The organism is Litoreibacter ponti (assembly GCF_003054285.1).
GTDB lineage: Bacteria > Pseudomonadota > Alphaproteobacteria > Rhodobacterales > Rhodobacteraceae > Litoreibacter > Litoreibacter ponti.
Genome location: NZ_QBKS01000001.1, coordinates 219,901 through 331,400, shown reverse-complemented (window position 1 = coordinate 331,400; position 111,500 = coordinate 219,901). Strand labels below are relative to the sequence as shown.

Annotated in this window: 118 protein-coding genes and 1 tRNA gene (2 of these 119 only partly in view); 64 read left to right on the top strand and 55 right to left on the bottom strand. The window is 64.1% G+C overall.

From position 1 onward, the window contains the following. From C8N43_RS01755 to C8N43_RS01730, 6 genes are all read left to right on the top strand, one after another. On the top strand, positions 1-654 hold the 3' portion of the coding sequence (locus tag C8N43_RS01755; RefSeq protein ID WP_107843974.1) for an MBL fold metallo-hydrolase. The gene continues 258 nt to the left of window position 1, outside the view; the window shows 654 of its 912 coding nt (coding positions 259-912); the start codon falls outside the window, past its left edge; the stop codon is at positions 652-654. Between the two features lie 70 nt (positions 655-724). Further along, positions 725-799, top strand: a tRNA-Asn gene (locus C8N43_RS01750). Positions 800-1,005: 206 nt separating this feature from the next. Further along, the gene (locus C8N43_RS01745) at positions 1,006-1,998 is read left to right on the top strand and encodes a TRAP transporter substrate-binding protein (RefSeq protein ID WP_107843973.1); all 993 of its coding nucleotides are present in this window, start codon (positions 1,006-1,008) and stop codon (positions 1,996-1,998) included. A gap of 58 nt (positions 1,999-2,056) precedes the next feature. Continuing rightward, on the top strand, positions 2,057-2,554 hold the full coding sequence (locus C8N43_RS01740; protein ID WP_107843972.1) for a TRAP transporter small permease: 498 nt from the start codon (positions 2,057-2,059) through the stop codon (positions 2,552-2,554). Continuing rightward, positions 2,551-3,825, top strand: coding sequence for a TRAP transporter large permease (locus C8N43_RS01735; protein ID WP_107843971.1), 1,275 nt, complete (start codon positions 2,551-2,553; stop codon positions 3,823-3,825). The genes C8N43_RS01740 and C8N43_RS01735 overlap by 4 nt, the downstream gene beginning before the upstream one ends. Positions 3,826-3,829: 4 nt before the next feature. Continuing rightward, on the top strand, positions 3,830-4,729 hold the full coding sequence (locus tag C8N43_RS01730) for an isocitrate lyase/PEP mutase family protein (RefSeq protein WP_107843970.1): 900 nt from the start codon (positions 3,830-3,832) through the stop codon (positions 4,727-4,729). On the opposite strand, the gene C8N43_RS01725 is transcribed toward C8N43_RS01730, so the two are convergent. Next, the gene (locus C8N43_RS01725) at positions 4,681-5,445 is read right to left on the bottom strand and encodes a hypothetical protein (RefSeq protein ID WP_107843969.1); all 765 of its coding nucleotides are present in this window, start codon (positions 5,443-5,445) and stop codon (positions 4,681-4,683) included. The genes C8N43_RS01730 and C8N43_RS01725 overlap by 49 nt on opposite strands. A 91-nt stretch (positions 5,446-5,536) precedes the next feature. Continuing rightward, on the bottom strand, positions 5,537-6,103 hold the full coding sequence (locus C8N43_RS01720; protein ID WP_107843968.1) for a TetR/AcrR family transcriptional regulator: 567 nt from the start codon (positions 6,101-6,103) through the stop codon (positions 5,537-5,539). A gap of 212 nt (positions 6,104-6,315) precedes the next feature. On the opposite strand from C8N43_RS01720, the gene C8N43_RS01715 reads away from it, so the two are divergent. The 3 genes from C8N43_RS01715 (at position 6,316) to C8N43_RS01705 (ending at position 10,022) form a co-directional block, all read left to right on the top strand. Beyond that, positions 6,316-6,888, top strand: coding sequence for a biliverdin-producing heme oxygenase (locus tag C8N43_RS01715; RefSeq protein WP_107843967.1), 573 nt, complete (start codon positions 6,316-6,318; stop codon positions 6,886-6,888). 11 nt (positions 6,889-6,899) lie between these two features. Then, positions 6,900-9,464, top strand: coding sequence for an HWE histidine kinase domain-containing protein (locus tag C8N43_RS01710; RefSeq protein WP_107843966.1), 2,565 nt, complete (start codon positions 6,900-6,902; stop codon positions 9,462-9,464). 210 nt (positions 9,465-9,674) lie between these two features. Further along, positions 9,675-10,022 (top strand): hypothetical protein, encoded by a 348-nt coding sequence (locus C8N43_RS01705; protein ID WP_146174142.1) that lies wholly within the window; start codon positions 9,675-9,677, stop codon positions 10,020-10,022. A gap of 107 nt (positions 10,023-10,129) precedes the next feature. Here C8N43_RS01705 and C8N43_RS01700 read toward each other — a convergent pair whose 3' ends face one another. Further along, positions 10,130-11,191, bottom strand: a complete 1,062-nt coding sequence (locus tag C8N43_RS01700) for a zinc-binding dehydrogenase (RefSeq protein WP_107843964.1) — start codon at positions 11,189-11,191, stop codon at positions 10,130-10,132. A 68-nt stretch (positions 11,192-11,259) separates the two neighbouring features. Between C8N43_RS01700 and C8N43_RS01695 the strand changes: the two genes are divergently transcribed. Both C8N43_RS01695 and C8N43_RS01690 read left to right on the top strand, forming a co-directional pair. After that, the gene (locus C8N43_RS01695) at positions 11,260-11,889 is read left to right on the top strand and encodes a MarC family protein (protein WP_425437074.1); all 630 of its coding nucleotides are present in this window, start codon (positions 11,260-11,262) and stop codon (positions 11,887-11,889) included. Positions 11,890-11,910: 21 nt separating this feature from the next. Then, entirely contained in the window at positions 11,911-12,492 is a 582-nt protein-coding gene (locus C8N43_RS01690; protein WP_107843962.1) for a retropepsin-like aspartic protease family protein, read from the top strand. Here the strand turns inward: C8N43_RS01690 and C8N43_RS01685 are convergent. Continuing rightward, the gene (locus C8N43_RS01685; RefSeq protein WP_107846195.1) at positions 12,432-13,106 is read right to left on the bottom strand and encodes a DUF2306 domain-containing protein; all 675 of its coding nucleotides are present in this window, start codon (positions 13,104-13,106) and stop codon (positions 12,432-12,434) included. The genes C8N43_RS01690 and C8N43_RS01685 overlap by 61 nt on opposite strands. A gap of 478 nt (positions 13,107-13,584) precedes the next feature. Here C8N43_RS01685 and C8N43_RS01680 point away from each other — a divergent pair, with 478 nt between their 5' ends. Next, positions 13,585-14,259 (top strand): VPLPA-CTERM sorting domain-containing protein, encoded by a 675-nt coding sequence (locus C8N43_RS01680; protein WP_107843961.1) that lies wholly within the window; start codon positions 13,585-13,587, stop codon positions 14,257-14,259. A gap of 229 nt (positions 14,260-14,488) precedes the next feature. Here the strand turns inward: C8N43_RS01680 and C8N43_RS01675 are convergent, their stop codons facing one another. Genes C8N43_RS01675 through C8N43_RS01665 form a run of 3 tightly spaced genes read right to left on the bottom strand, consistent with a single transcriptional unit; the run spans position 14,489 to position 17,092 of the window. Next, a complete protein-coding gene (locus C8N43_RS01675; protein ID WP_107843960.1) occupies positions 14,489-15,118 on the bottom strand; it encodes a cysteine hydrolase family protein in 630 nt (209 codons plus the stop codon). Positions 15,119-15,145: 27 nt separating this feature from the next. Next, positions 15,146-15,616: a DNA polymerase III subunit chi gene (locus C8N43_RS01670; protein WP_107843959.1), complete on the bottom strand. Its 471-nt coding sequence runs from the start codon at positions 15,614-15,616 to the stop codon at positions 15,146-15,148. Between the two features lie 3 nt (positions 15,617-15,619). Further along, positions 15,620-17,092, bottom strand: coding sequence for a leucyl aminopeptidase (locus C8N43_RS01665; RefSeq protein ID WP_107846194.1), 1,473 nt, complete (start codon positions 17,090-17,092; stop codon positions 15,620-15,622). Positions 17,093-17,224: 132 nt separating this feature from the next. On the opposite strand from C8N43_RS01665, the gene lptF reads away from it, so the two are divergent. The 6 genes from lptF to rsmA are packed head-to-tail and all read left to right on the top strand — an operon-like array spanning position 17,225 to position 24,798. After that, entirely contained in the window at positions 17,225-18,352 is a 1,128-nt protein-coding gene (lptF, locus tag C8N43_RS01660) for an LPS export ABC transporter permease LptF (RefSeq protein WP_107843958.1), read from the top strand. Beyond that, a complete protein-coding gene (gene lptG / locus C8N43_RS01655; RefSeq protein WP_107843957.1) occupies positions 18,349-19,446 on the top strand; it encodes an LPS export ABC transporter permease LptG in 1,098 nt (365 codons plus the stop codon). The genes lptF and lptG overlap by 4 nt, the downstream gene beginning before the upstream one ends. Further along, positions 19,446-21,596 carry an LPS-assembly protein LptD gene (locus C8N43_RS01650; RefSeq protein WP_158269888.1) on the top strand — a complete coding sequence of 717 codons (2,151 nt, stop codon included), beginning with the start codon at positions 19,446-19,448 and terminating at the stop codon, positions 21,594-21,596. The genes lptG and C8N43_RS01650 overlap by 1 nt, the downstream gene beginning before the upstream one ends. A 58-nt stretch (positions 21,597-21,654) precedes the next feature. Then, positions 21,655-22,989 (top strand): peptidylprolyl isomerase, encoded by a 1,335-nt coding sequence (locus C8N43_RS01645; RefSeq protein ID WP_245912879.1) that lies wholly within the window; start codon positions 21,655-21,657, stop codon positions 22,987-22,989. Between the two features lie 2 nt (positions 22,990-22,991). Then, a complete protein-coding gene (gene pdxA, locus C8N43_RS01640; RefSeq protein WP_107843955.1) occupies positions 22,992-23,954 on the top strand; it encodes a 4-hydroxythreonine-4-phosphate dehydrogenase PdxA in 963 nt (320 codons plus the stop codon). A 1-nt stretch (position 23,955) separates the two neighbouring features. Next, entirely contained in the window at positions 23,956-24,798 is an 843-nt protein-coding gene (gene rsmA / locus C8N43_RS01635; protein ID WP_107843954.1) for a 16S rRNA (adenine(1518)-N(6)/adenine(1519)-N(6))-dimethyltransferase RsmA, read from the top strand. Between the two features lie 121 nt (positions 24,799-24,919). Here rsmA and C8N43_RS01630 read toward each other — a convergent pair whose 3' ends face one another. The 3 genes from C8N43_RS01630 to prfA all read right to left on the bottom strand — a co-directional run bounded on the left by C8N43_RS01630 (position 24,920) and on the right by prfA (position 27,584). Next, the gene (locus tag C8N43_RS01630; RefSeq protein WP_107843953.1) at positions 24,920-25,549 is read right to left on the bottom strand and encodes a DUF4167 domain-containing protein; all 630 of its coding nucleotides are present in this window, start codon (positions 25,547-25,549) and stop codon (positions 24,920-24,922) included. Positions 25,550-25,752: 203 nt separating this feature from the next. Next, a complete protein-coding gene (gene prmC / locus C8N43_RS01625; protein ID WP_107843952.1) occupies positions 25,753-26,535 on the bottom strand; it encodes a peptide chain release factor N(5)-glutamine methyltransferase in 783 nt (260 codons plus the stop codon). Continuing rightward, positions 26,532-27,584, bottom strand: a complete 1,053-nt coding sequence (prfA, locus tag C8N43_RS01620; RefSeq protein ID WP_107843951.1) for a peptide chain release factor 1 — start codon at positions 27,582-27,584, stop codon at positions 26,532-26,534. The genes prmC and prfA overlap by 4 nt, the downstream gene beginning before the upstream one ends. Positions 27,585-27,638: 54 nt before the next feature. Between prfA and C8N43_RS01615 the strand changes: the two genes are divergently transcribed. After that, positions 27,639-27,872 (top strand): hypothetical protein, encoded by a 234-nt coding sequence (locus tag C8N43_RS01615; protein WP_107843950.1) that lies wholly within the window; start codon positions 27,639-27,641, stop codon positions 27,870-27,872. Between the two features lie 301 nt (positions 27,873-28,173). Here the strand turns inward: C8N43_RS01615 and C8N43_RS01610 are convergent, their stop codons facing one another. From C8N43_RS01610 to hemA, 4 genes are all read right to left on the bottom strand, one after another. After that, a complete protein-coding gene (locus C8N43_RS01610) occupies positions 28,174-28,647 on the bottom strand; it encodes a DUF1499 domain-containing protein (RefSeq protein WP_107843949.1) in 474 nt (157 codons plus the stop codon). Further along, positions 28,648-29,778 (bottom strand): flavodoxin-dependent (E)-4-hydroxy-3-methylbut-2-enyl-diphosphate synthase, encoded by a 1,131-nt coding sequence (gene ispG / locus C8N43_RS01605; RefSeq protein ID WP_107843948.1) that lies wholly within the window; start codon positions 29,776-29,778, stop codon positions 28,648-28,650. Between the two features lie 80 nt (positions 29,779-29,858). Next, positions 29,859-31,073: a helix-turn-helix domain-containing protein gene (locus tag C8N43_RS01600; RefSeq protein WP_107846192.1), complete on the bottom strand. Its 1,215-nt coding sequence runs from the start codon at positions 31,071-31,073 to the stop codon at positions 29,859-29,861. 117 nt (positions 31,074-31,190) lie between these two features. Further along, positions 31,191-32,414, bottom strand: coding sequence for a 5-aminolevulinate synthase (hemA, locus tag C8N43_RS01595; RefSeq protein WP_107843947.1), 1,224 nt, complete (start codon positions 32,412-32,414; stop codon positions 31,191-31,193). Between the two features lie 321 nt (positions 32,415-32,735). Between hemA and C8N43_RS01590 the strand changes: the two genes are divergently transcribed. Beyond that, entirely contained in the window at positions 32,736-33,194 is a 459-nt protein-coding gene (locus tag C8N43_RS01590; RefSeq protein ID WP_245912878.1) for a GNAT family N-acetyltransferase, read from the top strand. Positions 33,195-33,234: 40 nt separating this feature from the next. On the opposite strand, the gene C8N43_RS01585 is transcribed toward C8N43_RS01590, so the two are convergent. Together C8N43_RS01585 and C8N43_RS01580 are read right to left on the bottom strand one after the other, a co-directional pair. Further along, positions 33,235-34,176 carry a pyridoxal-phosphate dependent enzyme gene (locus C8N43_RS01585; RefSeq protein WP_245912877.1) on the bottom strand — a complete coding sequence of 314 codons (942 nt, stop codon included), beginning with the start codon at positions 34,174-34,176 and terminating at the stop codon, positions 33,235-33,237. A gap of 8 nt (positions 34,177-34,184) precedes the next feature. Further along, entirely contained in the window at positions 34,185-34,766 is a 582-nt protein-coding gene (locus C8N43_RS01580) for a 5-aminolevulic acid synthase (RefSeq protein ID WP_107843945.1), read from the bottom strand. 181 nt (positions 34,767-34,947) lie between these two features. Here C8N43_RS01580 and C8N43_RS01575 point away from each other — a divergent pair, with 181 nt between their 5' ends. Further along, complete coding sequence (locus C8N43_RS01575) at positions 34,948-36,321, top strand: M20/M25/M40 family metallo-hydrolase (RefSeq protein ID WP_107846190.1); 1,374 nt, start codon at positions 34,948-34,950, stop codon at positions 36,319-36,321. A gap of 196 nt (positions 36,322-36,517) precedes the next feature. On the opposite strand, the gene C8N43_RS01570 is transcribed toward C8N43_RS01575, so the two are convergent. Next, positions 36,518-37,303, bottom strand: a complete 786-nt coding sequence (locus C8N43_RS01570; RefSeq protein ID WP_107843944.1) for a MauE/DoxX family redox-associated membrane protein — start codon at positions 37,301-37,303, stop codon at positions 36,518-36,520. 117 nt (positions 37,304-37,420) lie between these two features. Here C8N43_RS01570 and C8N43_RS01565 point away from each other — a divergent pair, with 117 nt between their 5' ends. After that, complete coding sequence (locus tag C8N43_RS01565; RefSeq protein WP_245912875.1) at positions 37,421-37,708, top strand: metal-sensitive transcriptional regulator; 288 nt, start codon at positions 37,421-37,423, stop codon at positions 37,706-37,708. 4 nt (positions 37,709-37,712) lie between these two features. Here the strand turns inward: C8N43_RS01565 and C8N43_RS01560 are convergent, their stop codons facing one another. The 6 genes from C8N43_RS01560 to C8N43_RS19410 all read right to left on the bottom strand — a co-directional run bounded on the left by C8N43_RS01560 (position 37,713) and on the right by C8N43_RS19410 (position 40,931). Then, complete coding sequence (locus C8N43_RS01560) at positions 37,713-38,591, bottom strand: copper resistance D family protein (RefSeq protein ID WP_107843942.1); 879 nt, start codon at positions 38,589-38,591, stop codon at positions 37,713-37,715. Further along, positions 38,588-38,932, bottom strand: a complete 345-nt coding sequence (locus C8N43_RS01555) for a copper resistance CopC family protein (protein ID WP_107843941.1) — start codon at positions 38,930-38,932, stop codon at positions 38,588-38,590. Before C8N43_RS01555 ends, C8N43_RS01560 begins: the two co-directional genes overlap by 4 nt. 12 nt (positions 38,933-38,944) lie before the next feature. Then, the gene (locus C8N43_RS01550) at positions 38,945-39,409 is read right to left on the bottom strand and encodes a c-type cytochrome (protein WP_107843940.1); all 465 of its coding nucleotides are present in this window, start codon (positions 39,407-39,409) and stop codon (positions 38,945-38,947) included. Beyond that, positions 39,409-39,795 carry a DUF411 domain-containing protein gene (locus tag C8N43_RS01545; protein WP_245912874.1) on the bottom strand — a complete coding sequence of 129 codons (387 nt, stop codon included), beginning with the start codon at positions 39,793-39,795 and terminating at the stop codon, positions 39,409-39,411. The genes C8N43_RS01550 and C8N43_RS01545 overlap by 1 nt, the downstream gene beginning before the upstream one ends. Positions 39,796-39,934: 139 nt before the next feature. Beyond that, entirely contained in the window at positions 39,935-40,270 is a 336-nt protein-coding gene (locus tag C8N43_RS01540; RefSeq protein ID WP_107843939.1) for a hypothetical protein, read from the bottom strand. A 64-nt stretch (positions 40,271-40,334) separates the two neighbouring features. Then, positions 40,335-40,931, bottom strand: a complete 597-nt coding sequence (locus C8N43_RS19410) for a Spy/CpxP family protein refolding chaperone (RefSeq protein WP_146174141.1) — start codon at positions 40,929-40,931, stop codon at positions 40,335-40,337. 11 nt (positions 40,932-40,942) lie between these two features. On the opposite strand from C8N43_RS19410, the gene C8N43_RS01530 reads away from it, so the two are divergent. Then, positions 40,943-41,551, top strand: coding sequence for a Crp/Fnr family transcriptional regulator (locus C8N43_RS01530; RefSeq protein WP_158269887.1), 609 nt, complete (start codon positions 40,943-40,945; stop codon positions 41,549-41,551). A gap of 218 nt (positions 41,552-41,769) precedes the next feature. Then, complete coding sequence (locus tag C8N43_RS01525) at positions 41,770-42,222, top strand: response regulator (protein WP_107843936.1); 453 nt, start codon at positions 41,770-41,772, stop codon at positions 42,220-42,222. Here C8N43_RS01525 and C8N43_RS01520 read toward each other — a convergent pair. Then, positions 42,219-42,680, bottom strand: coding sequence for an Lrp/AsnC family transcriptional regulator (locus C8N43_RS01520; protein WP_107843935.1), 462 nt, complete (start codon positions 42,678-42,680; stop codon positions 42,219-42,221). The two genes, C8N43_RS01525 and C8N43_RS01520, sit on opposite strands and share 4 nt — an antisense overlap. Before the next feature lie 139 nt (positions 42,681-42,819). Between C8N43_RS01520 and cysG the strand changes: the two genes are divergently transcribed. The 6 genes from cysG to C8N43_RS01490 all read left to right on the top strand — a co-directional run bounded on the left by cysG (position 42,820) and on the right by C8N43_RS01490 (position 48,195). Then, complete coding sequence (cysG, locus tag C8N43_RS01515) at positions 42,820-44,199, top strand: siroheme synthase CysG (protein ID WP_107843934.1); 1,380 nt, start codon at positions 42,820-42,822, stop codon at positions 44,197-44,199. Continuing rightward, entirely contained in the window at positions 44,196-44,495 is a 300-nt protein-coding gene (locus tag C8N43_RS01510; protein WP_107843933.1) for a DUF2849 domain-containing protein, read from the top strand. Before cysG ends, C8N43_RS01510 begins: the two co-directional genes overlap by 4 nt. Then, entirely contained in the window at positions 44,496-46,160 is a 1,665-nt protein-coding gene (locus C8N43_RS01505; protein WP_107843932.1) for a nitrite/sulfite reductase, read from the top strand. It abuts the gene before it with no gap. Beyond that, positions 46,150-46,869 (top strand): phosphoadenylyl-sulfate reductase, encoded by a 720-nt coding sequence (locus tag C8N43_RS01500; protein ID WP_107843931.1) that lies wholly within the window; start codon positions 46,150-46,152, stop codon positions 46,867-46,869. The genes C8N43_RS01505 and C8N43_RS01500 overlap by 11 nt, the downstream gene beginning before the upstream one ends. After that, on the top strand, positions 46,866-47,279 hold the full coding sequence (locus C8N43_RS01495; RefSeq protein ID WP_107843930.1) for a DUF934 domain-containing protein: 414 nt from the start codon (positions 46,866-46,868) through the stop codon (positions 47,277-47,279). The genes C8N43_RS01500 and C8N43_RS01495 overlap by 4 nt, the downstream gene beginning before the upstream one ends. A 70-nt stretch (positions 47,280-47,349) precedes the next feature. After that, positions 47,350-48,195, top strand: coding sequence for a ferredoxin--NADP reductase (locus C8N43_RS01490; protein WP_107843929.1), 846 nt, complete (start codon positions 47,350-47,352; stop codon positions 48,193-48,195). Between the two features lie 158 nt (positions 48,196-48,353). Here C8N43_RS01490 and C8N43_RS01485 read toward each other — a convergent pair whose 3' ends face one another. Continuing rightward, positions 48,354-49,346, bottom strand: coding sequence for a hypothetical protein (locus tag C8N43_RS01485; RefSeq protein WP_107843928.1), 993 nt, complete (start codon positions 49,344-49,346; stop codon positions 48,354-48,356). Positions 49,347-49,609: 263 nt separating this feature from the next. Here C8N43_RS01485 and infC point away from each other — a divergent pair, with 263 nt between their 5' ends. Then, entirely contained in the window at positions 49,610-50,125 is a 516-nt protein-coding gene (gene infC / locus C8N43_RS01480) for a translation initiation factor IF-3 (RefSeq protein WP_245912873.1), read from the top strand. Between the two features lie 93 nt (positions 50,126-50,218). Here the strand turns inward: infC and C8N43_RS01475 are convergent, their stop codons facing one another. The 6 genes from C8N43_RS01475 to C8N43_RS01450 all read right to left on the bottom strand — a co-directional run bounded on the left by C8N43_RS01475 (position 50,219) and on the right by C8N43_RS01450 (position 55,587). Further along, on the bottom strand, positions 50,219-51,208 hold the full coding sequence (locus C8N43_RS01475) for a molybdopterin-binding protein (protein WP_107843926.1): 990 nt from the start codon (positions 51,206-51,208) through the stop codon (positions 50,219-50,221). Continuing rightward, positions 51,208-52,173 carry an XdhC family protein gene (locus C8N43_RS01470; protein ID WP_107843925.1) on the bottom strand — a complete coding sequence of 322 codons (966 nt, stop codon included), beginning with the start codon at positions 52,171-52,173 and terminating at the stop codon, positions 51,208-51,210. Before C8N43_RS01470 ends, C8N43_RS01475 begins: the two co-directional genes overlap by 1 nt. Further along, a complete protein-coding gene (locus C8N43_RS01465) occupies positions 52,163-52,627 on the bottom strand; it encodes a DUF1203 domain-containing protein (RefSeq protein ID WP_107843924.1) in 465 nt (154 codons plus the stop codon). Before C8N43_RS01465 ends, C8N43_RS01470 begins: the two co-directional genes overlap by 11 nt. Positions 52,628-52,704: 77 nt before the next feature. Continuing rightward, positions 52,705-53,955, bottom strand: coding sequence for a vWA domain-containing protein (locus C8N43_RS01460; RefSeq protein WP_107843923.1), 1,251 nt, complete (start codon positions 53,953-53,955; stop codon positions 52,705-52,707). Then, positions 53,956-54,615: a hypothetical protein gene (locus C8N43_RS01455; RefSeq protein WP_107843922.1), complete on the bottom strand. Its 660-nt coding sequence runs from the start codon at positions 54,613-54,615 to the stop codon at positions 53,956-53,958. Positions 54,616-54,681: 66 nt separating this feature from the next. Further along, positions 54,682-55,587, bottom strand: coding sequence for an AAA family ATPase (locus C8N43_RS01450; RefSeq protein ID WP_107843921.1), 906 nt, complete (start codon positions 55,585-55,587; stop codon positions 54,682-54,684). A gap of 112 nt (positions 55,588-55,699) precedes the next feature. Between C8N43_RS01450 and C8N43_RS01445 the strand changes: the two genes are divergently transcribed. Beyond that, entirely contained in the window at positions 55,700-56,920 is a 1,221-nt protein-coding gene (locus C8N43_RS01445) for an acyl-CoA dehydrogenase (RefSeq protein ID WP_107843920.1), read from the top strand. Between the two features lie 60 nt (positions 56,921-56,980). Here the strand turns inward: C8N43_RS01445 and C8N43_RS01440 are convergent, their stop codons facing one another. The 4 genes from C8N43_RS01440 to C8N43_RS01425 form a co-directional block, all read right to left on the bottom strand. Next, entirely contained in the window at positions 56,981-57,280 is a 300-nt protein-coding gene (locus C8N43_RS01440) for a hypothetical protein (protein WP_107843919.1), read from the bottom strand. 115 nt (positions 57,281-57,395) lie between these two features. Next, on the bottom strand, positions 57,396-59,066 hold the full coding sequence (locus C8N43_RS01435) for an ABC transporter permease (RefSeq protein WP_107843918.1): 1,671 nt from the start codon (positions 59,064-59,066) through the stop codon (positions 57,396-57,398). 64 nt (positions 59,067-59,130) lie between these two features. Continuing rightward, a complete protein-coding gene (locus C8N43_RS19935) occupies positions 59,131-60,222 on the bottom strand; it encodes a glycosyltransferase family 2 protein (protein ID WP_425437073.1) in 1,092 nt (363 codons plus the stop codon). A 1,174-nt stretch (positions 60,223-61,396) separates the two neighbouring features. Continuing rightward, the gene (locus C8N43_RS01425; RefSeq protein WP_107843917.1) at positions 61,397-62,422 is read right to left on the bottom strand and encodes a glycosyltransferase family 2 protein; all 1,026 of its coding nucleotides are present in this window, start codon (positions 62,420-62,422) and stop codon (positions 61,397-61,399) included. A 141-nt stretch (positions 62,423-62,563) separates the two neighbouring features. Between C8N43_RS01425 and C8N43_RS19775 the strand changes: the two genes are divergently transcribed. Genes C8N43_RS19775 through C8N43_RS01400 form a run of 4 tightly spaced genes read left to right on the top strand, consistent with a single transcriptional unit; the run spans position 62,564 to position 67,829 of the window. After that, the gene (locus tag C8N43_RS19775; protein ID WP_245912870.1) at positions 62,564-64,111 is read left to right on the top strand and encodes a hypothetical protein; all 1,548 of its coding nucleotides are present in this window, start codon (positions 62,564-62,566) and stop codon (positions 64,109-64,111) included. Then, positions 64,108-64,956 (top strand): glycosyltransferase family 2 protein, encoded by an 849-nt coding sequence (locus tag C8N43_RS01410; RefSeq protein ID WP_158269886.1) that lies wholly within the window; start codon positions 64,108-64,110, stop codon positions 64,954-64,956. Before C8N43_RS19775 ends, C8N43_RS01410 begins: the two co-directional genes overlap by 4 nt. Further along, positions 64,953-65,915, top strand: a complete 963-nt coding sequence (locus C8N43_RS01405) for a phosphoadenosine phosphosulfate reductase (RefSeq protein WP_107843915.1) — start codon at positions 64,953-64,955, stop codon at positions 65,913-65,915. Before C8N43_RS01410 ends, C8N43_RS01405 begins: the two co-directional genes overlap by 4 nt. A 21-nt stretch (positions 65,916-65,936) precedes the next feature. Further along, positions 65,937-67,829: an alpha/beta hydrolase family protein gene (locus C8N43_RS01400; protein ID WP_107843914.1), complete on the top strand. Its 1,893-nt coding sequence runs from the start codon at positions 65,937-65,939 to the stop codon at positions 67,827-67,829. A gap of 36 nt (positions 67,830-67,865) precedes the next feature. On the opposite strand, the gene ureG is transcribed toward C8N43_RS01400, so the two are convergent. The 9 genes from ureG to C8N43_RS01355 form a co-directional block, all read right to left on the bottom strand. Beyond that, positions 67,866-68,471, bottom strand: a complete 606-nt coding sequence (ureG, locus tag C8N43_RS01395) for an urease accessory protein UreG (RefSeq protein ID WP_107843913.1) — start codon at positions 68,469-68,471, stop codon at positions 67,866-67,868. Further along, positions 68,468-69,070, bottom strand: coding sequence for an urease accessory protein UreF (locus C8N43_RS01390; protein WP_107843912.1), 603 nt, complete (start codon positions 69,068-69,070; stop codon positions 68,468-68,470). The genes ureG and C8N43_RS01390 overlap by 4 nt, the downstream gene beginning before the upstream one ends. After that, positions 69,063-69,524, bottom strand: a complete 462-nt coding sequence (locus tag C8N43_RS01385) for an urease accessory protein UreE (RefSeq protein WP_107843911.1) — start codon at positions 69,522-69,524, stop codon at positions 69,063-69,065. Before C8N43_RS01385 ends, C8N43_RS01390 begins: the two co-directional genes overlap by 8 nt. Positions 69,525-69,534: 10 nt before the next feature. Beyond that, positions 69,535-69,753 (bottom strand): DUF1127 domain-containing protein, encoded by a 219-nt coding sequence (locus C8N43_RS01380; RefSeq protein WP_107843910.1) that lies wholly within the window; start codon positions 69,751-69,753, stop codon positions 69,535-69,537. A gap of 120 nt (positions 69,754-69,873) precedes the next feature. Then, positions 69,874-70,170, bottom strand: a complete 297-nt coding sequence (locus C8N43_RS01375; protein ID WP_107843909.1) for a hypothetical protein — start codon at positions 70,168-70,170, stop codon at positions 69,874-69,876. Between the two features lie 28 nt (positions 70,171-70,198). Further along, complete coding sequence (gene ureC, locus C8N43_RS01370; RefSeq protein ID WP_107843908.1) at positions 70,199-71,905, bottom strand: urease subunit alpha; 1,707 nt, start codon at positions 71,903-71,905, stop codon at positions 70,199-70,201. Position 71,906: 1 nt separating this feature from the next. Then, positions 71,907-72,212 carry an urease subunit beta gene (locus tag C8N43_RS01365; protein ID WP_107843907.1) on the bottom strand — a complete coding sequence of 102 codons (306 nt, stop codon included), beginning with the start codon at positions 72,210-72,212 and terminating at the stop codon, positions 71,907-71,909. 10 nt (positions 72,213-72,222) lie between these two features. Next, positions 72,223-72,525: an urease subunit gamma gene (locus C8N43_RS01360; protein WP_107843906.1), complete on the bottom strand. Its 303-nt coding sequence runs from the start codon at positions 72,523-72,525 to the stop codon at positions 72,223-72,225. Between the two features lie 10 nt (positions 72,526-72,535). Further along, positions 72,536-73,360: an urease accessory protein UreD gene (locus tag C8N43_RS01355; protein ID WP_245913006.1), complete on the bottom strand. Its 825-nt coding sequence runs from the start codon at positions 73,358-73,360 to the stop codon at positions 72,536-72,538. A gap of 143 nt (positions 73,361-73,503) precedes the next feature. On the opposite strand from C8N43_RS01355, the gene pyrC reads away from it, so the two are divergent. From pyrC to C8N43_RS01340, 3 genes are all read left to right on the top strand, one after another. Further along, positions 73,504-74,538, top strand: a complete 1,035-nt coding sequence (gene pyrC / locus C8N43_RS01350; RefSeq protein ID WP_107843904.1) for a dihydroorotase — start codon at positions 73,504-73,506, stop codon at positions 74,536-74,538. A 40-nt stretch (positions 74,539-74,578) separates the two neighbouring features. Continuing rightward, positions 74,579-75,253, top strand: coding sequence for an orotate phosphoribosyltransferase (locus tag C8N43_RS01345; RefSeq protein WP_107843903.1), 675 nt, complete (start codon positions 74,579-74,581; stop codon positions 75,251-75,253). A gap of 259 nt (positions 75,254-75,512) precedes the next feature. Further along, the gene (locus tag C8N43_RS01340) at positions 75,513-77,024 is read left to right on the top strand and encodes a replicative DNA helicase (RefSeq protein ID WP_107843902.1); all 1,512 of its coding nucleotides are present in this window, start codon (positions 75,513-75,515) and stop codon (positions 77,022-77,024) included. 12 nt (positions 77,025-77,036) lie between these two features. Here C8N43_RS01340 and C8N43_RS01335 read toward each other — a convergent pair whose 3' ends face one another. The 4 genes from C8N43_RS01335 to C8N43_RS01320 form a co-directional block, all read right to left on the bottom strand. Beyond that, positions 77,037-78,284, bottom strand: coding sequence for a sensor domain-containing phosphodiesterase (locus C8N43_RS01335; protein ID WP_245912869.1), 1,248 nt, complete (start codon positions 78,282-78,284; stop codon positions 77,037-77,039). Between the two features lie 108 nt (positions 78,285-78,392). After that, positions 78,393-79,853 carry a ribosome biogenesis GTPase Der gene (gene der / locus C8N43_RS01330; RefSeq protein WP_107843901.1) on the bottom strand — a complete coding sequence of 487 codons (1,461 nt, stop codon included), beginning with the start codon at positions 79,851-79,853 and terminating at the stop codon, positions 78,393-78,395. A 51-nt stretch (positions 79,854-79,904) separates the two neighbouring features. Next, entirely contained in the window at positions 79,905-81,251 is a 1,347-nt protein-coding gene (locus tag C8N43_RS01325; RefSeq protein WP_107846185.1) for a PQQ-like beta-propeller repeat protein, read from the bottom strand. A 136-nt stretch (positions 81,252-81,387) separates the two neighbouring features. Next, positions 81,388-82,053, bottom strand: coding sequence for a hypothetical protein (locus C8N43_RS01320; protein ID WP_107843900.1), 666 nt, complete (start codon positions 82,051-82,053; stop codon positions 81,388-81,390). A gap of 281 nt (positions 82,054-82,334) precedes the next feature. Between C8N43_RS01320 and C8N43_RS01315 the strand changes: the two genes are divergently transcribed. The 12 genes from C8N43_RS01315 (at position 82,335) to C8N43_RS01260 (ending at position 95,377) form a co-directional block, all read left to right on the top strand. Continuing rightward, positions 82,335-83,582 (top strand): efflux RND transporter periplasmic adaptor subunit, encoded by a 1,248-nt coding sequence (locus tag C8N43_RS01315; RefSeq protein ID WP_107843899.1) that lies wholly within the window; start codon positions 82,335-82,337, stop codon positions 83,580-83,582. Further along, positions 83,579-87,406 (top strand): efflux RND transporter permease subunit, encoded by a 3,828-nt coding sequence (locus tag C8N43_RS01310; RefSeq protein WP_107843898.1) that lies wholly within the window; start codon positions 83,579-83,581, stop codon positions 87,404-87,406. The genes C8N43_RS01315 and C8N43_RS01310 overlap by 4 nt, the downstream gene beginning before the upstream one ends. A gap of 144 nt (positions 87,407-87,550) precedes the next feature. Continuing rightward, the gene (alr, locus tag C8N43_RS01305; protein WP_107843897.1) at positions 87,551-88,570 is read left to right on the top strand and encodes an alanine racemase; all 1,020 of its coding nucleotides are present in this window, start codon (positions 87,551-87,553) and stop codon (positions 88,568-88,570) included. Positions 88,571-88,578: 8 nt separating this feature from the next. Then, positions 88,579-89,352, top strand: coding sequence for an MlaE family ABC transporter permease (locus tag C8N43_RS01300; RefSeq protein WP_425437072.1), 774 nt, complete (start codon positions 88,579-88,581; stop codon positions 89,350-89,352). Continuing rightward, positions 89,349-90,095 (top strand): ABC transporter ATP-binding protein, encoded by a 747-nt coding sequence (locus C8N43_RS01295; protein ID WP_107843896.1) that lies wholly within the window; start codon positions 89,349-89,351, stop codon positions 90,093-90,095. Before C8N43_RS01300 ends, C8N43_RS01295 begins: the two co-directional genes overlap by 4 nt. A 166-nt stretch (positions 90,096-90,261) precedes the next feature. Further along, the gene (locus C8N43_RS01290) at positions 90,262-91,044 is read left to right on the top strand and encodes a DNA repair protein (protein ID WP_107843895.1); all 783 of its coding nucleotides are present in this window, start codon (positions 90,262-90,264) and stop codon (positions 91,042-91,044) included. Between the two features lie 120 nt (positions 91,045-91,164). Beyond that, a complete protein-coding gene (locus C8N43_RS01285) occupies positions 91,165-91,590 on the top strand; it encodes a paraquat-inducible protein A (protein ID WP_107846183.1) in 426 nt (141 codons plus the stop codon). Next, positions 91,590-91,922: a hypothetical protein gene (locus C8N43_RS01280; protein WP_107843894.1), complete on the top strand. Its 333-nt coding sequence runs from the start codon at positions 91,590-91,592 to the stop codon at positions 91,920-91,922. The genes C8N43_RS01285 and C8N43_RS01280 overlap by 1 nt, the downstream gene beginning before the upstream one ends. Then, positions 91,919-92,233: a hypothetical protein gene (locus C8N43_RS01275; protein WP_107843893.1), complete on the top strand. Its 315-nt coding sequence runs from the start codon at positions 91,919-91,921 to the stop codon at positions 92,231-92,233. Before C8N43_RS01280 ends, C8N43_RS01275 begins: the two co-directional genes overlap by 4 nt. Before the next feature lie 16 nt (positions 92,234-92,249). Then, a complete protein-coding gene (gene radA, locus C8N43_RS01270) occupies positions 92,250-93,623 on the top strand; it encodes a DNA repair protein RadA (RefSeq protein WP_107843892.1) in 1,374 nt (457 codons plus the stop codon). Between the two features lie 10 nt (positions 93,624-93,633). After that, positions 93,634-94,203: a CvpA family protein gene (locus tag C8N43_RS01265; RefSeq protein WP_107843891.1), complete on the top strand. Its 570-nt coding sequence runs from the start codon at positions 93,634-93,636 to the stop codon at positions 94,201-94,203. Between the two features lie 127 nt (positions 94,204-94,330). Beyond that, positions 94,331-95,377 (top strand): fatty acid desaturase, encoded by a 1,047-nt coding sequence (locus tag C8N43_RS01260; RefSeq protein WP_107843890.1) that lies wholly within the window; start codon positions 94,331-94,333, stop codon positions 95,375-95,377. A 188-nt stretch (positions 95,378-95,565) separates the two neighbouring features. On the opposite strand, the gene C8N43_RS01255 is transcribed toward C8N43_RS01260, so the two are convergent. Both C8N43_RS01255 and C8N43_RS01250 read right to left on the bottom strand, forming a co-directional pair. Then, complete coding sequence (locus C8N43_RS01255; protein WP_158269885.1) at positions 95,566-96,267, bottom strand: SGNH/GDSL hydrolase family protein; 702 nt, start codon at positions 96,265-96,267, stop codon at positions 95,566-95,568. Next, the gene (locus tag C8N43_RS01250; protein WP_107843888.1) at positions 96,260-96,796 is read right to left on the bottom strand and encodes a pseudouridine synthase; all 537 of its coding nucleotides are present in this window, start codon (positions 96,794-96,796) and stop codon (positions 96,260-96,262) included. The genes C8N43_RS01255 and C8N43_RS01250 overlap by 8 nt, the downstream gene beginning before the upstream one ends. Positions 96,797-96,931: 135 nt before the next feature. Between C8N43_RS01250 and purF the strand changes: the two genes are divergently transcribed. Continuing rightward, on the top strand, positions 96,932-98,425 hold the full coding sequence (gene purF / locus C8N43_RS01245; protein ID WP_107843887.1) for an amidophosphoribosyltransferase: 1,494 nt from the start codon (positions 96,932-96,934) through the stop codon (positions 98,423-98,425). Here the strand turns inward: purF and C8N43_RS01240 are convergent. Next, positions 98,405-99,226, bottom strand: coding sequence for a hypothetical protein (locus C8N43_RS01240; protein WP_107843886.1), 822 nt, complete (start codon positions 99,224-99,226; stop codon positions 98,405-98,407). The two genes, purF and C8N43_RS01240, sit on opposite strands and share 21 nt — an antisense overlap. Before the next feature lie 222 nt (positions 99,227-99,448). On the opposite strand from C8N43_RS01240, the gene C8N43_RS01235 reads away from it, so the two are divergent. After that, on the top strand, positions 99,449-99,727 hold the full coding sequence (locus C8N43_RS01235; RefSeq protein ID WP_107843885.1) for a hypothetical protein: 279 nt from the start codon (positions 99,449-99,451) through the stop codon (positions 99,725-99,727). A gap of 440 nt (positions 99,728-100,167) precedes the next feature. On the opposite strand, the gene C8N43_RS01230 is transcribed toward C8N43_RS01235, so the two are convergent. Further along, positions 100,168-100,710, bottom strand: coding sequence for a biotin transporter BioY (locus C8N43_RS01230; RefSeq protein ID WP_107843884.1), 543 nt, complete (start codon positions 100,708-100,710; stop codon positions 100,168-100,170). 113 nt (positions 100,711-100,823) lie between these two features. Here C8N43_RS01230 and C8N43_RS01225 point away from each other — a divergent pair, with 113 nt between their 5' ends. From C8N43_RS01225 to C8N43_RS01205, 5 genes are read left to right on the top strand one after another with little or no spacing between them, the layout of a single operon-like run. Then, positions 100,824-101,486 (top strand): SDR family NAD(P)-dependent oxidoreductase, encoded by a 663-nt coding sequence (locus tag C8N43_RS01225; RefSeq protein WP_107843883.1) that lies wholly within the window; start codon positions 100,824-100,826, stop codon positions 101,484-101,486. A 3-nt stretch (positions 101,487-101,489) separates the two neighbouring features. Then, positions 101,490-102,158, top strand: a complete 669-nt coding sequence (locus tag C8N43_RS01220) for a GNAT family N-acetyltransferase (protein ID WP_107843882.1) — start codon at positions 101,490-101,492, stop codon at positions 102,156-102,158. A 46-nt stretch (positions 102,159-102,204) separates the two neighbouring features. Next, positions 102,205-103,020 (top strand): trypsin-like serine peptidase, encoded by an 816-nt coding sequence (locus tag C8N43_RS01215; protein ID WP_107843881.1) that lies wholly within the window; start codon positions 102,205-102,207, stop codon positions 103,018-103,020. 57 nt (positions 103,021-103,077) lie between these two features. After that, a complete protein-coding gene (locus tag C8N43_RS01210; RefSeq protein WP_107843880.1) occupies positions 103,078-103,518 on the top strand; it encodes a hypothetical protein in 441 nt (146 codons plus the stop codon). A gap of 15 nt (positions 103,519-103,533) precedes the next feature. Then, positions 103,534-103,824, top strand: a complete 291-nt coding sequence (locus tag C8N43_RS01205; protein ID WP_107843879.1) for a PAAR domain-containing protein — start codon at positions 103,534-103,536, stop codon at positions 103,822-103,824. 196 nt (positions 103,825-104,020) lie between these two features. Here C8N43_RS01205 and C8N43_RS01200 read toward each other — a convergent pair whose 3' ends face one another. The 3 genes from C8N43_RS01200 to C8N43_RS01190 all read right to left on the bottom strand — a co-directional run bounded on the left by C8N43_RS01200 (position 104,021) and on the right by C8N43_RS01190 (position 108,600). Then, positions 104,021-105,853 (bottom strand): ABCB family ABC transporter ATP-binding protein/permease, encoded by a 1,833-nt coding sequence (locus C8N43_RS01200; protein WP_107843878.1) that lies wholly within the window; start codon positions 105,851-105,853, stop codon positions 104,021-104,023. Positions 105,854-105,921: 68 nt separating this feature from the next. Continuing rightward, a complete protein-coding gene (locus tag C8N43_RS01195; RefSeq protein WP_107843877.1) occupies positions 105,922-107,115 on the bottom strand; it encodes an oxidoreductase in 1,194 nt (397 codons plus the stop codon). Between the two features lie 90 nt (positions 107,116-107,205). Continuing rightward, entirely contained in the window at positions 107,206-108,600 is a 1,395-nt protein-coding gene (locus C8N43_RS01190) for a LysM peptidoglycan-binding domain-containing protein (protein ID WP_158269884.1), read from the bottom strand. Between the two features lie 104 nt (positions 108,601-108,704). On the opposite strand from C8N43_RS01190, the gene C8N43_RS01185 reads away from it, so the two are divergent. The 6 genes from C8N43_RS01185 to C8N43_RS01160 all read left to right on the top strand — a co-directional run. Continuing rightward, positions 108,705-109,259 carry an LOG family protein gene (locus C8N43_RS01185; protein WP_107843876.1) on the top strand — a complete coding sequence of 185 codons (555 nt, stop codon included), beginning with the start codon at positions 108,705-108,707 and terminating at the stop codon, positions 109,257-109,259. A 12-nt stretch (positions 109,260-109,271) separates the two neighbouring features. Next, a complete protein-coding gene (locus tag C8N43_RS01180) occupies positions 109,272-109,688 on the top strand; it encodes a VOC family protein (protein ID WP_107843875.1) in 417 nt (138 codons plus the stop codon). Positions 109,689-109,825: 137 nt separating this feature from the next. Further along, complete coding sequence (locus C8N43_RS01175) at positions 109,826-110,278, top strand: hypothetical protein (RefSeq protein ID WP_107843874.1); 453 nt, start codon at positions 109,826-109,828, stop codon at positions 110,276-110,278. Positions 110,279-110,289: 11 nt separating this feature from the next. Then, positions 110,290-110,862 carry a hypothetical protein gene (locus C8N43_RS01170; RefSeq protein WP_107843873.1) on the top strand — a complete coding sequence of 191 codons (573 nt, stop codon included), beginning with the start codon at positions 110,290-110,292 and terminating at the stop codon, positions 110,860-110,862. Further along, the gene (locus C8N43_RS01165; RefSeq protein WP_107843872.1) at positions 110,859-111,419 is read left to right on the top strand and encodes an SCO family protein; all 561 of its coding nucleotides are present in this window, start codon (positions 110,859-110,861) and stop codon (positions 111,417-111,419) included. Before C8N43_RS01170 ends, C8N43_RS01165 begins: the two co-directional genes overlap by 4 nt. Beyond that, on the top strand, positions 111,419-111,500 hold the beginning of the coding sequence (locus C8N43_RS01160) for a rhodanese-like domain-containing protein (RefSeq protein ID WP_107843871.1). The gene runs 383 nt beyond the window's last position; the window shows 82 of its 465 coding nt (coding positions 1-82); its start codon is at positions 111,419-111,421; its stop codon lies beyond the right edge, outside the window. Before C8N43_RS01165 ends, C8N43_RS01160 begins: the two co-directional genes overlap by 1 nt.

Sequence of the window (111,500 nt, the reverse complement as noted above, 5' to 3'; positions counted from 1 at the left end):
CCCCTCGCCATGGTGCTGGCCCAGATCACCGATGCGCCGGTGCACGGCTTTGGCGGCAGCAGCGCGGGCCGCGCGCCGGTGATGGACGGATTTCGAAACATGGGTGGGGGCGAGGGGGTCGACGAGACCTTCATGCCCGACCGGTCGCTTGCCGATGGCGGGCAGCTGCGCGGCACCGACTGGACGCTTGAGGCGCTGCACACGCCCGGCCATATGGGCAACCACCTTTGCCTCCACTGGGCGGAGGGGCGTGCGCTGTTCTCGGGTGATCTGGTGATGGGCTGGGCCACGTCGATGGTCTCCCCGCCCGACGGGCACCTGACGGATTTCATGGCCTCGCTGCACCGGCTGGCCGCGCGCGAGGGCGACGCGGTCTACTACCCCGGCCATGGCGCGCCAATTGACGAGCCTGCGGCCCGAGTGCAGGAGCTGCTCGCCCACCGGCAGATGCGCGAGGCGCAGATCCTCGACGCGCTGGCGGGCGGCGCCCTGACGCCCGAGGGGCTGACGCGCAAAATCTACATCGATGTGGACCCTGCCCTGCTGCCCGCCGCCGAGCGAAATGTCGTCGCACATCTCATCGATCTGAGCCTGCGAAAGCGCGTCCGCCCGGTGGGAAAACTGAGCCTCGTGGCCTCCTTCGAGCTGGTCTGACAGGCGGTCGATTTTTTCGCAGAAAATCCCTTTACGACCCAAATCGCGCTTGCTATACGGCGCGAACCGTTCCGGCGTAGCTCAGCGGTAGAGCAGTTGACTGTTAATCAATTGGTCGTAGGTTCGATCCCTACCGCCGGAGCCAATTTCCCAAATCCGATCAGTTTGTTAGGCCTCTAACGGGCGTCTTGTTTTTCTTGGTCTGCGGGGGTCCATCCGAAGTTTGCCGAGAACTGCGCAAGATTGAGCCACGCGCACGGCATCGATCACCGCCTGATGCCCCCGATCAAGCCTGTTGCCAAAACCCGATCGCTCGGCAATCCTGTGAGCCGACATTTCTGGGAGGATACAATGTTTCACAAGGCCATACTCGCGGCTGCGAGCCTGTCATTGCTTGGCACCACAGCCATCGCGCAGGAAAAGATGCGCATTTCTCTGCAGCTTCCGCTGACCAGCCATTTGGGCGAGAACCTGACCCTCTTCGAAAAAGAGGTGGAGGAGCGCACCGGCGGCGCCATCGATGTCGAGATTTACGACAGCGCGACGCTCTACAAGGACAAGGAAGTGCCCGCCGCCGTGGGCTCCGGCGCGATTGAGGCCGGTGTCGCCTCGCTGACGCGCTACGTGGGCGACGCGCCGGTCGTCGATGTGTTCTATATGCCGTTCCTGTTCAACACCGAAGAAAAGGTGCGCGCCGCCGTGGCGGAGGGATCACCGGTGCGCGAAATCCTCGAGGCCGAGATCGCCAAGACCGGTGGCGAGGTTCTGTACTGGCAGGCCTATGGCGGTGCTATCCTGCTGAGCCAGGACGGCCCGATCCGCACGCCCGAGGACATGAAGGGCAAGAAGGCGCGGGTCTTCGGCAAGACACTGGGCGATTTCGTCACCGCCGCCGGGGGCGCGCCGACGCTGATCTCCGGCTCCGAGCAGTACCTTGCCTACCAGCGCGGCACGGTCGATGTGGGCATGACGGGCGTGTCGGGTGTGAAATCCCGCAAGCTGTGGGAAGTCATGGACACGATCACCAAGACCAATCACGCCAACATCGAATTCGTGGTCGTGGTCAACAGTGACTGGTGGAGCGGGCTCGACCCCGAGGTGCAGGGGCATATCCGTGACGCGGCCAATTTCGCCCAGGATGACGTTCGCGACCGGATGAGCCAGATCGAAGCCGACGCCTATGCCGCCGCGGTCGAGAACGGCATGACCGTCGTCGAATTGAGCGACGCCGAGCTTGCCGCATGGAAAGAGGTGGCCCAACCCGTGATCGACGGATACCTCGAAGCGGCGGGGGAAGCCGGTCAAAAGGTTCTTGACGCCATTGGTACAGATTCAGGGTCCTGACACCTATGCCCCTGGAATTTGAAGCAGGCGACCCGAGGGCCGCCTGTTCTATCGTGACATGAAGGTCGTCACGTCCCTGTCGCACCTCGCCTGCACCATCGGTGCCGTGCTGTTGGCGGCAACCGGCGTCTTGCTGACCTATGAGGTGATCGCCCGCTATTTCTTCATCCGCCCGACCATTTGGGCCGCGGAGTTGAGCCAGCTTTGCCTGATCTGGGGGTGCCTGTTGGCGATGGCGCACCTGCTGACGCTCAGGCGACACATCACGGTCAACGCGGTCACCGCCCTATTGCCGCGCATGGCCCAGCGGGTCTGCGCCGCCATTGCGCTGATCGTGGTCGTGGTCTTCTCGGCCATCGTGACCTACTGGGGCTACGACATCTTCCACGACAGCTTTGTGCGCGGCAGAACGACCGGCTCGCTTCTGAACCTGCCGGTCTGGATCGCGGAGGCCTCTGTGCCGGTCGGATTCGGCCTGCTTGCGGCGCAAGGTCTGGTGGAGCTGATCGGCCTGCGCGGCTCTGACACCACCAGCCTCGGGGCAACCCACGAATGACGATCATCCTGATCCTCGTCTGCCTGTTCGTGCTGCTGCTTCTGGGCGTGCCGGTGGCCTTCGCCCTGGGCGGCATGGGGCTGGGGATGCTGATGCTGGGCGGGTTCTCCCCGCTGATGGCGCCGCAATCCATCCTATCCACACTCGACGGGTTCATCCTGCTTGCCGTGCCGCTCTTCTTGCTGATGTCGAACCTGCTGCTCAAGGGCGGTGTGGGGCGCGACCTGTTTGCCGCGGTGCAGGCCTGGGTCGGCCATTGGCCCGGCGGCCTTGCCGTGGCGACCATCATCAGCTGCGGTCTTTTCGCGGCGATCTCCGGCTCGTCAGTGGCGACCGCCGCGACCATCGGAACGGTCGCAATCCCGGAGATGATCAACCGCGGCTACGACAAGCGGTTCGTGTACGGGCTACTGGCCGCTGGCGGCACGCTTGGCATTCTGATCCCGCCATCGATCCCGATGATCGTCTACGGCTTCGTCACCGAGCAATCGGTGATCGCGCTCTTTTTGGCGGGCATCGGCCCGGGGATCGTTCTGGTGACCCTTTTCATCCTGTTCGCGATGCTGCATGCGCGCCTCTCGGGCAATTTCGAGAACGTCCCAAAGGCCAGCATGACCGAGCGGATCGACGCCTCCAAACGTGCCTTCCCATCGGTGGCCCTCGCCGCTCTGGTGATCGTCGGGCTCTATTCTGGCGCCTTCACCCCGACCGAGGCGGCGGCGGTCGGCTCCGCGGCCGCGCTGTTCATCGTCGCGTTCTGGCTGCGCACCCTGACATGGGCCACACTGTGGGAGGCGGTTCGGGAATCCGCCATCACCACGGCCGCAATCCTGCTGATCGTGGCGGGGGCCAAGGTCTTCGGCAAGGCCATCGCGCTCTACCGTATCCCGCAGGACATATCCGCCTTCCTTGCGTCGGCAATCGATGGGCCGATCATGTTCATCATCGTGGTCTCGGTCGTGCTTTTGCTGATGGGGCTGGTGTTCGAGGCGCTCTCGATGATCCTGATCATGACCCCTGTGCTGCTGCCCGCGGCGATGGGCCTGGGGTTCGATCCGATCTGGTTCGGCATCTACATGGTGATCATGGTGGAATGTGCGCTGATCACGCCGCCGGTGGGCCTGAACCTTTACGTCATCCAATCCGTGGCGCGCACAAGCCTGGCCAATGTCGCCCGCGGCGTCTGGCCGTTCCTGATGCTGATGCTGTTCACGGTCGTGCTGCTGTACGCCCTGCCCGATCTCGCCCTCTACATTCCTTTCAAGTGGTAGACCCATGACCTCAGCCGCCGCGCTCCGCCATCTTCTCTCCAAGGACGTCTGCCATGTCATGCCCTGCTGCTTTGATGCGCTGTCGGCCAAGCTGATCGCGCAGGAAGGCTACGATCTGACCTTCATGTCCGGGTTCGCGGCCTCGGCCAGCCGGATCGGCGCGCCGGATCTGGGCTTGATGAGCTACGCCGAAGTGCTTGATCAGGTACGCAACATAACCGACGCCACGGCGATTCCGCTGATCGGAGACGGCGACACCGGCTACGGCAATGCGATGAACGTGCGCCGCACTGTCGCCGGTTTCGCCAAGGCCGGCGCCGCGTCGGTGATGATAGAGGACCAATTGGCCCCCAAGCGCTGCGGGCACACGCCCGGCAAGGCGGTCGTGTCGCGCGATGAGGCCTTCGATCGCATTCGGGCCGCAGTGGACGAGCGGGAAGTGCTGCGCGCCGCGGGCGGAGACATTTTGATCCTCGCCCGCACCGATGCGCGGCACGAACACGGGCTGGGCGAGGCGATTGAGCGCGCGGCGCAGTTCGCCGAGCTTGGCGCGGATATCCTTTTTGTGGAGGCCCCGCGATCCGAGGCGGAGATGCGCGAGGTCTGCCGATCCCTGCCCGGCCCCAAGATGGCAAACATCGTCGAGGGCGGGGACACCCCCGATCTGCCGAACGCGGCCTTGCACGACATCGGCTACAGCATTGCGGCCTACCCGCTTTCGCTCATGGCCGCAGCGATGCAGGCGATGGTCACGACGCTGCGCACCATGCGCGACGATCAGCGCCCCGATCTGATGGATTTCACCGAGCTGCGCAGTCGGATCGGGTTTGACGACTATTACGAGACATCCGAGCGTTACGGGTCGTCGCGCCGCGCGCATTCCGACCCGGAGGCGGACGCGTAGTCTCCGGTCACTTGAGCTCTCGCGCGGGCGCGATGGGCGGCGACGGCCGCGAAGATGTTGAGCAGCAGGAAGATCGGGACGACAAGGCTGGGGGCCAGCACCATCGGCCAGTCCAGCATCGCTTGCGAGGTTGGGTATTCGTGAAAGACCCGCCAAGGTCCGGGCAACCCCGATTGCATCGCGATCCCGCCGGGAAGGACAATGATCAAAACGCCCACGATGTGCCACATCATCAGCGCGTCATGCGAGAGCGTACCGCGCCGCACCTTCGCGAAAAGCCAGACCGCAGACAGGCCGAACGCAAAATCCGTGATCCCGATTGCCAATTCGACCTCCAGCGGGAAGTCCCCCTGAATTGTCTTGATCAAGGTGCCAATCGCCAAAACGCGCAATGCCTGTATGGCGACGAACCAATGGTGGGGCACGGCGTCTGCCATCTGCAAAAGCCCTGCCCTGACCGGTGGGAGAAGAAGTGTCAGCGCGACCACCAGAAAGGGCACGGTCGACAGCCACAAACCGGGCATCAGGCGCAGAAAGGCTTCGGTGTCGTAGATACCGCTGGTCGCCATGGTTGCGGTCGTCAGGCCCCAAGCGGCGAGCGCCAAAGTCACGACGAAGGCCGCCAAGTACGCGGTTCTCGCCCGGGCCTTTGCGGCTGCGACGAACAGGAACAGAACCTGAGCGGCGAACAGGAGGGGTATGGTCGAAAACGTCATCTCCCCGCCCTCATCCCGGTGGCACCATCTGCATCTTTCGTCATTCCAAATCCTTTCAAGAACGTCCATTCTCTTACGGGTCAAAATTTTTTTAGTCGAGTGCGCCCATGGCCTCTTCGAGGAACGGATCGATTACGTTGGAGCCGACGCCCGCATGGGCCAAGGTAAACAGCCCCTGCAAGACACCCAGAAGATACGGGGCCAGCCGATCGGCGCGGGAGGTCCCGAAACCTGCGTTTCGCAGCGCCACATGAAGCCTCGTTTGCAGCTCTTGCAGATGACGTTCGACCACGTGCCGCACCTCGTCATGGGTCATCACGTCGTCGGCGGATGTGCGCGCCATGAAACAGCCCTGCCGCCCCGCATCGGTCACCGCCATTTGCCCAAGCCGGACGAAGAACGCGCGGATATCTTCCGGGGTGAGGTCTTCGGCCTCCAGCGCGGCAAAAAGCTCTGGCACGACGGACACACGGTAGCTTTTCAGGGCGGCGAGAAACAGGCGGTGCTTGTCCCCGAACGCCGTGTAGAGCCCCTTTCGGCTCACACCTGTCCCGGCCACCAGATCGTCATAGCTGGCGTCTCCATAGCCCTTCGCCCAGAACACCCGCATCGCGGCATCGATGGCGCGGTCAGGGTCAAATTCGCGCGAACGGGGCATATCTTGAGGCTTTCGAGAACATGGGTTCTCTTAAAGCATCGCGTCCAGTCACCGTCAATCCGGATTTGAAACTTATGCCATTCCAGCCCTTTACGGCTGCCGATCATCGGTACAAAAGGCCCCCGACATATTTGGCAGGCTTGGCCGGTAGGCAAACCACACTAGCTTGCTTAGCATAAAGCTGGACGGAACGACCGCTTGGGGGACAGCTCTTGACGCATACGAATTTTCGACAGGTCCTGAAGGCCGAGACTTGGGCTGACCATGAACGTGTCGATGGGCTGATCTCCACGCTTGATCTTTCGACCTTTGAGGACTTCGTGCGGTTTTTGACGATCCACCAAGGCTGCTTTGACAGCATCCGGGGCCTTATGCCCAAGGGCAGCGCTGCGTGGCGCGCCCTCGACGACATGGTGCGCGGGATAGAGACCGACCTGAATACATTGGGCGCATCTGCGCCTGTCCCTGCTCTCCCGAATCTTCGGACCCCCGACGCATTGGCGGTCGACTACGTGATCGAGGGCTCTCGCCTCGGAAGCAAGGTGCTTCGGCGCAGGTGGATGGCGGCAAGCGACCCGCGGGTCCGCAAGGCGGACGCCTATTTCTCGCTTCCGCCCGTGCCCGGCCGCTGGCGCGACGTCTGCGATCAGCTTTCTGCCATTTCCGTACCAAGTGAACGCGCGGGAAGAATTGTACACGACACCCGGATGTTGTTTTCTCTGTTCTACACCGCCGCCAGCGAAACGGCCGCACACCAACATCGGAGCGTGGAGCTTGCTTCATGAGACAGCACAACATGACTAAAGACACCGCGCAAGCCGTCGATCTGACCAATTGTGACCGCGAACCCATTCATCTGCTGGGCAATGTGCAGTCCTACGGGTGTCTGATTTCGACCTCTTCTGATCTGATGATCAATCACCTCTCGGCCAATTGCGCGACCTATCTGGGCCTTCAGCCCGACGAGGTGGTTGGACAGCGACTGGTCGACCTGCTGCCGGAGCGCACGATCCACGATCTTCGCACCAAGCTGCAGATGACCAGCAGCGGCGGGGCCGCGATCAGCCGACTGTTCGGCTATGACGTTCTGGGCGATGGCACCCTGTTCGACATCTCGATCCATGCATCCGGCCAGTCCTTCATCTTCGAATTCGAGAAGAAGGCCGAGGGCGAGGACCGCGATGATCTTTCGATGGTCCAGCCGCTGATTGCCCGGGTGAACAAACAGGACACGGTGCTGGCCGCCGCGCGCGAAGCCGCGATGGCGATGGAGGTGCTGTCCGGGTTCGACCGCGTGATGGTCTATCGTTTCACATCGGATGGGTCCGGCGAAGTCATCGCAGAGCGACATGCCGCGGGGATGGAGCCATTTCTGGGCCTGCGCTACCCCGCCAGTGACATCCCGCAGCAGGCCCGCGCGCTCTACAAGCGCAGCACGCTTCGCCTGATCTCCGACGTGAACGACGACGTCTCGCCCATCATTCCCGAGAAGAACCCCAACGGCGAGCCGCTGGATCTGTCCTTGTCGGTCACCCGGGCGGTGTCCCCGATCCATCTTGAATACCTGCGCAACATGGATGTCGCGGCATCTATGTCCGTGTCGATCCTGAAAGACGGCGAGCTTTGGGGGCTCTTTGCCTGCCATCATCGAACGGCCCGCTATGTGGACTACGAGCGCCGCACGGCAATCGAGCTGTTTGCGCAACTGTTCTCCTACGAGCTGGAGCGCAAGATCGAAGCCACGATCCGCGATGAAGAGCGCGAATCCCGCGCCCTGCACGACCGCCTGATGGTGCGCCTGTCCGCAGGCAGTGACCTGATCGAAAGCTTCGACATCATCGCCGACGAGCTGTCCCAGATCGTGGCCAATGACGGCGTCGCGGTCTTCTCCGAAGGGCGCTACATCGCGCGCGGTGCGGCACCCACAGAAGATGAATTCACCCGTCTCGCGCGGTTCCTGAACACAGCCCCGACCGGGAAAGTCTTTGCCACCGACAATTTGATCAAGGCCTACCCTGCCGCGGAAGACATGGCGGACCGGGTCGCAGGGCTGATTGCCATACCGATCTCGCGAACGCCGCGCGACTACATCGTGTTCTTCCGCCGCGAGATCGCGCGCTCCGTCAAATGGGCCGGCAACCCCGAAAAGCCCGTCGAGGTCGGCCCGAATGGCGTTCGCCTGACCCCCCGCAAAAGCTTCGAGGCCTGGACGGAAATCGTGCGCCACACCTCCGAGCCATGGACCGAAAGCGAACGCCGCGCGGCGGAGGCGTTGCGGATTTCCCTGATCGAGATCGTGCTGAAACTCACCGACGAAGCCAACGCCGAACGCCGCGCCGCCACCGAGAAGCAGGAATTGCTGATCGCCGAGCTCAATCACCGGGTCAGGAACATCCTGAACCTGATCCAGGGGCTCGTGTCGCAAAGCAAAACCGGGACCACCACCATCGAGTCCTATACCACCGTGCTTGACGGCAGGATCCAGTCGCTCGCACGGGCGCATGATCAGCTGACCCGGCAGGAATGGTCCCCCACCGCCTTGCGAAACCTGATCGAGGTCGAGGTGAAAGCCTTCCTCGATGGGCGGGACGACCGTCTGAAGATCACCGGCGACGCGCCGATGCTGGAGCCGGAAGCGTTTTCGACCATGGCCCTTGTGATCCATGAGCTGGTGACGAACTCCGCCAAATACGGGGCGCTGACCGACCGGTCGGGCCATGTCAGTATCGACCTGACCATTGCGGGTGACGGCGCGCTCCTGATCAAGTGGCGCGAACAAGGCGGCCCGCCGGTGCAGGCCCCCACCCGCCGCGGCTTCGGCTCGACCATCATTGAGCGCACCGTCCCGTTCGAGCTGAACGGCACCGTCGAGACGCGCTTCAAGCTGGCGGGCTTCGAGGCCGATCTGATGATCCCGTCGAAATATGTGACCGAAGGCGCGCCGGAACCGCTCGACACGGCAGATGCGGACGCGCAGGCGGACACGAAGGCTCAGGCGGCCTTGTCCGGCACGGTCCTTGTTCTTGAGGACAATATGGTGATCGCCTTAGATGCGTCCGACATCATCACCGCGCATGGGGCCACCGACGTCAAACTCGCCAGCTCCGTTGATGCGGCACTCAAGATCTTGGGAAGCGAAGACCTCACCATGGCCGTGCTGGACATCAATCTGGGCAGCCAGACCTCTTTGCCGGTGGCGCAAAAGCTCGATGCGATGAAGATCCCGTTCGTGCTCGCCACGGGGTATGGCGACGTCCAGAGCATCGTGAGCGAATACCCCGAGGCGCCGGTTGTTCAGAAGCCGTTTACGGCCGAAAGCCTGGCCAAGGAGATCGACAACGCGTTGTCGCGGAAGCAATGAAGGCTTGATGGCGGGACACGGGACAGGTTTCGCCTTTCGCGGGCACCGTAGCCACGGACTGAAAAGCTCTTGGGATTTCATAAGTCGGTACTGACGGTGCCGGACAGCTATCCTGAGCACGCCGCGGCAAGTCTGGCCCCCGCCATGCGCACCCCATTTGCACGAAAGGGTATTTCGGGCCATGATTTCGTCATGAGTGGGGGAATTTTGATGATTAGAACAGTCTTGATCGCATCTCTTTTGGCCGCAGCGCCTGCCTTTGCCGCGGATTCCGACAATCCAATCAAGGGCATGAGCGAAGTCTCCATGAAAGTGGGGCAGTCCAAAGTGATTTGGGGCTGGCGGGGTGAATGTGGAAAGCGCCCGAAGGGCGTTGATCCGAACCGAACCCGCGCGACCAAGCTTGGGGTCTTGAGAAACGGCAAATGGGGCGTCTTCAAGAGCCGCAGCTGTGGCGGCTGGACCCCGGCCTCTGAGGTCATCTTCACCGCCAAGAAAAAGGGCCGTGAAGTCATCCGAACGCAGTTTGACCAGAAGATCACGATTACCGTGCGCTGATCGCTGAGGCGCAGCTGCGCTAGGAATGGAAACAAGAGGCGCAAGGCACGCCGTTCACGCGCGACTATCGCGCCGATGGGATTATCTTCCACGACGCCGCGGGAGTATCAGCCGCTCGTAGCCCCCGCAGCGTCCTTGACCGCGATTGCAATCTTGCCGACATGGGCTTTCGAGGCAAAGGCCGCCTGGGCCGCGGGCAGCTCCTTGAGCGGGAAGCTCAGGGCGACGCCGGGGCTGAGCTTGCCCGCCTCGACGTAGGAAATCAGGTCAGGCATGATCCTGTCGGGCTGCTGTGTCGATCCAAAGAACGTCAGGTCCCGCAGGTAGAGCTTACGCACGTCAAGCTCCACAATCGGACCCGCGATGGCCCCGGACACCACGTAGCGGCCTCCGTCGGCGAGCCCGTCGAGCAGCGGCACAAATGCAGGCCCCGCCACGAGATCAACGATCACATCGAAGCCGCCCCGCGCCGGGGCCTCGTCCCGCCCGATGATATGGTCCGCGCCAAGCGCGCGCACGGCGTCCGCCTTGGCCTGCGACGTGACCGCGGTGACCTCTGCCCCGCGCATCTTGGCCAGCTGCACCGCGGCCGAGCCGACCCCGCCCGACGCGCCGGTGATCAGAACCCGCTCCGCCCTGACCGACGCGCGCTGCAACATGCCTTCGGCGGTGGAATAGGCGCAGGGCAGCACGCCAAGCTCCAGATCGGACCAGTCGCTCTCAATGCGCAGCGCATCGAAACTGCGCGCGCAGCAATACTCGGCAAAGCCGCCATCACATTCCGACCCCATGGTCCAGACCGCGCCATCGCGGTTTTGCATCGTGCGCACCAGCACACGCTCGCCCACGCGGGCGGGTGGCACATCTGCGCCGACCTCAACGATGCGCCCGCAGATATCTGCGCCCTGTATCCGCGGCAAGGACAAGGCCGACCCGGACCACGCGGCATCCTCAGTGGAGGTCTGGGTCACGCCGTCGGTCGCCCCGCGCACGCTCTCGGAATACCAGCCGATGCGGGTGTTGATGTCGGTGTTGTTCACCGATGATGCGGCCACCTCGATCAGCACCTCGTCGGGCTCTGGGCTGGGGATCGCGAGGTCCTCGCGCCATTGAAGCATCTCCGGGCCGCCATGGCCCACCAGTTGCCATCCACACATCGTCTGCGTCATTGCAGTCCCTCCATCTGTCGCCGGATCAAGCCCCCTTTCCAAGCCTGCTGCAAGCCGATAGAGGCGAGATCATGGAACTCGCCACCGCCATCACTGCCTTCGTCACGCTCTTCGTGGTGATCGACCCGATCGGGCTTGCGCCGCTCTTCGTGGCGCTGACCCGCGGCATGGAATTCCGCCAGCGCCTGAAGATCGCGACCCGCTCCTGTGCGGTGGCCTTTGGCATCCTGACCGTGTTCGGCTTGGCCGGAGAGGTGATATTGGAGTTCATCGGCATCTCCATGGCGGCCTTCCGCATCTCGGGCGGCGTGCTGCTGTTTGTGACCGCGCTCGACATGCTGTTCGAGCGGCGCACCCAACGGCGCGAGGATCAGGCGGACGGGCCCCCGGACGAGGACCCGTCGGTCTTCCCGCTCGCCATGCCGCTGATCGCGGGGCCCGGTGCCATGGCCACCATGATCCTGCTGACTGGTACGCCCGGGGCCGACACCGCCTATATCGCCGCGATCCACGCGGTGATGCTGGCGGTCGTGGCGGTTGTCTTTGCGCTGTTCCTGATGGCGGGGCTGATGGAGCGGATCATCGGCGACACCGGCATCAAGGTCATCACCCGGCTGTTGGGCATGTTGCTGGCCGCGCTGTCGGTGCAATTCGTGCTCGATGGGCTGCGCGAATTCGGGGTGGTGGCAGGGGCGTGATCGAGGCCCTATATCTAGATCATGACAGATGATGATTATGGACGGCTGATCTACCTCGTGCTTCTGGGCGCGGTGGTTGGCGGGTATTTTCTGGTCTCCCAGCGGGACCGGATCGGCGAGGCGCTGCGCGGTGCGATGCTCTGGGGCATCATTTTCGTGGGCGTTATCATCGGCTACGGGCTGTGGAACGACCTGTCGCAGACGGTGATGCCCCGCCAGACGGTGCTGACGGAGCAAGGCCGGATCGAGCTGCCGCGCCAGTCCGACGGACATTACTACATGACGCTCAATGTGGGCGAGACGCCGGTGAACTTCATCGTCGACACCGGCGCGTCGAATGTCGTGCTGAGCAAGCAGGACGCGGCGCGGGTCGGTATCTCCGAGGACGAGCTGTTCTTCACCGGCCGCGCATCGACCGCGAACGGCATGGTGCGCACGGCCCGGGTGACGCTCGATGATGTGACGCTCGGCGGCATCGATGAAGGCTCTGTCCGGGCCTACGTCAACGACGGCGAGCTGGAGACGTCCCTGCTGGGTATGGACTACCTCGAGCGGTTCGAGCGGATCGAGATCAACCGCGGCACGCTCATACTGGAGCGGTAGATCAACGCCTCTGCCACGGCGATATTGACGAGCCATGCCAGGACCATCATCGCATCCCGCGCCAGGCCCGTCGCGTCCGCCCCGAATACTACCATCCATGTGATGCCGAAAACCGTCTGCGTCGACGCGCCTTGGGCGATGGCATAGGCGCGCAGCATCGCGGCGCTGTGGCTTGGCACGTTGCGTGTGCGGATCGCGACAACGGCCCAGACGATCAGCGCCATCATCGCCAAGCTGAAGATCAGGCGCGCGGTGTAGAGCAGAGGGCCTTGCAGCTCCGGCGGGAAGACGAAGACAAGGGTCATCCAAAGCCCTGTGGCCGCACTGATCAGACCTGAAAACACGATCCATCGCCCGGCCGCGCGATGCAGGCCCGGGTGGTTGGCCCGAAGGGTCGGCAGGAATTGCAACGCGCCAAACAGGCAAAAGACAAAACTCCCCAGGATATGAAGCAGGATCGGCAAGGGTTGCAGGCTTGCGCGCAGGTTTTCGGGGATGACGCTCAAGCCGCCCGCAAGCTCCGCCACGCGCAGCAGCCCGCCAAAGGTGGGGATAAAGGAATAGATGAGGATGAAGGTCAAAAGCGCCCATTCGCGCCGTGTCAGGGATGCCATGATGAGCCATTTCTTGCAGGTGTTTCGCATGCTGGAATAGGCGCGATCGGGACCTTCAGAAATTGGTGAAATCTGCAGAATGGTTCTGCATTTTTGGACCAGCCCGGCCATGGCCCGCCAAACCGCCGCGCGCGGCGCTTTCCGTAGGCCATGGTGAGTTATCAATTCCGGAAGACGTCTTCACCCCTCAGGAAGGTCAGTCGCAAATGACGATGAGGGTCGTGTTTGAGCCCTCTCTACCGCTTCTCCGCGTTGGATCCAAAAGCCGCTTTTGTGTTCGATTTGGAAACAATGAGGGCGTTTATTCCGGTTTTGTTCCATCTCACTGGTAAAATACGTGGATAATCTGACCCACGCTCCCCTTGGATGATGACAGATGAGGAACCTGTGTTTATCCTATCTCCCCATCGTAACGGCGTATCACAACGTGATCGGTAATGGCCTTTGGAGCCCATTATTTTGAGAGGGGGATATAACGATGACACTTAAGACGATTGTCGCAATAGTCACTGGGTTAAGTGCGGCTGGCTTTGCCGGTGCCGCAACGGCGGCCACGACATTTACGAGTGAAGCGAATTACTTGACCGCGATCGGCGGATCTGCGGACGTAAGCGAGAACTTCAACAGCTTTCTCGCTGATCAATCCTTCCGCAATTCATCCTTTGACGTCGGTCCGTTTTCTCTCAGTTCTTCGGGTTCCAATCAGAACAGAGATACTCAGAATCAGATCGACACCGATCCGTTCTCGTTCGGAACCTTCGCGGACGTGAATGGGTCACCCTTTGCCCATTTCTTCCTGAGTGCCGGTGTTACAACCGCGACAATCAGCTTTGACACTGCGATCACCGGGTTCGGAGCGACGTTCAAAGAACTGGCGACAAGTACCGAAATTCTGCTGACCACGAATCTTGGTACCCGCACTATCAATCAGAACATTGGAATTGATGTCGGCTTTTTCGGCTTCACGCTCGATGCGGGTGAAACGGCGACTGCATTGACATTTTCCTCGACCAATCGTGGCGACGGATTTGGCATGGACAACGTGCTCCTGAGCAACAGTACACCATCACCCGTGCCGCTGCCTGCCGGGTTGCCGCTCCTTTTGGGTGGGATGGGCTTGCTTGCATTCATGCGTCGGCGCAAATCAAGCTGAACCTTCTCTCCATGAGGGGCGTCGGACGAGTACCACGCCCCTCATGCTCGCCTAGCGGACCATGGCGCAGATGCAGCGCCCGTCTTGATACCCCGCAGTCCAGACATTGAACTAAAGTCTTTTCGCGAAAGCGCTCTGGCGGTTGGGTGGAAAAGACTGAGCTGCGTGTTGGGAATCTAGCAGTATGGGGTCCCGGAAAGCGTAAGTCGCTGTGCGCCTGCAAGGCGGATCAGCCGCCCTGGGAACGCTTCATCGCCTCAATCACGCTGTCGCGCGATCTGACCGCGCCGGTTTGCAGATACTCCATCGCCCGCAGCGATGCCTCGTGGGCCTCGACAGACGAGCCGCCGACACAGTCTTCAACCACGCGGCAGAAATAATCCGACTGGTGGCCGTCCACGAAAGTGTAATGCACGCAGACATCCGTCAGCCCGCCGCACAGGATCAACGTGTCGACCTGCAAGCCGCGCAGCAGGATCTCCAGATCGGTGCCGAAGAAGGCCGAGTAGCGGCGCTTGGGGACGGCGTAATCGCCCGGGCGGAAGCCCATTTCCTCTTTCGCGATCGCGGTTCGGGGATCCCCGTCGAGGCAGTGAATATCCTCGTCCCCGTCCAGCTCGCGGCCGAAATCGACCAGATCGGGGCGGTGGACCTCCTGGATGAAGATCACCGGGATCGCGGCGTCATGGGCCGCGTCAACCAACGCGCGGGCGGCCAGCATCCGGTCCTTGTAGCCGGGCATATTGGCGATGGAGCGCTCTTCGCTGTCGTCGATGAACGTGCTCTTCTGGATGTCGATCACGATCAGGGCGGGCTTGCCCTCGATCAGGTCGCGCGTCTGTTTTTGTGTGTTGGCCATGAGTGCCCCCTTGTCGCGCCCTGCCCCTCAGCCCTCGGGCTTCGGGTGCTGCGCCTTCATTTCCCAGCGGCCGCTTTCCTGCGACCAGTACTGCGCCTCACATCCGGCGGCGGTCAGCGCCTTCCATTGGGCGCGGGCCGTTGTCACGGCGTCGCCGTCATTGCCGTCGAACAGGATCATCGCGCGGTCTGACGCCGCGATCTCGGGCGCGCTCAGCTCTGCCCCGTCGAGCGAGACGAGGCAGGACGCGCCATTTGGCACCTCGCCACCCTCGGTCAGCAGGATCGGCTGGTCTGCATCATGGGGCCCGCCCGCGCGGCCATGGGGCAGGAAGCCATCATTGGCCGTCCAGAGCACCTCGTCGAGACGGTCGAGCCGATCCGGCGCGGCCCCGCGGACCACCACGCGCCACCCTGCCCCGCGGGCCTTGCCCAAGAGCATGGGCAAGGTGACCTCAACGGGCTGCGTGGTCATGTGGTAGAAGAAGACCGCGCCCACGCCCTATTCGCCCTCGAAATTGTCCGCGATCAGGCGGTTGAGCGCGCGAACGCCCCAGCCGGTGGCGCCTTTCGGGGCGAACTCCGTCTCGGATTTGACCGAGGCCACGCCGGCGATGTCGAGATGGCACCACGGCGTCTCTGGCTTGACGAAGCGCTGCAGGAACTGCGCGGCGGTGATTGAGCCTGCGGGGCGGCCGCCCACGTTCTTCATATCCGCGATGCGCGATTTCAGCTGGTCGTCATAGGCCTTGCCCATAGGCATGCGCCATGCGCCTTCTTCCTCGGCCCCGGCGGCTTTCAAGAACGCATTCGCCAGCGCGTCATTGTTGGAGAAAACGCCCGCATTCTCATGGCCCAGCCCGATGATGATCGCGCCGGTGAGCGTGGCGAGGTTGATCATGCCGATGGGCTCGAACCGCTCTTGCGCGTACCAGAGAACGTCGGCCAGCACGAGGCGACCTTCGGCGTCGGTGTTGATCACCTCGATCGTGTCACCCTTCATGGATGTGACCACGTCACCCGGGCGCACGGCATTTCCGGACGGCATGTTTTCCACCAGCCCGACCAGCCCGACCACATTGGCCTTGGCCTTGCGCGCCGCCAGCGCCTTCATCACGCCCGATACGACGCCCGCGCCGCCCATATCCATGGTCATGTCTTCCATGCCGCCCGCGGGTTTCAGCGAAATGCCGCCCGTGTCGAACACGACGCCCTTGCCAATCAGCGCGAAGGGCTTGTCGCCTTTCGCCCCGCCGTTCCATTCCATCACGACGACCTTTGACGGGCTGTCAGAGCCCTGTCCAACACACAGAAGCGAACCCATGCCGAGCTTTTCGAGGTCTTTCTCTTCCAGCACCTCGACCTTTAGACCCAAAGACGTCAGCTCGGACAGCTGGCTGGCGAATTCGGTCGTGGTCAGCACGTTGGCGGGCATGTTGGTCAGGTCGCGGGTGAAGAAGACGCCGTCCGCGATGGCCTTGAGCGTCTCGAAGGCCGGGGTCACCTCGTCCGGGGCATTTACGATGAAGGTCGCGCCGGAAGGCTCTGTTTTTTCTGCCGTTTTCTGATCTGTGTACTCATAGGCGCGCAGGGCGTAGCCGAAAGCCACCTCTTCGGCCCGGCGCAGGTTGCCGCAGAGCACATGCAAAGCGGAACTGCCGGGCTGCTTGGCCAGCGTCGCCCCTGCCTTGCGCGCCTCGGACACGCCCGGACGACGGGCGAGCTTGACGATGATCACCGCTTCGGCGGCGACGTTCACCGGATAGGCAAGGTTCATCGCCTTGCCCTCGTCGAGCTTCTCGAACGCTTCGCTTTCCACCGCGCGGGCCACGGCGCCCCGGGTCAGGCGATTGACCCGCCGTGCGGTCACATCCAGCGTTCCGGCTTGCGGCACGAAGATGGCGAGACGGCCCTCGGCCTCCTTGATGGCGTCGATATCGGTGGCGGCGAAGGTTACGGGATGGAGTGCTGTCATGGGGGCTTTCCGGGATGTGGTGATGAACGGTCGCCACATAGCTAGCGCGCTCCCTCCGCAATGACCAGAACCCCCTGTTGCGACCCCAGATTTTGCGCTAAACCCGCAGGTAATAACTAAGGAGGACAGGGCGTGGCACGATTCGACAGATATATGCTGTCGCAGCTGTTGATCCTGTTTGGCTTCTTCTCTCTCGTATTGGTGTCTGTCTACTGGGTGAACCGCGCCATCGGGCTGTTCGACCAGCTGATTTCCGACGGGCAGACGGCCATCGTTTTCCTTGAGTTTACCCTGCTGACCCTGCCCTACGTGATCCTGATCGTTTTGCCGATCTCGGCCTTCGTGGCGGCGGTGTATGTCACCAATCGACTGACCTCGGATTCAGAGATGGTCGTGCTACAGACCGCAGGCGCCTCGGCGCTCAGGATCGGGCGCCCGGTGATCTATTTCGGGGCCATCGTGGCCCTTCTGGTCGGCATCCTTGCGCATATCCTGGTGCCCGCGGCCCGGACAGAGCTTGCAGGCCGCAGCGCCGAGATCAGCCAGGACATCACCACGCAATTCCTCAAGGAAGGCCAGTTCGTGCACCCGACGAACGCGATCTCCGTCTATGTGCGCAACATCACCGAGCGCGGCGAGATGGAGGAGCTGTTTCTCGAGGATAGCCGCAATCCGGAAGCCGTCGTGACCTATACCGCCCAGCAAGCCCTGCTTGTGCGCGGCGAGACCGGCCCGCGGCTGGTGATGCGCGACGGGCTGGCCCAGACCTTCCGGCCAGACACGGGACGGCTGTCCACCGTGGCCTTTCAGGATTTCGCCTACGATATCGGCGCGCTGATGAACGATGACGGCACGCGGTCGCGCGATCTGCGCGAGTTGCCAACGACGGTGCTGCTGAACCCGACGCCCGCGCAGCTGGCCTCGGCCAATGGCGAGCTGGCCGATTTCCTGTTCGAGGGGCACGACCGCTTCGCCAAATCGCTTTTGGCTATCGTGGTGCCCTTGATGGGGTTTGCCGCGCTCATGGTCGGCGGCTTTTCGCGCTTCGGGGTGTGGCGGCAAGTGATCTTCGCCGTGGTGCTGATCATCCTCGTGCAGCTCGTCTCCAACGTGGCCGAAGAGGCCGCGCGCGAAGACGCGTCGCGCTTCTGGATGGCGTATCTGGCGCCTGCGACGGGGGCCTTGATCGCCGGGGTGATCCTGTTTTTTACATCGCTGCGTCGCCTGCGCGGCCGGACGCCTGCAGGTGTGCCGACATGAGGCTCGATCTCTACTTTGCGCGCCGCTTTGTGTGGTCCTTCACGCTGGTGTTCGGCGTGTTCTTCGGCATCGTGCTGCTCATTGACCTGGTCGAGCAGATGCGCCGCTTCGACAGCGATCAGGTCGGCGTTTTCGAGGCGGGGCAGCTTGCGCTGCTCAACGCGCCCGCCACCATGTACCGGATGCTGCCCTTGCTGGTCGTGCTGGCGACGATCACGCTGTTCCTTGGCCTCGCGCGCACGTCCGAGATGGTCGTCACCCGCGCCTCTGGCCGCTCTGCCCTGCGCTCGCTGATGGCGCCGGTTCTGACGGCGCTGTTCTTCGGCGCTGTGGGCGTGGCGGTGCTGAACCCCATCGTGGCGGGCACCTCCAAACAGTTCGAGGTCGTCTCGGGCCGCTATGCCAGTGGCGGGGCGTCGGTCACCTCTGTCTCCGACGAGGGGCTGTGGCTGCGTCAGGCCAGCGCCGGGGGGCAGGTCGTGATCCGCGCCGCGCGATCCAACCTTGATGGTACGCGGCTGTTCACCGTCAGCTTCTACGGGTTCGACACGTTCGGCAAGGCCACCTACCGGGTCGAGGCCGCGGAGGCGCTGCTGGAGCCAGGCCAATGGGTCCTTTCGAAGGCCAAGCGCTGGACCTTCACCGAGACCGAGAACCCTGAAACCGGCGCGGTCGCGCATCCCAAGCTCAGCATCGCCTCCGACCTGACCCGTGACCAGATCCGCGACAGCTTTGGTGATCCGTCCTCGATCCCGATCTGGGAGCTGCCGCGCTTCATTCGCCAGCTTGAACGCGCGGGCTTCTCGGCGCTGCAACACCGCGTCTGGCTCAACATGGAGCTTGCGAACCCGGTGCTGCTGGCCGCCATGGTGCTCATCGGCGCGGGCTTCACCATGCGCCACACCCGCTTCGGGCGCACCGGACTGATGGTGCTGTTTGCGGTCCTGATGGGCTTTGGCATCTTCTTCCTGCGCAACTTCGCCCAGGTCCTTGGCCAGAACGGCCAGATCCCGATCCTCGTCGCCGCATGGGCGCCGCCGCTGGCAGGCATCTTCATGTCGCTCGGCCTGCTGTTCCACACGGAGGACGGCTGATGCGGAGCCTTCTGTTTGCCGTGATGCTGGCCCTGGCCGCCCCCGTGATGGCGCAGCAATCGCCCGAGCAGACCGCAAGCCTCGTGGCCGACAGCGTGACCTTCGCGCGCGACACGGGCGAGCTGAGCGCGCAGGGCAATGTCGAGGTATTGCAAGACGGCGTGCGCCTGCGGGCGCAGTCCATCCGCTACAATGGCGAGACGGACAGGCTGGTCGTCACCGGCCCGATCTACATCACCGACCCGTCCAGCGACACGGTGATCGCCGCCGAATTTGCAGAGCTGTCGGGCGACCTGCGCGACGGCGTTCTGCGAAGTGCCCGGGTCGTCTACGCCCAGCAGTTGCAACTGGCCGCCGTCGAGCTGCGCCGCACCGAAGGGCGGTATACCCAGCTCTACAAGACCGTCGCATCAAGCTGCCATATCTGCGAGAACAACCCGACGCCGCTGTGGGAAATCCGCTCCAAGCGGGTGGTCCATGATGCAGAAGAGCGGCAGCTCTATTTTGACGAGGCCACCTTGCGCGTGCTTGGCGTGCCAGTGTTCTACTCCCCCTATCTGCGGCTGCCTGACCCGTCGGTCGAGCGGGCGTCGGGCTTCCTGGTCCCGGAGCTGCGCTCGAACGGCGATCTGGGGGTGGGCCTGCGCACGCCGTATTTCTTCACGCTGGGCGATCACGCCGATCTGACGCTGACCCCGTGGCTGACTTCCAAGGGCGCAAAGACGCTCGAGGCGCGCTACCGGCAGAAATTCCGCTTTGGCGAGATCGATTTGAACGGCGCGGTCACTGACGACAACGTGGCCAACCTCGACAGCCGTGGCTACCTGTTCGCCGAGGGCAGCTTCGTGCTGCCGCGCGGCTTTACCGGCAAGTTCGACGTCGAGCTGACCTCTGATCAGGGCTACCTGCTGCTTTATGGCTTCTCCGACAAGGACCGTCTGGACAGCGCCATCTCGGTCGAGCGCGCCCGGCGCGACGAGTATATCGGCGCGGAGCTGATCCACTACAAATCCCTGCGTGACGAGGACGACAACAAGACGATCCCAACGATCGTGGGCGATGCGAGCTACATCAAGCGCTTCTCCCCCGCCCTGCTGGGCGGTATCGCAACCCTGACCGCCGAGACCCATGGCCATTTCCGCCGCGCCGACGACGACCCGACCAATGAAGGCTTGTCGCGCGACGTGGTCCGCCTCACCACCGCGGCGGAGTGGCGGCGCGACTGGGTGATGGGCAACGGAATGCTGCTGGCGGTCGACACGGCGCTTTATGTCGATGCCTACAAGATCCGACAGCCACGTCCGGACCCGGTGCTGGCATTTGACGACCAGATCGAGGTCACACCCTACGCCGCCATCGAGTGGCGCTGGCCGATGCTGCGCCAGGGCGCGCGGGCGCGGCACCTGCTGGAACCGGTGGTGCAACTCGTGATCACCAAGGATCAGCGCAACCATGTCGACAACGAGGACAGCCTGCTGGTCGAGTTCGACGAGGCCAACATTTTCGAGTTCTCCCGCTTCCCCGGTGCCGATCAGCGCGAGCAGGGCAACCGGCTGAACCTCGGCGTGACCTACACCCGCCTGTCCAACACGGGCTGGTCACTGGGCCTTACGGTGGGCCGCATCCTGCGCGATGATGATCTTTCGCAATTCAGCGGCTCTACGGGGCTGACGGGCAGCTCGTCGGACTGGCTGGTGGCCGCACAGCTGAAGGTGGGCGAGCGGTTCGATCTGATCAATCGTGCGGTCTTCGACGACCAGTTCTCCTTTGCCCGCAACGAGATGCGGATGAGCTGGACCGGCGACCGGCACCGGCTGGGCTCGACATTCGCGTGGCTCGAGGCCGACACCAGCGAAGGCCGCGATATGGACACGTCCGAGCTGGCCATCGACGGCGCCTACCGCGTCTCGCGCCACTGGACCCTGTCCAGCGAGCTGCGCTACGACTTCGTCAACGACCGCACCACCCGCGCGGGCGTGGGCGTCAGCTACCAGAACGAATGTGCGAAGATGGACCTTTCCGTCTCGCGCCGCTTCACGTCTTCGACTAGTGTAAGCCCAACGACGGATTTGAACCTCTCGGTCCAGCTCGCAGGCTTCGGCGCGCGCGGGATCGGCGGGACCAGCTTTGCCCGCCAGTGCAACGGATAGACGGGCGATGGATATAAAAGTGCAAGTGACAAGAAGAAGAGCAGAGCAGACGAGACCCATGCCGAAAAATGCGCTCCTGACCCGAATGATCGGCGCCGCGATGGCCGCCGTTATGCTGATGATCCCCGCCGCGCCCTCTTCCGCGCAGCAATCGCAATTCGCCTCGACCGAGCTGTTCAAGACCGCCTTCGTGGTCAACGATCTGGTCGTCACCAATTACGAGCTGCAGCAGCGTCAGCTGCTCTTGCAGCTGCTGCGCACCCCGGGCGACCCCGCAGAGGAGGCGCGCCAGGGCCTCATCGATGACCGCCTGCGCCTGACCGCGACCCGGCGCGCGGGCATCACGCTGACCGACGAACAGATCCTCGACGGCATGAACGAATTTGCCGGCCGCGCGAACCTGACCGCCGACCAGTTCATTGCCGAGATCGAACGCTTCGGCGTCGCCGCCCAGACATTCCGCGATTTCGTGGCCGCGGGCCTTGCGTGGCGCACCCTGGTGCAAAGCCGCTTCGGCCCCCGCAGCCAGCCCAGCGATGCCGAGATCGAGCGCGCCCTTGCCCTGCAGGGGGGGCGTGGCGGCGCGCGGGTCCTGCTGGCAGAGATCGTGCTACCGCTGGCCCCACCCGTGGCAGAGCGCAATCAGGCCCTTGCCGCACGGCTCGCCGACAGCATCAACACCGAGGCCGCGTTCAGCGCCGCCGCCCGGCGCTACTCCGCCGCCCCGACTCGCGGACGCGGCGGCAGGCTCGACTGGCTTCCGATCGGCAACCTGCCCCCGCAGCTGCGCGGCGCGGTTCTGACGCTCGCCCCCGGCGAGACGACCGAGCCGATCAGCCTCGGCAATGCAGTGGGCATCTTCCAGCTGCGCGGCCTTGAGGAAACCGAGGCCGACACCCCCGAATCCCAAGCGCTGGAATACGTCACGATCCTGTTCCCGGGCGGGCGCACCGAGGCCACCCTCGCGGAGGCGCGCGCCTTTGAGGGGCGCTATGACACGTGCGACGACCTCTACGCCCCCGCAAAGAAGCTGCCGCCCGAGTATTTCGACCGCGTGGTTCTGCCCGCAGCCGATGTGCCGGGCGACATCGCCCTTGAGCTCGCCAAGCTCGACACCAACGAGGTGTCCACCGGGCTCACCCGTCAGGATGGCGCTTTCCTTGTCTACCTGATGCTCTGCGGTCGCACCCTGGCCCAGCCAGAGCTGGCAGACGCCCCGGCACCTGCCGCTGATGGCGACGGTGAGGGCGTTGACGGCGAAGAGATCGCAGCACCGGTGCAGATCGACCGCCGCGCGCAGGTGCGCGAGCAGCTGTTCAACCAGCGCCTCACCTCCTTTGCCGACAGCTTCCTCGAAGAGCTGCGCGCCGACGCCAACATCGTGGAGAAGTGACCATGCGCCCCGTGGTGCTCAGCTGCGGTGAGCCTGCGGGGGTTGGCCTGGAGATCGCGCATAAGGCGTTCGACGCCCTGCGCGGCGAGGTACCGATGGTGCTGATGGCTGACCGCGCCCATGTGCAGGGCACGGTCACCGAAATCACCGATCCGACCGCCGTCTTCGGGCAGGAGAACGCCCTGCCCCTGCTCCACCATCCGTTCGACGGCGACGCCCGTCCCGGCACCCCGGACCCGCGCAATGCGCAGGGCGTGATCGACGTGATCGCACGCGGGGTCGAGCTGGTGACGCGCGGCGCGGCTGCCGCGCTCTGCACCTTGCCGATCCACAAGAAGGCCCTCAAGGACGGGGCGGATTTCGCCTATCCCGGCCACACCGAATACCTCGCCGCTCTGGCGGGTGTTGAGCGGGTGGTCATGATGCTGGCCTGCCCCGAGCTGCGGGTCGTGCCGGTGACAATCCATATCGGCATCGACGCCGTGCCCGCAGAGTTGACTGAGCCCCTGCTGGTCGAGACGATCACGATCACCCATGCCGCCCTGATCCGCGATTTCGGCATCCCGGAGCCGCGCATCGCCGTCGCGGGGCTCAATCCCCATGCGGGCGAAGGCGGCACGATGGGCACGCAGGAGCAGACAATGATCATCCCCGTGCTCGAGCGGCTGGCGGCCGAGGGCATGCGCATCACCGGCCCCGGCTCTGCGGACACTATGTTTCACGCCGCCGCCCGCGCGGGCTACGATTGCGCCGTGTGCATGTATCACGACCAGGCGCTGATCCCGATCAAGACGATCGACTTCGTAGGGGGGGTGAACGTCACGCTCGGCCTGCCTTTCATCCGCACCTCTCCCGACCACGGCACCGCATTCGATATCGCGGGCAAGGGGGTGGCGGATCCGACCTCCACCATCGCCGCCCTGCGCATGGCGTGGCAGATGGCGGGCCAGCGGGGCACCCGCTGATATGGCGCAGATCGACGGCCTGCCGCCCCTGTCAGAGGTCATCCGCACGTATCAATTGTCGGCCAAGAAATCACTGGGCCAAAATTTTCTGCTGGATCTGAATCTGACCGCCAAGATCGCGCGGCAGGCGGGTGATTTGGCGGAATGCGACGTGCTGGAGGTCGGCCCCGGCCCGGGCGGCCTGACCCGCGGGTTGCTGGCCGAAGGCGCAAGGCGCGTGCTGGCGGTCGAAAAAGACCCGCGCTGCCTGCCGGCCCTTGAACAGATCGCGCAAGTATATCCCGGCCGCCTGCAGGTAATTGAAGGCGACGCGCTGGAGGTCGACGCGCTTCAGCACCTCACCCCGCCCATTCGCGTGGCCGCCAACCTGCCCTACAATGTCGGCACCGAGCTTCTGGTGCGCTGGCTCACGCCGAAAGACTGGCCGCCCTTCTGGCAAAGCCTGACGTTGATGTTCCAACGCGAGGTGGCCGACCGGATCGTGGCCGCACCGGGGACCAAGAAATACGGGCGTCTTGCGCTGCTGGCGCAATGGCGCGCCGATGCGCGCATCGTCATGGAACTGCCGCCAGAGGCTTTCGTGCCCGCGCCCAAGGTCCATTCTGCGGTGGTCCACCTGACAGCCCTGCCCGCCCCGCGGTTTGACGCGGACGCGCACGTCCTGAACCGCGTCGTCGCAGCCGCCTTCAACCAGCGCCGCAAAATGCTGCGCGCCGCCTTAAAGCCGCTGGGACCGGATATGGAAGATCGTCTCAAGGCCGCTGGCATCCCCCCGACCGAGCGGGCCGAACAGGTCTCGCTCGAGGCCTTTTGCGCGCTGGCCCGCGAGGTCGCCAAAACCTGACCGCATTTCCATTTGGTCAGAAATACTCTCCGGGGGATGCCCATGCGGCGGGGCGTGAAACGCCCCGAGAGCATAGATCAATCGCGCGCGCCGCAGGCGCACATTTGGATCAGCCCAGCAGCTATTCCGCCGCCGGGGTCTCTGGCGTCTCGTCGGCGTCTGCCACCTGGTCCGCCTTGGGTTTGCGCGTGCGCGGCTTGCGCTTCGGCTTGGTCTCGGCGGTCTCCACAAGGCCGCTCTCGTCGGAGCTTTCCTCAGACAGGTCAATCACGTCCGCATCGCCGCTCTTCTTGGCCCGCGACCCGGAAGCCGCGGCAAGCGCCGCAGGGGACATGTCGTCCACGTTCACATCAGGCTGCTCGCCCCCTTCGGAGCTGTCCTGGCCGCGATTGCGATTGCGCCCGCCCTGATTGCCGCCCTGATTCTGGTCGTTGTTCTGCTGCTGCTTGTTGCGCTGCGCCTGCTGCTGGGCCTCGTGGGCCTCGCGGCGGGCTTCCTGCTCTTTCAGCGCCTCGCCCAGCATGCGGGCATAATGCTCGGCGTGCTGCTGGAAATTCTCGGCCGCCACACGGTCATTGGACAGCTGCGCATCGCGGTGCAGCTGCTGGTATTTCTCGATGATCTGCTGCGGGGTGCCGCGCACCTTGCCCTCGGGACCGGAGCTGTCAAACACGCGGTTCACGATATTGCCCTGGGGGCGGTTGTTGTTGTTGCGATTCTTGCCGCGCGAGCGGGACTTCGAAGATCTCATGTGATTTTGGTTCCAGCCGTTAGAGCTTTGGTCTTTCGTTTTCGATCCTGACCGCTTCTTGGCTCGCGGCGTCCCAATGACTAGGATCGAGACCTTATTTTTGGCTTAAGCGTAGGGGGCGCTGTCACGCCTGCGCCCTACTGGTGCGACAAAACCAGCCGCAGGCATGATTTGCAAGCTGATTCTGGCACTTGATGTGTCTTTCAGGCGGATTCTGGCGCTTTTGCCCGGATCACCCGGTCGCGCCCATCAAGGTCCGGGATGCATGCAATCTCGCGCCAGCCACCGGCGCGCAGCAGGTTTTGCACCGCCTCACGCTGATCGAATCCAATCTCCAGCAGCAGGTAGCCATCCTTCGCCAGATACGCGCCCGCCGCCCGCGCGATGTTGCGGTAGGGCTCCAGCCCGTCGCCCCCCGGGGTCAGCGCGATGCGAGGCTCGAACCGCTGCACGGTCGGGTGCAACTCGCCATAGGCGGCCTCAGAGATATAGGGCGGATTGGCGGTGATCAGATCGAACCGGCCTTCGATCGCGGCAAACCAATCGCTCTCGATGAAGCCCACGCGGTCCCCCACGCCCAGCTTGGCCGCATTGCGCCCAGCCACCTCCAGTGCCGCGACCGAGACGTCGCTGCCCACCCCCGTGATCGATCCACGCTCGGCCAGAAGCGACAGCAAAATACAGCCCGTCCCCGTCGCCAGATCAAGCACCGTGTCAAACGGCAGGCTCAGCGCCGCCTCCACCAGCGTCTCGGTATCGGGGCGCGGGTCTAGCACGTCCGGCGTGACGATGAACTCATGCTTCCAGAAGGCGCGGCGCCCGGCGATATGCGAAAATGGCTCGTGAGTGGCCCGCCGCGCGGCCAGCTCCAGCAGATCCGCCCCGATCTCGTCCGCCAAAGCCTGCAACCGCCGCGCCTCGTTCGACGGGTCCGGAATACCCGCTTCATGCAGCCGCACGATGGCGCTCGACAGCGGGTCGCTCATAGCCCTTCGGCGGCCAGCAGCTGCGCCTGCGCATCGGCCGCGAGCGCGTCGATGATCTCGTCCAGATCACCCTGCATCACCTGATCGAGCTTGTAGAGCGTCAGATTGATCCGGTGGTCCGACATGCGCCCCTGCGGAAAGTTGTAGGTCCGGATACGCTCGGACCGATCGCCAGAGCCCACCTGCGCCTTGCGGTCCGCCGAGCGCTCTTCATCGATCTTCTGGCGCTCCAGATCATACAGCCGCGCGCGCAGCACCTGCATGGCGATCTCGCGGTTTCGGTGCTGGGATTTCTCAGAGCTCACAACGATAATCCCCGTCGGGATATGGGTGATCCGCACAGCACTGTCAGTGGTGTTGACATGCTGCCCGCCCGCGCCCGAGGCGCGCATCGTGTCGATGCGGATGTCCGTGGCTGGGATGTCGATATCGACTTCTTCCGCCTCCGGCAGCACCGCCACCGTCGCGGCAGAGGTATGGATGCGCCCGCCGCTCTCGGTCACCGGCACGCGCTGCACCCGGTGCACGCCGCTTTCGTATTTCAGCCTCGCAAAGACCCCTGCGCCCTGCACATGGGCCGTCACCTCCTTGATGCCGCCCAGCTCGCTTTCCTGCATCTCGATGATGTCGAATTTCCAGCCGCGCGCCTCGCAATACCGCCGGTACATGTTCAACAGATCGCCCGCAAACAGCGCCGCCTCATCGCCGCCCGTGCCAGGCCGGATCTCGATCATGGCAGGCTTGCTGTCGGCCTCGTCCTTGGGCAGCAGCGCCAGTTTGATCTGGGCCTCGGCGTCGGGAAGCGCCGCTTTCAGGCCCGGCAACTCTTCCTCCGCCAGCTCGCGCATCTCCGGGTCGGCCAGCATCGCCTCAGCCTCGTCGATATCGGACAGAAGCTGGCGGTAGGCGGCCACCTGATCGGCCACCGGTTTCAGGTCGGAATATTCCCGACTGACGCCTGCGATATCATCCGTGTCGCCCGAGGCAAGGCGCGCCTCAAGATACTCAAACCGTTCGGTGATTTGCTGAAGTCTGTCGAGGGGCACCATGACGCACTACTGTATCCTTGGCGAGTTGGGGTCAAGTATGGTACTTTTTCAGACATGAAAAAACTTGCGCTCGTATTTGCTTTTTGCGCCGCGCCATTGGCGGCTGACGTCACCTCCCCCTCCGGCAAGACGGTTGATTGCTTTTGCACCGATAAATCCGGCGCCCGGGTCGAGCTGGGGGAGCAACGCTGCATGTCCGTGGGCGGGCGCGTCTACATGGCCAAATGTGAGATGGCATTGAACGTGCCGTTCTGGCGCGAAACCGGTCAGAGTTGCGTGTTGGGCTAGCCCACCGCGCGCACGTCCAACCAAACCTTAACGCCTCTCGCATAGAACCCGGCCCCGGGTACCCAAGCGCTCCGGTCTGGCAACCGGGGCATCCAAACCAGTGAAGATCAGGTGGCATCACCGCCTGATGCGCATCAAAGCCCCGGGGAGGTAAACCCCGGTGATCTCACACTGAGACAACGCCAAACCAAGTACGAGCAGCCCCTTTCTTTGTTCCAAAAATACGGCGGAGGGGTCTGGGGAGGCAACGCCTCCCCAGCGGATCGACGGGCCGACAGGCCCGGCGACCAAAAAGCCTGCCTTAATTCCCAAAAGGCGAAAGCCACTCCCGCAGGCGCGCCTCGTTGACGCCGAAATCCTTCACGCCGTAGACCTGACGGCCCTTCATCGAAATCTCTGTCCCGCCGCCCTCTCCCCGGTCAAGCTGGACCACGGTCACGTCGGGAAATCCAAAGACCTGGCTGCGGGTCACGAAAGTCGCGATGCGGCGGGTGTCGTCGGGTCCCTCGCTCAGGCTGCCCGCAAGCAGTTGGGTCCGCGGTGTGCTCTCGATCCGCTCCGCCAGTGCCGCGCCGAGCTGGGTCAGCTCCATGTCGCTTTTGACCGCCGGAATGTCTCCGCCCTGCCCGACCGAGAACTGCCCGTCGCGCCCTGAGACCAACTCGGGCCTAAGGTCCTGCACATGGTATTTCGCGGCATCCACCGGGCGGACACGCACCATCGCCGCGCCGGCCAGCGCGACCATCATCAAGACGAGGAGGATGTATTTCAGCATCTACTCGGCTGCCTCCTGCGTCGCCGCCTCCGCCTCGAGCGACGCAGCCTTCTTCTCCACCTGCTCGACGATATGCTCGATCATCTCGTCATTGCTCAGCTTGTGGCTTTGCTTGCCCGCTAGATAGACCATGCCTGAGCCCGCGCCGCCGCCGGTGAAGCCCACATCCGTCATCAGCGCCTCGCCGGGCCCGTTGACCACGCAGCCGATGATCGACAGCGACATCGGCGTCTTGATGTGCTCGAGCCGCTTTTCCAGCTCGGCCACCGTTTCGATCACGTTGAAGCCCTGGCGCGCGCAGGAGGGGCATGAAATGATGATCACGCCGCGGTGGCGCAGCCCCAGCGATTTCAGGATTTCGTAGCCGACCTTCACCTCTTCGACCGGGTCGGCGGACAGGGACACGCGGATCGTGTCGCCGATCCCCATCCACAAGAGATTGCCCAGGCCGATGGCCGACTTGATCGTGCCTGAAACCAGCCCGCCCGCCTCGGTGATACCCAGATGGATGGGCGCGTCGGTCGCGTCCGCCAGCCCCTGATAGGCGGCGGCGGCGAGAAACACGTCAGACGCCTTGCAGCTGATCTTGTATTCGCGGAAGTCGTTGTCTTCCAGGATGCGGATGTGATCGAGCCCGCTTTCGATCATCGCCTCCGGGCAAGGTTCGCCATATTTATCAAGCAGATGCTTCTCAAGGCTGCCCGCGTTGATCCCAATACGGATCGAGCAGCCATGGTCCTTGGCGGCCTTGATGACCTCGCGCACCCGGCTCGCGTCGCCGATGTTGCCGGGGTTGATCCGCAGGCAGGACGCGCCCGCCTCGGCCGCCTCGATGGCGCGTTTGTAGTGGAAATGGATGTCCGCCACGATCGGGACGGTGACTTCTTTGACGATCTCGCGCAGCGCGGTGGTGGAGCTTTCATCAGGCGTCGAGATGCGCACGATATCGGCGCCTGCCTCAGCGCAGGCATTGACCTGCGCGACGGTCGCCGCCACATCCGAGCTGTCGGTGTTGGTCATCGTCTGCACCGTGATCGGCGCGTCGCCGCCAACAGGCACATTTCCCACCATGATCTGGCGGGACGCGCGGCGGTCGATATGACGCCATGGACGGATTGCGTGAAGGGACATGGGGCAGCGCGCCTCGCCTAACAGTTCGGGTTAAGGAAGATATAGACCCGCGCGCGGTGCCTCGCAACGCAAGTGTCAGATTATTCTGACGCTCCGTCGCCCGCCGGGACAGCCGTGGTGGCCATCGCGGTCAGCGTATCGGACAAAAGCGGCTCGGTCGTGTCGGCCAGCGCGTAGTTCTCGGTGATCGCCTCGATCTCGAGCGCGACGTTCTTGGCCACGGATGTGCCCGGACCCGCCGGGCCATATGTCTCGCCATTCACGTTGAAAAACAGCGACCCGGAATTGCCCGCACGCAGGATCGGGGTCTCGTCGGTCTGCGGCACGGTGTAGGTCTCGCCTGCGTCGAGGATCTTTTCAAACAGGACAGAGCCATCGGCGTTTGCGACCCGCACCCAGGCCGGGCGCGTCGCAAACAGCACAACGCCTTGCTGGGCAAGGGCGGTCACCTGCGGGGTCGTTGGCGCTTCGAACTCGGGCTCGACCGGCGCGGTCAGCTGGCTCACCGCGAAGCGCTCATCGCCGTCCTCGACCAACGCGCCAATGCTGCTGGGATCAAGCGCCGCGATCGGCCCGTCGCGCGCGGTCAGAACGGGCGCTTCCAACGCCTGTGGGCGGTAGAGACGATCCAGCGCGTCGGGCGCTGGCGCTACAAATCCGCTAGCGACCTCGGTCGGCGCGGCGATGTCCGGCGCGGTCGGCACCGTCGGTGCGGTCGACACCTCGGCCACAAGGCCCGGCGACTGATCGACCGGTGCGAATTGCACGCGTTGAATTTCCTGCAGCACCGAATAGCCGCCATAGCCCAGCGCGCCGATCAGCGCGAACAAGACCGCGATGGAGCCGATGGCCCCCGGCTCAACCCGGGAAAAGATGCTCTCTGAGACCGGCGCGAAAGGCGTGACGGGGCGCATGATCGCCTCTTCGCCCACGACACGGGAGCGCACAGGCGCCTCTTTCTTGGCGGCCCCGCCGGACAGCCCTTCGACCCCCGCAAATCCGCTTTCTTCGCAAAAGCGCGCATAGGCCCATTCCGGGTCCATTCCGAGATAGCGCGCGTAGGATCGCACGTAGCCCGCGATGAAGCCCGGCGTCTCGAAGACGGATGGATCGCAGTTTTCAACGGCGGCAATGTAGGTGGCTTTGATCTTGAGCTCGCGCTGCACATCGAGCAGCGACTTGCCGAGCGTGGCGCGTTCGCCCCGCATCATATCGCCCAGACGCATTTCATATGCGTCGAACCCCCGAGTATCCTCGGTTGTCTCCGATTTGGGCTGTTTAAATCGCCCCAGCATCAGCATCTGCCCGCTTTATTGTTCCGTTACCCGTTTTGCGGTTCCGATTCGCCCCCAGCGGACCGCATTTCGGTTAAGATAGCACAAACGCGTGAGGTCGTGCAGGGTGGAATGCGGCTATCCGGCCAGCTCGGCGCGATTCAGCGCACACTGCCCCCACAGCCCATCAAGCGCATTGACAAGCGCGTCAGTTTCCTTCGGCCCGTGCACCGGAGAGGGCGTAAACCTCAGCCGTTCAGTGCCGCGGGGCACGGTCGGGAAGTTGATCGGCTGCACGTAAATTCCGTACTGATCAAGCAGCATGTCTGAGATCATCTTGCACTTCACCGGGTCGCCCACATGGACCGGCACGATGTGGCTGCCATGGTCGATCAGCGGCAGGCCTAGCCCCTTGAGCCGCAGCTTCAGCGCAGCCGCCGCATCCTGATGGCGTTGGCGCAGCGCGGCGTCGGTCTTGAGATGCGCGACCGAGGCCGCAGCCCCCGCCGCCACAGCCGGTGGCAGCGATGTGGTGAAGATGAAGCCCGGCGCATAAGATCTTATCGCGTCGCACATTTTGGCGGACGCAGCGATGTAGCCGCCCATCACGCCATACGCTTTCGCGAGCGTGCCGTTGATGATGTCGATGCGCCCCATCAGGCCGTCGCGCTCCGCCACGCCGCCGCCGCGCGGGCCGTACATGCCCACCGCGTGGACCTCGTCGATATAGGTCAGCGCGCCAAATTCATCGGCCAGATCGCAAATTGCCTCGATCGGGCCGAAGTCGCCATCCATGGAATAGACGCTCTCGAACGCGATGAGCTTGGGCACATTGGCCGGGATCGCCTCGAGCTGGGCGCGCAGGTCGTCGAGATCATTGTGCTTGAAGATTCGTTTTGCCCCGCCATTGCGGCGGATACCTTCGATCATGGAGGCGTGGTTCAGGCTGTCGCTGAGGATCACGAGCCCGGGGAAGAGCTTGGGCAGGGTCGACAACGTTGCGTCATTTGCGATGTAGGCCGAGGTGAACAGCAGCGCTGCCTCTTTCTTGTGCAGATCGGCCAGCTCCGCCTCGAGCCTCTTGTGATAGACGGTCGTCCCGGAGATGTTTCGCGTCCCGCCAGAGCCCGCGCCGGTGGCCTCCAGCGCCTCGTGCATCGCGCGCAGCACCACCGGGTGCTGGCCCATGCCCAGATAATCATTTCCGCACCAGATCGTGACGTCCTGCGTCGTGCCGTCCTCCCGCGTCCACTGCGCGTGGGGGAAATTGCCGCGCACCCGCTCCACGTCGATGAAGGTCCGGTAGCGGCCTTCGTCATGCAGGCGTTGCAGGGCGGCGTCGAGTGCAGCGTCGTAAGTCACGGGGGCGGCAGCCTTCTTAATGCGTGGTTGCGACGGTATATATTGCAAAAGCGCGCCGGGCATAGGCTACAATTTGCCGCCCCACGAAAAAGTCAAACGCCGATAAGCGTCGCGCCGACCGCGATAGAAGACACGCCCGCGCGCTCCATGCTACAAGTACACACGCCCGGCACGATGGCCGGTGCGATGGAGTGTTTATGTCGACGATTGCGGCCCGCCGCTAACCTGCTCTCTTGATGCAAGAGGCACGAGACTTCGACCGGGCCTTGGCCCGACACATTCCGTGTGCGCATGGCGCACCGACTGAAAGACAAATATCCAATGACACTGACCCAAACCACCGCGGCCGATATCGCGCCGCTTCAAGACCTGCTCGACCGGATCGCGCTCTTCCCCGGCGAGATGCTGCCTGACATGATCGCGAGCTACCTGAACGGCGACACGATGCAGCTTTGGCTGACGCTTCGCGAGGGCGATAAGCCTTTGGGCTTTTGCTTTGCCGAGCCGGAGCAATTGACCGAAGGCACCTGGAACATGCGCGCCATCGGCGTCGCGGCCGATGCGCAGCGATCAGGTCACGGTGCGACGATTGTCTCGGGACTTGAGGCGCGGTTGCGCGATCTTGGCGCCCGGCTTTTGATCGTCGACACCGCCAGCTCCGAAGAGCTGGCCCCGGCGCGCGGGCTCTACCGCAAACTGGGCTACGCCGAAGAGGCACGCATCCGTGACTTCTGGGCCCCGGGGGAAGACAAGATCGTCTACTGGAAGGCCTTGAGCTAGGCACCGGGTGGGGGCCGGTCTACCCTGCTCGGATCGGCTCCTACTCCGCCCCTTCGCTGAGGATGATCAGCGGGTGGGCGGCATCTTCCCTCAGACACGCTGCCAATCCGGCCGCACCGGAAGGCGTCGTCGCGTGGCCAGCGCCCGTCAGAATGCAAGCGGCGTGCTCCGCCTCGGCCTCCGACACGGTGACAAAACTGTCCGCCTGATCGCGCAAAATCTCATAGGCCAGCATTGAGGCCTGTTTGCAGTCGAGCCGCCCCAGCGCCGATACCGGACCCTCGACCGTGACAAGCTGGCCCGCCGCGACACTGGCCTTGAGGCAAGGCGCGGCTTCCGGCTCGACGATGGCGATGCGGGGCTGCACGTCCCACCCGGCCCTGATCCGCTCTGTCACGGCGGCGGCCATCCCGCCGACACCGGCGTGCAGATAGACCGCGTCCGGCCACGTGCCCACGGCGCGCAATTGCGAAGCCAGCTCTTCGGCAATGACCGTATAGCCCTCCATCACCAGCCGCGGTGGCTCGGTGTAGCCCGGCCAGGATCCATCGGCGAGGTGGCAGGCGCCGGTCTCGCGGGCGTCTTTGATGGCGGCCCGCACCGACGCCTCGTAATCCGCGCCAGAGCGCACCACCTCCGCACCAAGCGCGCGCAGGCGCGCGGCGAAGGGCTCTGGCACCGTGGCGCTGAGATATATGCGGGCCCGCGCCCCGAAGGCTTGCGCGCCCGCCGCGACGGACAGGCCATGATTGCCCGCACTCGCGGTCACAAAGGTCAGATCAGCTGTTCCCGCCCGCTCGATCAGGCGGAGCGCCGCGTAGGCCCCGCCCAGCGCCTTGAACGAGCCGAGGCCCATCCGGGCGCTTTCGTCCTTCACCCGGACGCCTCGCTTAGAAATCACAAGATCCAGAAGCGGCGTCACCTGATGGCGCGGGCAGCGCGCGAGCAGGGAGGCGACCTGCGATGGATCGAACAGGGCCACGCGCGCCGTCAGTCGGCCACGACGACCTTGCAATCGGTTGCCCCCGCTGCCCCGCAGGTCTTGATCGCCCCTGCCGCATCGCCCGCGGCGATCCCGAAGGCGCCTGTGCTTTCCGAGATGGCCATGGCTTTGGGCGACTTGAGCTTGCGGTACTCGTCACGCAGCACCTCGTTGGCGGGCGCCGACAGGCTGAGCGCCACCCCGTCCTTTGCGCCACGCGGGGCGACTTCCAGCACCACGACGCACGGCGCCGACGCCCGCTTGCGGTTCGCCTCGCAATGATCAAGCGCCGCCGCGCGCGCTGCCTCGATCGAGTGGTGCTGCCCGGCGGCATTCAGCCATTCGACGAACAGGCCTTCCGAGGGCGTCAGCGCCAGCGCGCCGTAATAGGGGATGTTGGCCTCCAGCGATTTGACGATCGCCTGCTGCTTGTCATCCAGAAAAGAGGTGTCGATCAGGGTCGCCACGGTGCGGCTGCCTTTGGGCACAGCCTTGCGCGCGTCCTTGAAGCTGAGCGACTCACCCAAGGCGGGCAACGCCATCGCGGTGAGGGCCAAAGCAGCCATGCCGCAGCGCAGAGTTGAAAACATGCAATATACCCCTCGATGTGGCGCGATTGTTGCGTCCGATTACGCCGAAAACTAGCGCCAGTCGCAAGGGGGGAAAGGACATTGTTTCGCGCACCTCGCGTCAACGTGCTTGGCGCTGGACAGCCCGCCCCCGGCTGATACGGTAAATGCGAATTTAACGACGGCATGGGGGCTGATCGACATGGGGCTGGAGCAGGCACTCGCACAGGTGGACGCAGATATCGACGCGGCGGTGGAGCGCCTATTGGAGCTGTTGCGCATCCCCTCGATCTCGACCGACCCGGCCTACAAGGACGACTGTGACCGCGCCGCCGACTGGCTGGTCGACGATCTGACGTCGCTGGGCTTCCAGGCCTCGAAACGCACCACCCCTGGCCACCCGATGGTGATGGGCCACGCCAAGGGCGACGGCCCCCACGTGATGTTCTACGGCCATTACGACGTGCAGCCGGTGGACCCGCTGTCGCTATGGGACACCCCGCCGTTCGAGCCCGCTTTGGAAGACACACCGAAAGGCCGCGTGATCCGGGGCCGCGGGGCCTCGGATGACAAGGGCCAGCTGATGACCTTTGTCGAGGCCTGCCGCGCGTGGAAGGCAGTCCATGGCGCGCTGCCGGTCAAAGTCTCCGTCTTCTTCGAGGGCGAAGAGGAAAGCGGCTCGCCCTCGCTGGTGCCCTTCATGAAGCAGAACCGCGAGGAGCTGCGGGCCGATGTGGCGCTGATCTGCGACACGGGGCTGTTCGGCGAGGAGACCCCCGCCATCGTCACCCGCCTGCGCGGTCTTCTGGGCGAGGAGGTCACGATCACTGGCCCGAACAAGGACCTGCATTCGGGCATGTATGGCGGCATCGCGCGCAACCCGATCCGGGTGCTTGCAGGCATCATCGCCTCGCTCCATGACGCGTCCGGCCGCATCACCGTGCCGGGCTTCTACGATGGCGTGGCAGAGCTGCCCACGGATATCGCGGGCCAGTGGGGTGATCTGGGCTTCTCGGAGGCGGAGTTCCTGGGCGAGGTCGGCCTTGGCGTGCCCGCAGGCGAAGACGGCCGCACCGGACTCGAGATGATCTGGTCGCGCCCCACCTGCGAGGTCAACGGCATCACCGGCGGCTACCAGGGCGACGGGTTCAAGACGGTGCTGCCCTCGGTGGCGTCGGCCAAGATCAGTTTCCGGCTGGTCCCCGGCCAGGACCCCCACAAGCTGCGCGAGAGCTTCCGCGCCTATGTGCAAAGCCAGCTGCCGGGCGATTGCACGGTGTCGTTCCAGGAGCATGGCGCCTCGCCGGCCGCCGAGATGTCCACCGACCACCCCGCCTTCGAGAAGGCGCGCGCCGCGCTGTCCGACGAGTGGCCGCGGGAGGCCGCTTTCGTCGGCTGCGGCGGCTCGATCCCGATCGCGGGCTATTTCAAGGACATCCTTGGCATGGATGCGATGCTGATCGGCTTTGGCAAGGATGACGACCAGATCCACTCGCCCAACGAGAAGTACGATTTGTCAAGCTTCCACAAGGGCATCCGCTCCTGGGTCCGCGTGCTGGACGCTCTGTCACGGTAGCCTGCCTCGCTGAGAACTCGCCCAAATCACCCCCCGGGAGCACCGTATCATGACCACAGGTGACGTCGCGACTTAAGACGTGCCGAAGCAGTTTTCTCAATTCGATGTCCGGAATGCGGACAAACCTGCCGTTCAATACCTGAATCTAGAGGTCCTCTTTGATGTTTGAGGGCGAAGGGACTGAAGAATTACGCGCTCAAACCATCAGCCAAAGCATCACAACTGCCATTCCGACCATCATTAGATTTTCGGTGAGGCTAACGAACCCAAGCGGCACGTTTGAATTTCCGCCAACACAGGCGCATTTGAGCTCACGTTTGTCGATGTAGACGGCCTTAAAGACGCTGACGGCTCCAATGCCAGCAACGAAAAGTGCCGCAGGAGCTGACACCCAAGTTAGGATCATGCCGGTCATTAAGATGCCCGCGCCTGTTTCTACGAATGGATAGATATATGCGTAGGGGACCCATCTCCGCGCAAGAAGATCGTAGTTGAGGAACATCGTGGAGAAGCCCTCGATATCGCGTAGTTTCTGCATGCCGAGAAGGATCATCGAGACCGAGATGAACCAGCCGAGTGTTTGCCAAGTGATTGCGCCAAGGAACCCAATGGAGAGCGCGATTGCAGTCAGAGCTGCCACGGCGAAGAGATGAAGCACTGGCCGGTAGGTGGTTGCCTTCGGGTCCCAGCCGGTCAGCTTTTCGCGCAGGTCCGTATAGCCGCCAACGCGTTCGCCTTCGATCCATGCTTGGGGAGTCGTCTTGACGTCGTGCTCGGCCTTAAAAGCGTCAACTTCGGCGCGAGCTCGAAAGAGCCTGTCATCGACATCATATCCCTGACGTTCAAGAAGCCAGCGCGCCTTTTGACCGGATGGGCAGAGATGATCTGGCAGGGCCATCCGGTATAGCACAGCCGTTTTGCCCACCGCCATTTCGACCGGGTTTGTATCAATGTCGGCGACGTCGCGCGTGTCTTTGGGCATTGGCTTCTCCGTCAATTTCCTTGCGTGAGCATTTCTTAATTCTATATACCCCCATGGGGTATATATTCAAGAGTGTGAGCTTTGGTTCCGCACTCACTCGACTTTTTGTGTGCCAGCATGCGAAAAGAGACTATGCACGAAAATCGCGAAGCCACTTTAAAACGCCTCAAACGCCTGGAGGGTCAGGTCCGAGGGATTGCCCGGATGGTCGAAGAGGACCGCTATTGCGTTGATGTTTTGACGCAAATCGCGGCAGTACGTGCAGCGCTGAAAGGCGTCGAAAAGCTCGTGATTGACGATCATGCATCCCATTGCATCGAGGATGCACTTGCATCAGGTGATCGGGAGAACCAACGAGCAAAGTTCACCGAATTGCTTGAATTGCTCGACAAGGCGCGGGGCTAAGCGGTCAAAGATTGACGGGTGGCGTCGATACACTGGTGATGGTTGCAGTTGCCAGCAGGATTAGAACAACGGCCAGAATTTCCATTGAAATAGAACGCCTCAGGGCATGGGCTGCACCGGGTTTCTCGGCGCGTAAATCGGGGACCAGCCTCACCTTATTCCAAGCCGCAAAGCCCAGGAGGACCGTAACAATCGCGACTTTGACCAGAAGTGCTAAGCCGTAGGCCGTTCCAAATAACGCAGTGGCAGAGCCTGAAAGCAGCCAAGCGAGCGATGTGCCTGCGAGGATTAGAGCCGCTACTCCGCCAGCGGCGAGATTACCAAAATAATGCAACAGATCAGCACCGGCTGGAGCAAGTGCTGCCCGCCGCAAGGGTATGAGAGCGCCAACCCAGAAAGCAGCGGCTAGAAGATGCAGTACCAGCAAGACGGCCAACGCCGCTCTTGGTTCTCCAAGAGCGTGGCCCACCTGAGCAAAGGATATTGCTACAGCAACGGTCCCCGCCATGGCGATCCATTGTCCGAAACGGGGGATCAAAAGTGCTAGTATCGCGACTTCTCCTATCCCACGCCAAATCGCGGCGTTGCCAAGTGGACTTTCCCATGCGAAGCCAAGCATCATTGGGTCGGTCGCGCCCTCAAAACCCATGCCGGAAATCCGTGCCGCGCGGATGCCGAACCGGACGGCCAGCACGGCGAGACCGACAAGCGCAGCACCGATAGCGAGCTTCCGTGCCAGATGAAGGACAGACACCTCAGCACGCTTTGCGAAGATGAAGGAAAACAGCACGCCGCCGATAGCGATGAGCGCCGCGCTATAGCCAATCGCCTTGGCTAAGATGGCCAAAACGACAAGACCGTCGATCGGTGCGAGTCCGGTCACTCAGTGACCGTGAAGAAGAAGCTGCCCTGCATCGGATGGCCGTCCGACGCCATACCGCGCCAGTCGAAGCGATAGCTTCCAGGCTCAAGCTCTTCCAATGGTAAAGCCCGGAACTCTGTAGCGGGGTCCATACCTGTCTCGCGTTCGATTTCGACATCTCCATCTGGAGAGGTGAGCGAGACCGAAATGATGCGCATCGGATCATCGAACCGCATTGAAAGCTCCGGCACTTCTGTGACTGCCGCGCCGTCGGCGGGTGTTGTGGCCTCAGACTTCGAATGGGCAAAGGCAAGAGCGGGAGCAACTACAACGGCCAAGCCGAGAAGAGTTTGTTTGAACATCTGAATTTTCCTCTATTCGGACTGTGCATTCAGTTCGTCGTGATACTGACGAAGGTCATCTGGCCAAGTCGACTTGATGAAGGAGAGCACCGCAATAATTTCTTCATCGCTGAGCACACCCTCATAGACAGGCATGCCGGATGGTGGCGCGTTCTCCATCAGACCGGCAAGCCCATATTTGGTCAGGGTAAAAAGCGTTTCATCATCATGGTGCCACGTATGGCCTGTTGCGTCATGTGGCGGTGCTGGCAGCAGTCCATCTTCTCCACGTATCCGCCAGTTTGGCCGCCCTTCTAGGCGCGCACCATGGCAAGCGGCACATTGGTCTGCGTAGATGCCTTGGCCCACGGCGATCACTTCGGCGTCGTCAGGCGTCAAAATACCAACCGTTTGGGAAGGTTGCGCCAGAACAAATGCGGCGGCGAAACCGGTGAGCGTGAGCCCACCGGTTAGTAAAACGGCTTTCCGACTTACCATCAGGTGTCGAACGGCTGTGCCGTGCCAGCGCGGTAGTATACCGTGCCGGTGCCAGCCTCTCCACCAAATGCAATGACATCGTAGCGGGCAGACGGGTCGTCGCCCATGCCGGGAGAGCCCATCGGCATGCCCGGAACAGCAAGCCCAGTGATGTCTGGGCGATCCTGCAAAACGGCTTCCAATGCTTCGAACGGCACATGGCCTTCGAAGACATATCCATCCGCTTCAATGGTGTGACAGGAGGCGAGCTCAAGCGGAATGCCACGCTCTGACTTCTGCGCATTGGGGTCGGTCAGTTCCTCGACGGTGACGGCGTAGCCGCGTGCGCGAGCTAGGTCAGCCCAGGCGTGACAGCATCCGCAGCCTGGTGAGGCGAGAACGCGCATAGGTGTGCCAGCACGAGCAGGCAGGGCAGCCATGACAAGAGCTGTTGCAGATAGGGTGGTGAAGTGACGACGTGTGATCATGTCTGTCGGTCCTTTGATTTGAAAGTTGAATAGACTGCGGGCCAGCGCCCGTTGCCGCTCAGACTTTCGGAGGACCGGTTGGGACAGCGAGCGTCAGATTTGCAAAGTCGAAATCAGCGTACAGAACACTAACAACCGATCTGCTCGCGGGAATGACCTGTAAAATAGCAGAAGTGGCCGCGAGATCGCCAAAACAGGGCATTGACCCCATGCCGCTGGTGGCGTCGCAGCAGTCCGCGAGTGCCTTCTCAGCATCAGCCAAAGGATCGCTTTCGGTCATGTCCACGTGGTGGTTTACGTGGTCCGATCCGTGGCTCAAGCCATGCATGACAGACGCGGTGGAAGCACCAGCGAAGGCAACGACAAGAAGGATCGACAGCACCAAGCGAAACATGCCCAATACCTACTGGGGGTATAGGACTTTGACAAGTCACGAGGATGTGTCGCCGTAATCGAGCCTAATTGCATCCGTTATGGCTACGCCACATCTCCGGGTCATGCCCCTCAGGAACAGAGGCACAGGGATCATCTGAATAACCGCGCAAGACCGAGTACTGGCTGACTTGGGCATTTGTCAGCAAAGGCAAAGTCAAAAGATGTGCATTCAGATGGACGAGGCGGAGAGCTGCCCGCGCTTTACCTGCTTCGGCCACCAGCCGTTTGAGCGCTTCCGCATTAGGTGCACCTTGTTGAAAAGCTTCGTCCAGCGCTCGTTCTGCCGCGACGAACCGCTCCCCGGCAGTTATGGCGTCTGCTTGCATCTGCGCCCGGATCGCCTCGATATCCTCGCGCTGCTGATCAGTCAGACCGACTTCAACGGCAAGCTCAAGAAGGTGAGTGGGCCCTGGAACACCATTGAGCTCGGCGGCGCGTGCGAGTCCCCATCCGCCGCCATGCGCGATTTCTTCTAGGTCTTGTTCCGAAAGAGACTTGATCAAGCGAGTTTCTTCACCTGCATAGGCGGAAGGCGTCGAACCATGACTTCCATCGTGGGTTTGAGACAACGCATTATTAGGGAAAGCCATCAAAAGAAGTGCAAAGTGTTTGATACCCATAATTGAAGTCCTTGATCGATCCAGCTTTTGCACGAAGGCATTGCATGACGTGGGCGAAAATGAACATGATAGAAACCATGTCAGATCATTGGCTTCAGTATTTTGATGGCGCACCCAAACGAACGTTGGACGCGGGCGAAACGCTGTTTAGGCGAGGCGACCAAGTTGAATGGGCGTTTCTGGTCAGTGATGGGCGACTCTTCTTACAGCGGGCGCTGCAAGATGGTGGGCTTTTGACACTACATACAGCAAATACAGGAGGTCTGGTGGCCGAAGCGTCCCTTTTTGCGGATCGATATCACTGCGATGCTGTGACGGATATCACGACAACAGTCTCTATGATCCCCAAAGCCAAGTTGATCGCGCATTTGGAGAATGTCGCCTCGTCAGACCGTCTTTCGATCAAGGCTTTCGCGCGCACAGCAAGAGAGGTACAGAGTTTGCGCACTCGCATTGAGATTATGCGCAGACGAAAGGTGGCAGATCGTCTGGATGCTTATCTCGAACTCTTTGGCCGCCCGAAAGAAGGTGAGTGGGTGCGCGTCGCTGATTGGATCGGCGTGAGCCCACCCGCACTCTATCGTGAGCTTGCGCAGCGTCGAGGGAACAAGCCGAGCTAAGCTGGATCCTAAACCGGACATTCGTCGCGACGCGGCATCTTGGTAGGTATGGGCTCAGAACGGGCGTTTGCCGCTTACTGAGATCATCATTCACGAGGTCGGACGTCGTCTCTCCAGGACTTCTCAGCCGCCGCGAGAGAAAAGTGCATCCCTTAGGACAATCTTTACCGATCAGCCGCTAGCTTGGCGAAAAGACGCCCCAGCTGCCCGAGGTCGCCATGCACGCCCTGATCCTGTCCGATGATCCAAATATCCACCATCACCTGACCGATGTGCTGGCGAAGCAAGGCTTCACGGTGATCAATTCTGAAAGCGTGATGATGGCGCAGGCCCATGCGCGGGCGTGGATTTTCGATCTGATCGTCATGACCGAACGGGTCGGCGGGCGGTTGACCCATGCGGTGGCTCTGTCCGCGGAAAAACGCGCGCCCTTCGTCAAGACCGTGATCTTGACCGACCGAACGGATGCTGATGTGGACGAACTTTACGATCTGCTACCAAGCCTGGCTGGCATGGCCTCGCCGACGCTCAGTGCGCAGCTCATCTCGCAGATCGCCCTGGCTTCGGTCACCGGCAGCGCGCGGGCGGCCAAGAAGATCGACTTCGACGACGCACCGCTGTTTGCATCTCGCCGCCTTGCAGAGCCGGAGCCCGCGGCGCTCGCCAGCTAAAGCGGCAAAGCGGTGGTGGATTTGATCTCTTCCATCGACAGCAAGGCGGTCACGTTGAAGATACGCACTTCCGAAATCAACGCCTGATAGAACGCGTCATAGGCGCGGGCGTTGTGGACGCGAACTTTCAGGATGTAATCAATGTCGCCCGCCAGCCGGTGCGCCTCCATCACCTCGGGGCGGGCCTGCAGCGTGCGCAGGAACCGGTCTTGCCAATCGGCCTCATGCTCGGACGTGCGGATGAGCACGAAGAAGCAGGCCTCCAGCCCCAGCTTTTCCGGATCGAGCACCGAGGTGTCGTATTTGATGACCCCCGCGGCGCGCAACTTCTTGATTCTGTTCCACACCGGCGTCTTTGAACTGCCTGTTTTCTTGGCAATTTCATCAAGACTCTGTGAGGCGTCCTCTTGCAGCGCCGCGAGAATTTTCCGGTCTGTGTCGTCCAGCCGCACGTTCATTCCAACAGGTCCTTATTTTCGAAACAGGGGTTCCTGATTTCCAATTTTGGCGAACAATATTCCTTATCTGCGTGCAGGGATAGGCTTTCTTAGGAATATTTTCTAATTTTAGAGCCAAGACAACGAAGGACAGGCTCCGATGAAGCATTTCCCGATCTTTATGGCCCTGGAAGGTCGCCGCGTGGTCGTCTCTGGCGGCGGCGAAGCGGCGCTTGCCAAGCTGCGGCTGCTATTGAAGACCGAGGCCAACCTGACGGTGGTCGCCGCCAATGCAGCGCCCGAGATCAAGAAATGGGCGGCAGAGGCGCGCCTGACCCTGATCCCCCGCGCCATGGAGCCGGGCGACGCGATGTGCGCGCGGCTGTTCTATGCGGCCAATGAGGACGACGCGGAAGACGCGCGGGTGGCCGAGCTGGCCCATCGCGACGGCGCGCTGGTCAACATCGTCGACAATCTGGGCGACAGCCAGTTCATCACCCCCGCCATGGTCGACCGAGACCCGGTGGTCGTGGCCATCGGCACAGAAGGCGCCGCCCCGGTGCTGGCCCGCGCGATCAAAAAAGACATCGAAGAGAAGCTGTCCCCGCGCCTTGGCCTGATGGCCCGCATTGGCAAAGCCTTCCGCGCCAAGGCCGAGGCCCTGCCCTTCGGCGTCAAGCGACGCGACTTCTGGGCGGAGTACTATAACACCGACGTCGCGTCCGAGACGGACGCGCAGGACACCTTGGAGGCGCTGCTCGACAAGCATTTGAACGCGGACATCAAGGAAGGCCGCGTTGATCTGGTGGGCGCAGGCCCCGGTGACCCGGAATTGCTGACCCTGAAGGCGCGCAAGGCGCTCGATGAAGCGGATGTGGTGATCTACGACCGTCTGGTCGCCCCGGAAATTCTTGAGCTTGCCCGCCGGGAAGCAATCATGCTGTCAGCTGGCAAGGAAGGGTTTGGGCCTTCCGTGACCCAGGACGCGATCAATGAAATGATCGTCAGCCATGCGCGCGGCGGTGCCCATGTGGTGCGCCTGAAATCGGGTGATCCCACCGTGTTCGGCCGCCTCGATGAAGAGATCGAGGCTTGCGAGGCCTCGGGCATCGCGTGGACGATCGTGCCGGGCATCACGTCCGCCTCCGCCGCTGTCGCGGCCCTTGGCCAGAGCTTTACCAAGCGCGGGCGCAACTCCGGCGTTCGGTTCATCACCGGCCACGACACCAAGGGCTTTGTCGATCACGACTGGAAGACACTGGCCCAACCGGGCAAGGTCGCCGCGATCTACATGGGCAAGAAATCCGCCCGCTTCATCCAAGGCCGCCTGCTGATGCATGGCGCGGATGCCGCGACGCCGGTCACGGTGATCGAGAACGCCTCACGCCCCGATCAGCGCATCCTGTCGACCACAATCGGCGAGTTGGAGCCGACGCTGACAAACGCAAACCTCGCCGGTCCCGCACTGGTGTTCCTGGGTCTCGCCCCCCGGGCGGCGATGGACGCCGCAGATCAGATCAACATGGAGGCTGCGATATGAGCAAGCCGTTTACCCCCAAAGTCGTCACCGCCAACGCGTTGCTTGAAGGCGACGTGGTCTACCTGACCGCAGACGATCAGTGGTCACGCCGGATCGAGGAGGCAGAGGTGATCGACGAGGCCGCCCATGGCGATCTGCGCCTGCTGCATGCCAGCGCGCAGGCCGATGTGGTGGTGGGCGTCTACCTCGCCGAGGTCGCCATCGAGAACGGCCAGCCCGTCCCAACCCATTTCCGCGAAACATTCCGCACCAAAGGCCCGAGCAACTATGCGCACGGCAAGCAGGAGCACCTTTAGATGTATCAATACAATGACTTCGACCGCGACTTTCTGGCCGTGCGCAACGCGCAGTTTCGTGCCCAGGTCGAGCGCCGTATCGACGGCTCCCTGACCGAGGACGAGTTCAAGCCACTGCGCCTGATGAACGGGCTCTACCTGCAACTGCACGCCTATATGCTTCGCGTGGCCATCCCCTATGGCACGCTGAACAGCGCGCAGATGGACCAGTTGGCGATGATCGCGGACAAGTGGGACAAGGGCTACGGCCACTTCACCACGCGCCAGAACATCCAGTATAACTGGCCGAAACTGCGCGACGTGCCGGATATGCTCGACGCGTTGGGCGAGGTTGGCATGCATGCGATCCAGACCTCTGGCAACACGATCCGCAACGTGACTTCGGACCATTTCGCAGGCGCCGCCGCGGATGAGATCGAAGACCCCCGCCCGACAGCTGAATTGCTTCGTCAATGGTCCACCGACCACCCGGAATTTCAGTTCCTGCCGCGCAAGTTCAAGATAGCGGTGACCGGCTCGCCCAATGACCGCGCCGTGACCAAGGCCCATGATATCGGCCTGCGCATGGTCGAGCGGGACGGCGAAAAGGGCTACGAAGTGATCGTCGGTGGCGGTCTGGGCCGCACGCCCATGATCGGCAAAGTGTTGCGGGAGTTCCTGCCCAAGGCCGACCTGCTGCCCTATGCCGAGGCCATCGTCAGCGTCTACAACCTGCTGGGCCGCCGCGACAACAAATACAAGGCCCGCATCAAGATCACCGTGCATGAGAACGGGATCGAGACGATCCGCGATCTGGTGGAAGAGCGGTTCGCCCAGCTGCGTCCGCTGTTCTCCGGCGTCGATCAGGAGATGCTGGCCGGGATCGAGGCGCAGTTCGCCGCCCCCGACTTCAAGACCGGCTCGGTTGCCCCATTTAAGGCCGCCTATCACGAGGACTCGGTATTCCGGTCCTGGGTCGACACCAACATCACCAAGCACCGCAATGATGATTACGCCATCGTGTCGATCAGCATCAAAAAGCAAGGCGACACGCCGGGCGATGCGACCTCTGACCAGATGCGGGTGATGGCGCAGATTGCACGTGAGTTCGCCCATGACGAGCTGCGCATCAGTCACGAGCAGAACGTGATCCTGCCACATGTGCACCGCGCCGACCTGCCCGCGATACATGCGCGGCTAAAAGAGGTTGGTTTGGCTACGGCCAATATCGGCCTGATCTCCGACATCATCGCCTGCCCCGGCATGGATTACTGCGCGCTGGCGACGGCCCGCTCGATCCCCGTGGCACAGCAGATCGCGACCCGCTTTGACGAATTGAAGCTGGAGCATGATATCGGCGATCTTAAGATCAAAATCTCGGGCTGCATCAATGCCTGCGGCCACCACCATGTGGCCCATATCGGCATCCTCGGCCTCGACCGGGCTGGCGTGGAGAACTACCAGATCACGCTCGGCGGCGACCATACTGAGACCGCCGCCGTGGGCGAGCGGGCCGGACCGGGCTTTGCCTATGACGAGATTGTGCCCGCCATCGAGCGTCTGATCGCGGCCTATCTCGACCTACGCGTGGATGCGGACGAGCGCTTCATCGACGCCTATCGCCGCCTTGGCCTCGCGCCGTTCAAGGCTGCGCTCTATCCGGAGGCAAAAGCCAATGCCGCTTAAGGAACTGGCCGAGCGCCGCAACATCCTGCACCGCAAAAGCGATGCGCAAACCATTGTGAGCCACGCGCTGGACGACATCCAGATCGGGCGCGTCGCACTGGTGTCGAGCTTTGGCGCGGAAAGTGTCGTGCTGCTGCACATGGTCGCGCAGGCCAACCCGGACACGCCGGTGCTGTTTCTAAACACCGAGATGTTGTTCCCAGAGACGCTGACCTATCAGCGCGAGGTGGCCAAACATCTGGGCCTGAGCGATATCCGCGTCATCCGCCCGTCCCGCGCGCGGCTGATGGAGCGCGACGTGGACAGCATCCTGCACACGATCGACCCCGATGCCTGCTGCGCGCTGCGCAAGACCGAGCCGCTGGCCGAAGCACTGGCCGAGTTCGACGGCTGGATCACCGGGCGCAAACGCGCCCATGGCGGGGTCCGCGCGGCGCTGCCGCTTTATGAAAAGCAGGATCGCAAGATCAAGGTGAACCCGCTGGCCGACTGGGACACCGCCCGGATCGCGGCCTATATGGACACGCACAATCTGCCCCGCCACCCGCTGGTCGCGCGCGGCTTCACCTCGCTGGGCTGCACACCTTGCACTACCAAGGTCGCGGAAGGTGAAGACCCCCGCGCAGGGCGTTGGCGTGGAATGGAAAAAACCGAATGCGGGATTCACATCGTGGATGGCAAAATCATCAGACAGGAGAGCGCGGCATGAGCGTTATCGTTACCGATCAAGGCTTCGCGCCGGACACGTGGGATCGGGGGTTTACGGCCCTGGCCGACCTGCCCGCCAATGACACGCCCTGCTGTATCGACATCCCGTCCGATGCCGATCCGTCGGGCCTTGCCAATCGGGTCTCCGAGATCGACATGATCCGGGTGGATTTCCCGTCGTCGGCCGATGGGCGCGGCTTCACCATCGCGCGCCGGTTGCGTCTGATGGGCTTCACCGGGCGGCTGCGCGCGCGCGGCCATGTGCTTGCCGATCAATACGCCATGGCGCGGCGGTCGGGTTTTGACGAGGTCGAGATCGACGAGACCCTCGCCGCCCGCCAACCCGAGGACCATTGGCAGGCCCGCGCCGACTGGCGCGCGCACCATTACCAAGCCAGATTGCGCGGCTGAGCGCCGCACTTCCCAGACCCCATTTTCCAAGCTAGAAAGAGGGCGCGGTGTAAACCGCGCTAGACACGTGATGAATGAAGTGACCGCCATGAATGCCCCCGTCAAACCCGTCCCGACGCTGCCCGACGCGCAAACCGTCACCGAGGTAAAGCATTGGACAGACAGGCTTTTCTCGTTCCGGGTGACTCGGCCCGCCTCTTTGCGCTTCCGCTCGGGCGAGTTCGTGATGATCGGCCTGATGGGTGATCCGCACCCCGAGACCGGCAAGCAGAAGCCGCTGCTGCGCGCCTACTCCATCGCGTCGCCCAGCTGGGATGAAGAGCTGGAGTTCTACTCGATCAAGGTGCAGGACGGCCCGCTGACCTCGAAACTGCAGCACATCCAGCCCGGCGACGAGATCATCCTGCGGCCCAAGCCCGTGGGCACGTTGGTCCATGACGCGCTGCTGCCCGGCAAGCGGCTGTGGTTTTTCGCCACCGGCACGGGCTTTGCCCCCTTCGCATCCCTGCTGCGCGACCCGCAGACTTTTGAGGATTACGAACAGATCATCATGACCCACACCTGCCGCGACGTGGCGGAGCTGGAATATGGCAAGCAGCTGATCGAGGACATCCGCAGCGACGAGATGCTGGGCGAGCTTCTGGGCGAGGAGAACCTTGCCAAGCTGGTCTACTACCCCACCACGACCCGCGAGCAATCGCCCAAGATGGGCCGTATCACGACGCTGTTGCAGGACGGCACAGTGTTCAAGGACCTTGGCATTGACCGCATCTCGCCAGAGACGGACCGGGCGATGGTTTGTGGCTCCATCGGGCTGAATACCGACCTGAAAGAAATCCTTGAAGGCTTCGGCCTGGAAGAAGGCGCCAATAGCGATCCGAAACATTACGTGGTCGAGAAGGCCTTCGTCGGCTAGGTACACTTACCAAATAACAGGCCATCAAGGTTATCCCGCCCGCGCGAAGCTAAGGCAAATCTGGCTTCGTTTTGGCAAAAGTACTCATAGCCACGAGGCATAAAAAAGCGCCGCGCCGGACATACCGGGCGCGGCGCTTATCATTTTAGATCAGTCGTTTACTGGGACAGCGCGCCCTTGATGTTGTCCAGCACCGATTGCAGCACATCCGGGTTGTCCCGCGCCTGCTCCAGCGCGGTTTTCAAGGTCGTCTGCGCCAGCGGATTAGAGACATTTTCGTCGATCAGCGTGACCACCGTGTCGAAATCGAACCCCGCTACGGTCAGCGCCTCGCTGTCGGCGGCAGTGGCCTCGGCCTCGGTTTGCGTATCGCCCGTCAAAGCATCGGCAGCGGACTCGATCGCCTCGCCAGTGTCGCCAGTCACGACCGCGGCGGCATCGCCGGTCGCCTCGCCCACGGCGGCGGCCGTGTCGGATATCGCGTCGCCAGTGGCTTCAGCGGCATTCTCTGCACCTTCGACCACATCGGCGGCCACGTCGCTGGCTCCCTCGGCGGCCTCGGATGCCGTGTCGGTGACGGCCTCCACGGCGGTCGCAGCGCCTTCGGTGACGGCATCGGCTGCCTCGGATGCGGTCTCAGAAGTGCTTTCGACGGCGCTCTCGACCGCAGTCTCTGTTTCTTCGGCGGCGGCGGCGGCTTCCTCTTCCGCTGCGGCGACGGCTGCTTCAGCTTCGGCGGCAAGGCGAGCGGCCTCTTCTTCGGCGGCCTGAGCGGCGGCGGCCGCTTCTTCCTCGGCGGCCTGGGCGGCAGCCTCAGCTTCTTCGGCGAGGCGTGCGGCCTCCTCTTCGGCGGCTTGTGCGGCGGCGGCGGCTTCCTCTTCCGCCTCAGCGGCCAGACGTGCGGCTTCCTCTTCGGCGGCCTGCGCCGCGGCGGCGGCCTCTTCTTCCGCCTCGGCGGCGGCTTCCGCGGCGGCCTCTGACGCCTCCTCGGTGACGTTTTCGATGGCCTCCGGCGCCGTGACGGTGCCTTCGCTGGAGGCCGCGGCGGGCTCCTCTTCGCTGGAGAACCAGCCCATCGCGGCAGCAGGCGTGCTCAGCGCCAAGCCCAGAGCGGCGGCCATGGCAATGGGGGAAATCGTGTTGAATCGCATAAGTGTTTTTCCTTTGTTGCGGACGGCTTTGATGGCCCAACACCGAGAGGGGGGCTCATGGTTCCGCCTTGCGGCCCACTTACGGCGTCCATGATACGGGTACAACGCGTCATTGGGGGGAAAATCCGCTCGCATCCCCCGGATCGGCGGAAAACCGACTTGAAGCAGCGGCGTTGGGTCTCTACCTTGGCAACTCAAGATAGTTTTCTGCAATTGAAGAAGGACCTCAGGCCATAGCCCGTAGACCACATAACGCACCCCCGGTGCGTGAAACCGGCCCCCGCGTCAACGATCGCATCCGCGCCGACGAAATCCGCCTCATTGGCGCCGAAGGAGAGAATGTCGGCGTCGTCTCACCCGCCCGCGCCATGGAGATGGCAGATGAAGCCGGGCTGGACCTGGTGGAAATCTCCCCCAACGCCAACCCGCCCGTCTGCAAGATCATGGACTTCGGCAAGTTCAAATACGAGCAGCAGAAGAAAGAGGCTGAGGCGCGCAAGAAACAAAAGACCATCGAGATCAAAGAGGTCAAGTTTCGCCCCAACACCGACACCAATGACTACGACGTCAAGATGCGCAACGTCTTCAAGTTTCTGGAGAATGGCGACAAGGTGAAGGTCACCCTGCGCTTCCGGGGCCGCGAGATGGCGCACCTGAATCTAGGCCGCGAGTTGCTGGAACGGGTTGCCGCGGACACCGAAGGCCACGGCAAGGTCGAGAACTTCCCGAAGATGGAAGGCCGCCAGATGGTCATGCTGATCGGCCCGCTGAAGACCTGATCGCCTGACGGTTGATCCTGATGCAAAGCCCCGCTGGCCTGACGGCCGCGGGGCTTTTCTTCATTCTGGCGCTGCGGGCGGCCTGAGCCCCCTTTAGGGCGACGCGGGCTTTCTTGGCTGCGGGCGCGTCGGGATTTCCTTCAACAGCCCGCCGACCCCCATACCCATGATGTCCCGAGCGGTGACATCGACCCCGCACATCACCCTCTCCAACACCCAATCAGCGCCATTGAGCGCCGGGACCCGCGCGCAGCCCGGCAGGCCGATCACCGGGACCCCGGCGAGCGTGCCGATGAACAACAGGTTGCCCGGGTCCACCGGCATGCCGAAATGTGCGACCGTGCCGCCCGCGCGACGGACGGCCTCGGGCGCCGTGTCATGAGGATCGGACGTGGCCGAAGCCGTCAGGATCAAGATCACATCCGCCTGCGCCGCGCGCAGGGCGTCCGCCAGCGCATCGGTGTCATGGCGCACATGGGGGGCGACGGCGAGCGTGCCGCCCAATGCCTTGACCCGCGCGGCGATGGCGCGGGCGCCCTTGTCGCTCATTGGCGCGTCGATCATCGTCTCGATCAACAGTGCCTTGGTGCGTTTTGGGGCAAGACATCGGACCGCATCCCGGGCGGCACTGCACGCGGCATCGAGCGCCGTTTCGGGCACGGCGTAGGAGATAATCTTTACAGTCGCGACCATGCCGCCGTCTTCCATGCGCTGGTATTGCGGGACGGTCGCGACAGTGATCATCGGGTCGACCGCGTTCACCCTATTGATCGCGTCCGCGTCAAGACGGGCGAGCCCCGGGCCTTCGGCGAAGATGTTACAACGGCCCGTGCTGGCGGGGCCAAGGCGCAGACCCTGCCCCGCGACCAGCGCGTCCGCGAGGCGCGTCGCGGCGGCGTCTTCATGCACATCACCGGGCTCCAACCGCGCGACAGTCACTTCGGACACGTCCGCCGCGCGCAAAGCCGCGATATGCGACGCCTCCAACGTGAGCCCTTTGCGTAAGCGTTTCGTGCCCGCCTGCACCGAATGGGCCAGGATCGCGCCTTCGGCGTCCGCCAGCAGCACCGGGCCGAAGCGCATCAGCCGTGCCTCAGGGTCTGGATGATGTCGGCCATGATCGACACGGCGATTTCCGCGGGGGATTTGGCCCCGATATCAAGACCGACGGGGCCGTGGATGCGGGCAATCTGGTCTTCGGTGAACCCCGCCTCCTGCAGCCGCGCGACGCGCTTGCCGTGAGTCCGGGTCGAGCCGAGACAGCCGAGGTAGAAGCAATCGGAGGCCAGCGCCGTGCGGATCGCCGGATCGTCGATCTTGGGGTCATGGGTCAGGGTCACCACCGCCGAACGCGCGTCTAGGCCGAAGGCCTGCAGCGCCTCGTCGGGCCAGTCATGGATCAGGGTCTCTCCCGGGAAGCGCGCGGGGCTGGCAAAGGCCTCCCGTGGGTCGATCAGCACGGGCGCGAAGCCCGCTTGGCGGGCCATGGTGATCAGCGGCTGCGCGATATGCACGCCGCCCACGATGGCCATGCGCAGGGCCGGGTTGTGGATGCCCACGAAGAGCGCGTCGTCGAAGCCGGATTTGTCGCTGCGGAAGCGGTGGGGATGGGCGTCGGGGCCTGCCAGCGCGCGGGTCCAGTTGGTGGTGTTCACCGTATAGGCGATCGGGGTCGAGGCCGCGCGGGCGGCGACCAGATCGGCGAGCATGTCTTCAGGCAACGCACGCCCCACCGGCTCGACCAGCACCCGGATCGTGCCGCCACAGGCGAGGCCCACGGCAAAGGCCTCGTCATCGCTGACGCCGTATTCCAGCAGGCGCGGCTGGCCATCGTCCAAGGCATCCATCGCCTCGACCACGACCGCGCCTTCGACGCAGCCGCCCGAGACCGAGCCCATGATGTCGCCCTGCCCCGAGATCGCGAGTTGCGAGCCGACCGGGCGCGGGGCGGAGCCCCAGGTCTCGACCACGGTGGCGAGCGCAGCACCTGTGCCGTCGCGGTGCCAGCCCAAAGCGATGGCGGGGATGTCGTTGAGGTCAGCCGTCACGGGGGATCCTTGTCAAAAAGCAGTTATTGCGCGCGGAGCGCACATCAACATAGGCGATCTCGGTCGTCTCGAACAGCGTGCGCGCATAGGTTTCGACCTCGTCCGCCGGGGTAATTTGCCCCGTGCCGTAGCGGATGCGGTGATCGGCGGTGTAGCCCTTGACCAGATAGTCCGGTGAGGCGGTCAGGATCGGTGGCACGCCGTCGCCCGCGAAAGGCGTGCAGTCCTTGGCACAGAAGAAAATCGGGCCGGTCTCGGCATAGGGTTGCGGCGCAGGGAAGGGCCGCGCGGCGAGGATCAGCATCTCTTCGCCCGCTGGCACGGTGTCGAGGCAGCAGCGGCAGGGCTTTCCCTGCCCGTCCGAGATCGCGCGTTCCGGCAGTTGGCCATTGGCGTCGGTTCCGCCTGCGCGAATGTGCTGGATGAAGTCGAGATTGTAGGGTGTGAATCGCATATCGGGGTCTCCTTTTTCTAAGAGCCCCACTGTGGCGCACCGTCATGGCCACCCGCGACCCGCTCCTTGCGCTTTGCTCACAGCTGCGCCATCAGACGCGCCTTTTCGCCCGCGTCATCGGGGCGGGAGATCGCTTCTGCCAGTCCCTCCAGCGCCGCGATATTGTGGCCCGCGCGGAAGCTGTCCACATGGGGAAGCATGGCCTGAATTCCGCGGGCCTTGGGAGCGAATTCGTCCCACCGCAACAAAGGGTTCAGCCAGATCACCTTGCGCGCGGTCAGCTGCAGGCGGCGCATCTCATGCTCCAGCGCGTCCGGGTCGTCGCGGTCCAGCCCGTCGGTGATGAGCAGCACAACCGCGCCGCCGCCCATGACCCGGCGCGACCAGTCGCGGTTGAACTCATGCAGGCAGCGCCCGATGCGCGTGCCACCCTCCCAATCCTGCGCCTGCGCCCCGGCGGCAGCCAGTGCGGCGTCGACGTCACGGGTGCGCAAATGACGCGTGATGTTGGTGAGCCGCGTGCCGAAGGTGAACGCATGCACCTTGGCCCATCCCGCGCCCTTCTCGTTGCTGACGGCGTGCAGGAAATGCAGCACAGCGCGGGAATATTGCGACATGGAGCCGGAGATATCGCAGAGCGCCACGAGATTGGGCCAACGCTGCGTCTGGGTCTTCAGCGCCACCTGCTGGATATCGCCCCCCTGCCGCATCGAACGACGCAGGGTCTGGCGCCAATCCACCTGCGCGCCGCGGGGGCTGGCCGCCGTGCGCCGGGACAAAAGCGGTTTCACCGGCAGGGACAGCTTGGCCAGCATCCGCTTGGCGCGGGCCATCTCGTCATTGCTCATCTGCTCGAAATCAAGCGAGCGCAGGCGTTCCTCGGCGGACATGGTGCGGGACGCGTCGATCTCGATCTCGGTCCCGCCGTCTTCGTTCTCTTGCGTCTCGATCTCGCGGTTCACCCCGTCGAGCAGAGCCTCTGCTGCGCGCTTTTCGGCGGCGCGGGCTTTGCGATCTTCCTGCACGCCGCGAATGGCGGGCGTCAGGGCCGCGATCATATGTTCGAGATAGCGCGGGTCGCGCCAGAACAGGCGGAAGATCTGCTGGAAGGTTGCGCGATGTTCGGGCCGCGAGACGAAACAGGCCTGCAGCACATGGTAGAAATCCTGCCGCTCGGTGAAGCCCGCGGCCTCCACCGCGCGGATCGCATCAAGCACCCGCCCCGGCCCCACCGGCAGCCCGGCGGCGCGCAACGCGCGGGCGAACCACGTGATGTTGTCGGCGAGCTTGCCGTCTTCGGGGACATCGAGGGGCAGGTATTCGGGCACTTACTCTCCCCGTGCTGCGGTCATTTGCAGCTCGTAGCTGGTGCGCTCGGTTTCCCAGTAGCTCTTCAGGCGCACGAAATATTGCGTGGCGCCATCGACATAGAATTCGTGCGGCTTCGCGCCAGTCGACAGGCTCGATGAGGTTTTCCGCACCTCGTCCTGGTCAAATATCTCGTAGCTCACGCTGCCGCCATCCACATGGCGCACCCGGATCGTGACCTTCTCAGGCGGGTCTGGCGGCAGTTCCAGAATGAACCAATCGGCTTCCTTGGCGCGCGAGCTGCCCGCGACCGTCTGCCCGAACGCCACGATATTGGCGGCTTGGGCGCGGTCGTTTGGTTCCTGCTCTTCGACCTCTGGGTAGCTTGGCAGTCGCAGCGCCGGGGGCTTGGACGGGTCCGCGACGCCCGCCTGAGCGCTATTGTCGTCGCCTCCGCCGGATTTTTCCGGCGCAAACAGGGGAGTCGCAAGAAACGCCGCGCCCACGATAAAGACCAGCAATCCCGCCGAAGAGCTTTCGAACTTCATCCCGAACAGCTCGATCTTGGCGGCGTCGCCCGCCTTGGGGCGCACCATCAGATAGAGCCCGACCGCAGCAAACACCGCGCCCGCCACCATCAAGATGATCAGTTTCGTGCCGTCCAGGGCTTCGAAATTCATCTGCCCCTCCCCCTGAAATACCCAATCAACGTAGCGCAAACGGGGATTTCGCGCCAGTTTGCCACGTCAGGCCAGCTCCGCGCGGACCTCGTCGAGGATGCGTTTGGCCTCGGAGCCTTGTATTTTCTGGATGTCGTCCTGGTATTTCAGGATCGCGCCCATCGTGTCGGCGATCACCTCGGGGCTCATGGTCATGACGTCGAGCGCGAGCAGGCATTTGGCCCAATCGATGGTCTCCGCCACGCCGGGCTTCTTGAACAGATCCTCGGTGCGCAGCTTTTGTACGAACCCCACGATCTCGCGCGACAGGGCCTCTTTCGCCTCCGGCGCGCGGGCGGCGAGGATGGCCAGCTCGCGGTCGATATCGGGGTAGTCGACCCAGTGATAGAGGCAGCGCCGCTTCAGCGCATCATGCACTTCCCGCGTGCGGTTCGAGGTCAGGATCACGATGGGCGGCTCGGCGGCCTTGATCGTGCCAAGTTCGGGGATCGTGACCTGAAAGTCGGACAGGGCTTCGAGCAGGAACGCCTCGAACGGCGCATCGGTGCGATCGAGCTCGTCGATCAGCAGCACGGGCGGACCGCCGTCCTGCGGCTGCATCGCCTCTAAGAGCGGGCGGGCGGTCAGGAACTCGTCGGAGAACAGCTCGTCCTGCAGCGCCTTGCGGTCGGCGCCGCCGGCGGCCTCCGCTGTACGGATCGCGACCATCTGGGCGGGGAAGTTCCACTCGTAGACCGCGGAGGCCGCGTCGAGCCCCTCATAGCATTGCAGTCGGATCAGGCGGCGGCCAAGGCCCGCGGCCAGTGCCTTGGCAATTTCCGTTTTGCCGGTGCCCGCCTCGCCTTCCAGAAAGACCGGCCTGCCCAGCGTCAGCGACAGGTAGACGACGGTGGCAAGCGCGCGCCCGCAGACATAGTCCTGATCTTCAAGCAGGGCGATGGTGTCGTCGATGGATTTGGGCAGCTCGGTCATGTGGTCTCCTCCGGTGCGACATAGCTGCACCTGCGCGCGCGGGCGTCAAGCATTGCCGCCCCCCTTTTGCGACTATAGTCTTGGCATTGACCCGCAGATAGGAGCCAGCCCGATGAACGTGACCACGCCGATCCCCACCAAGGACGCCCCCGACATGGCCCGGTTCGACTGGGAAGACCCGCTGCGGCTGGAAGATCAGCTGAGCGAGGACGAGCGCATGTTGCGCGACGGCGCGCGCAGCTTCGCCGAAAGCGTGCTGGCCCCCAAGGTCATCGCCGCCTACCGCGACGAGGTGGCCGAGCCGGGCCTGTTCAAGCAGATGGGCGAGGCCGGGCTCTTGGGCCTGACCATACCAGAGCAATATGGCGGGCTGGGCGCGGGCTATGTGACTTATGGGCTGGTCGCGCGGGAGATCGAGCGGGTGGATTCGGGCTACCGCTCGATGATGTCGGTGCAATCCTCGCTGGTGATGTACCCGATCTACGCCTACGGCTCTGAAGAGCAGCGCACGAAATACCTGCCCGGTCTGGCCGCGGGCGATCTGATTGGCTGTTTCGGGCTGACGGAGCCTGACGCAGGCTCTGACCCCGCGGGCATGAAGACCGTCGCGAAGAAGACCGACGCGGGCTACGTGCTGAACGGCGCGAAGATGTGGATTTCCAACGCGCCTTTTGCGGATGTTTTCGTGGTCTGGGCCAAATCCGAGGCCCATGGCGGCAAGATCCGCGGCTTCGTGCTGGAGAAAGGCATGGACGGGCTGAGCGCGCCGAAGATCGGCGGGAAGCTCTCCCTACGTGCTTCGACCACCGGCGAGATCGTGATGAAGGACGTGGCGGTGGGCGAAGATGCCCTGCTGCCGGGCGTCGAAGGGCTGAAAGGCCCGTTCGGCTGCCTCAACCGCGCGCGCTACGGGATTTCCTGGGGCGTGATGGGAGCCGCCGAGTTCTGCATGGAGGCCGCGCGTCAATACGGGCTGGACCGCAAGCAATTCGGCAAGCCCTTGGCGCAGACGCAGCTCTATCAGAAGAAACTGGCGGATATGCTGACAGAGATTTCGCTGGGCCTGCAGGCCTCCCTGCGGGTAGGCCGTCTTATGGAAGAGGGCCGCGCCGCGCCTGAGATGATCTCCATCGTGAAGCGCAACAATTGCGGCAAGGCGCTGGATATGGCGCGCGTGTCACGGGATATGCATGGCGGCAACGGCATCCAGGAAGACTACCAAATCATGCGCCACATGATGAACCTCGAGACGGTGAACACCTATGAGGGCACCCATGACGTGCATGCGCTGATCCTCGGGCGGGCCGTCACGGGACTGCAGGCGTTTTTCTAAGGCTCAAGGATTTAACGGCCGGGGGGTTCCAACGCGCCCGGCCGTCGCGCTTTTGATCTGCTACTTGATCGCGCAGGCTTCAGCGGGGCTGTCCCCACTATCGGTCTTGTGCATGCATTCCAGCACCTCCATGCGGCTGGCGGGCGTGCTGTCGAAAAAGGCGCGGCGCTCCGCAGCGCTCATGCTTTCCAAAGCCATCGCGACCTGAGTCGCTTTCATGTCGCCCAGCGAATGCTCACGCACAAGAATCTCTGCCGCGGACTCGTTACTCATCGCAAACAACTCTTCCGCCGAGGTTTCGGCGTAGATCGGGGCTGAAAACGCCAGTGTTGTGAGGGCGGCTGTCAGAATGATCTTCATTACCTTCTCCATTGCTTCGAGGTTTGGTGACACTCGCGTCTCGCATGCCTCAGCGAGGGCCGTGTCACGAACTCGACCATTTTAGCTTCTGCGAGGGGGGATCGATTGACTTAGGTCAACCGCGGCGCGACGGGTGCCGTCCGACCTGACGGCAGATCAGGATCACCGGAAGCAAGCCGATGGCAACGATCACGAGGGAGGGGACGGCTGCGCCCTCCAACCGCTCGTCTGATGCCAGGCGAAAGGCCTGAACAGCGAGCGTGTCGAAGTTGAACGGGCGCAGGATCAGCGTCGCGGGCAGCTCTTTCATCACATCGACGAAAACGATCAGCAGCGCGGTCAACAGGCTGGGGCGCAGGATCGGGAAGTGCACCCGGCGCAATGTGCCGAAGGCGGATTGGCCAAGCGCCCGGGAGGCCGCGTCCATATTGGCGTTTACCGCCACCTGCCCGCCCTCGTAGGCCCCAAGTGCGGCGGCAAGGAAGCGGATCATATAGGCCGCGACCAGCAGCCAGATCGAGCCGGTGATCAGCAGGCCGGTGGAGACATCGAACGTCGCGCGCATCCATGCATCCAGCGTATTGTCGAACTGCGCAAACGGCACCATCAGCCCCACGGCAATCACCCCGCCGGGCACGGCGTAGCCGAGCCTTGCGATATTGCCCGCAATGCGTGGCCCCCTGCCCTGATCGAGCCGCTGCAGGTAGCCAAGCGCGATGGCGGCGGCGACCGTGCAAAGTGCCGCCGTGCCCGCCAGCAGGATCGAGTTGCGGATGAAGCCAAGATAGCGCGGCGAGAGCAGGTCCTGTTCGGACCCGAGGCCCATCACCGTCAAAGCGATTACCGGGATCACGCAGCCAAAGGCGACCGGAATGGCGCAGAGCAACGTGGCAGCCGCGCCAACCCAGCCCTTGAGCTGCATCCGGGTCATGGGCTCTTGGCGGCGCGTGTTGTGGTAGCGGGCGCGACCGCGCGAGCCGCGCTCGAGCAAGGCCAGCAGCAGTGCAACCGACAGGATGCCGACGGCCAGCTGCGCGGCAGCAGCACGGTCGGCGAGCGAAAACCAGCTGGTGTAGATGCCCGTCGCAAAGGTCTGCACGCCGAAATAGGCGACCGTGCCAAAATCGGCGATCGTCTCCATCACCGCGAGCAGCACGCCGGACGCAATCGCGGGCCGCGCCATGGGGATCGAGACCCGCACAAAGGCCTTGAGCGGCGTCTGGCCAAGAGCGCGCGCGGCGAGGAAGGTTGTGGCGCTTTGCTGCAGGAAGGCGGCGCGGGCCAGCAGGTAGACATACGGGTAGAGCACCAGGATCAGCATCGCCGCCGCGCCCCCCAGCGAGCGGATTTCCGGGAACCAGTAGTCGCGCGGGCCCCAGCCCATCAGTGCGCGCAAGCTCGCCTGCACGATGCCGGGATGGTCCAGAATGTGCGTGTAGGCGTAGGCCAGCACGTAAGCCGGGAAGGCCAGCGGGATCACCAGCGCGATCTCCAGCCAGCGCCTGCCGCGGAATTCGGTCATGGTCACGAGCCACGCGGCCCCGGTGCCAAGCATGAAGGTGCCGACCGAGACCAGTGCCACCAGTGCCGCGGTGTTGCCCACGTATCGGCCCAGCACCGTGCCCGCCAAATGGGCCAGCGTGTCAGAGCCGCCGGTCAGCGCCGCCAGCAAAACCGCCAGCATCGGCAGCAGGCAAATGGCTGCGACGACGCCTGCCACAACGCGCAAGCTGCGCGGGCTACGGCGACGGTCAGACGGGCGAGAGGGGCGCGACAGGCTCAACATCGACGCCCTGTTTACGCCGCGCGCCGGGGATTGGAAAGACAAGACCCAGTAAAATGCTCAGGCACTAGTGGGTGGTCTTGGCCCGCTTGACTGTGAAGAAGAAATCCTGCGGCGGGTCGTCCTTGAACGCGACTTCGTCCGGGACCACATCCGGGCCGGACAGGAAGACATTCGCGCCGAAATGAGTGTGCAGCCGCGACAAGCGCTGCATCCGCTCGCCGGTCAGATCATCGTAGAACTTGGCGTAATTCTCGGTCGCCTTCAGCTCGGCGATCTTGGCGCGGTGCTGGGCCACGCAATGGGCGTGTGCGGCGGCAATTTCGGGATCGGCCATCAGCCGGTCATACTCGGCCTGCAGAAGCGGCAGCTTGGTCTGGGCAGAGGTGTCCTCTTCCCAGTTGTTGTTCATGCGGAACCAGTAGCTCAGGCCCTGATCGCGGTCGACATGGTTCACCCGGCCCCGGTCGCGCTTGACCAGAAAGCTCTCAGCCGAGCGCACGGCATAGTGGTTCAGCGTCACCAGATCGTAGCCATAACTGTCGGTGGTCGAGCGCCAGCCGTTGCGGATCAGCTTCTTGGGCATCGGCTTGCCAGAGCCGTTGACCCATTTGATCTTCTCCCACAGGTCCGGCTTGAGGCCCTTGGGGCGGTGTACGCCCATCTTCTTGTAGATGCCGATATTGCGGAACAGCGTCTTGAAGCCCCAGGCCTGATGCGGCTTGCGGCAGAGCTCCGGCGCGCAGCGGGTGAACTGATTGATCAGGAATTCATCTTTATATTCATGCACATCGGCGTTGCCGAACAGCCGCCAAGTCAGCGAGATCATATTGGCGTCGCCGACCGCCTTATAGAGATCGTCGAGCGTTCCTTTGCCCACGTGTATGTTGATGAACTCGTCCACATCCATCGAGATCGCCCAGCCGGCCTTTTGATAGACCTCTTCGCTATCGGCGGCGTCGAGCGCCCAGTGCTGCGGCTTCAGATCGGTGCCGTGGAACTTATTGTCACGCCGCTGCACAAGGCCCCTCGCCTGCAACAGGTCGAGCAGCTCATCGGTGCCATCGGTGCAGTCATTGGTGTAGATTAGGAAGTCATCGACCCCGATCGCGCGGTGGAAGGCGATCCATTCCAAGATGAACGGACCCTCGTTCTTCATGCAGGTGACGATGATTGTGCGACCGCCGTCGATGGCCTTGCCCGCGGGCTCTTCGACCTTGCTTGCGGGGGGGCGGACGGGCTTGTGTTGCCAGACCTCGGTGGCCATCTCCAGCAGCAGCGGGTCCTCGATCAACGAGGTCTTTGGGGCAAGCTCGGACGGGCTGGCCCCGGGGTGGCGGATGGCCATGGCGCGCCAGAAATGGGCGACCTCGTCGATCCCGGGTTCCGCATCGACGATGCGCACGAAGCGCCAGATGCGCTCGCTGCCGACACGGGCGGGGGCGACGCACCAGCGCCGATTGGCACGGGGATTGTCGAACTGGCGGCAGATATGGTCGGCGAAGTGCACGTTTTTCTTGGGCCGGATGCGCCATGGGTAGGTGCGCTGCCCGATCAATTGGATCACGCCCACCCCGCTGTCATGCACCGTCTTGAACGGTTGCTGGCCGGGCTGCAGCAGATCGCTGAGGTCGAGATTTATCACCGCGCGGGCACGGCCGAGGAAGCGCCATTTCGCCCATTCATAGAGCGCAAGATCCGCGAGCGGCGCGTGTTGCGGATCGCGCGGCAGGTCTTCCATGCGGTCCTTGCCGGGCGCATCGGGCGCGTTGAACGGGTGTGCCGCGGGCGGCAAATCGAGCGCGCCGAGCGGCACGGGCGAGGTCACATGCACGAAGCGCTGCACCCCCAGCTCGGCGCAAAGCGCTGCAAGTTTACGCTCGAACCCTTTGTTCAGGTTCGGTTTTTCACGATCAATCAACAGCACCGCCTGCAGGCCATGGCCGACGATGTGGTAGCGCAGCCAAGCCTCGATCACCTCCAGGCTTTCACCGTTCCGCTCCGCAATGCAGACATTCAGGTCTGCGAACAAGTCGGTCTCCGGCATCTGCACGGGCAGCTTCAACTCGCCCTCTTTCAGGGCCATCTTGATATGGTTTGCGGGGGCGTCCGCGACGCCCACAAACATTGGCCCGCCATTGATCATGCGCGCCTCGGAAAACTTGGCGCATCCCTGCCGCGGCTTAGGGTCGAACGGGTCGTAGGACGTGCCCGTCTTGAAGAACACCCGCAGCCCCATGCCCCCCAAAGGGTCCGCCCAACCGATGCAATCAAGGGCCACAAGCCCTTGATCCTGAACCACATTCAAGGATCGTCGCAGGTAGATTTCCGTGTCAGCCATGGGCGTGTCCATACAGCCTGACAAGCTCCATGGCTACGGGATCGGGCAAATGCGCACTATTTTCCGCCAGCAGCAGACGGCCGAACAGTTTCAGCTCTTCGGGCTCTTTCATCAGATGCGCCAGCCGTGCCTGATGCCACGCGCGCGCCTGCACCTGCGCCTCTGCCACCCCGGGGATGTCCATCAAATCCTCCAACATGGCCTTCGTCGCGGGCAACATCAAGGCGATCGTGCGCTCCTCGACCGTGTTGAAGTTGCGCTCGACCCAGTAGGTCAGGTCGACCTGCTTCTGACGGTGATTGGGCAGGCCCCGCCCCCGTTTCAGCATGAAATCCGCCGCCGAGCGGACGGAGTAGTGGTTCAGCTGCACCAGCTCACGCGCGATGGGCTTGCCCCACAGCATGATCTGCGTGTCATTGGCCGCCAACCGATCCACCACCGGCGCGCCGGAGCCATCGACGACCTTTGGCGGCGGGTGCCGCTCGGGGTTCTTTTGCTTGGGCCGGTGCACGCCGAATTGCCGAAACGGTCCGTCCCGCCGAAACAGCGATTTGAAGAACGAGCCAAGCGCGGGGTAAAGCAGCGTCTCGGGCGCTGCATGGGTGAACCGCTCAAGCGTCAGATCGTCGGACAGGGTGATGTGCCCGCTATGGCCGAACAGACGCCAGGGCATCAAGATCACGTCAGCTTCGGCGCGCGCGATCAGATCAGGGACGCCCCGCAACCCATTGCCAAGGTTCATGAATTCATCGCAGTCCACGCAGCCGATCCAGTCGGACGCTTTGACCAGCGGATGGTCCCATGCTGCCTTCAACGCGCGCCATTGCGGTGGCTTCGCGCCGTCTTCGAGAGGAACGTGCACGACGTCCGGCAAAAGCTCCAAAAGCGCCTCTGTGCCGTCGTCGCAATCATTGGTGTAGACCAGAAATCCCGTCACGCCCGCGGCGCGGTGATGGGCAATCCATTCCAGCAGATGCGGGCCCTCGTTGCGCATGGTGGTGACAAGTGTGATTTTCATGTGTCGCCTGTTGCCCTTTCGACCCGTAAATCCCTGAAAACGAATCAGCTTTTTCTTGCGTTTTAACCCCTCCTTTGCGAGAATCGAAACAATGATAAGAAGGGGCTGGGATTAACCCCGCCCATGAGACGAGGCAGACACGTGTCCAAAGACTACGCCATCGCCCAGCTGTGGATCGGCGGGAACCTGTCCTATATGGAGCAGCTTTGCGCGGTCTCGTTTCGGGACGCGGGCCATCACGTCAAGATGTACACCTATGGCGATGTCGGCAACATTCCCGACGGGATCGAGGTCTGCGATGCCAACGAAATCATGTCCATCGACACGGTCATCGCCCACAAGCGCACCGGCTCGCCCGCGCCGCAGGCCGACAAGTGGCGCTACAACATGCTGACCAAGACCGACGACCAGATCTGGGCCGACACCGACGCCTATTGCGTCAAGAAATTCACCACGCCCAACGGGCATTTCCACGGCTGGGAAAGCGCGCATCACATCAACAACGGCGTCGTGGGCCTGCCCGCCGACAGCGACACGCTGGCCGGGCTGATCGACTTCACCTCCGACGAATACGCCATCCCCGATTGGTTCAACGAGGACCTGAAGGCCGAGATGCGCGCCAAGAAAGAGGCGGGCGACCCGGTCCATGTGGGCGAGCAGAGCTGGGGTGTCTGGGGGCCGCAGGCGCTGACCCATTTCCTGCACAAGACCGGCGAGCACAAATACGCCATGCCGATCGAGGCGCTGTTCCCGATTAGCTTCAAGCAGCGCCGGATGATGCTGAAGCCGAACGAGGATCTGTCCCACCGCATCACCGACAACACGCTGTCGATCCATTTCTGGGGCCGCCGGATGCGCATGCGCATCATCGAGCGCGAGGGCGGCGAGCCGCATCCCGACAGCCTGATCGGCAAGCTGATCAAGAAGCACGGGATCGTCCCCTCGGACGCGCCCCTTCCAAAGTCGAACCCCCACAGGCCCAAAGAGCCGAAGATGATCCCCGGCACCTCGATCCCCGAGGTGACCAATGCGGACCGCGCGGGCCGCGGCGTGGTGAACCTGACCGATATCGCGGATGCCAAGGGGCTCGACCAAGGCAGCCGCAAACACGGCTTTTCCGAGCTCTACCAGCTTCTCTTCTCGCCCTTCCGCGCCCGCGCGATCCACATGGGCCTGCTTGGCCTCGGCGATATCGAAGCGGGCAGCCCAGAGGCGCAGATGTGGCTGGAATACCTGCCCAAGGCCAAGATTACCGGCATCGACGAGCGGCCCATGGCCGGACTGACGCTCGACCGGCTCACCACGCTGCGCGCCAGCTCGGACGCGATGGAGACGCTGGAAAACGGCACGGCGCATACGGGCAATTTCGACTTCATCCTCGACGACGCGACCCATGCCTCACACCACCAGCAGCATGCCTTCGTGACGCTGTTCCCGAAGCTCAAGCCCGGCGGCGTCTATATCATCGAGGATTTGCGCTTCCAGCCCAAGGCGCTGGAGAAAAGCGGCTACCCGCGCACCGCGGTGCTGTTCCAGGGCTACCTGCACGAAGGCGGCTTCGCCCACCCGAACCCGCGCATTCAGGACGCGCTCAACGACATGCGCGCCGACTTCTCAGGCTGCTTCATTCATCAGGCCAAATGGCACAAGGAAAAGCGCGACCAGGTGCTTGTGGTGCAGAAGCGATGAGCGCCGAGACGCATCTGATCGCCGCCGCGATGCGCAACGAGGGCCCGTACCTCGTCGAATGGATCGCCCATCATCTGGGCCTGGGCTTTGACCACGCGCTGGTCTTCACCCATGGCAGCCAGGACGGCACCGACAAGATGCTGCGCCGGTTGGAAAAGCTGGGCGTCGCCACCCACCGTCGCAATCCGCCCCCCGAGCGGCGCACCGGCGGCCATCGCCCCCGGGCGGCCCGCCGCGCACTGCGCGATCCGGTCTACTTGGCCCATGACTGGGCGATGTTCATCGACCCCAATGAGTTCGTGAACCTTGACGCGTCGCATATCAGCGCGCTGACCGCCCGGGGCCTGCCCCTGACCCTGCCCCGCCGCATCTTCGGCAGTGCGGGGGTGTCCAGCTTCCACGACGGCTTCCAGACAGAGACGTTCCGTCGGGCCGCGGCAGAGCTGTCGCCGCTCGGTCCGCGCAGCCTGCACCGCACCGCCGTGCAGACACCGGCAGAGCCGCCTTCGGCGCAATTCGGCCAGATCAACTGCTACGCCACCCGCACCCGTGAGGCGTTTTTGCTGGAGGCGCACCTGACCGGCAAGGCCCCGGCACGCTTCCATACGCTCAACCGGGCGGAGGTCTACGACGCCTCGATCCTGCCCAAGCTCGACGCGATGAAGGACATCTATGACGAGCTGATGTCCGACCATAAGCTCGCACGCCTGCACAACCGCGCGGTGGAATGGCACCGCACCCAGATCGACCGCTTGAAGCAGACCGAGGCGGGCCGCGAAATAGAACGCGCGCTCAAACCCGGGCTCGCCCTGTTCCCGGGCTTGCGCCAGAGGCTGTCGGCATGAGCGGCGCGATCGACCTCAAATCGCCCGCAGAAGAGCTCGACCGCAAGGCGTGGAACGCCGAGCTGCGCGCCCTGGGCGACGAGCACGGATTTTTCGAAGAGTTGGGCGCGGACCACACCGCGCTGTTCGTGAAATCCGGCAAGACGCTGATCGTGACCTTCGAGAACCTCGATCATGTGTTCGATCATGGCAATCGTCTGCCCTGGGGCTTCGATTTCGTGCAAAAGCAGGGCTGGTCGATTCTTGGCCTGATGGCCCATGACTGGACCTGGTACCGCGACGACGATGTGATCGCCTTCTTCAAGCGGCTTAAATCCACGGGCTTTTTCAAGCAGTTCGAGCGGGTCGTCTTCTACGGCGCCTCGATGGGGGCCTATGCGGCTTGCGCGTTCTCTGCCGCCTGCCCCGGTGCCACGGTCGTGGCCATCAGCCCGCAAGCGACTCTGGACCGCGACGTGACCTCTTGGGAGACGCGCTACCAGAAGGCGTGGAAGCGCAACTACAACAACGACTTCGGCTATGCGCCCGACATGGTGCGCACGGCCAAGGACGTTTTCATCTTCTACGACCCGCTGGAGCCTGCCGATGCGATGCACGCGGCGCTCTTCCGGGGCGACAACATCACCAAGCTGAAATGCCGCTTTCAGGGCCACCGGATCGCCTCTGGCCTGATCCAGATGGGCCTGCTGAAGGCGGTGGTCGGGGGCTGCGTCGACGGCACCCTGACGCGCACCGGCTTCTACAAGATGCTTCGGGCGCGGCACGGCTTCCGCCGCTACCTGCGCGAGCTGATCCTGCGCATCCCGGAAAAACGACACCCCCTGCTCATCGCCTTCGTGGCGGAGCGGGTTCTAAGCACCGGCAATGGTCCGGTGTTCCGCCGCAAATTGAACGCGGCAAACGCGCTTCTCGAGAAGCGCGGCATAACGCCCCCCGGCAAACGAGGGGGCCCTAACTAATGGCAGAGGCGGGAAAAATTCATGGGGCAGATCTGGCTGCATATCGGCTCCCCTAAGACGGGGACGACCTCACTACAGACCTTCTTGAACGACAACGCCGCGCGACTGCGCGCCGATGGGCGTCTCAACTTCATGGAGACAGGCCGCGCGCATATCGCGCACAACCAGCTGGCCTCCGCCGCGCGCACGGGCACGGCGCGCGCCGTGATGGAGGACATGATGCGCGAAGCCGACAGCATGCCTGAGACGACCCATGTCGCAAGCTCCGAGATGCTGTTCAACCTGTATACCGCGCGAAAGCTCGCCGTCGCCGCCCCCGACGAGATCAAGTCGCGCGTGAAGATCATCTGCTACCTGCGCCGCCAGGACAGCTATCTAGAGGCGTTGTATAAACAATTGCTGAAGAACAGCCGCATCCCGCCCGACCGTGAGGCGTTCTTGAAAGACGCCGCCCGCCGCATGCGCTATCTGGAGACCTTCAAGACCTACGCCGAGATCTTCGGGCGCGACAACGTCATCGTCCGCCCCTTCGGCCCGAAATGGCTGGTCGACGGCGATGTCGTGCGCGACTTCGCCCACCACATCGGGCTGGAGATCAGCGACGATCTGAAACTCGCCGAAGGCCGCGCCAACAAGACGTTCTCCGCCGAAATGTCCGAGCTTCTGGCGCTCATGGGTGAGAAGACCGCGTTCAACACCCGCGAGGTCATCCGCGAACTGATCGCCATCAACCACCCCGGCACGATCAAATCCCGCGACGTCTTCACCCGTATCGAGCGGCGCGAGTTGATGGATGCCCGACTGAAAGAGAACCGCCGGCTGATCAAGCGCTTCATGCCTGATTACAAAGAGTTTTTCGCAACCGACGACCTGCAGACCAACGAGCCGGACCCCTCGCCAGAGGATCAGCTGCACGCGCAGGCCGCCGACCGTCAGGCCGCGACAGAGGCGCTGATGATCGCCATGGGCAACCTTCAGGCCCGCCACAAGGCAGAGCGCGAACTGGTGGTCGAGCCGGAAGAAGCGAAGGCGCCCGCGCCCGCCACCGACGCGCTCGTCGAAGAGGTCGCAGCCCCCACGTGGTACCGCGAAATCTACCCCGGCGGGGACCACGAAGGCTGGTTCCACTCCTTTGGCAACTACGCTGCCTCCTTCGTGGATCGCGGCGACGCCCAACTGGTCGTCAGCTTCGACAACCTCTCCCAAGCGGGCAACGAGGCCTATCAGCGCGAGCCATGGGCGCAGAAATTCTGCGCCGACCAAGGCTATTCTCATCTGGGCGTCTACGCGCAAACCCCCACGTGGTTCCGCGATCAGGCCCTGATCGACCACCTGGTGAAACTGCGCCGCGAAGGCTTCTTCAAAGCCTTTGACAGCGTCTCCTTCGTCGGCACCTCGATGGGCGCATTCGGCGCGCTGACCTTCTCGTCGCTCGCACCCGGCTGCACCGTCGCGGCCTTCTCGCCCCAGACCACGCTCGACGAAGATCTTGTGCCGTGGGAAAACCGGTTCTCCAAGGGTCGCGCGGCGGACTGGTCGCTGGAATACTCGGACGCGGCCAAGCAGACCAAGCGGGCATCAAAGGTCTATGTCGTCTACGACCAGTTCCACGAGGGCGACCGCCGCCATGTCGAGCGGCTGAAGGGCGACAACATCATCCACCTGAAGGGTGCCGGGCTCGGCCATAAATCCGCGCTGGTGTTGTCGCGCATGGAGGCGCTGAAGGATGTGATGAAAGGCTGCATCGAAGGCACCTTGACCGAGCTTGACTTCTTCCGCGCCATCCGTGCACGCAAGGACGTCTACCTCTACCGCCAGACGATGGAGGGCTATCTGGCTGCAAGGGGCCGCGAAGACCGCGCCAAGCGCTTTGGCAACGCGTTCAAAAAGCGACGGCGCAAGCAGGCGGTTTGAGTTGTGAAATCATAAGAACGACCCGGGCGCGCTCGATCAGAGCGCGCCTTCATGTTCGATAAAGGTAACTACCTCGTCCACGCCCTTGCCGGATTTCAACGCCGCCATCACAAACGGTCGCGCGCCGCGTGACGCTCGCGCATCGCTTTCCAGCAGCTCGACCGAAACGCCCACATGGGGCGCGAGGTCCGTCTTGTTGATCACCAGCAGGTCCGAGCGTGTGACCCCCGGCCCCTTCTTGCGTGGAATATCCTGCCCCGCCGCCGTGTCGATCACATAGAGCGTCAGATCGGCCAGCTCCGGCGAAAAGGTTGCCGCCAGATTGTCGCCGCCGCTTTCGATCAAGATCACGTCGAGATCATCAAACGCCGCGCGCAGCTCCGCTACAGCGGCGAGGTTGATCGAGGCATCCTCGCGGATCGCCGTATGCGGACAGCCGCCCGTCTCGACCCCGCGAATGCGCTCCAGCGGCAGGGCCTGCACCCGCATCAGATATTCCGCATCCTCGCGGGTGAAGATGTCGTTGGTGATCACGGCGACCGAGTATTTCGGGCTCAGCGCGCGGCACAGCTGTTCGGTCAGGGTCGTCTTGCCTGCGCCCACGGGGCCGCCAATGCCCACCCGCAAAGGTCCGTTCTTCATGTGCGAAACACCCTTGTTTCCATCACTTCATGCTCCATCGCGGCGATATCCGCGCCAAGCGCGCCAGTCCAGATCTCTGTCTCTGCGGCGACCTCCGCGATGACCTCGTGCAGCGCGCTCAGCACCGCTTGGCCTTCGGTCTGGCCCAAGGGCACGAAGCGCACCGCGACCGAGACAAGGTTCGAGGCGAAGGCGTGCAGATACAGCTTCGCGACCTCTTCCGGGCTCAGTGACAGGCGCTGCGCGACGGTGCCGACCGCGACCGGGAAGGCCATGTCGGGCAGATTTTCGCCGTAAATTCCGTTGGTTGCCGCAAGGAAGGCGCGGCCTTGGGCCATCGTCTCGTCCTCGCGCTCTTTCGACGCGCAGAGCGCAATCGTCAGATCGGCTACGTCCGCGCCCGCCATGGCGCGCTTCAACAGCACCGCGTCGGACCGCCCTGCCCCGAAGCGTAGCACGCCTGTGAGCCAAGCCTGCAATCCCGCCGCATCCGACACGTCGCCTGCGTCAATCGCGCGCTCCAGCCCGTGAGAATATGCGAAGCTGCCCACCGGGAAGGCGGGCGACAGCCATTGGGTCAGCGTCAGGTAGTCAGTCATGGGAATGGTCGTGGGAGTGCCCGAAGGTGCGCCCGTGCCCATACGCACCGCCTTCGGGGCTGAACGCCCGGGTCACGCGGTGCACATGGGCGCCGAGCTGTTCGAGCATGGCGTGCAACACCGGATCTTCTGCAATGTAGAGAGCGGTGTCTGAGATTTCGCAAGGCGTATGGCGGTTGCCGATATGCCAGGCGAGCCGGGTCAGATCGCCGGTTATCTCCAGCACCGCTTCCGGCGCGGCCTCAACCACCACGACGCGCCCATCATCCAGCGAAAATCCATCACCATGGCGCAGGCTTTCCGCGCGCTCAAAATCGGCAAGGAATTCAAGGCCTTCCGCGGCGGTCAGTCGCTTTCGTCGCAACAGCCGCGCGTCATAGGTCAGTGCGATCCGGGCGTCACCGGCCCCAGCATCGCGCACGACCTCGCGCGCCACCGGCAGCGGCGCGCTCATATCGCACCTCTCAGAGATGGTAGATGTCGCGGAACACGTGGCGCGCGATGTCTTCGCGGCGCAGGCCCATTTTGGCCAGCTCGGCGTCGGATTTCGCGTTCAGCTTCTCCATCTGGCGCACGCGGGCGTTGGCCGCAGCGGTCAGATCGGCCGCATTGTAGAGCGACATGAAGAAGTCGCCGATTGCGGACAGGATCGAGTTCGGTTGGGTCTGGCTGACATAGGCCATCGTGCATCTCCTCAAAATCGCGCGCTCCTTCGCGCGCCTTGAGGAATAGATAGGCCCCGCTGCCCCGGTCTGGCAGGCCCAATGCTGCAATGCCGCATTGCGCTGGATGCAAGACTTTCTTCAGCATTTGTAAACGGTTGCGGGCAACTCGTAGACCTCGCCTTCGGGCAGCGGGTCGTAGACGATGGTGTTCGCGCCCGCCTCCTTGGCGGTTTGCTCTGCGGCGCGGCGGGCGTCCTGCAGCCCGATCTCGGCCAAGGGGCCGAACACGCCGGGCTTGCCGGTCACCCGACCCACCCGTTCGCAATTCGCCACCTCGGAGGGCAGCTTTTCCACCACCCCCGGCACCTCGTAGATCGCGGGGGTACAGGCGGTCAGTGCCGCGCCTAGGGCGGCTGGGATCATCAGATTCTTCATGCTCGGACCTCTTCTCAGGTTCTTGTTTTCAATACATGAAATAGCGCTGCGCCATGGGCAGCTCGGTCGCGGGCTCGCAGACCAGCAGCTCGCCATCGGCGCGCACCTCGTAGGTCTCGGGGTTCACCTCGACCTGCGGGGTCGCATCATTCAGCACCATATCGGATTTCCCGATACCACGGGTGCGCTCCACCGCCACGGTCTCTTTCGCAAGGCCCAGCTGCGTGCCAATTCCCGCCGATTGCCCGGCCTGGGAGACAAAGACCACGGCCGAGCGTTCCACCGCACGGCCCATCGCGCCGAACATCGGGCGCGAGTAGACCGGCTGGGGTGTCGGGATCGACGCATTCGGATCGCCCATCTGCGCCACGGCAATCGAGCCGCCGACCAGCACCATCGCGGGCTTCACGCCGAAGAAGGCGAAATCCCACATGGCGAGATCGGCCCGTTTGCCCACCTCGATCGAGCCGATATGCTTGGACATGCCATGGGTGATCGCCGGATTAATCGTGTATTTCGCGATGTAGCGGCGCACGCGCAGGTTGTCATTGTCGCCCGTCTCGTCCGACAGTCGCCCGCGCTGCTTCTTCATCTTGTCCGCCGTCTGCCAGGTGCGAATGATCACCTCGCCCACCCGGCCCATCGCCTGACTGTCCGACGCGATGATCGAAAACGCGCCCATGTCGTGCAGGATGTCCTCGGCCGCGATGGTTTCCTTGCGGATGCGGCTTTCGGCGAAGGCCACATCTTCGGGAATGGATTTGTCCAGGTGGTGGCAGACCATCAGCATGTCGAGATGCTCTTCAAGCGTGTTGACCGTGTAGGGCATCGTCGGGTTGGTGCTGGACGGGATCACGTTCTGGGACGACACGACCTTCATGATGTCGGGCGCATGGCCCCCGCCCGCGCCTTCGGTGTGGAAGGCATGGATCGTGCGATCGCCAATGGCAGCCAGAGTGTTCTCCACAAAGCCGCTTTCGTTCAGCGTATCGGTGTGGATCATCACCTGCACATCCATGTCATCGGCCACAGACAGGCAGCAATCAATCGCGCCGGGGGTCGTGCCCCAATCCTCGTGCAGCTTCATGGCGCAGGCACCGGCGTTGATCATCTCGACCAGTGCGTCGGGTTTCGAGGCATTGCCTTTCGACGAGAAGCCCAGATTGACCGGCATCCCGTCCACGGCCTGCATCATTCGCCCGATATGCCACGCCCCGGGCGTGCAGGTGGTGGCGAGCGTGCCGTGGGCCGGGCCGGTGCCGCCGCCCAGCATCGTGGTCACGCCGGAATGGATCGCGTCGTCGACCTGCTGCGGGCAGATGAAGTGAATATGGGCGTCAAAGCCGCCTGCGGTCAGGATTCGCCCCTCGCCGGCGATGGCCTCTGTCCCGGGGCCGATGATGATGTCGACGCCGTCCTGTGTGTCCGGGTTGCCCGCCTTGCCGATCCCCGCGATCAAGCCGTCGCGCAGGCCCACATCGGCCTTGTAGATGCCGGTGTGGTCCACGATCAGCGCGTTGGTGATCACCGTGTCCACCGCCCCGCCCGCGCGGGTGACCTGCGACTGACCCATGCCGTCGCGGATCACCTTGCCGCCGCCGAATTTGACCTCTTCGCCATAGGTGGTGAGGTCGCGCTCGACCTCGATGATCAGATCGGTGTCCGCAAGCCGCACCCGGTCGCCCGTAGTCGGCCCGTACATATCCGCATAGGTGCCCCGTGAGATCGTCGCCATGTTACAGCGCCCCCATGATCTTTTGATTGAACCCGTAGACCGCGCGCCCGCCGCCCAAGGGCACCAGCGTGACCTCCCGGCGCTGGCCCGGCTCGAACCGCACGGCGGTGCCCGACGCGATGTCGAGCCGCATGCCGCGCGCGGCCTCGCGATCAAATTCGAGCCCCTCGTTCGTTTCCGCAAAGTGGTAATGCGAGCCGACCTGCACCGGTCTGTCGCCCGTATTGGCCACTTCGATGACAACTGCTTCGGCCCCGACATTCAGTTCGATCGAGCCGTCTGCGACTATGACTTCCCCTGGTATCATATTGATCTCCCTAGCGAATTGGGTGGTGGACGGTGACCAGCTTGGTCCCGTCGGGGAAGGTCGCCTCGACCTGCACGTCGTGGATCATCTCGGCGATCCCATCCATGCACTGATCGCGGCGCACGACCGATGCACCCGCCTCCATCAGATCGGCGACGCTGCGCCCGTCGCGCGCGCCCTCGACGACGTAATCGGTGATCAGCGCAATGGCTTCGGGGTGGTTCAGCTTCACCCCCCGCTCCAGCCGCCCGCGCGCCACCATGGCCGCGAGCGAGATCAGAAGCTTGTCCTTTTCCCGAGGTGTCAGGTTCATCTCATCTCCCCTAAATCTGCCAGACCCGTGGCAACGCGGCCCCGCCGCGCAGCACGTGCAACACTTGGGCCACGTAGCGGCGCAGCGGCCAACTGTCGCCCGCATGGGCCCGAATGATCAACTTGTCGTCCCAGCCGCTTACCGCTGCCGTGACGCTTTCCATCTCCACCGCCCGCGCGGCCTCGGCCAGCAGCGGGGCATCCGCGCCGAACAGGCCGAGCGAGGCAATCGCGCCCGCGCCGCGCAGCCCGGAGGCTCCTTCAAAGCCTAAAAGGCCTGCGGTCACTTCCAGCGGCTCGGCGTAAATCAAGCGCCCGTCCCGGCGCACGTCGCGCGCGTCGCGCAAGATCACGTCGGACAGGTGCTCGCCCATCGCGTGACGACCTAAGGCCAGCAGCTCCACGAACAGGAAGGTCGCATCCGCGGCCAGCGCGACCGACAGCGACCGTGACAGCCGACCGCCTTCGTAGGCGATGACTTCTTGTGGCAACCAGTCCAGCCGCGCGCCTGCGCCGACCTTCAAATCCACCGCGACCTCGCCAAAACCGCCCGCGCTGGCATAGACGCGCTCTGCTGTTTGCGTGGTGGCGACGACCTGCGCAGCTGGCTCCACGGTCAGCGCATAATCCAATCGGTCCCCGCCAGTGATCCCGCCAGCAGTATTCAGGAACACCACTTCCGGCACCGGCCCGTGCACCTTGGGCAGCATGACCTTCGCCGCCCCCGACTGGTGCAGCCCGCGCAAACCTGCGCCAATGGCGACCGAGGCACGGCCCCGAACCCTTTGATGAGCAACAGCATCCAACATCGCGGCAAGACTGACCGGCGGGGCCACGGCCCGCAATATCCGCCGCCTCCGCACGCCCGGCGAAAGCGCAAATTTCTACCGCTGCGCCCATTTTTTGGGCAAACGGCAAGCCGCCCTCTGGCGCAGCCGCGCCCAAGCGGCTAATCAGCGGCGAAACGAGGGGGACCACCATGACAACGCTGACCATCACGCGCCCGGATGACTGGCACCTGCACCTGCGCGATGGCGACATGCTGCGCGCCGTGCTCCCCGAGACGGCCCGCCATTTTGGCCGCGCAATCATCATGCCCAATCTGGTGCCGCCCGTGGTCACCGCCGCCGACGCCGCCGACTACCGCGACCGGATCATGGCCGCAAAGCCCGACAACTCGAAATTCCAGCCCCTGATGACGCTCTATCTGACGGAGGAGACGGAGGTCAAAGACCTGCGCGCCGCCGCCGAGATCGGGCTCATCCACGCGGTCAAGCTGTACCCGGCGGGGGCCACGACGAACTCCGCCTCAGGCGTCAAAGACTTCACCAAGGTCAAGCGCGTGCTGGAAAACATGGCCCAGATCGGCCTGCCGCTTTGCGTCCATGGCGAGGTCACAGACCCCGATATCGACATCTTCGACCGCGAGGCGGTGTTCATCGACCGCGTGCTTGACCCGATCCGCCGTGACATTCCCGGTCTGCGCGTGGTGATGGAGCATATCACAACCAGCCAGGGCGCCGATTACGCGCGCGAGGGCGGCGATGATCTGGGCGCGACGATCACGACGCACCATCTGGTCATCAACCGCAACCATATCTTGGCGGGCGGCATCAAGCCGCATTACTACTGCCTGCCCGTCGCCAAGCGCGAAGAACACCGCCTCGCCCTGCGCAAAGCCGCTACTTCTGGTGACAAAAGCTTCTTCCTCGGCACAGACTCCGCGCCCCACACGGACGCCAACAAGCTGCTGCCCTGTGGCTGTGCGGGCTGCTTCACAGCCACGAACACCATGTCGATTCTGGCCGAAGTGTTCGAACAGGAAGCCGCGCTCGACAAGCTCGAGGCCTTCGCCTCGCTCAACGGCCCGGCCTTCTACCGGATGGAGCAGAACCAAGACACGATCACGCTGACCCGTGGCGATCCCGTCGCCTACCCAGACCACATCGCCACTGCTCAAGGCCCGGTTACCGTGTTCGACCCGCAAATGCCGCTGCACTGGCGCGTCACCTGACTTCTTTATTGCTTCAAAAATAGTCCCGCCGGAGGCACCCATGATCCCAACCAGCTACCCCACCCGCGAAGAAATCGCGCGCCTGTCGGCCTCCATGCTGCTCGAGATCGGCGCAGTCCACTTCAACGCGCGCGAGCCGTTCACCCACGCCTCCGGCAAGAAGGCGCCCACCTATGTCGACTGCCGTAAGCTGATTTCCTTCCCGCGCATCCGCACCACGCTTATGGATTTCCTGGCCTGCACGATCATGCGCGAGGCCGGGTTCGAGGCGTTTGACAATGTCGCCGGTGGCGAAACCGCGGGCATCCCCTTCGGCGCCTTCATCGCCGAGCGCCTCGCCCTGCCGATGACTTACGTGCGCAAGAAGCCCAAGGGCTACGGCCGCAACGCCCGGATTGAGGGCGTAATGACCGAGGGCCAGCGCGTGCTGCTGGTCGAGGATATGACGACCGATGGCGGCTCCAAGATCAGCTTTGTCGAGGCGATCCGCGAGACCGGCGCGACCTGCGGCCATACGGCGGTGATCTTCTTCTACGACATCTTCCCCGACACCCGCGATGTGCTGGCCGGTCACGGCATTGCGCTGCATGCGCTGTGCACATGGTGGGACGTGCTCGCCGTTGCCCGCGACACGGAAGCTTTCGATGTCGAGACGCTCGACGAGGTCGAGCGCTTCCTGCGCGCGCCCGCCGAGTGGCAAGCCAACCACGGCTGATTCTTTTCCGACCCGGCGCTGTCAGGCGGCCCTTACGGCAGGCAAGCCTTTGCCGATGTCAGAGAGCATTTTGTGTAAATGTGCCGGAACACAGCGCAAAATTGACCAAGCGGAAACTTTAGCAACATCTTGACGAAACGCCCCCTTTCGCCGCAATATGAGGTGGAAATCCAAGACCCACAGGTTACCCACAGGATATCCAGATTGCTTTGATCTGGCCTATCCGTCATGGCTGTGACCAGGGACGAAGGGGACAATAATGAACGATCTAAGTACGGCGCCGAGCGCGGGGCCAGGCGCGTCGGTGCATGTCGACGCGGCAGGCGCTCTGCCCCATAACATCGAGGCTGAGCAGCAGCTTCTGGGGGCCATTCTGACGAACAATGACGTGTTCGACCGGGTGGCCTCCGTCATCCAGGCCGAGCATTTCTTTGACCCGGTGCATCGCCGCATCTACGAGACCTCGGCCGCGCGCATCCACAAGAACCTGCTGGTCTCGCCGGTGACGCTGAAGCCCTATTTCGAGGAAGACGAGGGCCTCAAAGAACTTGGCGGCCCCGCCTATCTGGTCCGGCTGCAAGGCGCCTCGATTTCCGCCTTCGCCGCGCGCGACTACGCGCAGATGATCTACGATCTGGCGATCCGCCGCGAGCTGATCGAGCTGGGCCAGGAGATCGCCTCCAAGGCCGGGACCGTCGATACCGAAAGCGACCCCAAAAGCCAGATTGTCGATGCCGAACAGCGTCTCTATGCACTGGCCGAACAGGGTCAGGCGGAAAGCGGATTTCAGAGCTTTCTCAAGGCGGTAACGCAAGCGGTTGATGTCGCCAACGCCGCCTATCAACGCGATGGCGGTCTGGCTGGCGTGTCCACCGGGCTGATCGACATGGACAAGAAGCTCGGCGGGCTGCATCGCTCCGACCTGTTGATCCTCGCCGGGCGTCCGTCGATGGGCAAGACCTCGCTGGCGACCAACATCGCGTTCAATGTTGCCAAGGCCTACAAAAAGGGCATGACCCACGAAGGCACCGAAGGTGCGGTCGAGGGCGGCGCGGTAGGCTTCTTCTCGCTCGAGATGTCCGCCGAACAGCTGGCCGCACGCGTTCTGTCCGAAGCGGCGGAGGTCCCGTCCGAACAAATCCGCCGTGGCGACATGAACGAAACCGAGTTCCGCCGCTTTGTGGAAGCCGCGAAATCCTTGGAAAGCTGCCCGCTTTTCATCGATGACACCCCCGCCCTGCCTATCTCGCAGCTTGCCGCCCGCGCGCGGCGCCTCAAGCGGACGCACGGGCTGGACGTGCTGATCATCGACTATTTGCAGCTGGTGCGCCCGGCGACCGCGAAGGACAGCCGGGTGAACGAGGTCTCCGAGATCACCCAAGGCCTGAAGGCCATCGCCAAGGAGCTCGATATCCCGGTGATCGCCTTGTCCCAGCTGTCGCGTCAGGTGGAAAACCGCGAAGACAAGCGCCCGCAGCTGTCCGACCTGCGGGAATCAGGCTCGATCGAGCAGGACGCCGATGTTGTGATGTTCGTGTACCGCGAGGAATACTACAAAGAGCGCGAGAAGCCCGCCGATCACGAGTTGGAAAAGATGGCCGCTTGGCAGGATGCCATGTCCCACTGCCACGGCAAGGCGGAGGTCATCATCGGCAAGCAGCGTCACGGCCCCATTGGGTCGGTCGAGCTGAGCTTCGAGGGGCGCTTCACCCGCTTCGGCAACCTTGTGAAGCCTTGGCAGGACGGCAATTCGGGCGGCGACGATTTCTAGGCCGCGCGTGCCTCAGGCGCGACGCACCTCCTGCAACTGAAACCGGCTCTTGGCTGACAACAAATCGGCGGGGCGCCCCAGCAGGTAGCCCTGCCCCAAAGGCACGCCAAGATCGTGCAACGCGGCGAATTCGTCTTCCGTCTCGATTCCCTCGGCCACGATCTGCGCGCCGATCTCGTTGGCAAAGGACACCAGCGCTGCGGCAAGCGAGCGTTTGACGACGTCAAACCCGATGCCGGATGTCAGCGAGATATCGAGCTTCAGGATATCGGGCTTCATCCGCACGATCTGTTGCAATCCGGAATACCCCGCCCCCGCATCGTCTATCGCCAGCCGCGCGCCGCGGAAGCGCAGCTGATCCAGCTGATCCATCAGCTTGTCGTAATCCTCGACCTCGGCATGCTCGGTAATTTCAAGCACGATCCGGTCGGCCTGCGCGGTTCGAAACAAATCTGACAGCGCACCGGTCATGACCGTGTTGGGCGAGGCGTTGACCGACACATATACATGGCGCGGCAGCTCTGGCAGCGCGGCCAGCGCACGGCTGATCGTAGCGCATTCCAGCTCTTCCTGCAGTCCAACGCTACGGGCCTCGTCGAACCACAGGTTGGGCGGGCGATATGGGTCTGACTTGAAGCGCGACAGCGCCTCGAACCCGTTGGGGCGGCGCGAGCCCATGTCGAAGATCGGCTGATAGACGATCTCGAAATTGTCTTCCTCCAACACGTTACGGATACGCGCGCGACGCGCCTCTTCGTCCGTGCGCACGGCAAGCACCATGTTGATGTGATCGGCTGACAACCCGGCGAAAGCGCGCATTACCGACAGGTCCCGCTCGTTCAGCGAGGCTTGCGGCTTGCGCGACAGGCAGCAAAACATCCCATAAAATGACCCGTCAGACCGGCAGATCGGCACGCTGACATGGGAGCCGATCGGCAAAGCAGTCGTAAGCGGGATCGTCTGCGCAAAGGGAATAGCCGCCGTATCGGGGATCAATTCCGGCAAACGCCCCTCCAGAATATGGGGGCAATAGACCTGGTCGAGCGGCATCTCGCCGCCCACGGCGATCATATCCTCCAAGCCCGGCGCGCAGACGGCGCGAAACACAAGCTTTTCGCCGACGAATTCCGACAGGTAGGCGACCTCCATCTCCAGATGTCCGCGCACGAATGCGAGGGCCGTGTCGATGATATCCCCGGTCATACCCGCCGACCCGGCACCGATAATCAATCGTCCAAAATCAGCGCTGCCTTGACGCATTCCTCGCCTCCGAAATCAATCCTTCGAGAGCTACGAGATCGCGGTAAGCGGAAGGTTACCAATGTCCGGCAAATCACATCGAATTTGGATAAAATCCAACGAGTTAACCTAGTCGGCCTTGCGGCCCTCGGTATGTTTGCGCAGCTTGGAGCGGCCCGGTTTCTTGCGCCCTTTGAACGGGTTGGCCTCGTTTTGCGAGCGCATGAACAGCCGGATCGGTGTGCCGGGCATATCGAAATCTTCGCGCAGCCCGTTAACCAGATATCGCGAGTAGCTTGCGGGCAGCAGATCGGGATGGGACGCCATGACGACGAAGCCGGGCGGGCGCGCCTTCACCTGTGTAATGTAGCGCAGCTTGATGCGTTTGCCCTGCGGCGCGGGGGGCGGGTGCTGCTCCAGCATGCCTACCAGCCAGCGGTTCAGCATCGAGGTCGACACCCGCGTGTTCCACACCCGGTGCGCCTCGACAATCGCGTCATGCAGCCGCTCCAGACCCCGGCCCGTCTTGGCGGACACGGTGATCAGCGGCGCGCCGCGCAGCTGCGGCAGAAGGCGGGTGAACTGCTCTTTCAGGGCGCGCAGCTTGTCCTGCTTCTCGCCCTCAAGATCCCATTTGTTGACCGCCAGAACCACGGCGCGGCCTTCGCGTTCGGCCAGATCGGCGATGCGCAGATCCTGCTGCTCGAACGGGATGTCGACATCCAGAAGCACCACGACGACTTCGGCGAATTTCACCGCACGCAGCCCGTCGGAGACCGACAGCTTCTCGAGCTTGTCCTGCACCTTCGCCTTCTTGCGCATGCCCGCCGTGTCGAAAATCCGCATGGGCGTGCCGGACCAGGTCGTCTGCACAGAGATCGCGTCGCGGGTGATACCGGCCTCGGGGCCGGTCAGCAGGCGGTCTTCGCCCAGGATCTGGTTGATCAGGGTCGACTTGCCCGCATTCGGACGCCCCACAACGGCAATTTGCAAAGGTTTCGAGGGGGTTGCGGGAACATATTCATGTTCCTCATCGTCATCCTCGGGCACGTCGACTTCGACCTCGGGGGTGTAGTCTTCGGCCAGCTCTTCGTGGTCCGCGATCATCGGGCGCAGCACGGCAGCCAGGTCCGCCATCCCTTCGCCATGCTCGGCGGACAGACCCAAGGGCTCGCCCAGACCAAGCGAAAACGCCTCCATCATGCCAGCAGCACCTGCAGCGCCTTCGGCCTTGTTGGCACCAAGGATCACACGCGCCGACTTCTTGCGCAGGATGTCCGCGAAAATCTCGTCCGCGGGCAACACGCCCGCCCGCGCGTCGATCAGGAACAGGCAGGCATCGGCCATCTCGACCGCGCGTTCGGTCAGCATCCGCATCCGGCCCTGCAGGCTTTCGTCGGTGGCCATCTCAAGCCCGGCCGTGTCGATGATGGTGAACTTCAGATCGCCCAGCCGCGCGGCCCCCTCGCGCAGGTCGCGCGTCACCCCGGGCTGGTCATCGACCAGCGCCAGCCGCTTGCCGACCAGGCGGTTGAACAGCGTGGATTTGCCCACATTCGGGCGGCCCACTATGGCGAGGGTGAAGGACATTTCTAAAAGCGCTCCAAGGCAGTCAGAGGCGCGTCATACAGCCTATTGCTGTCAACGGAAAGCGGCGAGTTGCCCCCGGCCCGTCATCACGTAAAGCGTGCCGTTCACGACCGCCGGGGCCGAGGCCGCGCCGCCTTTCAGCGCCACATTGCCCACCAGCGCACCGGTGGCCGGGTCATAGCTGCGCAGCGCGCCGTCGCCAGAGGCCACGATCAGCCGCCCACCGGCAAGGATCGGTCCGTAGTGCGAATAGATCTCGTCGCGGCGCTGCAAGCGGCGCGCGGTGTAATAGGGCAGCTCGACGCCCCAGATTTTCTCGCCCGTGTCGCGGTCCAGCCGGATCAACTCGTTGCGGTCGGAGACAAGGAACACGCTGTCGCCTGCGGGCAGAACGGGGCCATAGGCGCCTTCCTGCGCGGTCCAGATGCGCTCGCCATTACTGGCCTTGATCGCGACGGTGCGCCCGCTCTGGTTGGCCGCGTAAATCGTGCCGTCCAGAACCACCGGATCACCCGTCACGTCAGAGACGGAGGCGTAGGCCACCCCGCGCCGCTGCCCTGCGACCGACGAGCCCCAGACGCGGATGCCGCTTTTTTTCAGGGCCGCCGACAGCTCGCCAGAGCCGAACGGGAAGATCACAACGCGGCCGGAGACCGCCGGGCCGCTGCCGCCCAGAACCAGTGCCGGGCTTGGCGCGCCGGGCAGCTGCCACTGGATGCGGCCATTGTCGGTGCGGATCGCCCAAGCCTGGCTGTCGCGGCTTACCACGTAGACCAGCCCATCCGACACCGTCGGGGCCGAGGTCAGCGGCGCATCAAGGGTCTGGCGCCATTTCTGCGCGCCGGAGGTCGCATCCAGCGCGAAGAGCTCGCCAAAGCCCGTGGCCACAAAGATCGTGTTGTCGGCGAACGCCAATCCCCCGCCCGTGGCGTCGCGGCCCTTGTCGGAGGCGGGCACAAGCTTGCGGCTCCACAAGGTCGCGCCGTCAGAGCCGGTGGCGGTCACGCCGGAGGCCGCGTCGAGGGTAAAGATACGCCCGCCCGCGATCACGGGGTCGGCGGTGATACGTTGCTTGCGGCTGTTGCCCGCGCCGATATTGGCGGTCCAGAGCGGGCTCAGGCTGGCGCCAAGGGCCGGATGTTGGGTGTAGTGCGTGACGCTGCCGCCCCGATGGGTCCAGCTGGTCACATTGGTCTGGGCGGGCGCTGTGAAGCCGCGGGCCAGATCGGCCTCGGCCTCCAGCACAGCCGCCTCTTCGGAGCCGGGCAGCGGCGCGCGGATGTCGAAACGCTCGCCTTCCAGCACCAGTTCGTCCTCGCCGCAGGCCGCAAGGGCCAGCACGGCCGCAAGCGCCGCCGTGGCGCGCCACGCGCCGCGGCGCGTTCCAGATGTGTTCATGTCGCTTGTCATGCCCATATGCGCTCGCGCCTTTATCCCCTGTCCCGCCGCGCTGTCTCTCCGCGCGGTCGTGCCACTCATTCCTCGCACCGGACCTTTCGTCCTGAGACCTTTTAGCCCAATTCCGGCAGCAGCGCTATTGCTGCGCGGCACTCAGGTCGAGGTCCAGATCTCCGCCCAAGGCCACAATCAACTCTGAGGCGCGTCGTTGCAAGCCCGGTGTGAGCCCGGCCGAGCGCAGAATACCGCGCAACCGCTCGATCGCCGCGTCGGTGTCGCCCGCTTCGGCCTGCAAGAGCGCCAGTTGCTCCTCGGCCAGCAGCTGAAACGGCGCACCGGGGGCGGCCAGCGCCTCGAACGCCGCGCGGCGCTCGTCTTCCGGCGTCTCGGGCGGCAACGCGAGGGCGCGTTTGAACGCGGCCAGCGCCGTGTAGATCGCGGGCGCGCCGTCGGCGGCGATCACCTGATCAAGGGCCGCAAGCCCCGCGTCGCTCTGGTCGCCCAGAAGCGCGTCGGCGGCGGCCAGATGGCCCTTGATGGCGGCCTGTTCGGGGTTGGCGGTCTCGACCGCGGCGAGCGATGCGCCGTCGTCATTGGCCTCGATCCCGGCGATGATCGCATCCCCGAAGGCCTGCGCCTCGGCCCGCGCGCTGGCCTTGCGCCACTCGTTGAAGGCCGCGCCGCCCACCACCAGCACGATCACGAGACCGGCAAGCCAGCCCCACTTCTTGAGAAGCTGGAACATGCGGTCGCGGCGGACCTCTTCGGTGACTTCTTCGATGAAGCTGTCGGTGTTGCTCACGGGGGCGTCTCCGTCGTTGCGGTTTGGCAGGGCATACCCCGAAGCCGCGAAGCTTGCCAAGGGGCAAGTCGCAGGCGCGCGAGCCCACGTTTCCGCATCCGCGCTCCCCCAAACACTCGGACCTTTGGCCTGCCGTTGCGCATCGCTTGTGTATTGCTGCACCGCGGCAGACTTGCACGGCGCCCGTGAAAAAGTGTAATCTAAACTGGACGGTTTAGCGTACATGACGTAAGGACCGCGGCAATATCGCCCGGCTTAGGACTCAGAAAGACGAGATAACGATGCGCATCTTCTCCATCGTCACGGCCATTCTTGTGACCGCCACGCTGTACCTTCTGGTGTTCGAGCGGGAGGCGCTACTCGACTTCGCCACGGGCGGCGACGCAGCCCCTGCGCCCGAGACCGAGACCAGCGCGGACGCCCCACCGGTCGCGGAGACCGCCGCCGACGATGCGCGCGTTGTCTCTGTTGTTGCCATGCGCTCCACCGCGCAAGCCATTGATAACGCGGTCCTTCTGCGCGGGCGCACCGAAGCCCAGCGGCAGGTCGACGTGCGCGCCGAGACGTCTGGCCTCGTGGCCTCCGACCCGCTGCGCAAGGGCGCATCGGTCGAAAAGGGTCAGCTTTTGTGCAAAATCGACCCCGGCACCCGTGAGGCTGCACTGGAAGAGGCGCGCGCGCGCCTGCCGGAAGCACGCGCAAGGCTGCCCGAAGCTCGCGGCCGCGTGCTGGAAGCCGAGGCCCGCCTGCGCGAGGCCGAGATCAACGACAATGCCGCCAAGCAGCTTTCCGCCGACGGCTTCGCCTCCGAGGTTCGGGTGGCGGGCACACAGGCCGCCGTCGAAAGCGCGCGCGCGGGGCTCGAGACAGCCCGCGCCGGGGTCGAAAGCGCCCGCGCCGGTATTCTGGGTGCCGAGGCCGCCATCGCCGCCGCCGAGAAAGAGATCGAGCGGCTCGAAATTCGCGCGCCCTTCTCCGGCCTGCTGGAAACCGACACCGCAGAGCTGGGGTCTCTGATGCAGCCCGGCGGGCTTTGCGCGACCGTGATCCAGCTCAACCCGATCAAACTGGTGGCCTTCCTGCCGGAAACCGAGGTCGCCAAGGTCGAGGTGGGCGCTCGCGCGGGTGGCCGCACGAATGCAGGCCAGACCGTCGAGGGGCAAGTGAGCTTCATCTCCCGCTCGTCGGACATGGAAACCCGCACCTTCCGGGTCGAGGTCAGCGTCGATAACAACGACTTCTCCCTGCGCGACGGCCAGACCGCCGAAATCCTGATCGGCGCAGAGGGCCAGCGCGCGCACCTGCTGCCCGCCTCTGCCCTGACTCTCAATGATGAGGGAACACTGGGCGTGCAAACGGCCACCGCCGAGAACACCGCGCAATTCGCGCCGGTCAAGATTCTGCGCGACACCGCCCAGGGCGTCTGGCTCTCCGGCCTGCCCGAAGAGGTCGCCGTGATCACCGTGGGCCAGGAATACGTGACCAGCGGCGTGGCGATCAAACCGACCTTCCAAGAGGATAATTCATGACCGGCCTCGTTGATTGGGCGGGCGGTCGCGCCCGCATGATCATCGCCTTCATCGTGATGTCGGTGGTGATTGGCGGCTTTGCCTATGTCGGCCTGCCCAAAGAGGGCGAGCCCGATATCGAGATCCCCATGCTGGTGATCTCCCAGCCCTTCCCCGGCATCTCTGCCGAGGACAGCGAGAAGCTGCTGGTCAAGCCGATGGAGACCAAGCTACAGGACCTCGACGGGCTCAAGACGATCAACGGCACCGCCGCCGAGAACTACGCCAACATTGTGATGGAGTTCGAGTTCGGCTGGGACAAGACCCAGATCCTCGCAGATGTGCGCGACAAGATGAGCCAGGCGCAGGCAGAATTTCCCGCCGGTGCGGAGCAGTACACCATCGAGGAGGTCAACTTCTCGGAATTCCCGATACTCATCATCTCGTTGTCAGGCGACTTGCCCGAGCGCACCCTTTTGCGGGTCGCCAAGGAGCTGCAGGACACGATAGAGGCCCTGCCCCCCGTCCTTGAGGCCGGCATCGCGGGCAACCGCGACGAGATGCTGGAGGTGATCATCGATCCCCTCGCGCTCGAAGCCTACAATGTCACGGCGGGCGAGCTGATCAACGTGGTCTCCAACAACAACCTGCTGATCGCCGCGGGCGAGGTCGAGACCGCGCAGGGCGCCTTTGCCGTGAAGATCCCGTCCAGCTTCGACGAGCCGCGCGATGTCTACAATCTGCCCATCAAGGTCAATGGCGACAGCGTCGTGACCCTGGGCGAGCTGGCCGATATTCGCCTCACCTTCGAGGACCGCATCGGCACCGCGCGCTTCAACGGCAATGACACGGTCGCGCTGCAGGTGGTCAAGCGCAAGGGGTTCAACATCATCGACACCTCCCGGCTGGTGCGCGACACGGTCGCCGCCGAGCAGCTGAAATGGCCCCAAGAGCTGCGCGACGCCCTGCGGGTGGACGTGACGCTCGATCAGTCCAAGCAGGTCCGCAACATGGTCCAGCAACTGGAGGGGTCGGTGCTGACCGCCATCGCGCTGGTGATGATCGTGGTGCTGGCGGCGCTTGGCCTGCGCTCCGCCCTGCTGGTGGGCTTCGCGATCCCGACCTCGTTCCTGTTGTGCTTCATCCTTCTGGGCCTGATGGGCATCTCGATCTCCAACATCGTGATGTTCGGCCTGATCCTGGCCGTGGGCATGCTGGTCGACGGGGCCATCGTGGTGGTGGAATACGCCGACAAGCGGCTCGATCAGGGCGCAGGCCCGATGGAGGCCTATACCGACGCGGCCAAGCGCATGTTCTGGCCCATCGTGTCCTCCACCGCGACGACGCTGTGCGCCTTCCTGCCGATGCTGTTCTGGCCCGGGGTGCCGGGGGAGTTCATGGGCATGCTTCCCGTGACGCTGATCTTCGTGCTGTCGGCCTCGCTCATCGTGGCGCTGATCTATCTGCCGGTGATGGGCGGCGTGTCGGGGCGCATCTCGCGCCTGATCACCCGCGCCTCCGAGGGGCTGCGGCGCACCCACATCGTGCTGCGGTTGGTGCTGGCGGCGCTCTCCATCATGGCGCTGTTCACCGCGGCGATGCAGCTTCTCAACCCGTCCTACCTGCTGCCGATCCCGCGCGGGCAAGGCGGGGCTCTGGTGATGATCTTCGGGGCGGTGCTGTTCACGGCCGCCGCGATGTTTGCCTCTGTCTGCCTCGGTGCGGTGACGCGCCCGCGCCGCGCGGGCCGGGTCAAGGCAGGCTACCGGCGCACGGGCTTCGGGCAGTTCACGCGCTTCATCGCGGGCAACCCGATCATGCCGCTCGTGGCCATCGGGGCCGTGGGTGTGTTCGTGGTCGTCACCTTCACGACCTTCTCGGCCAACAACAATGGCGTCGAGTTCTTCGTCGAAAGCGAGACCGAGCAGGCCATCGTCTATGTCCGCGCGCGGGGCAACCTGTCGCTTGCGGAGAAAGACGCGCTCGTGGCGCAGGTCGAAGAGCAGATCGCAAGCGTCGACGGCATCACCTCGATCTTCGCCTTCTCCGGCGAGGGCGGGCTGAACACCAACACCGGCGGGGCCACCGGCCCGATGGACACGGTGGGCCAAATCCAGATCGAGCTGGCCGATTGGGGCACCCGGCGCGACGACACCGAAATCCTCGACGAGATGCAGGCCAAGATGGACGCCATCCCCGGCATCTATACCGAGGTGCTGAGCCAGGACCGCGGCCCGGCCTCGGGCAAGCCCGTGAACCTGCGCATCAAGGGCGACAATTGGGACGAGCTGCGCGAGGCCACCGCCATCGCGCGCGCCAAGTTTGACCGGACCCCGGGCCTGATCCTGGTGGAGGACACCCTGCCCCAGCCCGGCATCGACTGGCAGATCGACGTCGATGTGGAGGCCGCGGGCCGCTACCAGGCGGACGTGGCCACCGTGGGCGCGATGGTGCAGCTGGTCACCCGCGGCTTGCTGCTTGATACGATGCGCGTCGACAGCTCCGACGAGGAGATCGAGATCCGCGTGCGCCTGCCGGAAGAGGCCCGGGTGCTGTCCACCCTCGACAACCTCAAAGTGCGCACCCCCGACGGGCTGATCCCGCTGTCCAACTTCATCTCCCGCAAGCCGGTGGCCAAGCTGGGCCAGATCGACCGGATCGACCAGACCCGCTTTTTTGATGTGAAGGCCGATGTCGCGCCGGGCCTGCAGACCGTGTCGGCTGATGGCGAGATCCTTGGCGTCGTGAAGGAGCTTGGGCCCGCCTCGGGCGCCATGCGCATCACCGCGACCGATGGCGCCGGGCGCACGCCGGGGCAGGTCTTCGCCGATGGCAAAGTGTTCGAAGTCATCGCCTCCGACGACCCGCAAGCCCTGCAGCAGGCCGCCGATGACGGCGATGTCAGCTTCGCGGTCACCAATCCCAACGAACGGATCGCGGCCCTGACCACATGGCTTGAGACCGAGACGCCCCTGCCCGCCTCCGTCAGCTTCGAGTGGGCCGGCGACACCGAGGAAGAGGCCGAAAGCCAGGCCTTCCTGTCCTCCGCCTTCATGGCCGCGCTCGGGCTGATGTTCGTGATCCTGCTGGCGCAGTTCAACTCCTTCTACAATTCCGTGCTGGTGCTGCTCGCGGTGGTGCTGTCCACCACGGGCGTGCTGATCGGCATGCTGGTGATGGATCAGGCCTTCTCGATCATCATGACCGGGACCGGCATCGTCGCGCTGGCGGGGATCGTAGTGAACAACAACATCGTGCTGATCGACACCTATCAGGAATATTCCCGCTACATGCCGCGGCTCGAGGCGATCACCCGCACGGCGGAGGCGCGTATCCGCCCGGTGTTGCTGACGACGATCACCACGATGGCCGGTCTGGCGCCTATGATGTTCGGCCTGTCACTTGATTTCATCGGCGGCGGCTACTCCGTCGACAGCCCCACCGCGCTGTGGTGGAAGCAGCTGGCGACCGCCGTGGTGTTCGGTCTGGGCGTGGCCACCGTGTTGACGCTGGTGCTGACGCCTGCGCTGCTCGCGCTGCGCGTGTGGATCTCCATCGGGGCCTACGCCTCCCTGCGCCAGCTTGTGGCCCTTGGCGGGCGCGGCTCAAAGACGGCGCGCGATCTGGCCCTGGGTCGTCAGGCCCGCAAGGTCCGCGACCCGCTGCTGCTGTGGTCCGACCCGGAAGAGCCCGACGATCTGACAGTGCTTGCCCGTGCCGAGAAAGCACTGGAGGGCGCGAAGACCAAGCTCGTCCGCGCCGCCGAGAAGCTCGAAAGCCTCGCCCCGGATGAGGCCGCAGAGGAGCTGGCCAAGCCCGACAAACCACTGCGCGCGGCAGAGTGAGCTGAGTGCCAAAAGGCGCGTCGACGCGCCTTTGCCCGCCGAGAGCTCTAGCTCTCGGCGGAAGGCCGTTCGAACGGCCTTTCCACCGCCTGCATCGGACCGAAAGCCCTTGACCGTGCCGCCCACCCTGTCAAAACCGATCCCATGGCAACGGGCACACTCACAATCGATCTCTCCGCGCTGGCGGAGAACTGGCGCGCGCTGGACCGCATGTCGGCGACAGAGACCGCGGCGGTGGTCAAGGCCGACGGCTATGGCCTCGGCGCGGGCCGGGTCGCCAAGACCCTGGCCGAGGCGGGCGCCCGCACCTTTTTCGTCGCAATCCCGTCCGAGGCCTGCGCCCTGCGCGCAGCCCTTGGCCCAGCTCCCGTGATCAACGTCTTCGCGGGCCACCAGGAGGGCTGCACGCAGGCGCTCAAGGACCTCAACGCGATCCCGATGCTTAACAGCCCCGAACAAATCGCGCGCCACACGAGCGCCCTGCCCGACCACCCGTTCGGCCTGCAGCTCGACACCGGCATGAACCGCCTCGGGATCGAGGCCTATGACTGGTCGCCAGAAATGGCCGAGGGCGCGACACTGGTGATGTCGCATCTTGCCTGCGCCGATGAGCCGGATCACGACGCCAACTCCGACCAGCTGCGCGCCTTTCTCGAGATGACCGCAGGGCTACTGGTGCCCCGCTCGCTGGCCGCCACGGGCGGCACGCTGCTGGGCCCCGATTTTCACTTCGACATGACCCGCCCGGGCGTGGGGCTTTACGGCGGCTTGCCTTTTGCAGACGCGCAAAGCGTCGTCACGCTTGAGCTGCCCGTCATCCAGACCCGCACCGTCCAGCCTGGCGAGGCTGTGGGCTACGGCCAGGCCTTCCGTGCCGAGGACACCCGCACCATCGCCACGGTTTCGGCGGGGTATGCCGACGGGCTGATCCGGGCGATGTCCGGCAAAGCGCAACTTTTTGCGGGCGAGACGCCCTGCCCGCTGGCCGGCCGGGTCTCGATGGACCTGCTGACAGTCGATGTCACTCATCTGGAGCGGGTGCCCGATCACCTGACGATCCTTGGGGCCCAGCAAACTGTCGACCAGCTGGCCGACGCCGCGGGCACCATCGGCTACGAGATCCTGACCTCGCTCGGGCACCGCTACACACGGGTCTACGCGTGAGCCGCGTGCTGGCCCCCCTGGCCGCGCTCGGCGCGCTGACCCTTGCGGTGCTGGCCGCCTTTGGGCGGATCGCCATCTATGCGGGCGAGACGATCAGCCATCTGGTCCGCCCGCCGTTTTATTTCCGCGAGTTCCTGACCCAGCTCCTGCAGGTGGGCTACTTCTCGCTGCCTGTGGTTGGTCTCACGACCATTTTCACCGGCGGCGCGCTGGCGCTGCAGATTTATGCGGGCGGCGCGCGTTTCAACGCCGAGGCCGTCGTGCCGCAGATCGTCGCCATCGGCATGGTGCGCGAGCTGGGCCCGGTTCTGGTCGGCCTGATGATCGCCGCGCGGGTGACGTCGTCCATTGCCGCCGAGATCGCCACCATGAAGGTGACCGAGCAGCTCGACGCGCTGGTTACGCTGTCCACCAACCCGATGAAGTATCTGACGCTGCCGCGCGTGCTGGCCGCGGTGATCGTGGTGCCGCTGCTGGTCGCCGTGGGCGACGTGATCGGCATCATGGGCGGCTGGCTGGTGGCCACTGGCACGCTGGGGTTCAACTCGGCCGCCTACCTGCAGAACACCGCCGATTTCCTGCAGGCCTCCGACATCTTTTCGTCGCTGGCCAAGGGCGCCGTCTTCGGCTTCATCGCAGCGCTGATGGGATGCTATTACGGCATGAATTCCGGTCGCGGCGCACAGGGCGTCGGCAAGGCCACCAAAGGATCGGTGGAGGCGGCAGCGGTGCTGATTCTCGCGGCCAACTTCGTGCTGACGGGGGTGTTCTTCTCGACATGATCCGCTTCATCGACGTCCACAAGGCCTTTGGCGAGAACCGCGTGCTGCGCGGGGTGAACCTGCATATCCCCAAGGGCGAGAGCATGGTGATCATCGGCGGCTCGGGCACGGGTAAGTCAGTGGCGCTGAAATCCGTGCTGGGCCTCGTGAAGCCCGACAGCGGCACGATCGAGGTGGACGGCAAGGACGCAAGCAAGGGCGACCACGATGTCTTCCTGGCGCGTTTCGGGATGCTGTTTCAGGGGGGCGCGCTGTTTGACAGCCTGACGGTCTGGCAGAACGTGGCCTTCCGCCTGCTGCGCGGCGCATTGAAGCGCCCGGCGGACGAGGCCCGCGCCATTGCCATCGAGAAGCTGCGCCGGGTGGGGCTGAAGGCGGATGTGGCCGACCGCTACCCGGCCGAGCTGTCGGGCGGCATGCAAAAGCGCGTGGGGCTCGCCCGTGCCATCGCCGCGGAGCCCGAGATCATCTTCTTTGACGAGCCCACAACCGGTCTCGACCCGATCATGTCCGGCGTAATCAACGAGCTGATCCGCGAGATCGTGGTCGAAATGGGCGCCACCGCCATGACCATCACCCACGATATGTCGAGCGTGCGCGCCATCGCGGACCGGGTCGCGATGCTCCATGACGGGGTGATCCAGTGGACCGGACCGGTGGCCGACATGGACGCCTCCGGCGATCCTTATGTGGATCAATTCATCTCCGGCAGCGCCCATGGCCCGATCGAGGCGGTGCGTTAGGCGCGACCGTTTCCGCTTGCGCAACAATTCATGCGAAACCTCAAGATTTGGTGCTAGCGCACTGAAACTGCGCCTCATTTTGGACAAAATTCATCGTAGCCAATCAGCGGATTTCCGCTAAACTGAGTGAATTAAACGTAAAAATGTGCCTCGGGGGAGTGCGACGATGACGGGTGCCAACCAAACCTGGCTGCAGATCCAACAGTTTTTCCAGAAAGTGGCTCTGGTAGCCGTGGTGGCCTTCTCGATCGTGGTCATTGGCGCGACCATTCTGGCCGCTCTGGGCCTCGCCCCCTGGTTGAGTTTCACCGCCGCCTATGGCGAGACCCAGGTGCCTGCGGCGGGCATGATCACCCAGCTGTTCCTGGCCGCCCTGGCCATTTCATTGTGCTTCTACCTGCCATCGAACCGCCGCATCCTCGAGCTGGAGAAGTCGCACCGCAACTTCCACATCTCCATGGAGGACGTCACCCGCGCCTACCTGACCGCCCACAAGGCCGACAAGGAAGAGCTGTTCACCCTGTCGAGCGAGTTCGATTCCGTGCGCGAGCGCATCCTGCACATGCGCGACCATCCTGAGCTGCACACGCTGGAAAGCTCCGTGCTGGAGGTTGCCGCCCAGATGAGCCACGAGGCGCGCGATCTGGCGGACGTGTACTCAGAAGAGAAGGTGCAGCGTGCCCGCGGCTTCCTGCGCGCCCGCCAGCGCGAGATCGAGGAATACCGTGCCCAGATCGCGCTTGCGCAGCAGACCTGCGCCGAGCTGAAGCGCTGGTCGCAGCAGGTCAATGTCGAGGACAGCGTGGTTGCGGCCCAGATGCAGCGTCTCGAGGAAGACCTGGCCGAGATCCTGCCGCTGATCGGATACGAGATGGCAGACGCGCCCGAGGTCGAAGAGAATGTCGTGCCCCTGCCCAAGCCCAAAGCCCCTGCCGCGCAGGACGCCTGAACCAATTGAGCCTTCGGCCCGCGATGTTTTGATGGGGGCGTTGCCCCCAAACCCCCAGAGTATTTTTAACCAAATGGAGATACTTGAGATTTCCGCCGCTGCGGGGTTCAAGGGGCCATGATGCTTAAACTTGCCAACCTGTCGCTTCTGGTGCTGTTCCCCATCGCGTGGTTCGCGCCGCTGTTGAAAGCGGGGCTGCTGCCGTTTTTCGCTTTGTCGGAAATCTCCGTCATCACCGGGGTGCAGACCCTGTGGGAGAAGGACGTGGTGCTCGCGCTGCTGGTGACCTTCTTCGCGCTTGTGGCGCCGATGCTGAAGGTCGGGGGGCTGGCGTTGGTGCAGTTTCGCCTCGCCTCGCCCCGGCTGCTGCCTGCGATCACCATTCTGGGCAAGCTAGCCATGGCCGACATCTTTCTGATCGCGCTTTACATCGTGCTGGCCAAGGGGGTGGGCGTCGGCCGGGTCGAGACCGGCTGGGGTTTGTATCTGTTCACCTTTTGCGTGCTGGCTTCGCTAGCGCTGTCATTCGCGAGCGCGCGCAAGTGATGGAGCTAGCGCAGTATGTGCTGGGCTTCGCGATGCTGGCCGCGATTGTCATGACAGCGCTTACGCAGATCATCTGGCAGGGCTACCGGGTCGCCACCGCACCCATCGGCTGGCGGTTCAACGCCGGGCTGATCATTGCGCTGACGATCACCGCCATCGCGCCGCCTTGGGAGTACCGCGATCTGGACCGCATGATCCTAAGTGCGGCGCTCGTGATCCTGCCTTGTCTTGCCGCGCTGATCGGCGATCCGCGCTGGTGGAAGCTCCTGTCCCTCGCCCATATTATCGCGGCCTGCGCCTGGGTCTATGTCTGCATTCAGGCCGCGCGATGATTGTGCAGCTGCTTGCCGGGATCGTCATCGCTGCCGCAGTCTTCGCGGCGCTGCTGTGGTCGATCTACCGCGCCGCCACCACCAGAGGCCGCACCCGGCTGATCGCCGTTCTGTTGGGTCTGTCAACGATCCTTGGCATGGCCTCGATCAGCCTCAACCAGCCCGGCATCGCGGTGATGGCGGGCGGGGCCTGCCTGATTTTCGGGCTCTACGGCGTCTGGGCCGAGGACCGCTGGTCCAAGCTTTTGCCGTTCGCACAAGCCGTCTTCGGTCTGGCCCTGATTGCCGGCTTGCCGTGGGGCGGCCTCTAGGGCAAAAGAGCGGCCCATGGCCAAGGCACTCACCCATAAATGCACCGAATGCGGCGCCGCCCACACCAAGTGGTCGGGCCAGTGCGACGCCTGCGGGGCGTGGAACGCCATCATCGAGGAGGCGCCCCTGACCGCGGGTCCGGGCAAGAAGTCGCTGGGCGCGATGCGCGGGCGCACGCTGGAGCTGTCTGATCTCAACGCCAAGGACGATCCGCCCGCGCGCACGGCAAGCCAGGTGGGCGAGCTGGACCGGGTGCTGGGCGGCGGGCTGGTCGATGCCTCGGCCATTCTGGTGGGCGGCGATCCCGGCATCGGCAAATCCACTCTGCTGCTGCAGGCCGCCGCGCGGTTCGCGCGCAACGGAATGCATGTGATCTACGTCTCGGGCGAGGAAGCCGCCGAGCAGATCCGCATGCGTGCCACCCGGCTTGGGCTGTCCGAAAGCCCCGTGCGGCTCGCCGCCGAGACCAACCTGCGCGACATCCTGACAACATTGGACAAGGAGCGCCCGAAGCTTGCGATCATCGACTCTATCCAGACCATGTGGTCCGATCAGGTCGACAGCGCCCCGGGCTCCGTCAGCCAGGTGCGCGCGGCGTCTCATGAGCTGATCACATTCGCCAAACGCACCGGCACCGCGATCGTGCTGGTGGGCCATGTCACCAAGGAAGGCCAGCTGGCCGGCCCGCGCGTGGTCGAGCACATGGTCGACACGGTGCTCTATTTCGAGGGCGAGCGCGGGCATCAGTTCCGCATCCTGCGCGCGGTGAAGAACCGTTTTGGCCCCGCCGACGAGATCGGCGTGTTCGAGATGACCGGCCGCGGTCTGGCCGAGGTTACCAACCCCTCCGCGCTGTTCCTGTCGGACCGCGACAAGCCCGCGCCGGGCTCGGTCGTGTTCTCCGGCATCGAGGGCTCGCGACCCGTTCTGACCGAAATTCAGGCGCTCGTCGCCCCCTCCCCCAACCCGCAGGCGCGGCGCACGGTGGTGGGGCTCGACAGCCAGCGGCTGGCCACGATCCTGGCCGTGCTGGAATCGCGCTGCGGCGTGCCGTTCGCGGGGCTTGATGTGTATCTCAACGTGGCTGGCGGCATGCGGGTGAGCGAGCCCGCCGCCGATCTGGCTGTTGCCGCTGCGCTACTTTCCGCGCGCGAGGATGTCTCTTTGCCGCCGGAATCGGTGGTTTTTGGTGAAATCAGCCTCTCAGGTGCGCTAAGGCCCGTCACACAGGCGGAAAACCGGTTGAAGGAGGCGTCCAAACTGGGCTTTACCTCCGCCATCGGACCCGAGCAGAAGAAGCTGCCCCGGGTCGACGGAATGACACTGCGCACGATGCCCGATCTGGCGACCTTCGTGCAGGAGCTATTCGGGGCAGAGCAGGCCCCCTAGGAGAGACGAGATGGAAGGTTTCACCATTGTAGACGGCGTGGCCGCAGGCGTGATCGTCGTCTCCGCCATCCTGGCCTATTCGCGCGGCTTGGTGCGCGAGACGCTGTCGATCGTGGGCTGGGTCGCCGCGGCCATCGTGGCCTTCATCTTCGCGCCGCAAGCGGTGCCGCTGGCTAAGGAAATTCCCTATCTCAACACGCTGATCGAGGGCTGCGAGCCCGCGACCATCACCTCGTTTGCGCTGGTCTTCGCCGTGGCGCTGGTGGTGGTGTCGATCTTCACGCCGATCCTGTCGGGGGCGGTGCAGCGCTCGGTTCTGGGCGGGATCGATCAGGGGCTTGGCTTCCTGTTTGGCGTGGCCCGGGGTGTGCTTCTGGTGGTCGTGGCCTTCGTGATCTACGACCGCGTCGTGGCCGATCAGGCGATCCCTATGGTCGACGATTCGCGCACCGCCAAGGTCGTGGCGCAGATGTCGGGCGATGTGGATTCGCTGATCCCGACCGACGCGCCGGGCTGGATCGTGGGGACTTATGAAGACCTGATCTCCCACTGCACAGCGCCCGCAGGCTCCGACGCGTAAGATAGGCTCGGCTTGAGCGCTGCGCAGAGTCCCGTCGGGGGCCGGTCCGGGGTCGAATAAGCTTGCGTTAATCCCCCGCTGCTATACCGATGTTGGGAACCGCCCCAAAGAGACGGACAGCAGTGCTATGTTCCAAGATCCCGAGTTGCCCCGGCCGACAGCGTTGGCCGCAGATGCCCCTGCCATGGAATGGGTGCGCCACCTCGCAAAATTTCGTGACCCGAACACGCCGCGTTCGCTGTTCGAGCTGGCGATAACCCTGCTGCCGTTCCTCGGCATCTGGGCTGCGGCCTGGGCGATGTTGCAGGTCAGCACGCCGCTGGCCATGGCGCTGGCGCTGGTCAACGGGCTGTTTCTGGTGCGGCTCTTCTGCATCCAGCATGATTGCGGCCACGGCTCGTTCTTTCAAAACCACCGGGTCTCCGATTGGGTCGGCCGCGCGCTTGGCGTGCTGACGATCACGCCATACGACATCTGGCGCCGCTCCCACGCGATCCACCACGGGGCCGCGGGCAATCTCGACGATCGGGGCTTTGGCGATATCGACACGCTGACCGTGGCCGAGTACCAGGCCCGCGGCTGGCTGGGCCGATTGAAATACCGCGCCTACCGCAATCCGCTGGTCCTTTTCGTGCTGGGCCCCGCCTACGTCTTCTTCCTCGAGCATCGTCTGCCCGTGGGCTACATGAAGCAGGGCGCGAAATACTGGCTGTCCTCCATGGGCACCAATCTGGGCATCGCCGTGATTCTTGGCGCGATCCTGTGGTTTGGCGGCTGGAAGCCCTTGGTGCTGATCTTCATCCCGACAACCTTGCTGGCCGCCTGTCTGGGCGTGTGGCTGTTTTACGTGCAGCATCAATTCGAAGAGACCCATTGGGATCACAAGGATGACTGGCAGCTGCACGAGGCGGCGCTGCACGGCTCATCGCACTACATCCTGCCGCAGCCGCTGGCGTGGTTCTCGGCCAATATCGGCATTCACCACGTCCATCACCTCTATTCGCGCATCCCGTTCTACCGGCTGCCAGAGGTGCTACGCACCCACACGCAACTGGCCGAGGCAAACCGCCTGACCGTGCGCGAAAGCCTAAAGACGGTGGGCTTACAGCTGTGGTGCGAGCAGTCCCGCCGCCTGATCAGCTTCCGCGAAGCCAGACTTTCCCGGAAAGTCTGATCAAAACTCTTCAGAAGAGTTTTGCACCGCCTGCATAGCCATCCGACACGCGCGTAACGTCGATGCGAAAAAGGGGACTGCTCGCGGCCGCTCCCAAGACTTGAGCCCCAATTGCAAAGTGCCGCGCAGCCAGACTTTCAGGGAAAGTCTGGTCAAAACTCTTCAAAAGAGTTTTGCCACCGCGCGCCTCAAAGAAACGGCTCCATTTCGGACATCACCTCTCGGGCCCACATGGCGTAAACTTGCGGCCCGGGGTGGAAACCATCCTCCGACATCTGCTCGGGCCTGAGGCTCTCGGCGGCCTTCACATAGTAGCACCCCTCCATCCCACCCAGCATCACCGCGAGCGCCCGGTCCCACCGCCGGCCCTGCTGCGCCAGCACCCAGCGCAGCGGGTTGGGCAGCAAGGGAAACGAGCCGATCGGCGGCATGCCCGACACGAACACATGCTCGCACCCGTAAGCCCCGCGCAGCGTCTCGCAGAGCGCGCGCTTGCGGCCCAGCCAGCGCCGCAGCGTCTCGTTCTTGGTGACGTCATTCACCCCAAGGCAGATCACGGCCATGTCGAACGGGCCGGACTCCTCTGCCTTGAGCCGCGCGAGGGTTTGCGCCGTTGTGGCCCCGCTGACCGCGTTGAGCGTCCAATGCACCTGCCGCTTGCGCGCCATGCGGCGGGTCAGCTGGCCAGAGATCGCATCCCGTTGATGCCGCGTCCCGACCCCCAGCGCCGAGCTGTCGCCCAGGATCAGCAGCCGAAGCGGCGCGCCCTGCCCCACAACGCCTGACCGCGCGCCCTCGGGCGCGTCCAGCGAGCGGGCCGTCTTCCGCGCCCGCCAGCCCTGCGCCGCCAGCACGGGCAGCAGCGCCAGTTTCAACGCCACATCACGCATCGCGCCACGCCCCCGGGGCGATGCCATCCAGCGCCCAATCGCCCACGCTCACCCGGATCAGCCGCAAGCACGGATGGCCCACGGCGGCGCACATGCGGCGCACCTGCCGGTTGCGCCCCTCGGTGATGCTGAGGCGCAGCCAGGTGTCGGGCACCGTCTTGCGCACCCGCACCGGCGGATCGCGCGGCCAGAGCCAGTCGGGTTCCGGCACCTTCTCCACTTTCGCGGGCCGTGTCTTGCCGTCCTTCAACACCACGCCCAGGCGCAGCGCATCCAGCGCATCCCGCTCCGGCGTGCCCTCGACCTGCGCCAGATAGGTCTTGGCGGCCTTGAATTTCGGATGGGCGATCTTGGCCTGCAGCTTGCCATCATTGGTCAGCACCAGCAGGCCTTCACTGTCGCGATCCAGACGGCCCGCGGCATAGACCCGCGGCACGTCGATATAGTCCGACAGGGTGGCCCGGGCCTGCCCATCGGTGAACTGCGACAGGACCCCATGGGGCTTGTTGAACAGGATCACGCGGCTCATGGCACCAGTTTGCCACGCCGCGCGCGCCACAGGCAAGATCGCCCCCCCGAAACGCTGCGTCCAACCGCGTGACTTCGCCTGCCAAAGGCCCTATCTGTGGTTCCAGAGTTGTCACGCGGATTCGGAGCTGCCCCCATGTCGCACCCAACCTCCTCTCGTACGGATGAAAACTGGCGAGAGACCCCGTTCGATGACGACAAACTCAAGGAAGAATGCGGCATATTCGGCGTAATCGGCACCACCGATGCGGCGAATTTCGCGGCCCTCGGCCTGCACGCCCTGCAACATCGCGGCCAGGAGGCGGGCGGCATCGTCACCTACTCCCCCGAGGCGAATTTCCAATCCGTGCGCCGCTTCGGCTATGTGCGCGACAATTTCACATCCGCCACGGTCATGGAGAAGCTGCCCGGCAGCCTTGCGATCGGCCATGTGCGCTACTCCACCGCCGGCTCCAAAGGCCAAACCGCGATCCGCGACGTGCAGCCCTTTTTCGGTGAGTTTTCCATGGGCGGCGCGGCCATCGCCCATAACGGCAACATCACCAATGCCGACGCGTTGCGTAAAGAGCTGGTCGAGCGTGGCTCGATCTTCCAAAGCTCGTCCGACAGCGAGTGCATCATTCACCTGATGGCCCGCTCCATGGGCCGCAACATTCCCGATCGCATGGAAGAGGCGCTGCGCAAGGTCGAAGGCGCGTTCTCCGTCGTGGCCATGACCCGCACGAAGCTGATCGGCGTGCGCGACCCGCTGGGCGTGCGCCCGCTGGTGCTGGGGCGGGTTGGTGACGGCTATGCGCTGGCCTCTGAGACCTGCGCGCTGGATATCATCGGCGCGGAGTTCCTGCGCGAGATCGAGCCGGGCGAGATGGTCGTCATCACCGCCGAAAAGGGCGTGGAAAGCCACCACCCGTTCCGGCCTGCTAAATCGCGCTTTTGCATTTTCGAGCATGTCTATTTCTCCCGCCCCGACAGCATTCTGGGCGGCCGCTCCGTCTACGAGACCCGCGAGGCCATCGGGCGCGAGCTGGCCAAGGAGGCCCCCGTGGACGCCGATCTGGTCTGCCCGGTGCCCGATTCCGGCACGCCGGCCGCCATCGGCTATTCGCTGGAAAGCGGCATCCCCTACGCCATGGGCATCATCCGCAACCAGTATATGGGCCGGACATTTATTGAGCCCACCGAGCAGATCCGCAACATGGGCGTGCGCCTGAAACTCAACGTCAACCGCGCGCTGATCCGCGGTAAGCGGGTCATTCTGGTCGACGATAGCGTTGTGCGCGGCACCACGTCCCGCAAGATCAAGGAGATGATCCTCGACGCCGGCGCGGCGGAGGTCCATTTCCGCATCGCGAGCCCCCCCACCGCGTGGCCGTGCTTTTACGGCGTGGACACGCCGCAGCGCGAGAAGCTGCTGGCCGCCACCATGTCCGAGGACGAGATGCGCGAGCATCTCGGCGTCGATTCGCTGAAATTCATCTCGCTCGACGGACTCTACCGCGCCGTGGGCGAGGCCAAGGGCCGCGATCCGTCCAGCCCGCAATATTGCGACGCCTGTTTCTCCGGCGAATACCCGGTCGAGCCGAGCGATCAGATCGACAAGGGGTTCGAGCTAAAGACCGCTGCCGAATAATCTGCGCCAGCGCACCCATCTCCACCGCCGAGCGAATGGTCCTCTGGAATTGGAATTTCGTTCGTCACCATATACGAGCGCTGCTTCCATTTCCTTGTCCAAATTGCTCATGAGTGGCTCATCCGGCTGTGGCTCTTCAGCATTAAGTTCCTGCGGCTGAGCCTTGGGTACATCGAAAGCCTCGTGCAGCGAGCGGCTTTTCAGAAGAGCCGTCAGCTGCTCCAGAACCCTGCTCTGAAGTTCAGCGCGGGCCTGCTTATACGAAGTGTATTCGCTTTTGTCCTTTTTCGTCTCGTTGTCTTCCCGATCAAACACCTCCCCGATCCGATCAAGAATGGCGGATTGCCCGCGCCAACCACGCCACAACCGGGCGACCGGGTCCGCGACGAACGGGATCAGCAGAGCGACTGCAGCGAGTTCCTCGTTGCTCAACGCTGGGAGGAGAAAAAGGTCTGACAGAATTGGATACAAAAACAGCAAGGACCCTGAAGACCCGAAGGCCACAGCAGTACTCGTCGACACGGTCCGTTCCTGTTTGACCTGCGTGACAAATGCATCAAAGGCCGCCAGCAGCGCGATTGCGTTCCTAACGTTGCGAACATGTTTGCCCTCGTTGCGTGACAACAGGTTGAACTGGTCTCTGACCCGTTCCAATGCCAGCCGATCCTGTCTGCGGGTCCATGCGTTGCGCGTCGCGGACCACGCGGTCGTGCCCAAGGTGACCGCCGCTGTTCCGAGAGACTTTTGCACCGCTTCATCGGCAAGCAATTGTGCGCCGAGACTAAGCAAGACCTCCAACATGGGTTCGCTCCAATGCAGCAAAAAAAATCATGAAATAATGCATCGGACTCTCGCACGGTCGCTTTGACACGGCAAGGCTGCTTAGCTTGAAACGGCCAAGACAGCCGCCTCTGCCGCACTGCGGCAAAAACTTGCCGACGGACACTGCGTCCCCTTTCGCTCCCCGACTTTGGCTCTTAGATCAGCCGCTCCGACGTGAGCTAATGTAAGAATCTGTACCCGATGAGTGAAACAACCCCGACCCCGCCCGAGACCCTGAAGATCGCAACGCTCAACGACGTGCTGCCGCTGGACGCGCTGGCGCTTGTGGGCACGGTGGAGACCCCGACCGAGACCCGCTCGCTGCTGCGCCACCGGGGCGGACGGATCGAGATGGTAAAGGTCGGCGACCGCATTGGCGGGCGCGAGGTCGTGGCGATCGAGACCGCCGCGTTGATCCTGGCGCGCGAAGGCCAGACCGAGCGGCTCGAGATTCCCGCACGCGAACGCGGCGCGGCCTGATCCGTTAAGCGCCAAAGCCCGTTCGAACGGGCTTTCACCATGCGATTTCGAAATCGCATGGAAACCGCCTTCAAAGGCGGTTTCAACAAGCCGCGTCGACGCGGCTTGGCGCCCCCTACAGGCCAGCGACCGCAGGCCTAAGACATCGTTAACGCAGACGGGCTAGAACCGCCCCTGGATCCAACGCCCCCTCGGCCCTCAGCCGAAGGGGCATCTGAAAACCTCGTGACCGCGGTGCCGGACAACATACGGCACCATCGCGCCTCACCGGTGAGCTACCGCGGGCCTGACACACCCGCACAGATGCGTCCCGAACTCACATGGGGCGTCGCGCAGCCACGATCCCTTTCAGGGCGGACGCCTCTTTTCATCCCCCGAGCAAAACGAAAAACGCCGCCCCGGGAGCCCGGAGCGGCGCTGAAACCCGTATCTTGTCAGGCTTACTTGGCGAGCAGCTTCATGCCGCCCGCAACCGCCATAACGGCCAGCACGGCCTTGAGCGCATCGCCCGCAAGGAAGGGCAGCATCCAACCGGACAGCAGCTCGGGCATGGTCTTGCCCAGCATCGCAGCGGGCCAGGCCAGGCCCGGCAGATAAATCAGCGCGGCGGCGGCAAAGCTCGCGACCAGCATCGTCACCATGCCACGACCCGCGGCCAGACCGGCCACATAAGCCATCGCGACGAAGCCCAGCAGGAAGCCCCCGGTCGGGCCCATCATATAGGCAAAGCCCGCGCCGCCATTGGCGAACACCGACAGGCCCGCAGCGCCTTCGGCCAGATAGGCCAGCAGGGTCACCGCGCCGAGCCGTGCGCCAAAGGACAGCCCCACGATCAGGATCGCCAGCGTCTGCAGCGTCATCGGCACCGGGAAGAACGGCACGCTGACCTGCGCGGCCAGCGCGATGAACAGCGAGCCGCCCAGCACCAGCGCCAGCTTCTTGGTGAATGTGTCGGCCCCAAAGGCGGCTTGCGTCAAAGTCATGGCTGTCCCTCCAGCTGCATTAATCTTACCGCCTGTTTTGCGGCAGTGCGGCGAAGGCGTCAAGCGCAACGAGGGCTTGACCCCCGCGGCCTGGGCTGGGAAACGGTCGGCCTATGAGTGATGAGACACAAAAAATCGCCATGGTCACCGGGGCCTCGCGCGGCCTTGGCGCCGCCATGGCAGAGGCGCTGGCGCAGCGCGGCTACCATGTCGTGGCGCTCGCCCGCACCACCGGCGCGCTTGAAGAGCTCGACGACCGCATTCAGGCCAAGGGCGGCGCGGCCACCCTGGTGCCCGTCGACATCTGCAATGACGACGCCATGGCGCAGATCTGCCATTCGATCCACCAGAGGTGGGGCCATGTGGACCTGCTGGTCCATGCCGCGATCCATGCGCCGCCGCTTTCGCCGATGGAATTCTTCGACGCCAAGGATCTCGACAAGACCATCGCCACGAACATTCGCGCCACCGCGCGGCTGATCCTCAACACTCTGCCCCTGCTCAAGGCCGCCCCGGACGCGCACGCCGTCTTCTTCAACGATCCCGTGAAGGCCGAGAAGTTCCACGGCGGCTACGGCATGAGCAAGGCCGCCCAGATGCGCATGGCCCGTACGATGCAGGATGAATGCGCCAAGTCCGGCCCGCAGGTGCATGTGCTGACGCCCCAGCCCCTGCCCACGGCCACCCGCGGGCGGTTCTACCCCGGGGAGGATCGCGCAAAGCTCACCGACCCGCATACCGAGGCCGCGCGGCTGCTCGACGAGCTGCCGCTCTAGCCGATGCTGGGCACGCGCGCCCCTCGCACCCATTGGGACTTCCCTGAAAAGCGTTCCATTGCAGGCCGCTATATGTTGCTGGAGCCGCTCTCGCTCGCCCATGCGGAGCCGCTTTTCAAGCTCGCCCAAGCGGCACCCGACAGCTTCACATACTTGCGCTATGGTCCGTTCGCACAGCTCGACGCCCTGCGCGAGATCTTGGCTGACCTCACCACCCGCGAAGACCAGCCCTTTTGGGCCGTGATCAACTCGGACGGCACGCCGCAGGGCTGGCTTTCGATCTGCGATGTGTCCCAGACCGACGGCGCCTTCGAGATCGGCAGCATCTGGTTCGCCCCCGCCCTGCAGGGCACCCCTGCCGCGCGGGAGGCGATCTTCAAGCTGATGTGCCTCGGCATGGATGATCTGGCCTACGAGCGGCTGGTCTGGCGCTGCCAGGCGCAGAATGCGCGCTCGATGCAGGCCGCGGTAAACCTTGGCTTCGAGCCGGAGGGCATTTGGCGGCGCGCTGCTATCGTCGATGGCTGGCAACGTGATGTCGCATGGTTCTCGATCCTGCGCGACACATGGCCCGCCTGCCGCGCGGCGCTGGAGGCCTGGCTCGACCCGGGCAATTTCGACGCGCAGGGCCGCCAGATCAAACGGCTGCAGGAGCTGCGCTCCGCGGCTTGAGCCTCCGCGCCCAAAAATTGCCAAACTGCGGGATTAACCATGGGGCATGAGATATCTGCTGCCCCTCGCGCTGGCGCTTGCCACACTCTGCGCGCCCGCCGTTGCCAAGGATGCTGCCCCGCATCAGGCGCTCGATACCCCGTCCGAGGCAAGGCCGTGGCAGGCCGTGGGCCGCATCGACATTGGTCGCGGCGGCTTTTGCACCGGCGCGCTGATCAGCAAGAAACTGGTGCTCACCGCCGCCCATTGCGTCTTCGACAACAAGACCGGGCGGCTGCACGACCCCGAGAAGCTGGTGTTCAAGGCGGGCTATCGCCACGGGCGCGCAGCGGCCACACGCAGCGCCAAGCGGGTCGCCGTGCATCGCGACTACCGCTTCGGCGGCGGCACCAACACCTACCGTCATATCGCCGCCGATGTGGCCGTGATCGAGCTGGAGCGCGAGATCAACGATGCCGCCATCCAACCCTTCCGCACCCACCGCAAGCCCGCGCCGTCGGACCGGGTGATGGTGGTCAGCTATGCGCGCGGGCGCACGCAGGTCCCCTCGCTCGAAGACGGCTGCGCGATGACCCATTCCGCGGCCAGCGTGCTGCACTACACCTGCGACATCGACAAGGGCGCGTCCGGCGCGCCGGTCTTCGTGATGACCACGCAAGGCCCGCAGATTGCGTCGATCATGTCGTCCGGCACCACCCGGCAGGGTCGCGATGTGGCGCTCGGTGTTCCCATGGGTCCGGCGGTGGACGGGTTGATCCGCGAGCTGCAGGTCTCCAACCCGGTCTCGCGCTTCCTTCGGGTCGACGGCGCCAGCACCGCCCCCAGGGTCGTCACCAACCGCCTGCCCCAGATCGGCAACTAGCCCCTTTATATGGCGGGCAAAATCTGCTCTACTGATGCCATTGTCAGGAGATTTATTATGAGCAAAACCCATTCCAAAGACCCGCTCGACATCAGCTACGACGCCGAGGCGCAGCGCCTCGTCATCACCACACCCGGCGGGCTTGTGGTCCATGTGCAGGATCCGCGCAGCCCGAAACAGGCCTCCGCCACGCCCGATCTGGTCATCACGCCCGAGGGCGACAGCCTGCGGCTGAACGCGGCGCAAAACCTGTCGGTCAACTCCATGGGCACGCTGGACCTGTCCGGCCAGGAAGGGGTGACCATCACCTCCGGCGCCGATGTGACGCTGGTCGCCGACAACAACGTGACCGTCGCCGCGACCGAGACGCTGGACCTGAAGGCCAGTGATATCGCGGCCGACGCCAAGCAGACCGTCACCGCGAAATCCGGCACCAAGAGCACGCTGACCTCCGATGGCGACACCGCCGTCGATGGCGACATGATCTATATCGGCTGAAGAAGGAGAGACGCGATGCCCCCCGCAGCCCGCCTCGGCGACAACCACGTCTGCCCCATGGTCGATCCCGGCCCGAAGCCCCATGTCGGTGGCCCGATCTCCGGCCCCTGCGCGCCCAACGTGATGATCGGCAATATGCCCGCCGCCGTGGTGGGGGATATGTGCGTCTGCGTCGGCCCGCCCGACACGATCGCGCAGGGCTCCAGCAAGGTGATGATCAACAACAAGCCGGCAGCCCGCCTTGGCGACGGAACAGCCCATGGCGGCAAGATCGTCGTCGGCTACCCCATGGTGATTATCAACTAGCCCAGACCAGTCGGACAAGGGCGCGACCGGTTCGGATCGCGCCCTAATTTTTTTGGTCTCCATTTGGTCCGAAATACTCCGGTGGTATGCCCATGCGGCGGGAGGCACGCGTTTGATGCGCCATGGGTGCATGCACAATGGCGACACCTCCCAAGAGCATAAATGAACGCGCGCCGCGGTACGCGTCCCATTCAGATCACGCCGCTTCCGCGTCCTCGGCCTGCTGGCGATGCCAAAGCGAGGCATACCGCCCGTCGCGCTCCAGCAGCTCCCCGTGCGTGCCCTCTTCCACCACGACGCCATGCTCCAGCACCACGATCCGGTCGGCATCGGCCACGGTGGACAACCGGTGCGCAATGGTGATCGTCGTGCGCCCTTCCGCCATCTCCTCCAGGCTCGCCTGAATGTCGGCCTCGGTCTCGGTATCCAGCGCGCTCGTCGCCTCGTCCAGCAGCAGGATCGGCGGGTTCTTCAAAAGCGTGCGCGCGATGCCCACCCGCTGCTTCTCGCCCCCTGACAGTTTCAGCCCTCGTTCACCCACGGCCGTGTCGTATCCCTCCGGCAGGTCGAGGATGAAATCGTGGATCTTCGCGGCCTTCGCCGCCGCCTCGATCTCGGCAAATGTCGCGTCCTCGCGCCCGTAGGCGATGTTGTAGCGGATCGTGTCGTTGAACAGCACCGTGTCCTGCGGCACCACGCCTATCACCGAATGCAGGCTGTCCTGCGTCACATCCCGCACGTCTTGTCCGTCAATCGTCAGGCTCCCCGCGCCCACATCGTAGAAGCGGAACAGAAGCCGCCCGATGGTCGATTTGCCCGACCCCGACGGCCCCACGATCGCCACGTTCTGCCCTGCGGGCACATCAAGGCTCACGCCCTTCAGGATCGGCCGCGCCGCGTCATAGCCGAACTCGACCCCGTCGAGCCGCACATGCCCGCCGGTCACCTTGATCTCGGACGCATCCGGCTTGTCCTGCACCTCTGCGGGCTGGCCCAGCAGATCGAACATCTCGCTCATATCCACCAGCGCCTGCCGGATTTCGCGGTAGACGGTCCCGAGAAAATTCAAAGGCATGGTGATCTGGATCATGTAGGCGTTGACCATGACGAAATCGCCCACAGTCAGCTCGCCCGACTGCACCCCCATCGCCGCCAGCACCATGACGACCACAAGGCCGGAGGTGATGATCAGCGACTGACCGAAGTTGAGAAACGCCAGCGAGTAGGATGTCTTCAGCGCGGCGGCCACGTATTTCTCCATCGCGCCATCGTAGCGCCGCGCCTCCCGCGCCTCGGCGCCAAAATACTTCACCGTCTCGAAATTCAGCAGGCTGTCGATCGCCTTCTGATTGGCGTCGGTGTCCTGATCGTTCATCTCCTTGCGCTGCTTCACGCGCCACTCAGTCACCGCGAAGGTGAACCAGGTGTAGATCGCAATCGTGACAAGAACGGCCACCAAGTACCAGATATTGAACACAAAAGCCAAGATGACCGCGATCATCAGCAGCTCCAGGATCAGCGGCCCGATGGAGAACAGCAAGAAGCGCAGCAGGAACTCCACGCCCTTCACGCCCCGCTCGATGATCCGGCTGAGCCCGCCGGTCTTGCGCGTGATATGGTAGCGCATGGACAGGCGGTGAATGTGGGTGAACGTCTCCAGCGCCAGCATCCGCAGCGCCCGCTGGCCGACCAGCGCAAAGACTACGTCGCGCAGCTGTTGGAAGCCCACATTCATCGCCCGCGCCATCCCGTAGGCCACCGTCAGGCCCACCGCCCCCATGGCGAGCATCAGCGCACTGTCCGCAGTCTCGCCGCTCAGCGCATCGACCGCGCCCTTGTAGAGAAACGGCGTGTAGACCGCGACGAGCTTCGAGATGATCAGGAAGCCAAGCGCCAGCACCACGCGCCGCTTGACCCAGAACTTCTCCGGGTCGTCAGGCCACAGATAGGGGATCACCCGCTTGACCACCCGCCATCCATCGCGGCGCAGATCCTGATTGAGGCGGGCGTCAGTAACTTCAGTAACCATATGTGCGGGGAACTTTCTCTTGTCTCAGGCTCCGCAACTTAGGGCGCGCACCCCGGAAGGACCAGAGCTTATGCAGGCCCGAACCGCGCGCGCCACAGCGCCTCGCGGGCCACGTCGCGCGAGACATAAGCTTCCATCGCCGCCTCCAGCTCCGGCAGCGCGTCCGTTTCGCGGTCTTCGCCGATCTCGGTCAGGCGCATGGAGTACCACGCCGTGATCGCGCCCTCGCCCGGATTCTGGAAGCGCGGGAAGGTCAAATCGCCCTGCTCGTGAGCCCATATGCGGGGCAAGTTCGGGTCCAGCACCAACGCGCGTGCCAGCCCCACGACGTCGACCGTGCCGCTGGCGACGGCCTCTTCTGCTGCCGCGCGGGTCTTGAACCCGCCTGTGACCATCAACGGCATATCGGTCACCGCCTGCGCGCGCTTAGCGAACTCCACAAAGTAAGGCCCGCCTCCCGCGCTGTCAGACGCAGAGCGCGCGCCGGGGAAATACGTCCCCCCGCTGATATCGAGCAGGTCGATGCCCCTGCCATCCAAGGCCGCGACGACCTGAAGTGCTTCGTCCTCGACAAAGCCGCCTTCCAACTGATCCGTCGCGTTCAACTTCAGCGCGACGGGAAACTCCGACCCCACGGCTGCGCGCACCGCATCGACCACTTCCAGGACCAGCCGCATCCGCCCGTCCAATGTGCCGCCATAGCCGTCGCTGCGCGTGTTGAAGAGCGGCGACAGGAATTGGCTCAACAAGAACCCGTGTGCCGCATGGATTTCCACGCCGGCAAAGCCCAAATCCTTGCCGCGCACCGCCGTCGCGGCAAAGGCTGCGGGCAGTGCCTGGACCTCGTCGAGGCTCAGCGCCCCGCAAGTCAGACCTGGCACATCCAGCGCGCTCGGCCCTTTCGGCGTGCTGATCGGCGGATAGGCCATCGCGCCGGCATGGCCCAGCTGCAGCCACAGCTGCGCGCCATTGCGTTTGCCCGCCTCCGCCAGCCGCTTGAATTGTGCCTCATTCGACGTGGTAGTCAGCACCAGATTGCCGGGCTTCTCGGCAAAATGCGGATCGCCCTGTACTTCGCCTATGATCGAGGCCGCCAAGCCCCCATCCGCCCACCGCTCATAGAGCCGGATCTGCGCATCGCTCGGGTCCCCCCGCCCATCGCCCAGCGAGTCCGACATCGCCGCCTTGATGATCCGGTTCTTCAGCACCACCCCGCAAGGCAGTGTCAGCGGTTCAAACAGGGCAGAGCTGTTGGGGATCATGCGCCGACCTTTCACCTTCAGGACCGAGTGTTGGAGACTACCCGTAGCGCGCGGGAGGGAAAGAGCGATTTTGCAAAGCGCGCGCGGTGCCTACCCTTCCGGGATCGTGAACACCTGCCCCGGGTAGATCAGGTCCGGGTCGCGGATCAGGTCGCGGTTCGCCTCGTAGACCCGCACATATTCGATCCCGTCGCCGAAGCGGTCGAGCGCGATGGCCCAAAGCGTGAAGCCCGGCTGCACGGTCACCGCCTGCGGCCCGACTGGGGCAGAGGCCACCACGGCGGGCGCCTCGCGCTGGAACGGCGTCTCGACCCGGCTGGTCACGGTGCCGGTCTCGGACACCTCGTCGACGCGCAGTTTGTAGACGCCCGCATCGATCTCGGGCAGTGGGGTTTGCCAGCCGCCATCCTCGGCGATCTGCGTGGTCGTCACCGGCTCGCCGTCGAGGTAGATGCGCACGAAACCCTCGCTGGCCCCGCGCCCGGTCAGCGCCACCTCGCCTTCGGTGTCGTAGGTGATCGTGTCGATCACGACATTGGCGACTTGCGGCGCGGTGTCATCGTCTTGCGGGGCCGCGGGTCGCGGCGCGGGCTGGATGACCGAGACCCCGGTGGTATCGGCCAGCACGACCGCCGGGGCCGCGGGCGTCGCGGGCGCGACTTCTGGTTCCGGCTCCGCTGTCGCCTGCTCGGGGCCATTGGGCGCGACTTCGGGCGTCTCCGGGGCCTGCGCGACGTCGGTCTCGACCGGCGTCGGGTCCGGTGCTGGCGCCTCCGGCTCTTCGCGCGCGACCTCTTCGGTATCGCGCTCAGGTGCGGGTTCCGGCGTCGCAAGGCGCACGGGCGAGATCAGCAACGTGCCGCCCGACGGCAGCTCGCTGCCATCCTCCAGGACCGAGGCCATGGAGAGCGCGCGCGGCGCGTCCGAAGCCGGGAAATCCAGCACCAGGCCGAACTTGCCGGAGCGGTCTGCGGTCGCTTCGGCGAAGGCCTCCCCATCGAGGAAGAATTTGACCGGACGCCCCGGCACCCCGCGGCCTGCGATCACGCCGCCGCCGTCGGGTTGAACCTGCACCACGTCAAAAGCGGGCGGGGTCAGTTCCGGTGCGGGCGATTGGGCAGGCTCGGGTGCCGGATCAGGCGCGGGCGCTTCGACTGTCGCGGTCTCGGGCTGCTCGGGTGTCTGGGCGATCTGCTGCTGCGGCTCAGGCGCAGGTTCGTGTTTAGGTTCAGGCGCAGGTGCCGGGGTCGCAACGGGGTCTGCGGCGGGTTCCGGCGCGACCTGAGGCGCAGGGGCCGCTTCGGGCGCGGGCTCTGGTGCAGCTTCTGACACGGGCTCGGACAGCGCGGCCGTTTCCACCGCCTGCTCCTCGGTCTGCGGCGGGCCAATGTACCACAGCAAAACCGCGACACAGATCAGCGCCAGCACCGCGCCTCCGGCGGCGGCTGCGGGCCCGCTCAGCCCCAATCTTGACCAAATGGCCATAGCAGCTTTCCTTCTTCCCCCGTGCCCTGTCCCAAAGGGCGTTGCGGCAACCTTACAGGCCCCATAGAAGGAGGCAAACCACTTCTGCGCGAGGCAAGCCCCCCATGTCCGATGCCAAGTCCGTCTGTGTCTATTGTGGCTCACGCTTCGGCGCGAACCCGGCCTACCGCGCCGCGGCCAACGCGCTCGGGCACGCGCTGGCGGCCCATGGCTGGCGGCTGGTCTACGGCGCGGGCGATGTCGGGCTGATGGGCGAGGTCGCCAAGGCCACGCAGGCTGCGGGCGGCGAGACCTTCGGCGTGATCCCCACCCACCTGTTCGAGCGCGAGGTCGGCAAGCGCGACCTGACCACCTTTGTCATCACCGAGACCATGCATGAGCGCAAGAAGGTGATGTATATGAACGCCGACGCCATCGTGGTGCTGCCCGGCGGTGCGGGCTCGCTCGACGAGTTCTTCGAGGTGCTGACCTGGCGCCAGCTGGGCCTGCATGAAAAGCCCATCTGCCTGCTCAATATCGCGGGCTACTGGGACCCGCTGGTGGCGCTGATGGACAATGTGGTGACCGAGGGGTTCGCCGATGCGAGCCTTTTGGAGTTCGTCTCCGTGATGCCGGATGTGGAGGCCCTGACCGCGGGCCTCGAGACGGCGCTCGGCTGAGAGGGGCACGCTATGATTTCCTACGTCACCGTCGGCGCCGATGACATCGCCTGCGCCCGGGCGTTTTACTCCGCCATTCTGCCGCCTCTCGGCTACGGGTTGACCGAAGGCCCCGAGGGGCTGAGCTACGTGCTGCCCACCCCGCCCGGCGCCTCTCCGGTCTCGCCCGATTTCTACGTCAAACCCACCTTCGACGGGCGACCCGCCTCCGCCGGCAATGGCGCGATGGTGGCGTTCGAGGCGCGCAGCCAGGCCGAGGTCCGCCGCCTGCATGCGGCTGCCTGCGCCGCGGGTGGCACAGACGAGGGCGCGCCGGGCTTCCGCGCAGCCTACGGCCCGCAATTTTACGTGGGCTATCTGCGCGACCCGCAGGGCAACAAGATCGCGCTGTTTTCCAGCAACCCCGACGAGCCTGGGCGCGACGACTGAACGCCCATCTGCTGCTGCGCCGGACGCGCAGCGTGAAGGTTCGGACGCGCGGCAATCGCTCCCCAAGACGTGATGACCCAAGGGCAAGCGTTCCCTGCTAGGCTGCGACACAGAATCACAACACCGGAGGATCCCCCATGAAATTCACCCCCCTCATCGCCGCCGCGCTGGCGCTGGCAAGCCCGGCCTATGCGGCCTCGGAGGGCGAGCGCATTCAGGTTCGCGGCGAGATCATCGACACGTGGTGCTACTTCTCGGGCGTCATGGGCGGGCCGGACGCGGTGGTCGGCTCCGCGCATCATACCTGCGCGCTGTGGTGCTCGGCTGGCGGTATTCCCGTGGGGCTGCTGGGCGAGGATGGGGAGGTCTACATGGTCCTCAAGATCGAAGGCGACGACAACAACGCGGGCGGCGATACGAACCTGAACCTCGCCAGCCACGAGATCACCGCCGACGGGATGCTCTACAAGCGCGACGGGCTGAACTACCTGGTGGTCGAGGAGGTCGTGACCGACCACGGCATCACCAACCTCAACCACGAAGATTACGGGGTGATCCCCGGCTTCGCCATTCCGAAGCCGAAGAAGTGAGGGCCCAGACCATGATGAAGTATCTTGCATTCGCGGCCCTGCTGGCCATCCCTGCCGCCGCCACCGCCGCCGATTTCTCCGAAGGGTCCGAGGCGCGCAGCTGGAACCTCTATGCCGAAAGCCCCGCCAAGTTCGAGGCGACAGTGGTCGACATCACCTGCGAGGTGACCGGCGACTGCGCAGAGAATTGCGGCGACGGCACCCGCCAGCTCGGGCTGCTGCGCGCCGCCGACGGTGTGCTGGTCTTCCCCAACAAGAACAACCAGACGGGCTTCCAGGGTGCCGTCGTGGACCTGCTGCCGTTTTGCGGCCAGAGCGTGACCGTCGACGGCCTGCTTATCGAAGACCCGGATATCCCCGGTGCCACCAATATCTACCAGGTCCAGACCATCGCGGCCGATGGCGCGGAACCGGTGAAGGCACGCAACTGGACGAAGGCCTGGGAGGCCGCCAATCCGGATGCAGGCGGCAAAGGCCCTTGGTTCCGCCGTGACCCGCGCGTCAATGCGATCATCGCCGACAGCGGCCATCTGGGCCTTGGCCTCGAGATCGACGAGGCGTTCAAGAAGGAGCTCTTCGAGTGATCCGACTTGGCCTTGCCCTGCTCGCGTTCGGCACCCCGGCGCTGGCGGATCAATCCCCCCTGCCCTTTGATCTGGGCGGGGACTACACGCTTATCGACCAGACCGGGGCGACCCGGACGCAGGCCGACCCCGACGGCAAGGCGCAGCTTCTCTTCTTCGGCTACGCCAATTGCCAGGAGATCTGCTCCGCCGTACTGCCGCTGATGGCCGATGTGGCCGATGCGGTGGCCGCCCGTGGGCTGGAGATCACGCCGGTGATGATCACCGTCGACCCGGCGCGCGACACGGTCGACACGCTCGGCTCCGCGCTGGCGCAGCACCATGAAGATTTCGTGGGGTTGACCGGCGCGGAGGACGCCTTGCAGGTCGCCTATGACGCCTACCAGATCGAGACCGAGGAGGTCTTCTTCGATCCCGAATACGGGCCCGTCTACGCCCATGGCAGCTTCGTCTACCTGCTCGACGCCGACGGCGCGCTGCTGACCCTCGTGCCCCCCGTGGTGCCCGCGGAGGTCGCCGCCGGGATCGTCGAGAAATATATCGGGCCGGCCAGCTGATGACCAAGCTCTCGAGACGCGCGCTGCTCACCGGCGGCGCCCTCGCTGTTGCGGGCAGCGCGTTCTTTGCGGCGGGCGGGC

Coding starts and splice junctions, on each gene's coding strand:
- C8N43_RS01175 (WP_107843874.1), top strand. CDS start 109,826: ATGAAATTCACCCCCCTCATCGCCGCCGCGCTGGCGCTGGCAAGCCCG.
- C8N43_RS01260 (WP_107843890.1), top strand. CDS start 94,331: ATGTTCCAAGATCCCGAGTTGCCCCGGCCGACAGCGTTGGCCGCAGAT.
- pdxA (WP_107843955.1), top strand. CDS start 22,992: ATGCGCCCCGTGGTGCTCAGCTGCGGTGAGCCTGCGGGGGTTGGCCTG.
- C8N43_RS01190 (WP_158269884.1), bottom strand. CDS start 108,600: ATGGCCATTTGGTCAAGATTGGGGCTGAGCGGGCCCGCAGCCGCCGCC.
- C8N43_RS01675 (WP_107843960.1), bottom strand. CDS start 15,118: ATGGCCAACACACAAAAACAGACGCGCGACCTGATCGAGGGCAAGCCC.
- C8N43_RS01510 (WP_107843933.1), top strand. CDS start 44,196: ATGAGCAAGCCGTTTACCCCCAAAGTCGTCACCGCCAACGCGTTGCTT.
- prmC (WP_107843952.1), bottom strand. CDS start 26,535: ATGAGCGACCCGCTGTCGAGCGCCATCGTGCGGCTGCATGAAGCGGGT.
- C8N43_RS01230 (WP_107843884.1), bottom strand. CDS start 100,710: ATGACTTTGACGCAAGCCGCCTTTGGGGCCGACACATTCACCAAGAAG.
- C8N43_RS01275 (WP_107843893.1), top strand. CDS start 91,919: ATGATTGTGCAGCTGCTTGCCGGGATCGTCATCGCTGCCGCAGTCTTC.
- C8N43_RS01730 (WP_107843970.1), top strand. CDS start 3,830: ATGACCTCAGCCGCCGCGCTCCGCCATCTTCTCTCCAAGGACGTCTGC.
- C8N43_RS01665 (WP_107846194.1), bottom strand. CDS start 17,092: ATGACAGCACTCCATCCCGTAACCTTCGCCGCCACCGATATCGACGCC.
- C8N43_RS01525 (WP_107843936.1), top strand. CDS start 41,770: ATGCACGCCCTGATCCTGTCCGATGATCCAAATATCCACCATCACCTG.
- C8N43_RS01380 (WP_107843910.1), bottom strand. CDS start 69,753: ATGGCCTATGTCAGCCAGACCCAACCGAACTCGATCCTGTCCGCAATC.
- C8N43_RS01280 (WP_107843894.1), top strand. CDS start 91,590: ATGGAGCTAGCGCAGTATGTGCTGGGCTTCGCGATGCTGGCCGCGATT.
- C8N43_RS01550 (WP_107843940.1), bottom strand. CDS start 39,409: ATGGTAAGTCGGAAAGCCGTTTTACTAACCGGTGGGCTCACGCTCACC.
- C8N43_RS01545 (WP_245912874.1), bottom strand. CDS start 39,795: ATGCGCGTTCTCGCCTCACCAGGCTGCGGATGCTGTCACGCCTGGGCT.
- C8N43_RS01650 (WP_158269888.1), top strand. CDS start 19,446: ATGCGGAGCCTTCTGTTTGCCGTGATGCTGGCCCTGGCCGCCCCCGTG.
- ureC (WP_107843908.1), bottom strand. CDS start 71,905: ATGGCGACGATCTCACGGGGCACCTATGCGGATATGTACGGGCCGACT.
- prfA (WP_107843951.1), bottom strand. CDS start 27,584: ATGGTGCCCCTCGACAGACTTCAGCAAATCACCGAACGGTTTGAGTAT.
- C8N43_RS01680 (WP_107843961.1), top strand. CDS start 13,585: ATGACACTTAAGACGATTGTCGCAATAGTCACTGGGTTAAGTGCGGCT.
- purF (WP_107843887.1), top strand. CDS start 96,932: ATGTCGCACCCAACCTCCTCTCGTACGGATGAAAACTGGCGAGAGACC.
- C8N43_RS01500 (WP_107843931.1), top strand. CDS start 46,150: ATGCCGCTTAAGGAACTGGCCGAGCGCCGCAACATCCTGCACCGCAAA.
- C8N43_RS01555 (WP_107843941.1), bottom strand. CDS start 38,932: ATGTTCAAACAAACTCTTCTCGGCTTGGCCGTTGTAGTTGCTCCCGCT.
- C8N43_RS01425 (WP_107843917.1), bottom strand. CDS start 62,422: ATGAAAATCACACTTGTCACCACCATGCGCAACGAGGGCCCGCATCTG.
- C8N43_RS01345 (WP_107843903.1), top strand. CDS start 74,579: ATGATCCCAACCAGCTACCCCACCCGCGAAGAAATCGCGCGCCTGTCG.
- C8N43_RS01170 (WP_107843873.1), top strand. CDS start 110,290: ATGATGAAGTATCTTGCATTCGCGGCCCTGCTGGCCATCCCTGCCGCC.
- C8N43_RS01200 (WP_107843878.1), bottom strand. CDS start 105,853: ATGGTTACTGAAGTTACTGACGCCCGCCTCAATCAGGATCTGCGCCGC.
- C8N43_RS01315 (WP_107843899.1), top strand. CDS start 82,335: ATGCGCATCTTCTCCATCGTCACGGCCATTCTTGTGACCGCCACGCTG.
- rsmA (WP_107843954.1), top strand. CDS start 23,956: ATGGCGCAGATCGACGGCCTGCCGCCCCTGTCAGAGGTCATCCGCACG.
- C8N43_RS01570 (WP_107843944.1), bottom strand. CDS start 37,303: ATGCCCAAAGACACGCGCGACGTCGCCGACATTGATACAAACCCGGTC.
- C8N43_RS01285 (WP_107846183.1), top strand. CDS start 91,165: ATGCTTAAACTTGCCAACCTGTCGCTTCTGGTGCTGTTCCCCATCGCG.
- C8N43_RS01255 (WP_158269885.1), bottom strand. CDS start 96,267: ATGCGTGATGTGGCGTTGAAACTGGCGCTGCTGCCCGTGCTGGCGGCG.
- C8N43_RS01265 (WP_107843891.1), top strand. CDS start 93,634: ATGGAAGGTTTCACCATTGTAGACGGCGTGGCCGCAGGCGTGATCGTC.
- C8N43_RS01575 (WP_107846190.1), top strand. CDS start 34,948: ATGGGGCTGGAGCAGGCACTCGCACAGGTGGACGCAGATATCGACGCG.
- C8N43_RS01495 (WP_107843930.1), top strand. CDS start 46,866: ATGAGCGTTATCGTTACCGATCAAGGCTTCGCGCCGGACACGTGGGAT.
- C8N43_RS01450 (WP_107843921.1), bottom strand. CDS start 55,587: ATGACCGAGCTGCCCAAATCCATCGACGACACCATCGCCCTGCTTGAA.
- C8N43_RS01725 (WP_107843969.1), bottom strand. CDS start 5,445: ATGACGTTTTCGACCATACCCCTCCTGTTCGCCGCTCAGGTTCTGTTC.
- C8N43_RS01720 (WP_107843968.1), bottom strand. CDS start 6,103: ATGCCCCGTTCGCGCGAATTTGACCCTGACCGCGCCATCGATGCCGCG.
- C8N43_RS01215 (WP_107843881.1), top strand. CDS start 102,205: ATGAGATATCTGCTGCCCCTCGCGCTGGCGCTTGCCACACTCTGCGCG.
- C8N43_RS01235 (WP_107843885.1), top strand. CDS start 99,449: ATGAGTGAAACAACCCCGACCCCGCCCGAGACCCTGAAGATCGCAACG.
- C8N43_RS01485 (WP_107843928.1), bottom strand. CDS start 49,346: ATGCGATTCAACACGATTTCCCCCATTGCCATGGCCGCCGCTCTGGGC.
- C8N43_RS01465 (WP_107843924.1), bottom strand. CDS start 52,627: ATGCGATTCACACCCTACAATCTCGACTTCATCCAGCACATTCGCGCA.
- C8N43_RS01645 (WP_245912879.1), top strand. CDS start 21,655: ATGCCGAAAAATGCGCTCCTGACCCGAATGATCGGCGCCGCGATGGCC.
- C8N43_RS01240 (WP_107843886.1), bottom strand. CDS start 99,226: ATGTTGGAGGTCTTGCTTAGTCTCGGCGCACAATTGCTTGCCGATGAA.
- C8N43_RS01195 (WP_107843877.1), bottom strand. CDS start 107,115: ATGATCCCCAACAGCTCTGCCCTGTTTGAACCGCTGACACTGCCTTGC.
- C8N43_RS01180 (WP_107843875.1), top strand. CDS start 109,272: ATGATTTCCTACGTCACCGTCGGCGCCGATGACATCGCCTGCGCCCGG.
- C8N43_RS01505 (WP_107843932.1), top strand. CDS start 44,496: ATGTATCAATACAATGACTTCGACCGCGACTTTCTGGCCGTGCGCAAC.
- C8N43_RS01220 (WP_107843882.1), top strand. CDS start 101,490: ATGCTGGGCACGCGCGCCCCTCGCACCCATTGGGACTTCCCTGAAAAG.
- C8N43_RS01365 (WP_107843907.1), bottom strand. CDS start 72,212: ATGATACCAGGGGAAGTCATAGTCGCAGACGGCTCGATCGAACTGAAT.
- ispG (WP_107843948.1), bottom strand. CDS start 29,778: ATGTCCCTTCACGCAATCCGTCCATGGCGTCATATCGACCGCCGCGCG.
- C8N43_RS01685 (WP_107846195.1), bottom strand. CDS start 13,106: ATGGCATCCCTGACACGGCGCGAATGGGCGCTTTTGACCTTCATCCTC.
- C8N43_RS01540 (WP_107843939.1), bottom strand. CDS start 40,270: ATGTTTCGCTTGGTGCTGTCGATCCTTCTTGTCGTTGCCTTCGCTGGT.
- C8N43_RS01250 (WP_107843888.1), bottom strand. CDS start 96,796: ATGAGCCGCGTGATCCTGTTCAACAAGCCCCATGGGGTCCTGTCGCAG.
- ureG (WP_107843913.1), bottom strand. CDS start 68,471: ATGAAGAACGGACCTTTGCGGGTGGGCATTGGCGGCCCCGTGGGCGCA.
- cysG (WP_107843934.1), top strand. CDS start 42,820: ATGAAGCATTTCCCGATCTTTATGGCCCTGGAAGGTCGCCGCGTGGTC.
- C8N43_RS01740 (WP_107843972.1), top strand. CDS start 2,057: ATGAAGGTCGTCACGTCCCTGTCGCACCTCGCCTGCACCATCGGTGCC.
- alr (WP_107843897.1), top strand. CDS start 87,551: ATGGCAACGGGCACACTCACAATCGATCTCTCCGCGCTGGCGGAGAAC.
- C8N43_RS01610 (WP_107843949.1), bottom strand. CDS start 28,647: ATGCTGAAATACATCCTCCTCGTCTTGATGATGGTCGCGCTGGCCGGC.
- C8N43_RS01490 (WP_107843929.1), top strand. CDS start 47,350: ATGAATGAAGTGACCGCCATGAATGCCCCCGTCAAACCCGTCCCGACG.
- lptG (WP_107843957.1), top strand. CDS start 18,349: ATGAGGCTCGATCTCTACTTTGCGCGCCGCTTTGTGTGGTCCTTCACG.
- C8N43_RS19935 (WP_425437073.1), bottom strand. CDS start 60,222: ATGAAGAACGAGGGTCCGTTCATCTTGGAATGGATCGCCTTCCACCGC.
- C8N43_RS01295 (WP_107843896.1), top strand. CDS start 89,349: ATGATCCGCTTCATCGACGTCCACAAGGCCTTTGGCGAGAACCGCGTG.
- C8N43_RS01290 (WP_107843895.1), top strand. CDS start 90,262: ATGACGGGTGCCAACCAAACCTGGCTGCAGATCCAACAGTTTTTCCAG.
- C8N43_RS01690 (WP_107843962.1), top strand. CDS start 11,911: ATGACAGATGATGATTATGGACGGCTGATCTACCTCGTGCTTCTGGGC.
- C8N43_RS01340 (WP_107843902.1), top strand. CDS start 75,513: ATGAACGATCTAAGTACGGCGCCGAGCGCGGGGCCAGGCGCGTCGGTG.
- C8N43_RS01455 (WP_107843922.1), bottom strand. CDS start 54,615: ATGAATTTCGAAGCCCTGGACGGCACGAAACTGATCATCTTGATGGTG.
- C8N43_RS01700 (WP_107843964.1), bottom strand. CDS start 11,191: ATGACGCAGACGATGTGTGGATGGCAACTGGTGGGCCATGGCGGCCCG.
- C8N43_RS01385 (WP_107843911.1), bottom strand. CDS start 69,524: ATGAGCGCGCCGCTGCCGGTGGCGCGCGAGGTCGTGCGCGATGCTGGG.
- C8N43_RS01410 (WP_158269886.1), top strand. CDS start 64,108: ATGAGCGCCGAGACGCATCTGATCGCCGCCGCGATGCGCAACGAGGGC.
- C8N43_RS01225 (WP_107843883.1), top strand. CDS start 100,824: ATGAGTGATGAGACACAAAAAATCGCCATGGTCACCGGGGCCTCGCGC.
- C8N43_RS01580 (WP_107843945.1), bottom strand. CDS start 34,766: ATGTTTTCAACTCTGCGCTGCGGCATGGCTGCTTTGGCCCTCACCGCG.
- C8N43_RS01565 (WP_245912875.1), top strand. CDS start 37,421: ATGCGAAAAGAGACTATGCACGAAAATCGCGAAGCCACTTTAAAACGC.
- C8N43_RS01475 (WP_107843926.1), bottom strand. CDS start 51,208: ATGCGCTTCGGCCCGGTGCTGCTGGCGGACGCCGAAGGCGCGATCCTG.
- C8N43_RS01710 (WP_107843966.1), top strand. CDS start 6,900: ATGACTAAAGACACCGCGCAAGCCGTCGATCTGACCAATTGTGACCGC.
- C8N43_RS01310 (WP_107843898.1), top strand. CDS start 83,579: ATGACCGGCCTCGTTGATTGGGCGGGCGGTCGCGCCCGCATGATCATC.
- radA (WP_107843892.1), top strand. CDS start 92,250: ATGGCCAAGGCACTCACCCATAAATGCACCGAATGCGGCGCCGCCCAC.
- C8N43_RS01745 (WP_107843973.1), top strand. CDS start 1,006: ATGTTTCACAAGGCCATACTCGCGGCTGCGAGCCTGTCATTGCTTGGC.
- C8N43_RS01205 (WP_107843879.1), top strand. CDS start 103,534: ATGCCCCCCGCAGCCCGCCTCGGCGACAACCACGTCTGCCCCATGGTC.
- C8N43_RS01210 (WP_107843880.1), top strand. CDS start 103,078: ATGAGCAAAACCCATTCCAAAGACCCGCTCGACATCAGCTACGACGCC.
- pyrC (WP_107843904.1), top strand. CDS start 73,504: ATGACAACGCTGACCATCACGCGCCCGGATGACTGGCACCTGCACCTG.
- C8N43_RS01375 (WP_107843909.1), bottom strand. CDS start 70,170: ATGAAGAATCTGATGATCCCAGCCGCCCTAGGCGCGGCACTGACCGCC.
- C8N43_RS01705 (WP_146174142.1), top strand. CDS start 9,675: ATGATTAGAACAGTCTTGATCGCATCTCTTTTGGCCGCAGCGCCTGCC.
- C8N43_RS01185 (WP_107843876.1), top strand. CDS start 108,705: ATGTCCGATGCCAAGTCCGTCTGTGTCTATTGTGGCTCACGCTTCGGC.
- C8N43_RS01735 (WP_107843971.1), top strand. CDS start 2,551: ATGACGATCATCCTGATCCTCGTCTGCCTGTTCGTGCTGCTGCTTCTG.
- C8N43_RS01400 (WP_107843914.1), top strand. CDS start 65,937: ATGGGGCAGATCTGGCTGCATATCGGCTCCCCTAAGACGGGGACGACC.
- C8N43_RS01360 (WP_107843906.1), bottom strand. CDS start 72,525: ATGAACCTGACACCTCGGGAAAAGGACAAGCTTCTGATCTCGCTCGCG.
- C8N43_RS01435 (WP_107843918.1), bottom strand. CDS start 59,066: ATGTTGAGCCTGTCGCGCCCCTCTCGCCCGTCTGACCGTCGCCGTAGC.
- C8N43_RS01615 (WP_107843950.1), top strand. CDS start 27,639: ATGAAAAAACTTGCGCTCGTATTTGCTTTTTGCGCCGCGCCATTGGCG.
- C8N43_RS01630 (WP_107843953.1), bottom strand. CDS start 25,549: ATGAGATCTTCGAAGTCCCGCTCGCGCGGCAAGAATCGCAACAACAAC.
- C8N43_RS19410 (WP_146174141.1), bottom strand. CDS start 40,931: ATGGGTATCAAACACTTTGCACTTCTTTTGATGGCTTTCCCTAATAAT.
- C8N43_RS01405 (WP_107843915.1), top strand. CDS start 64,953: ATGAGCGGCGCGATCGACCTCAAATCGCCCGCAGAAGAGCTCGACCGC.
- C8N43_RS01335 (WP_245912869.1), bottom strand. CDS start 78,284: ATGCGTCAAGGCAGCGCTGATTTTGGACGATTGATTATCGGTGCCGGG.
- C8N43_RS01520 (WP_107843935.1), bottom strand. CDS start 42,680: ATGAACGTGCGGCTGGACGACACAGACCGGAAAATTCTCGCGGCGCTG.
- C8N43_RS01325 (WP_107846185.1), bottom strand. CDS start 81,251: ATGAACACATCTGGAACGCGCCGCGGCGCGTGGCGCGCCACGGCGGCG.
- C8N43_RS01590 (WP_245912878.1), top strand. CDS start 32,736: ATGACACTGACCCAAACCACCGCGGCCGATATCGCGCCGCTTCAAGAC.
- C8N43_RS01600 (WP_107846192.1), bottom strand. CDS start 31,073: ATGCTGGGGCGATTTAAACAGCCCAAATCGGAGACAACCGAGGATACT.
- C8N43_RS01440 (WP_107843919.1), bottom strand. CDS start 57,280: ATGAAGATCATTCTGACAGCCGCCCTCACAACACTGGCGTTTTCAGCC.
- der (WP_107843901.1), bottom strand. CDS start 79,853: ATGTCCTTCACCCTCGCCATAGTGGGCCGCCCGAATGTGGGCAAATCC.
- C8N43_RS01390 (WP_107843912.1), bottom strand. CDS start 69,070: ATGACTGACTACCTGACGCTGACCCAATGGCTGTCGCCCGCCTTCCCG.
- C8N43_RS01445 (WP_107843920.1), top strand. CDS start 55,700: ATGAACGTGACCACGCCGATCCCCACCAAGGACGCCCCCGACATGGCC.